The following is a 95,130-nucleotide window of genomic DNA, read 5'->3' as shown; positions in this document are numbered from 1 at the left end:
GTTTTATTAGAACCTTTAATTTTATATAAGCAATTGAATTAAATTAAATTAAACAAAAAACAGTTTGAATCCACCTCCGTATTAATAGTGTTGAAATTGATTAATTGAATGCTGCTTGAATAACTCATTTATCAATTCTATATCTGTAATGTTGAGTCTTTCTATATTTCCTAGGATTCTATTGGGCTAGATAGGGTGAATAGAAAGACGAAAGGGTGGGGGCTGTATGAAATTTATTTCAAGAGGTTCAGAAGGTAACCGCTATCGAAGCGGTCTAAAATCCAAAATAAAAGGTATCGCTATTATCGAATTTACGATTGTGGTGAGCCTGTTTTTTGCGCTTTTTTTAACGGTTGTTGACCTTGGTATTTATGGGTTCGTTAAACTGACCATGCAACACTCGGCAAGGGAGGGGGCAAGATATGCCATTACAGGTCGTTCTGACTTGGATCCTGACTCATCGAGTGATCGCGAAGCGGCTATCTTGGAAAAAATCTCTCAATCGTCGAGCGGTTTACTCGATAAAGTGATGGATGTTCAGAATATACGTGTTGAAGATGTCTATGGTAATGCAATCACCGGCTTTGGCGGTTCTGGAGACATTATTTCTATTCATCTTGATTGTGAGTGGCCATCTGTAAATCCCTATATGTATGTTTTGCTCGATGATGGAAAATTCAAATTTACCGTCAGCGCAGCGATGAAAAACGAAGCTTTTTAGGGAGGGACTGGATGTTTCCTTTTAAATTGAAAAAAGCCGCTCAGAAAGGTTTTGCAGCAATCGAAATGACGTTGATAGCGCCTTTATTTATGCTACTGATCGTGGCGGCTGTCGACATAACACATCTCATTCAAGCTAACCACGTTATTATCAGTATCAGTCGAGAAGGTGGAAACATTATCTCGCGAAGTAACACTGATACCCCACAAGAAGTCATGGACATCATAGCGACAACATCAGGCACTTTGGATTTAACGCAAGACGGCGTTATTTACATTACTGAGTTGGTCGGTCAAGAAGATGCTTCTCCATACATTAAAAGTCAGTATCGATGGAACCAGCACGGGTTAAGTAAAAACAGTGCTATTTGGGCGAGCTGCAGCAATTGGGCCAATGATGGAGAGTGCTCGGATGTGGATGCTGATGATCCTCCTGTTGTTAACAACTTAGCGGTTGCACTTGATGATGGAGAGATTGTGTACAGCGTTGAAGTCTTTTACGACTACTCGCCTATTTTTAGTCGAGTGTTTGATGATGAATACATTCTGAGCGACACAACATATATGTAAGGGAGGTCGATATGGATAAGGGAACCCCAATCAAATATCGTTACAGTCGTGGGTTAGTGGCTTTGATGTCAATTATTGCGCTGCCTTTTATACTCTTAGTTGTTGGTCTTTCTGTTGATGCTGGTCGAGCTTATATTGTTAAGTCGAAATTATTTGCCGCGGTCGATGCAGCCAGCATTGCGGCTGCAAGGGCGGTCGCTAATGGCGAAGATGCTGGACGGGCAGCTGCTCAAAAATATTTTGCAGCTAATATCCCCGCAGACTTCTATTCAGCCACTCCTAGCTTAGGCGCAGTCAATTTCGCTAATGATTCGTTTGGTAATATCTCTATCGATATCTCAGCAACAGCGCAAGTGCCCACTGTTTTTTTGCCATTGATAGGGCTAGACACGTTTAACCCTGGTGTATCCGCACAGTCGATCCGCCGCCCTGTAGATTTAGTGTTAGTGATTGATAACACTACATCTTTGAGGTTAGGGAGTATCGGCGACGTGACTCAAGATGTCATCGATAGGTCTAAGTCATTCGTTGAGAATTTTCATGAAGGTTTTGATCGTATCTCGTTGGTGAAATTTGCGTTTGGGTCAGAGGTACCTGTTGGGTTCACATCGACTCGAGGACACAGTCGAAGCACTATCAAATCTGAAATTGATAGCTTTAACTTTGGTAGTACCTCGAACGCACAATATACCAATGCATCGGAAGGGATGTATCGAGCTCTGAATGAACTGAGAACGGTGACTGATCCGGCAAATTTGAAAGTGATCGTGTTCTTTACCGATGGAGCACCAAACACCTTTGCAACCACGTTTGATTTTGAGGACGGGGATTCACATACGGGCGCTATTCGATCAAGCGATGGTTCCAGTGGTACGCCGAGAGGGCTTTGGAGGCATGACTCGATAGCCACCACTTTATCTGGTGGCTATGAGGGAAATGATATTGATGACCATATCAGTGAGATGCCCCAGTACTACACGACTCATGATTCAAGCGCCACCGAGTTCAACATTCTAAATCCGTCTCATGCGTTGCGTCCAGTCGCGCAATATGATCCAGATAGTCATTCAGCGAATGATTTGTATACCCGTGTAAATCGGGTTGCGCGTAATCTCGTCGAAGATATTGCGGAAAAAGCCAGAACGGAAGATATTTATGTATTTACGTTAGGGTTAGGTTCATCTCTAACATCAGCGACAGGACCTGATAGCGAGTTTGGTGAAGACTTATTGCTACGGATGGCGAATTCTAGTGCGCTATTAGATGATCCTGATCTTAGTGCGGATTATGACCCTGCTCAGCTTGAAGGAGTGTATTGTCATGCCATCGATGAAGAGGCGCTAGGTCCTTGTTTTGATGAGATGTTAGACGTAATTATCAGGTTAACCTTGTAATAGTTGTCTGCGGGTCGGTTTACTTGCAATAAGGCTGTCAGTAGAAAAACGGTCAATAGGAAGAAAGGCCAACAGAAAGTGGGTCATATAAAAAGAGGGAGCTCTCAAGCTCCCTCTTAGTGCTAGTTTCAGTTTAGTAGCATTCTTTATTCAGTGTTAGGTGGAAGTCATGGTTATTCTTCCCAAACCACCAATTTATCTTTCGGCCAGTTATGACCAACTTCATGGTATTTCTGCTCAAGGATATGTCGCTTGATTTTGAGAGTCGGGGTTAACACGCCATTCTCAATGCTCCATGGTTCCTTAATCATCAATACACCTTTGATCTTCTCATGTGAACCGAGCTGCTCGTTCATTTTCTCGATAACGCGCTTTGTCGTTTTCTCATAGCGAGCTCTATCGAAATTAGGGAAGTCATGCGGTACCACAAGTAGGATTGGGCCTGGTAGGCCAAGCCCTATCAAACACATCATTTCTACGCGGCTGTACTCAAACAGTTTGTTTTCGATTGGTACAGGGGCAACAAACTTACCTTTAGCTGTTTTAAAGGTATCTTTCTTACGCCCACGAATCGTTAGGTAACCTTCACTATCGATATCACCGATATCACCGGTATGAAGCCAACCATCCGAGTTAAAAGACTCTTGGGTTGCAATATCATTCTTGTAGTAACCAGAGAATAAGCCTTTGCCTCGAACTAGAATCTCTTCATCTTCAGCTATTTTGAGTTCGATCCCTGGACCTGCATTACCAACCGTACCAATTTTATCGGCTCTGAATGGGTAGTTGAGCGTGCTGTAGGCGAAAGACTCTGTCATGCCCCATGCCTCGGTAATGTGCAGGCCAACACTCTCATACCATGCGAGTAGAGCGGGTGATACAGGTGCAGAACCACAGCCGAGAACACGAGCTTGGTCTAACCCTAAGCCATCAGCAAGCTTCTTCTTAATGATGTTGTTGATAAACGGAATCTTCAATAAGAAGTTCAGTTTCTTCTGTGGCAATTTGTCTTGGATTCGCTGCTGGAACAGAGTCCATAAGCGAGGAACTGAAATAAACAGTGTAGGGCGATGCATTTTCACATCATCAATAAAGGTGTCTAAAGATTCTGGGAAAGCCGTAACCACGCCCCCCATTACTGAAGAACCAAAGATGTAAACGCGTTCTGTAATATGAGCAAGCGGTAGGTAAGAAAACAGGCGATCGCCAGGTTGGATCCCAATATGGTCAATCAACCTTTGAACAGACCAAGTAAACGCACCGTACGTGAGCATTGCGCCTTTTGGTAACCCTGATGTACCCGATGTATAAACAAGTGACATAAGCTTATCGTCGTGATGCTGAGGGCGTTTGGTTGATCGTTCATGTGTATCAATGAGCTGTTCGAAAGTGTGTTGGCACTTCGCTGCACTGTCGTATGGTAGTGAAATACTCACTAAGCTCGGATTGTCATCAAGTACTTTTTGAGTGGCTTTAGGATCGTCAAGCTTACCCGCAATCACAATTTTACTTTCACTGTGTTCAATACAGTACTGAATGGTGTCTGCACCCGCTGTAGGAAAGATTGGGACGCTGACAAAATCTCCTAACATCATGGCAAGATCGCAGATGAACCATTCTGCACAGTTTTTCGATACGAGAGCGACTCGATCGCCAGGTTGGGCTCCGAGTCCTTCTAATGCTGACGCCAATTTCAGTGCTTTGTCTGCTACTTCTTTATAAGTAAATTCGACAAATTGGCGATTAATAATCTGTTTCAAATAGACTTCATCTGGGCGTTCTTCTGCCCATTTTAAAATCATGTCATTGGGTGTAGGGAGAGCTGTTGCTTGTTCTTGGCTAAACTCGTTAGGCTGAATCATTGTCTAACTCCATGTTTTTCGCTAAGTTATTTTTGGTTATTTTTGTTAAAATCATGTTAAATGTACCATGATTTTTTCTTTTAGGGAGTAAAATTAGCGTTTTCTGTTATCTGTGCAGGCACGTCTATAGCTTGCAGGGGTTACGCCCGTCCTTTTCTTAAAAATTCTTGAAAAATACGACACATCCTTGTAGCCACATTGATAAGAAATTACAGCTATTTTTGATTCGGTATCGGCTTCGATTAACTTCTTGGCTAACAGGATTCGTTTATCGCACACAAAGTCTCTAAAGCTTACTCCAAAGTGTAGATGAAACTTCTTAGAAAAGTAGGTTGCTGAGCAGTGACATTTTTCAGCTATGTCTGTTTCTCTTATTTCCTTGTTAATGTTATCCATAACAAAGTTAACAACTTCAGAAGTAAACTGTTTTGTCGGTTCTTGGTTATTGTTATTCATGTCTCGATCGAGGTCGAAATGTGCTTCAAAGATGTGTTGGGTTTTATGCTTTAGTTCTTCGAATGAACTGGTCAGATGATGACTGATTGTTTCAATTACGAAGAATACATTCTTATGATTTCGAACGTTATTAGGTATCTGACCTGTACAAATAATAACAATTCGCTTGTTCAAGTTTTCACAAATAGATAGTGCCATTTTAAGTAGTTGAAGTTCATCCGTTTTATTCAATATAAAAAATACTAACCTTACATCTAAGTGGCTGATTATAGATATGTCCTGTTTATGGTTTTTTATGAGAAAGTAACGACTTATTTTATTGATGATGATTGAATTAAAGTCGCTATCTATATCTGACAGTAAAGGTGTAATTATATTCATAGTTATTAAACCGGTATCATACTTAAATAAGCAGTAAGAGAAGTATTGATGAATGTGTTTATTTAAATAGATTAGAAGTGCGACAAAAAAGTGCAAGTAAATGGCAAGAAAATCCTAACTGAATATATGGTTCGGCTCTAGATTTAGTTTACAGGTAAATAAAACCTGATACGTAAATCAAGGAGAGATTCTTATGAGTAACTTATTGAAAAACATTAAAGAATTCATGAATGATGAAGAAGGTCTGACGGTCATAGAATATGTGATCGGTGCTGCTATGCTCGTTTTAGGATTGACAACTATATTTAGTGGAATAGGTAGTGCGTTATCAACGAAACTAAGCGCGATTGTTGGTGCGATTAGTACGACGACAGCACCATAGAAACTATGAATATTAAGAGAATAAAAAAGCAGAAAGGACTAACCATTGTCGAATACATTATCGGTGCGGCTTTGCTTGTTTTTCTCGCTTGGGCAATATTCTCTGGTATAGCTGTATCCTTGTTCAGTAAATTTCAATTAATTGTGTCAGGTATATGAATGAATGATAAGTGAATCTCTAGTTTTTTGGGTGCTATTGGTTGTGGTATCAGTATTTGATGTGAAAGAAAATCGAATACCGAATAAGGTTCTGATTTTATTTGTATTGTTGTACTTTATTATTGCGATTAATAGTGGATTAACTTGGGGTTCACTTGGCACTTCTTTGGTTGGGGCGGCTGTTTTTTTCTCTTCGGGACTTATTTTATATTTCTTGAGAGCAATGTCTGCTGGCGATGTGAAATTTTTGGGGGTGATAGGGCTATATGTTGGATGGGGTAACCTACTCGATATTACTTATTATATTATCATTTCCGCGGGAATAATTGCTGTGTTTTACTTACTTTATAACCGTGCGAACAGCGAGTCTCTAACGGTAAAAGGTTATTTTGAAGAGAAACTAATGTTAGTTAGTGGAATGTCAACCAGCACAAAAACTGTGTCAACGGTTCATTCTAGGTATTCAAATAAGGTGACGATGCCTTTCGCACCTTCAGTTGTTATAGGCTTAGCGATGTATAGCTATTTTACGTAATTTAAATTGAAATTCGATGTGTTGGAGAGAACATATGGATATTAGAGGGATACCGTCCCCGAGTAATTTAAAGCCTCAAATATCAGCTCCTTTGGTTCCGACTTCCATTGAATCGCTTGGTATACCTGAAGTTGTGATTGAAAACTTATTACTTAAACACTTATCCGCTTACCCTAAGTCTGATGTGTTGGAGCTTTCTAACCATTTGTGTGTGGTTACCCATATTGTTGAGAATGGACTTGCGGTACTTAGAAAGAAATCATTCATTGAAGTCTTTCAACCAACTTCAGCTTTATCTTTAGACTCCTCTTCACACAGTCATGTTCGCTACTCCTTATCAGAAAAGGGCATAGAAGAAGCAGATCTCGCTTTTACTCGAGATGCTTATTTAGGCCCGGTTCCCGTTTCACTTGCTCAATACAGTGACATTGTAAAACAACAAGACTTGCGAGCGGAATTGGTGACCAGACCACATGTTGAAGCGGCTCTTAGTGATGTTTACGGCGTAGACAAAATGATCTCCGTGCTAGGCCCGGCAATTAACTCGGGACGAGCTCTGCTTTTGTATGGGCATGCCGGTACAGGTAAAACATTTGTTGCGACACGCATAGTTAATACATTACACACTTCAGTTTTTATCCCTTATGCAGTCTATGCCTTCGGTAACATTATTAAGGTTTTCTCTACGCAACACCATAAACCGCTTGATCGCAACGGCAGTGAAACATTGGTTTCTCTTAAGGATCAGTACGACAAGCGTTGGCTCAATTGTGAGAGACCGAATATTCAGGTGGGCGGAGAGCTAACCATGGATATGCTTGAAGTTAATCATTCAGAGAACAGCCGAGTGTGGTTGGCACCGTTACAAATGATGGCGAATAACGGAATTCTGGTGATTGATGACCTCGGGCGTCAGCCAATGCCAGTCGATAACCTGCTCAATCGATGGATTGTTCCAATGGAATATTACTTCGATCATCTTTCGTTGCCGAATGGTCAGCAAGTGACAATGCCATTTGTGTTGACCCTCGCTTTCTCTACTAACTTAAATCCGGAGAAGATCAGTGATCCGGCATTTTTGCGTCGCTTGGGTTATAAAATCGAATTCAAGCCTCTTAATCTGCGTGACTATGAATCCTTGTGGATGAATGTTGTGGCAGAGAAAGAACTAGAACTTCAAAGCGGTTTCTTTGAGCGCTTATCTCAAATGCACACGCTTTACAAAGTGCCTCTTTTCCCTTGCTTACCTAAAGATCTCGCTGGTATTAGCAAAGATATCCTTTCATTTGAGCAGCTCCCGCCCGTTATTACTTTCGATATTCTTTCCATGGCATGGGAAGTCTACTTTACCTCTGATGGACACGAGGAAGAAAATAATGAATAAGAGTCAGGTATTCCTATTGTTTTTACTGTCCGTAGTATTCGGCTTAGCGGCTGTATTTTTTGCTAAGCAATGGATGGACAACCAAGTTCAACCGACGATAGAAGTCGAAGAAGTTGAACGTCACCCGGTTGTAGTGGCCTCTCAAGAAATTGAAGCTGGAACCATAATTGAAGAGCAGTATTTAACGACGAAGTTGATGGAAGTTGATTGGATCAATGAAAACAACTATTCGGATAAATCTGAGCTGATTGGTCAGGTTGTCGCTAATACCATTTATGCCGGAGAGGTGCTTCACAAGCTGCGTTTCACCGTTCCTGGTGAAGGCTCCACACTTGCGGCTTTGATTCCTGAAAATAAACGAGCGGTAACAATTCGAGTCGATGACGTTATCGGTGTAGCTGGGTTTCTATTACCCGGGAACAAGGTCGATATTCTCAATACCGTTTCCTACGGTAAAAACTCTGCGGCCACTCGAACTGTGTTGAAAGACATTAAAGTGCTCGCGGTAGACCAGACCGCCAGAACCAAAGAAAACAGCCCCATTATTGTTCGTGCGGTAACACTTGAGGTGACCCCCAAAGATGCAGAAAAGCTTCTGACGGCTAAGAGCAAAGGCAGTATTCAGCTTACCTTAAGAAATCCTCATGAAGTTGAGAAGAAAGTCGTTCGTCGATACGTGCCTAGACCAAGCGTGACCATTATCAAGGGTACGGAAACATCTAATGTGCGCGTCAAGGATTGAGGTGAGATATGAGAATAATATTAGCGTGTGTTTTGAGCCTGCTTTGTTTTTCGAACGTAAGTTTTGCTGCATTGCAAACCGGAAAAACAGTCACGGTTCCGCATCATAAATCGACGCATGTCGTGTTATCAGGTAAAGCGAGCAAGGTTTCACTTGGCGACCCTGATGTTTTGGACATCGTGATTTTGAAATCTAACGAAGTGTTTTTGATTGGTAACAAGTTAGGTGCAACCAACTTGATGGCTTGGGATTCTCGAGGCCAGTTGATTGAGTCTATTAATATCGAGGTGACTCATGATCTTAATAGCCTGAAATCCAAGCTGTATGAGTTTCTTCCTGACGAGACTATCGAGGTACATAGCGCTCAGAATCGCTTGCTGTTGAGTGGGCAAATCAGTAATCAACAGAAGATGAATGTCGCTATGAGAATTGCTGAAACCTACGCCGCAGGGCAGGCTGCAGATGATTCTAAAGAGAGTGGTAGTGAGCAAGCTGCTGCAACTGGTGTTATCAACTTAATGTCTATCGGTGGCGCCCAACAGGTGATGTTAGAGGTAACTGTCGCCGAGGTTCAGCGGAGTTTAGTGAGAAAGTTCGATGCTAATTTCCACTTCTTCCAAACCAGTGGTTCCAACTTTTCGTGGGGAGCTTCATCTGTTCCTGCTGGTGTACTGGGTGCAACACCAATCTTCGATATTCCTACCTCAACTGATTACGGGATTCTAGGGTCTTTCATCGATAGTAATACCTTATTTACCTTTGCATTGGATGTCGCCAAGCAAAATGGTGTCGCGAAGGTATTAGCAGAGCCGAATTTAACTGCATTGAGTGGCTCTAAGGCCGAGTTTCTAGCGGGTGGTGAATTTCCAATTCCAGTTCCGGATGATGATGGGATTACCATTGAATACAAAGAATACGGGGTAGGGCTGAAATTTATACCGACCGTACTCAGTGATAAAAAGATCAACCTGAACTTAGCGGTTGATGTAAGTGAAATTGCGAACAGCAGTTCATTGACTATCGACCCCGGCTCGACCAACGCGACTTACTTTATTCCACCAATTACACGTCGAAGCGCCTCTTCTACGCTTGAGCTTGCAGATGGACAAACCATCGGTATTGCAGGGCTACTGAGCGAGAACGTGCGTGATATCAGCAACAAAATGCCGGGTATTGGTGATGTGCCGATCCTAGGCCAGCTTTTCAATAGTCAAGAATACGTATCGGGAGAAACAGAGCTTGTCATTCTTGTTACTCCTCGACTCGCTAAACCAGTGGACAGAAGTCAAGTCACACTACCAACTGATGCCTTTGTTGACCCTAATGACCTGGAATATTACTTGTTAGGTAAAAGCGCTTACATTGCTGAGCCTTCTGACTCTGAAGACAAGAATAATTCAAGTTCCGCTAAAGACATCGCGCCAATTGATGGTGGTAGCGAAGGTTCATTTGGTCATGATTTATAAGGAGATAGATATGATTAGAACAATGATGGTCTTTCTCGCACTGGTATTAGTCGGTTGTGCGAATGACGCGCCTTTGGGGCAGTCGGTTGCTAAGCTGAAAATGGAGCAAACGTACAACCCGAATGCAACTCAAGAGAACTTGCAGGTTTTACCTGATGGTACCGGGGAGCGCATGCAGGCTGGTTACGACAGTTACGTGGGTAAAGGCGATGAAGATCTTTCAGAGAGCAATAGTCAGGTCTTACAGAGCTTTAATTAGTTTGGAGGTACTTTATGTTGTATCAAGTATCAAGAAAACCTAAAAAACAGGGCGGATTGGTTGTCATATTTGTGACTATCGCGTTGCTTGTCTTCCTTGCTGTGTCAGCGTTAGCCGTGGATATCAACCATATGCTAGTGAATAAAACGCGCTTACAGAATGCGGTTGACTCAGCGGCGTTAGCGGCAGCGACTATTTTGGATAACAGTAAAGATCAAACCGCGGTATCTGCAGAAGTTACATCAACATTGAATGCTATGGCGGGGGCTTCTGGTAATCATGAATTTGATTTCTCAACTGCAGTGGTTAGCGTTGAATACTCTAACGACCCTCAAAGCTTTGCGGGGACCCCTACGTTTGGTGCTGATGATGATGTATATGTTCGAGTTAATGTCAGCTCATTAGATATGGATGAATTCTTTATTCAGATGTTTGGTTTAGCAAAAAGCGTATCGGCAACAGCGGTTGCAGGACCAAGCTCAGGACTGCAAGTTGTGAATAATATTGTACCCATTGGAGTGTGTACTGGTGACGGGACTTCAGATAACGATATTAACGAAGATGGTTATGATGATGCTACCGGTGAGGCAATTACCAATGTCTTTGGTTATGAGGTAGGTACAGTTCATGCTCTAAAAGTGGGCGATAAAAAACTGTCTCAAATGGGAAATGGTAATTATCACCTACTGGACTTTGGATCTGGAGGTAGCACGGTAAAAGAAGCCTTGGCTGGTTACTATGATTACTCTGTCGCTATTGGCGATAGTGTTACTACCAAGCCTGGGGGAACGGTTGGGCCTACAGCTGATGGTTTAAATACTCGTTTTGGTGATTATGGTGGCGGCTTATCAAGTTCAGATTACCCATCTGATTATGTAACGACTGAGCCCAGCTCTGAAATTAAGATAGACAGTAAAACGGGTGATATTGATTTTGATGGCTCTTATACCTATTCCCAATATGAGGCTGACACCAACGCATGTATAGCAAGTATGGGCTCTGGTTGTGTGTCTGGTGGTACAGCATGGCGACGTATTCTTCCTATTCCTATGGTCGATTGCTCAGGTAAAAGTGGTGGAGTAACCAGTTTTACCGTTCAGAAAATAGGGTGCTTCTTCTTATTACAAAAGGCGCCAACTAACAATTCCGGTACTCCTGCAGTATTTGGTGAATTCATACATTCTTGCAGTGTTGCTGGCGGTTCTGGTGGGGCTGAGTCATCAACTGAAGGTCCTTACAAAATTGTTTTGTATAAAGACCCAGATGGAGGAGGCTCTTAGTTATGGATAACAACTTTAAAAAACAACAGGGCCTCGCTGCAATTGAAATGTTGATTGCGACACCAGTATTACTGTTTTTCTTGGTGTTGGTTCTTGAACTGGGAAACATCCTAATTCACTACAATGTCATCTCAAAATCGGTTCAAAACGGAGCTCGTTATGCTGTAAGTGAGGTGTATGGAACAAAGGGTGGGACATTAGCTCCTACTGCGGAAATTCAAAATATTGTGGTTTACGGTAAGAACACTGTAGGTACGGCGATACTTTCTAGCCTTGCAACTTCTGATGTAGTTGTCACTCCTCCTTCAGCAGACAGTTATGTGAGAGTAACGGTTAATTACGACTATGTTCCTCACTTTTTATCGATTCCATTTTCATCTGAAAGCTTATCTGTTCCCTTAAGTGTGTCGTCTGTTATGAGGGTTTTCTGATGAAACCAATCAACAAGCACAACGGCTTAGCCATTATCGAGTTTACGATAGTTTCTTGGTTGGTTTTCTTGCTGATTTTTCTGATTTTGGCTTTGGGGGCTTATGTATTCTCACTCCAGATTGTTAACGAGGCGACGAGAAAAGCGGCAAGGCTAGCGACCGTTTGTTACGTCTTAGACCGCGATAACATTGCGGGGATTGTTGTAGAAGACATTCCACTACTGGGGTTTAGCGATAGCAACTTGGAGGTGGCGTATTTGGATGCTGCTGGCTCTGAAATTACCTCTGATTTCGAAACCAATTTTAGTGCGATTAAGTTTGTACGAGCAAGAGCGACAGGCTATGGCATTCAGCTGATCAGCAACCTCAGCTTTTTAGGGACAAATGGGTTTCTTGCGGCACCTGCGTTTGAGACGATTTTACCCGCTGAGAATTTAGGTGTAATCAAAGCCAATACAAATACTAGGACAAGATGTCCGGAACAAATACAGGGTGGGTAATATGGGCGAAGCAATTGATATTTTACCGAATGAAGACGATGCGATTCGCCTTAAAACCAACTTGAATGTATGGCTTATCTATAGCAATGAAAACTTTCATGCTCATATGAGGCAGCAATTGAAACGTTGTCGAAATGTTCATATCGACTCTTTTTCATTATTAGGCATGACCGAAGAATATGTGAGAAGCCTAGATACTCCCGACCTTATCTTTGTCGAAGCGAGTGGTGGTTGGGCTCAGAAAATGGTCGATCTGCAAAGCTACAATTTGCAGTTGGAAGAGTATGATTTATCTTTGGTCGTGTTTGGTGATGAGAGTGACAATGGGTCATTGAAAATAGCACTAAGACTGGGTGCTTCTGACTTCCTATCTCATGACATTTCTATCTCTGGTCTCTTACCGTTACTTAAGAAAACCGCAGCGGAAAAAATCGAAAACTCTAGTTATGGTGAAGTGTTCCTATTTATTAATACCAAAGGTGGAATGGGGGCAACAACCTTAGCGTTAAATACAGCTGTTGAAATCGCGAGTTATCATCCTGATGAAGTGCTTTTACTCGATATAGATCTTCAGTTTGGTGTTATCCCTGAATATTTGAATATCACCCCGGCCTACAGTATTTCGGATGCTATCGACAGCTCAAATGATTTGGATGAGATGTCTTTGAATAGCTTAGTTAACAAGCACTCATCGGGGTTACACGTTTTAAGCTTCAAACATGAAAATAACGCGGATGATTATGAACATGCCCAAAAGATTGGGAGGTTATTACCCGTATTACGTCGCTTCTATCGCTACATTGTTATCGATTTCTCTCGAGGGTTAGATCATATCTTCGCATCGGCTATCTCCCCTGCGACTAAGGTGTTACTCGTTACTCAACAAACCTTAGTGTCGGTCAAAAACAGTAACCGTTTAGTCAGAACTCTGAAATTTGAGTACGGGTTACAACAAGACGCAATCGAGATCATCGTGAATCGTTATGAGAAACGACAAACCATTAAGTTATCAGACATAGAACAAACCGTTGGGAAGCATGATATCCATTTAATGCCTAACGATTTTAAGGTCGCATTGGAGAGTGCCAATTTAGGTCAACCATTGGTTGAGTCAAAAAAGAAGAGTTCGATTACACGCTCGATCATCGATTTGTCTCATATCCTTTCTCCTCCAGAGCAAGAAGAGAAGAGTTGGCTCAAAAAGATATTTTCATAGGTTGTTTGTTCTAAGCATAGATGAGGGATCGTTATGTTCTTTAAACGAAAAAATATAAATCCGGAGTTTGAAAAAAAAGTAGAACAGTTTTCGCAACAAGAAAGCGAGAACATTGCTGCCTTTCCTCAAGGAGCCGTTAGTGATTCTGTTGTTCTTAAAGGGCTAGATGCCAACGAAGAACAAGAAAAATCGGTTAATGAAGCAAAAAAAGTCTTAGAACAAGAGCTTTCAATTAAGCACTATTTTCATAAACAGCTCTTAGAGACACTTGACCTTGGTCTGCTTTCAAGCCTTGATAAAGAGCGCGCTAAAGTTGACCTTCATGAAGCGATTGTTCAGCTAATGGCAGACGATCAAAGCCATGCTCTGAGTGCGGAAGGCCGGAAAAGAGTGATCAAACAAATCGAAGATGAAGTGTTTGGTTTGGGGCCTTTAGAGCCATTGCTAGCCGATAAAACCGTATCTGATATTTTGGTTAATGGGCCTAAAAATGTGTTCGTTGAGCGAGGTGGTAAGTTAGAAAAGACCCCTTATACGTTTTTGGATGACCGACATCTTAGAAACATCATTGACCGTATTGTTAGCCAAGTGGGACGTCGAATTGATGAAGCCTCTCCTATGGTGGATGCACGATTGGCCGATGGCTCTCGGGTAAATGCAATTATCCCACCTCTTGCCTTAGATGGCCCATCGGTATCCATACGACGCTTTGCGGTAGACAGCCTAACTATGGACAACTTGCTGGAATATAGGTCAGCCTCTCCGCAAATGGCGAAATTTGTCGAAGCGGCCGTTAAAGGTGAGCTCAATATATTAATTTCAGGCGGTACGGGGTCAGGGAAAACCACGACGCTTAATATCTTTTCTGGTTTCATCCCACGAGATCAACGAATCATCACAATAGAAGATTCCGCAGAGCTTCAACTCCAGCAACCCCACGTTATTCGTCTTGAAACTCGTCCGGCAAACCTTGAAGGAAAAGGTGAGATAAGTCAGCGAGAGCTAGTGAAAAACACGTTACGTATGCGACCTGACCGTATCGTTGTCGGGGAGGTGCGTGGTAGTGAAGCGGTCGATATGTTGGCTGCGATGAATACCGGGCATGACGGTTCCCTTGCAACCATTCACGCCAACACCCCTCGTGATGCACTAAGCCGTGTAGAGAACATGTTTTCGATGGCGGGCTGGAACATTTCTACCAAAAATCTCAGAGCGCAGATTGCTTCTGCTATCCATCTAGTAGTTCAGATGGAAAGGCAAGAAGATGGTAAGCGCCGTATGGTTAGTATCCAAGAGATCAATGGTATGGAAGGAGAGGTCATCACTATGTCTGAGATCTTCCACTTTCAGCGTCAAGGCATCGATGAGCATGGCAATATTTTAGGTTATTACACCGCAACCGGTGTAGTGCCTCAGTCTCATGACCAATTGGTTAAGCGTGGTCTTGATCTGCCTTTTGAGCTCTTTACTGAATCACATAGCTGAGGAACGGATTATGGATAACGTAACTGTCTCGCTGGTCCTATTGTTTGTTGCGGTGTTGTTTATTTCGCAAGCCTTGTTATTGCCAGCAGCCGGGAAAAAAGCCAAACACAAAGAGTTATCTCGCCGTCTAAAAGAGACACAAAGAAATATTGATGAAGAGAGCTTGTCGCTCTTAAAAGAGCACTACAACAAAGAGCTATCACCGCTCGACCGAAAATTAATTGTGATTCCTTTCTTTGCCGACCTAAAACGTATGCTGGAATTAGCGGGTCTCCACCTTACGTTAAGTCGCTTTTTGTTCATCGTATTTTTGTGCGGAACCTTATTGGCTTTAATGGCTTTAGTGTTTAATCAAGTGTGGTTCATTTGTGTAGCCGCTTTCGTCTTCGCTTGGGTTGTCGCTTATCTGTTTGTCCAAAATAGAGTGACATACAGGATGGCTCGATTCGAAGAGCAGCTGCCAGAGGCTCTGGATATTATTCGAAGAGCCTTACAAGCGGGGCAGCCATTGGTTCAGTCTTTCAATGAGGTGGGTGAAGAGATGCCTGAGCCGATCGGTGTTGAGTTTAAGAACACCTATAACCTGCTTAATTATGGCTACGACTTGAGGCTCGCGATCATGCAAATGACAGAGCGAGCACCGACCGTTTCGATGTTGGCTTTCTCAAGTGCCGTCATGTTGCAGAAAGAGACAGGGGGGAACCTCTCTGAGAATCTGCAAAAAGTATCTGAGGTATTAAGAGCCCGCTTTAAACTCGAAAGAAAGATCAAAACCCTCTCAGCTGAGAGTCGCCTTTCTGCTTGGATACTGACCCTTTCTCCGTTTGCCCTGTTTTTCGGTCTTAAATTCGTAAACCCTGAATACATTGAGCCTTTGTACAGTGACCCTAGAGGAATATCGATGGTCAGTATTGGAGTGATCTTGTTGGCGATTGGGGCATTGTGGATAAGAAAAATAATAAATATCGAGATATAAATTATGGAATTCTTTGATTTAGAAGTATGGAAACAAGCACTCTCTGAGTTCGGGATCAGCAGTCAAACCTTACTCTACGGGATGATTTTGCTGACCACGATGTTACTTACCCTCACTCTTGGTTTTCTTTTTGTTGGCGCTCGTTCACCGTTGGATAAAAAGTTAAAACAGATTTCTGGAGGTAGCCAAACGGGCAGCCGGAAGTCTTATGATTTTACGAATACCTTGGAGTCGTTAACGCCATTTATTGGGCGAGGGAACAAAAAGGACAACGAAAGCTATTCAGAAAAGCTCATGCACGCTGGATACCATGAAAAAAGTGCGCTTTCAGTCTTTTATTCCATCAAAGTGCTTTCCGCTCTTATCGGGTTTGTCTGTGCGTTCGTGGTGTTTTATCTGGCGATTGGTGACAGTTATAACAACTTATTGATTGTGACTTGTATCTTTGTCGGCACGTTTTTACCCAACTTTGTATTGAGTAAAATGCAAAAAGAGAGACAGAGAAAAATTAGAAATGGGGTACCTGACGCGCTCGACCTTTTGGTGGTTTGTACTGAATCAGGCCTTGGCTTTAATGCGGCGCTGGGACGAGTTGCTAATGAGTTATACATCTCACAGCCCGAACTTGCCGATGAGCTGGATACGGTTTTTGCCAAAATTCAGGCGGGTGTCACGATGCCAGATGCTTTGAGTCAACTTGTCGAACGGACTGGCCTTCATGAATTAGACGGGCTCGTCTCTTTGCTCTCACATGCCTCCAGAATGGGGGGGAGCTTAGCGCAAACGTTACGAGACTATACCGAAGATTTTCGAGATAAGCGCCAACAAGCTGCGGAAGAGATTGCAGCAAAAATACCAACTAAAATGTTGTTTCCTATGTTGTTATTTATTTGGCCGTGTTTTTTTATTGTTGCCCTAGGACCTGGGATGATGATTGTTATGGACGCATTAAGTGCGCCAGGAGTTGGTTTATGATGCTAATGAACAGAATGGTTTTACTTTTGCTGCCGCTATTAGTTTTAGGGTGTGCTTCTTCTGATGAGCCAACCAATCAGTTTGATGCTGAGTTGTATTCGGGGAAGCCCATTGACACCTTAACCAGTGACGATCCTCCGGTTAGTGAAAAAGAAGCGATCATGCGTGGTGATGTGGCGCTGAGAGATAACAATATCGATCTAGCGCTTTATGAGTACATCCGATCTCTGTCTTTCCCTGAGCAAGAGTTTCACGATAAAACGCTGTTTACGATTGGCCGAATTCACTCATCGAGAGGCAACTACGCGCTCGCTGAAAAAGCCTATCTGGCGGCACTAGATTTTAATCCGGCGCATACTGAAGTGTTGGAGCAACTTGGGGTTCTATATACCAAGCAGCGCCGCACCGATGAAGGACGAAGTTATTTTTTTAAAGCGATTAATGCCGATCAAGTTCGCTTGAAAAGCAGTGAAACGACTAAAAATTACCAAGCGTTAAGCCAAAGTGAAGTTGCTGGCTTGAAGGTGGATAGCATGTCGCCAGCACTCGCTTATATGGGAATTGGGGTATTGGAGGATGTTGAAGGTAAGCATCAAATAGCTCAAGAGTATTTTAAAAAGTCGCTCACTATCGATAAAACCTCAGTAAAAGCCTTGTTGAACATGGGCTACTCCCATTACATGTATGGCAACTACAAAGAAGCGTATCAATACACTCGTTCGGCGTTAGAGATTGAGCCTAACAATGAGAAAGCTCAGAATAACCTTGCCCTTATTTACTTAGCTTCCGGCGATGTGAAAAAGGCGATCAACGTTTTTATGCGTCATATGGATGCTCCCGAAGCGTTGAATAATGTCGGGTATTTTTTAATTCTCCAAGGTCGACCTGATGAAGCGATTCCTTATCTTCAACAAGCGATCGATAAAAAGCCGTCTTACTACAAAATTGCTAATGAGAACCTAAATAGAGCGTTGGCAGAGGTAAGGGAAATGAAAGCCAGCACCCCGATATAACGCCCTATCAAGTTAAGTCATTCTAAATAAGATAGCCCCTGATGAGTTTCCTGATCAGGGGCTATTATTTGTAACTCAGTTTAGTATCTAAAGTTGGGTATCTAAGTGCTTAATTATAAATAGTTAAGCATCGCACCAGCGGCGATAAAGGTACCCACTAAACCTACAATCGGCATCTTAATTGTTTTCAATAACCACACACCAACAATGATCAGAGCGAAGTCTATGCCGCTGCTTACTGCGCTTGTGAAGATCGGTTGATATAGTGCCGCCAATAACAAACCGACAACCGCCGCATTCACACCAGTAAGAGCGCCTGCCACTAAAGGTTTGCTTGCAATCGCCTGCCAGTTCTTCAGTACACCCAGTAGTAATAAGAAGCCCGGTAAGAACACAGCAATCGTTGCGAGTAGTGCGCCAGTGATCGGTGCCGATGGCATCAATACATAACCTAAGTAAGTCGCAAGTGTAAACATAGGCCCTGGTACTGCCTGTGCTGCTGCATAACCTGTTAGGAAGGCATCTTGAGACAGTTGGTCACCAATACCATTTTGTAGCAACGGAAGTACCACGTGGCCGCCACCGAATACTAAGCTACCTGCTTGGTAGAACAGGCCAAACACTTCAATACCTTGAGAGTAAGCACTGAATAGAGGCAGACCAACCAGCAAAGCAACAAAAATCACCAGAGGCGTTACCGATATTTTTTGCGTTGAAGGTATCGTTTTGAGCTCTTGAGACGTCAAGAACTTACTGCCAACCATTGCTGCAAATAGAAGCACTAAAACTTGAGGCCAGATGCCTGGAATCAGTAGCAGAACAATCGCGGTAATCACACATAAGGCGGTTGCTATCTTCGATTGGCAAAAGTTCTTGTACATACCAAAGGTAGCATCAGCCACAACCACTACCGCTAATAACTTAAGCCCGTGAATGATTGAATTGAAAAGTGGTGCTTCCAATAGTTGGTTGCTGACTAACGCCAATATCAGCATCAGAATCACAGATGGGGAGGTGAAGCCGACAAATGCAGCAATAGCACCTGTTAATCCACCTTTCTTGTAGCCAACCGCAAAGCCAACCTGACTTGAACCTGGGCCCGGTAGAAATTGGCTAAGAGCGACAATCTGCCCGTACTCTTCGTCGGACAACCAATTCAGTTTCTCAACAAAGGTTTTACGGAAGTAGCCAATGTGTGCTGCTGGTCCACCAAAGCTAATCCAGCCAAGCCAGAAAAAGGTTTTAAAAATTGAAAGCATGATCGATTCCAGATAAATGTTTAGCGTAATTTAGGTGGAGTTAGACTATGATTCAAATTAATTGTTTTAATTATAACTATGAATGAAATGGGTTGATTAGCATGGCTGATTTTAATTGGAAAGGGGTCGACCTTAACTTGTTGATTGCACTGCAGGCTTTGTATAAAACGAATAGCGTGAGTAAGGCTGCTGAGCGTTGTTATGTCAGCCAATCTGCGATGAGCCATAGCTTACAAAGGCTACGAAAGTTGTTTGATGACCCTTTGTTTGAGCGTGTAGGTAGCAAGATGGAGGCGACCGACCGAGCCATTGAACTATCAAGTACCGTGGACGCGCTACTGAATACCATCCAGTCTGAAGTTCTGTTATCTAAACGTTTTGAGACCGAGAGTTTCAAAGGGAGCTGGAAAATAGGGTTGACGGATTACGCAGAGCAGATGTTTGGCCCAATGATATTCGATTTGATCAAAGAAGCTTCACCAAACTCTCAAGTCGCATTTTTTAATGTTAATCCAAGCAACTATCAGCAAGTATTTGAACAGGCAAAGCTGGATATCTCGATAGGTAGTTTTGGAGAGGTGCCTAAGCTGTTTGGTATTGATCAACTCTACACCGAGCAGCATGTTTGCTTACTTGATAGCTCAGTGCTTGGTGTTGAACTGCTGATGTCGCTAGAGACATTTGTGTCTGTCGAGCATGCATTAGTTTCCCCTAATGGTTCTCTAAAAACGGGCGTAGACATAAAATTAGCGGAACTCGGTTATACGAGAAAAGTGGCGATTGCATCGAGTAATTTTTTGACGGTAAAACGACTGATCAGTGGTAGGAAGTTGCTGTGTATTGTGCCTAAATTGGTCGCCCGAACTGACCCTAATGTGGAGAGCTCGCTGATCGCCGTTGCCCCGCCGATAGAGGTTCCTGATTTTGACATTCAACTTGTTTATCGCAAAGGAAAGCAACTCGATGATAAAAGTATCCATCTGAGAAAAACCATTAGTCAGGCTGTTAAAGAAGTAACGGGTCTAAGAGATTAACTTGTTATCCGATGTGATAAGGGGGGGACATATCTAGTTTATGGAGCTTTGATTGGTGGTGTCCGTCTTCGCAACCAGTAACCAATAGCGTGCCAAAGAGCCACGACTAATATCGCCCCTAAGTATCCGTCGATTGCATAGTGCCAAGCCAAGTGAACGGAGCCGAGCTGGACAATAAAAGCATAACCCCACGCCAAATATCCCAGCTTTTTGTTCAACCTAAATGCTGTCATTGCCATTAACACTGCGATAGTGACATGCAAACTAGGCATCGCAGATATTCCCGTTCCTCGGCCTCTTATGCCAGTAACATAGCTATCCCAAAGCATATCCTGTGCGGATAGCATCCAAAGTGGGAATAGATTCGCTTGCTTTAACTGGAGGTCTTGCGCTTGTAGACGTTCCATTAACCTAAGATAGAGATCTTGTTCATAGAAGTGGTGAAAGTAGGCGGGTCCCGCAGACGACAACAGCGTCGCTATGACGTTACCTAGGAGAAACCAAGATATCAAAAAGGTCAGGATAAACTGATTACGAAGTTGGTCATCTTTTCGATAGATGATGAAAAAAAGTAACATTCCCCACATCAGAAAAAACCATAAGTTGTATAAGAAGTTCATCACCAAAGTTGAAGCTGCATTTGGCAGGAAGAAGTGTGTGAGTTCCCATGGAGATACGCCAAAGTGCAACCACTTATCTAAGTGGTAAAAAGCGAGGTCTAAAGTGTAAGGATTGAAGTGCGGGATGAGTGATTTGATAAACGTGTAACTCGAAAATGAGATGTTCAAAGCGAGCATTAACAAGACAAAGTAAATGGGTTTCGAGATAGGAAATAGCAGTGATTTCACTTTTTTGATGAATCGTATAGTCGGTTTTTTTTCTCTCTTAAACAGTAAATAACAGTAATAATACGTTGCCCAGATAATAAAAGTGACATAGCAAATGGTAATTAAGACATCGATATAACTATAGATGTCATACTTCATATTATTTGGGACAAATAGGTTGATGGTTAAGGTGAGCGGAGCAATGAATGCCACGTACCATAAAATCAGTTTGTTTCTTCTAAATTCATGGAGTAGGGAAGCTAGCAAGGTTGATTGTTCTTTTCGAGGCGCGGGCTTGGCGGTGGTCGTTTCTGAATCCATATAGCCCCTCCTCAAGATTTCCAATCATGATTAAAGGTTAGTTCATCTGAGCTGTTTTTCTACTCTGGGCTTGGTCTCTGCGACAAAAATAAATGAAATAATTCCTTCCATTTTTCACAACCCGACTATACTTAATTTACGACCAAGGCAGTCGTAAAGAATAGGCTTTTTGATTTACCTAAGTAAAAAAATTGGTTATATCCTCATGATATAGCTTAAAAATCTACCAGGCTAAACGGACTTAGTTGGTCTTAAAAGCGCTAGCTCCCCCTAGCGCTTTTTTCTTTTGGTCGAGATAAATTTCGACGTATCAACAACAACCTAAAAAGAGAATCGAGTCCATTTCTTAGCTCGCCAGCGATAGGCCATGATGATTCCACGGAACCACTCGTCCATCGCGATTGCCATCCAAGCACCCAATACGCCATAACCCCAATGCACGCCAAGCAAATAGCTCATGGCAACCCCAATGCCCCACATGCTGAGAATGCCCATTTTGATCGGGAATTTAATGTCGCCAGCAGCCTTTAGACAAGAGATAAAGATAAGGTTAAATACTCGTCCAGCTTCAAGAATGATGGAACCTGCAATCAGTGCCGCCGTTAGCGCAATGATCTCTGGATCTTGCGTGAACAGATCGAGAATTTCGAAACGGAACACATACACCATGCAGGTGATCGCGGTTGACGCGATAAAGCCAACCACAAAGTAACGTTGCACGCGCTTGGTAATCTCGTCGATCCAACCCTTACCAATGTAATAGCCTGTTTGGATTTGGCTGCCTTGACCAATTGCCAGTGCAAACGCAAAAGAGAGGCGAGCGATGTTTTGTGCGTAAGTAAACGCAGCCAGTGAAGACGTACCCATCTGCACTACAAAGAAGGTAATGCTGATCTGAGCCATGTTATAAGAGAGCACTTCTCCAGCGTTCATCGAGCCGATCTTCATGATTTTTTGATAGATGGCTTTCGGCACAGATTTAAACTGCTTCACTGGTAGATAAATCCCTTTGCTTCTGACCACACCAATCAAGATCAACATTCCGATTACTTGGCTAATGACGGTCGCGGTCGCAACCCCTTGCACGCCGTATACAGGCAAACCAAAAGGTTGATATAAGGCACAGTAGTTACCGAATACGTTGATGACACCTGCAATCATATTGATCACCATCGGTGACTTTGAATAGCCATGACTGCGCAAAATAGTGGTGAGAACCACACCTATGGTTACATTGAAGGTGAGAGCACCACTGATGAACAGGTATTCTTGCGCGTACTGTTCGACTTGAGGTTCGAGTTGATAAAGCGGGATAAAATATTCAGCAACAAGAACGGCAATCACACTCAGTAGCACACCGGCAATAATGGCCAGAATGATACTTGCTACACCCACGTGAGCGCTCTCTTGAGTGCGGGAAGCACCATTGTATTGCGCGATTAGAATACCCGTACCACTGCTGACCATGGTCGAGACAATGATCAGGAAAAAGGATATCTGAGAAATAACACCAACGGCAGACACGGCTTTGTCCGAGTATCCCGATAACATGAATACATCACTGGTGTTGAGTGCGGTTCTTAAAAGAACTTCGATAAAAATTGGCCAGGTGAGCGCAACGATTCCCATACGTTTGTTTAGGGTGGAATCAGCATTAGGCATTTAGGTTTTCTCAAAAAAGGGGTAGGCGACGCTATAGTTTAGCTATTATTTAGTAAACGACTATCAAATTAATGTCCGGAAGGCTAATAAGGATAAATAAAATTCGAATAAGTCTTCAGAATTCAATATTTCAGTGAGGGTGATGAAATTTTTGAATGGGATTTCATAGCAAGAGCACTCTTTGCTTTTTGTGAGTAAAAGCTTGCCTGTGTTAGCTGAGTACAACGAACAGAGTAAAAGGATCATGGTAGGCCAAATGGTCTAAGTGCTTGTTTTTCGCTTACGTTACTTCAGATATAAAAAAGGCACTCAGCGAGAAACTGAGTGCCAAAGTCTGAAATTTATGAGGTTAGATTTTCATTGAATTTCAGAAGACAGGTATAGGTTTTTACTTACTCTGCGTCAGTAAAGAAATCGTTGTATAACATGTATAGGTGGGCAGCACTCCAAGAGAAGTTTGGAGCACCTTGTTGTTCACCGTTTAGCGGGTTGTAGTTCTCACGGATAGGACCGTCTTGTACCAAGCCATCGGCGTGGTCGAAGAATGCGCCTGCCATTTCAATCGCATCGTCACGGTAGCCGTAGCTGTCCATACCTTTTAGGCCGAAGTAGAACTGGTCTACCCATACACGTCCACGCCAGTAAATATCTGGGCCAAATGCTGGGCTAGAAAGCGCTGCTGTGCCCAGTGGAACGTAGGTGTTGAACTCTGAGGTATCTTTCATCACAGAGACCACGGCATCAGCGTGAGCTTGTGTTGCTGCACCGTTGAACAGTGGTGACCAACCCTCAGGGCCTTTACCACGCTCGACAATCGGTTTGCCTGCGCAGCCATTGGCTAAAGGCTTGTCTTCAATACGAATGTCATAGAAGAAGTTAGTGCCTTCGTCGAACATACAGGTGTTGATGTAGTTCGATAGGTGCTCTGCTTTTTCACGGAACTCTTTCGCTTCTGCGTCTTTACCTAGAATGTCAGCCATTTCTGCTAGGTACTTGTTATCGCTGTACATGTAGCTTGCTTGGTCAACGGACTCTTGCAGCAATGAATAGCCAAGCAAAGTGCCGTCTTCAGCGCGGTTTTGAGCGAATTCAACATCCCAATCACTGCGCTTGCCACCGTTAGCAACGTACGCGTCTAGCTGGTCTTTATCGATGAAACCGAAGGCTGCTGCATCATCACGACCTGATTCCCAAGACGCAGCGGTTTGAGCTGGGCTCTCGATGTAATCGTAGTTGCCTTCTGCTACCACTTTATCCAGTTCAGCTTGGCCTACGACTGTTTCGTGTTTATCGCCACGAACCACGGTGAAGTACATTTCACCTTCAGGTGTGTTGTGTGCTTTGTCGCGTGCTGCGCCGTATTCTGGAACACCGTTGCCGTTGTTATCACGGTTGCGTAGCCACCAGTCGTGGTAAGCCACTAGCTTTGGATACATCTCTTCTAGCCAAGCTTCATCGCTGGTGGTCTTGTAGACTTCCATCACGGCCCATGCAGCTAGGCTTGGTTTGGTATTACGTTCGTTCCAGTTACCGCCGTCGCCGCCACGTTCTGGGCTTAGGTTGTAAGCCAATAGATCTGGCACGTAACCTTCATCCCAAGGGCGAACAGGATCGTCAGCTTGAATTTGGTAGGCAAACATCGCGCGGATGTTATCTTTCGCTACATCTGGGTTGAAGTGAGCCATTGCGTAGGCTTGCTTCCATGTGTCCCAAGGCCAAGTTTGGTTGCCCGAGAACCAACGCGCCGTCACGGATGGTGTCACAGAGTCAAACTCCATCGCACCTGCAGCGCCACGCCAGTTACCGTTTAGGGTTTCCATCGCTTTAACCGCAACACGCTCTTGCTCTGGTGTCGCGTTCGGGTTGGTTAAACCCATCTCAAGATAGCCTTCCCAACGTTCTGCTGATGCGGCTAAGAAGTCGGTAGGGTTTGCCATGATCTTTTTGATTTCAGGCTGTTCCGCTTGCGCTTCTTCTGCCGTTAGAACATGCGAGTATGTGGTGTAGATAGTCGTCGATGCTTCAATGTTTGCCGTTGAAGTAAACGCTAAACCATCAACCGTGGTTTTCGTTGGAATCGACTTGTGAACTTGGTATTCAGACTCACCAGAAGTCAGTAGATCCCATGTCGAACGAACCTTACCGAAGGTCACCTTTAGGCCATCGTCGGTTGCGACGATTTGACGGTCATACTCAGGGTAAGTTTCAGCGATTGTTTTGTCGGTTTGTGCCACGCCTTCTTTGGCGTGCGTCTTTTCTAGCAGTTCACCATCCCACACTAATTCAACCGGTGAGTCGGTAGTGATTTTTGTTTCTAGCAGAGAGGTACGGTTTGAAGCAAAACGCATCGTCATTTCTACGGTCACATCGTCAGATTTTAGCGTCTGAACCAATGCGCCCGGTAGGCTATAAGCTTCCATAGTGAAAGCCACTTTTTTGCCGTCTTTGAACACGCTTAGGCGGTCGAAGTTATCAGCCATGAAGTTGATATATTCTTCGGTAAGCAGTGCTGTACCTGGGAATCCGCCCATGCCTTCTGCACTGTCTGGCAGCAGATGACCGTGCCATGCACCTAGGTCGAAGAATGGGTTAAAGCGTTGGTGGTCATCGAAGTCGTAGTCACGCATGTATTCAGGTGAGCCAGTACGGTCGATAACGTTCTTAAACTCGTTGGCTTGCAGTTGCTCAGCATCAGAACTTGAGCCAGAGATGGAATTTGATGCACAACCAGTAACGACAAGGGCTGCACCGATAGCGAGAGCTGCGAATGATTTATTCAGTTTCATGATCAATTCCTGTTATTACCAGTAGAAGTATTGCATTGCGAACACCTGAGCGTCGCCGATTTCAGTGTCGCTGCCTACGCCAAAGCGGCTATCAAAAGCAGTCGCAAATGCGCCGTTTCCGTATTCGTACCAAACGCCAGCATTGATGTAAGAGGTGATCTCTTTGTCGCCATTGTCACCGTCAAAGTTTGCGTAGTTGTAGGCTGCTGATAGGTAAACGCCTTGTGCGGCTTCATACCATGCACTGGTTTGAATACCTGATTCGCTACCGAAAGATTCTTGGTTGCCTTTGTCGGTATCGTGCCAAACACGAGTGGCGAAGTTTTTGTACTCAGCACCCAATAGTAGAAGTTCGCCGCCATCGTTGTTACGCACTTCACCGCCACCCATTAGGGTTAGGTCGTCAGTGAGGTCATATTGGAGGTAACCGTTGACCATGGCGTTCTTGTCTTTCCATTGGTCTGCAAAGTTATCGTACTTGCCGAAGTGAAGTAGGGCATCGTCTTCAGAGAAGTCAGATTCTGGAGCGAATGAAACACTGTAGCGAAGTTTGCCTTCTAGGTTTTGAATCTTCACACCAACGTGAACATCACGCGTGTTTGAGATTGCGTAGCCGTACTCGACTGTTGGGTCACCCCACCATTGAACGTCATCCAGTGACGAGTCCATACGACCGACAATAAATTCTGTTTTTTCGTCGGTGCGGTAGCCAGCGTAAAAGCGGTTAAAACCACCTTCGAAGCCGCCCCAGCCGTGGCCCGTTGCCCAAGCATTGCCTTCGTCATCGGCTTGTACTGTCCAGCCCTCCATATAAGCAAGACCAAACCAATTACCGTGCTCGATAGCCAAGCCAGCTTCAATGTAAGTACCGTCTGCGTAGCGGCCTTTATCATCACCTTCGAGTGCCACGTGACCACCAAGGCCAAGCTCACCATAAAAGTTAAATAGGGTTTCAGTTTCTGTCTGAGGAGGCTGAGTATCACTGTGGTTTGCTGCGGACTCTTCCGCGTGGGCAGTGGTACTTAAGGCAGCAAGAATACAGCTTGTAATAAGAGTGTTTTTAGTAAAACTACTTTTCATTTTAATCACTTCTGTGTCGGGGTTATAAATGAAGGTTCGCAAGCAGTTCTGACTTCTAATATGGGGTGTTCTTCAAGGCGTATTGGTCAGGTTACTTACGATCGCAAAACCAATATTAATGATAATTTTGATGTTTAAAATTAATTAAGTTTAAAAGTGTGATCTATTTTTAGTAAATATTTACTTTGTTTTTATTTTGACTTTCAGTTGAATTTGCAGAGGTATGGCTAGGGTTGTAAGTATTCGGGAGGTGAATTGTTTGATGGGTGGTTAGATTGTTGGTTCGAATGTTTTGATTCTTGAATGGCTTTGATTTAATCGAGATGGTTAGTGGAAATGTACCGACAAATAAAAAGGCACTCACCAAATGTGAGTGCCCGAAGTTTAAATCAGAGTGCAGGGTAAACTAAGCGTTCGCCGGTTCAGGTTTTGCTTCTAGTTTTTTCTCTTCTGGAGATAAGCTTTTTCCATATTTTCCGTACTTCCACCACGCGTAGCCAAGGAAGATAACAATCCCGCCCACGTTGTAGAAGATGATGGTCATGATGTCAGCACCTGTTGGGAAGGTTGACGCAAAGAAGCCAACAGTGAAAATGCCGATCAGAATCGAGACCACGGTAATGCCTGTCATACGTGAGCCCATTCTGAAATCACGAGGTAAGTGATCCAACTTCAAACGTAAATTAAGGTACGCGATCATGATGAATAGCGGTGGCAACATCGATGCTGCAGCTGTCATGTTGATAATGGTACTCATCAGATCTTGAACCGTATCGGACGCCAGTGTCGGAATGAACATCAGTGGAATCACAATCAAGAACTGAATCCAAGCCGCACGCTCTGGAACGCCTTGTTTGTTTAGAGCGACCGTTTTCTCACCGAAGATACCTTTAGGGATTTCAGAGAAGAAAATCTTAACCGGTGTTGCCGTCCACATCAGCAGAGAGCCCAGCATCGCCGTGAATGAAACCACACCAACGAAACGGTTCATCAAGATTTCAGACAGGCCAAAGTGTCTTGCTAGCCCTTCAAATACCTGAACTGAGCCGCCTGTGAATTTAAGCTCTTCACGCGAAACAAACACGTTTGCTAACACAGATCCTACCGAGTAAAGCGCACCGATGAAGATACCGGCAATGATGATGACTTTAACGAAAGACTTGTGACCGCCTTTGATGTCGTTAACGTAAACCGCGACCGATTCTGCACCGCCTGCCGCCATGAAGATCCAAGTGATTACGCCAAGGAATGCCCAGTTGAAGCTTGGTGTCATGGCTTCAATGGTGATTGGGTCAGCTGGCTCGATACCGCCTACCAAAGCACCGCCAGATAGCAAGATGTAAGACATCGTTAGCAGCAGCATCAGTGATGATGTTAGTGAGGTGATAGGGCCCAGTAATTTCGCACCGTTATTCGAGATATGAGTCGCGACCGCAAACAAAATAGTACTTAGAATTGCGGTGGTCATTGGCGTGAATATGTACTCAAAACCTAAGAACGCATACGACGCGTAAGCGATGATTCTAGGGAGCAGAGAGGTGAAGAAGAACAGGTTAACAAACCAGTAGGTGTAAGCTGAAATAAACGCCCAGCGGCCGCCTAGAGAGCTTTTAACCCAAGAGTAAACACCCGCTTCAGAGTCTTTATTCAGTGACACAAACTCTGCAACGATCAAACAAAATGGCACAAAGTAAAAGATGGTTGCTAGAAAGAACATCGGAGCCGAGGAAAGGCCGATCTCGATGTTGTTATTAATGATGTTATTGAAGCTGTATACCGCCGCGAAGGTCATAGACAGTAGGGCAAATTTGCCTATCGTACTGCGTTTATTTTCGGACATGATGTTCTCCGGTGAATCACGTTGATGATCGTTATAACTTGGTCCTAGAGAGGGAAGCTCTAAGCCGCACTTTTATTGTTATGTTGGTTTGGCAAACACCCGCTTTGTTTTGTCAGGGTTGGCTCATTGTTGTTTTTATAGATTTACGATCGGACTTCTTTGGGCTTTTTCTCTCTGGTGTTTCAGTAAACTTATTACCAAAATAAAGAGTTAAAGATTAAGAAGTTCATTGAAGAGATTGCTTGTTTCATGAGCGACGATTTATAGGGCTTGTAGGGGGTTTTTGCCGCTTTTTTTTATATGAATCAGTTTGTCTCTTCAGCAAGAAGATTAAAGATTAAGCGGCGGGAAGTTAATCGAAATTGATCAAATATGTGACCTTGAGTAAATAAATTTAGTTAATATTTTACCTTGGTTTTTATTCGAGTTTTATTACCTATTAATTGGTGTTTTTCGTGAACTGAAACCTTGACGGAACGCCGTTTTTATTTCTCGGGATTGATTTTAATTGTCTGATTTAAAACAAAAAAAAGCGCCTTGTTAGGCGCTTTTAAAGTTGGGGGGATGCAGAGTGCTACGATTGCTTAGCGGTTTCTAGCTTTGCTTCTTTACCTGCTTGCTTCTTTTCAAAGCGAGAGATCCACCACCATGCAATACCAGAGAATACCGCTGTCATGAAGACGTTGATGAAGAAGGCTTGAACAAGGTCAACACCTGTCGGGAATGCCGATGCTGTCATGCTCACAATGAAGATACCAATCAGTACCGATACCACTGCCATACCTTGAACTCGAGTACCCATGCGGAAATCACGCGGTGTTTCGTCGTGTTTCAAGCGGAATACAAAGTAGGCCACCATGATGAAGATTGGCGGTAGCATTGCGGTACCTGCTGTTAGATTGATTGCTGTATTCATCATGTCTTGTACAGATTCAGAGCCGAAGCCGTTCACCACAAGCATCACGAATACAAACGCGAACTGCCACCAAGCTGCACGTACTGGCACGCCGTGTTCGTTAAGCTCTGTTGTCTTCTCGCCGTAAACACCTTTAGGGATTTCAGAGAAGTGAATTTTTACTGGAGCTGCTGTCCACATCATCATCGAACCGAACATAGCAACGAATAGGATAATACCGACGAAGCGACCCGTTAGAGATTGTGAAATGTCGAAGTAGTTCGCCATACCTGTGAAGATTTCAACCATGCCGCCAGCGTAGGTCAGTTCATCACGAGCAACGAATACGTTTACTAGAAGAGAGCCCACTGCGTACATTGCGCCGATTGCGATACCTGCACCAATGATAACCTTGATGAAAGACTTGTGACCGCCCTTAACATCGTTTAGGTAAGCGGCTGCGGTTTCTGCACCACCGGCTGCTTGGAAGATCCAACACATGATACCTAGCGTTGCCCAGTTGATGGTCGGTGTCATTGCTTCAAGCGTGATTGGTTCTACTGGCTCATGGTTGCCGCCCAGTGCCATTAGTGCACCGATAACGTAGATTGCAAACAGAGCGAATACACCGTAGGCCACGATCTCGGCAATCTTACCTAGCCAGCTCGCGCCTTTGGTTGAGATGTGAGTTGCTGCAGCAAACAGAGCAATCGAGATAGCCGATGTGACGACTGGCGAGAAGGCGTATTCATAGCCCAACATCGCGTAAGACGCATAGGCGATTACGTTTGGTAGCAGGGATACAAACCAGAAAAGGTTTACGAACCAGTATAGGAAGGAACCTAGGTAGGCTGCTTTTGAGCCTAGTGGTTTTTTTAGCCAGTCATACATGCCTGACTCAGAATTTTTATTTGCTGATACGAATTCAGCAATGATGAACACGAACGGAATGAAGTAAATAAGGGTCGCGAGCAAAAAGATAGGGGCTGAACTCAATCCCAATTCGATGTTGTTGTTTACAATGTTGCGAACGTTAAATACCGCTGCAAATGTCATGGAGAGTAGGGCAAATTTGCCTAACTTACCGCGTACAGATTCAGACATAGTGTCCTCCGAGGAATCACGTAATTATAGTCGTTATTTCTCAATGCTTCCTTGTAGGGAGGAAGCATTGAGGCTTTGTTCAGCATGTTGGAGCCTTGAACGGCAAGGCTCGATACATACTGTGAATAGATAGCGTTATTGTTTATTTATTGAGGAAGTAACCGTCTTCAATGGTCACTTTCAGTACCACTTTTCGAACTCGGTTATCACCGTGGAAACGGTAAGCCTGATTGTTGTCAAAGATCGCCACTTGGCCTTCAGCTAGCTCACGAGTTTCACCGTTCCCCATTAGGTGTTCGCGGTCGGTTTCATCGCTATAAGCTTGGATCTGCTCTAGCTCTGATTTCGCTGCGAATTCAATCGTTTCACGGCCTTCTAGGTAGTAGTGCACGTCGAAGTAACGACGATTACCGGTGAAGTTTTCTGTGTTACGAGCCACACCGTCTTCAATCATGTAAGCCAGTGAATCACCAATTGAATACATCACGCCATCTTTGATGTTTCCGATGTTTTCAATCGCTTCTACACAGCGTTGCCATTTACGACCATCGCGGTAGACGACTTTAAATTGTTCTAAGTTCTCTAAAACGATCATCGCTTATGCCTCGTTCAGTTGTGGTTGAGCTTTTGGTGCATTCACCGTAAAAAACTCATCGCCAAAGTTGTGATTGATTAGGTGCTGCGCATCGCAATCGCCTGCTTGGAATGGAATCAGAGTTAAACCGTAGCGGAACTCGTCCATGTAAACGCGGTAAGAATCGAGCACTTCGCTGCCCCAAGAGTTAGAGCCTAAGCCCATCACTTGGTGATCTAGGTTTAACGTGATGTAACCGCTTTTCTCTAGCTCAATGGTGTGTTGTGCTTGGTGCAGGTTTTGGTTGGTGTAGAACCATGCGCTGAAGTTGATTTCTTGCTGTGGTTTTACTGCAATACCATTACCCGCGCGGCTTGAAAGCGCAGCCCAACGAACGTGTTGGCGGTTGCCGTTGTTCTGTGGGAACGGGTAGTTCTCGAACATGTCTGCAACGGTTGATTGGTACACATCAATCATGTTGGCTTGCTTGCTGTCTTGGTAGTTCTCTTCAGGGCCGCGTCCGTAATATTGGACTTGGTCGAAGTCGCCGTTGATGCCCATATCAAAACCAATCACAGGAATTACATGAGGGTACTCACCGTAACGTTCGCCGCTTAGCTCAACGTTCAATTGGCCTTCAGCATTAACTTGGTAGCGATATTCACAACGCATGCCGAAATCGAATACTGGTGGAGCAATGATGCTGGTGGTGGTGATCTCTACCTTGCCATTTACCTGTTCAACGTTAACGCATTCAAGGTCAATGCTACGGAAGTGCTCCTGCATAATTTGCAAGTGTGCAGGCTCCCAGTAACCATCGTGCTCTTGTTTATGGTTATCGATCATTGGCTTGAAGAAGTTGATTCGTGGTTCTGACTTAATCATCTCTTCGCCATTGACCAACCATGACGTCAGCTTGCCGTTCACTTTCGAGAAGTTCAGTGCGAAGTTGTGGCCTTTGATTAGGTAAGCTAAACGAGACTCTTCCACATTCAGTGCTGTCGCATTGTTGTTAGTGAAGGCTTCTAGCTGTGCTGTGTTCTCTTTCACTTGGAATTGATACACCGCGATGTCGTGGTTCGCTTCGCTGTAAGGCGTACGAGAATCCTTGCGCACGGTAAAGTTCACAAACACTTCGCGCTCATCAAGTTGTGGCAAGTTAAGTGTCAGTTCACGGCTCGAGTTTTCTGCCAGTTCTTCAATCTTGATGTGTTGCACAGCAATGGTTTCACCTTCAGCACGGATTTCCGCAGTGATGGTGTAGTCATCGATGTTTGAGAACCAAAGTTTGTTGTCTACCGTGAAGGTGCCCGTTTGTGCATCGAAATCGCGAAGCTTCACTGGGGCAATCACTTGCTTGTACTCTTTCAAGCCAGGGCCTGGCGTTTGGTCTGGGTAGATCAAACCGTCCATGCAGAAGTTGTAGTTGTTCGGGTAGTCACCGTAGTCACCGCCGTATTTGTAGAACTCTGTGCCTGCTTCATCACGCGCTAGAATGCCGTGGTCACACCATTCCCAAACATAGTGACCTTGAATTGCGTCATGCTTGTAGAACACGTTTTGGTATTCAGTTAAACCACCCGGGCCGTTACCCATTGCGTGTGCGTATTCGCAGATGATGCGTGGTTTTTCGTGTGGGAATTCACCGAAGGCATTCATCAGTTGAGCACGTGAGTACATGGTTGAAATGATGTCGACTACTTCAGCATCACGGTCTTCTTCATAATGAACCAGGCGCGTGTCATCAATTGCTTTTGCTGCATCGTACATAGAGCGGATGTTGCAACCGTAACCAGACTCGTTACCTAGCGACCACATGATGATAGAAGGGTGGTTCTTCTGAGCGTGGATATGACGTTCGATACGTTCAACAAACACCGCTTCCCATGCGGCATCGTTAGTGATGCGGCTTAGGTCGCCAACGTTAGCAAAGCCGTGAGTTTCAACATCGGTTTCGCCCATCACGAATAGGCCGTAGATGTCACACAATTCGTAGAAGCGTGGGTCGTTCGGGTAGTGCGCTGTACGTACTGAGTTGATGTTGTGTTGCTTCATCAGTACTAAGTCTTTTTCTACGCGATCCATGCCCACAGCACGACCTTTCAGGTGGTCGTTGTCGTGACGGTTCACACCGTGCAACATCACGTACTTGTTGTTGATGTAGAACAGACCATCGCGAACTTTAATATCACGGAAACCAACGCGTTGTGGAATCACTTCCAACACCTTGCCGTCAGCGTCTTTCAGCGTAAGCAACAGTTGGTATAGGTAAGGGTTTTCAGCGTTCCATTGAACAGGGTTCACGACATCGATAGAGAATTGAGTATCTACATTGCCACCAGTCTTATGATTAGGGACACTTAAGCTATCTACAGAGCCTTGCGAGATAACTTGGCTGCCATCGAGCAATGCGTACTCAAGGGTTGCGTTTGCCGCTGCTGCTAGGTTTTCTAGTTCCACTTTGCATAACAGGGTCGCGCTTTGGTAAGCGTCGTCGAAGTCAGTGCGAACGGTAACGTCTTGAACGTGCAGTTGTTCTTTACCTACTAGGTAAACGTCACGGAAGATACCGCCCGTCCACCACATGTCTTGGTCTTCAATGTAGGTAGAGTCGGCCCACTGCATCACTCGAATAGAAAGTAGGTTGTTGCCTGCTTTTACCTGGCTAGAGATATCGAACTCAGCGGTTAGGCGGCTGCCTTTGCTGAAGCCCACGTACTCGCCGTTTACGTAAACTTCGAAGTAAGTTTCAACGCCATCAAATTTGATGATGGTTTGTTTCTCGTCCCAGCTTTCGCCAAGGAAGAAAGAGCGTTGGTATGCGCCGGTTGGGTTGTCTGATGGTACGAAAGGCACATCAATTGGGAATGGGAAACCTTCATCTGTGTATTGAAGATCGCCGTGGCCTTCCATTTGCCACATGTTTGGAACCGTGATGTTTCCCCAGTCGCTCATTTCCTGAGAATAGAACTCTTCAGGAACCAATAGCGGATTGGTGAAATAGCTGAAATTCCATTGGCCACTCAATAGTTGGAAGTGGCTGCTCAGTTCACGCTGAAACGTTTTTGCATTTTTTTCTGATGCGTACGAGAAGAAGTATGCACGCGGTGCCATACGGTTCTCATGTAAGTTCAGGAAGTTTTCCCAGTTGTTCACGTTGCCTCTCTCTCGGTCTGAATGCAGTTTGCTGACCGACGTTCTTATGCGTAATTGGGTCGTAGTGAATACGAGTATTTTTGGACTGAGGTAATTATTAGTAAAAGTTTTACTAAAAGAAAATGGTGAAAACGTTTTACTTTAACTTCATCACGTTTTTTATGGTCTTTTTACGGTGCTGTGTGATCCACTTAAAAGAATGCTATTGGCTGATTTATGTAGCAGATTAAAGAGGGGGATACGTGGAGATTGATGTATGTGACGGGCACAAAAAAGGCCACCTTCAACAAAGGCAGCCTTAATTTATCTATTTGATATATTTAATTATTTTGTTGTGTCACGCAGCTTAAGTTTGCTTGGTACATAGACGCGTAGTGGGATGGTTCGGCCGTCGCGTACTTTCTCAATTAGCAGGTTAACGCCTTGAATTCCCATTAGTTCAGAGTGAATACGAACAGTCGATAAAGATGGGAAGGTAAATTTAGCTGTTGGGATGTCGTTTACACTGATCAGCGCAATATCTTCAGGGATGTTTAATCCGTGCTCATGAACTGCTCGTAAAACGCCAATTGCGATGGAATCTGACGCAATAAACATGGCTTTAGGGTAGTCGCCCGTCGCGAGCATCTGTTTTGCAAGCTTGTAACCTGATGAGCTAGAGAAGTCACCACGGTAGATGTCTTGCTCACTGACAACGTTCTTGAGGCCACCATATTCAGCAAAAGCGACTTCACGAATATCAGGGGTATTGACGTCGTCTTGGCCACCAATAAAGCCGATGCGCTCATAGCCTTGGTTGATAAAGAAGTTGGTGATCTCTTTGCTGATCAAAGCCAGGTCGATATCGACAGAGTCATAAGGTTCTGAGTGATCGGTAAAATCGACATAACAGATATTATCGCTCAGCTTTTTAGCTTGCTCGATAACCTCTGGTGTCATTCTACCCACTAACAAAACACCTGTGATTGGTGCTGAATTGATCTGTATTTTACTTTCATAACAGTTGGTTAGCTTAACTTCCATCTTGTCACATTGGGTTTCAATCCCGTGGCGAATCGATAGATAGTAAGGGTCGTTAACTTCAGCTTCTTGCTTGTAGTTATACAGTGCTAGGAAGTGATGATTTTGTTTTTTACTGCTAACGGTTTTTCGTGAGCTGCTGGTTTTGTATTCCAACTTCTCTGCAATTTCAAAGATACGCCTTTTGGTCTCTTCCTTGACGCTTAATGTTGGATCTTCATTGAGAACCCTTGAAACTGTAGCCAATGAAACATGTGCTTCAGTCGCGATATCTTTTAACGTTGCCATACTCACTTCCTGTTATTGGAACATTGCGCTGCTTTGAAATTGGTATTTAGTAAAAAAGCAATGCACCTCTTTATTCTACAGACCTATTGTAATCAAACTGGAAGTCATTGCATTAACTTTTAGTAAAATAAATGCTCAACTCCTCTATGATGTCTCAAATCTAACTATCTATAATTATCTTATTAAAATTCAATGGATTAGATGTGTTTGTTTATAGGTTCTCCCTATGTCACGTTCAGTAACAATGATATGAGTTAGTGTAAACGTTTACACTTCGTGGTTTTGATCACAGAATTATAGTCAAAATGGCTGCTACTATTTCTGGCATACGGTGCTACTGAGCTGAATGTCAGTTCGAGTTAGTCCAAGAATGACGACAAAGAGAGGTTGATTGTGAAAGTACTGGTTACGGGCGGCATGGGTTACATCGGAAGTCATACATGTATTCAAATGATACAGGCGGGTATGGAGCCAATCATTGTTGATAACCTTTGCAACAGTAAAGAGCTAGTACTGGAGCGAATCGAATCATTGACCGGTAAGCGACCAACTTTTTATCTTGGCGACATTCGTGATCAATCTTTTCTAGATAGCGTTTTTTCAGAAAACGATATCCAAGCCGTGATTCACTTTGCTGGCCTGAAAGCGGTTGGGGAGTCGGTGTCTAAACCTTTGGAGTACTACGATAACAACGTCAATGGATCATTGGTGTTAGCTCGCAGCATGAAGAAAGCGGGTGTGAAGAGCATTGTATTTAGCTCTTCGGCTACCGTTTACGGTGATCCAGAAGTGGTGCCAATTACTGAAAGCTCTCCAACGGGTGCAACAACTAATCCTTATGGTCGCAGTAAGTACATGGTCGAAGAATGTTTGAGTGATTTGTTCAACGCTGAGAACGATTGGAGTGTGACATTACTGCGTTACTTCAACCCAGTTGGCGCCCATCCATCGGGCACTATGGGTGAAGACCCACAAGGTATCCCAAACAATCTGATGCCGTTTATTGCTCAAGTAGCGGTAGGTCGTCGCGACAAATTGGCTGTTTTTGGAAACGATTACCCAACAGTCGATGGCACAGGCGTTCGCGACTATATTCATGTTATGGATTTAGCGGACGGACACGTAGCCGCATTGAAAGCGGTTGGCGAGAAAGCGGGCTTACACATTTACAACCTAGGTACGGGCAAAGGCTCAAGTGTACTCGAGATGGTTGAAGCCTTCGCACAAGCATCGGGCAAACCGGTTCCTTATGAACTTTGCCCACGCCGCGCAGGTGACATTGCCGAATGTTGGGCAAGTACTGAAAAAGCAGAGCGCGAGCTTGGCTGGAAGGCGACGCGTAGCGTGATGGAGATGACGGCGGATACGTGGAATTGGCAGTCGAATAACCCACAAGGTTACTAAAGAACTTTTAAGTTATTGAAAAAAGAGAGATTCCAGATATCTCGCACCTCGATTCTGGAATGACGGATGAGCATAAGGCTATGAAGTGGTTGCCTTTGCACAACTAGCACAACGAGATTACACGTCATTCCCTACAGCGAGGCACGAGCGTGATAGGGAATCTCCTTGTAGAAGAATTATTCGTTTTGGTTAATGAACCAGAGCACACAATTTAAGAGCAATGTAAGTATGTCAAAAGTTGAATTTAACCCAGTAGACCACCCGCACCGTCGTTATAACCCATTAACTGGTCAGTGGATCTTAGTCTCGCCACATCGTGCGAAACGTCCATGGAGTGGTCAAGATGAAAAGCCATCCACTGCGCAACTGCCTGCGTACGACAAAGAGTGCTTCCTTTGTCCAACCAACACGCGTATCTCGGGTGATGAAAACCCTGATTATGACGGCACTTACGTGTTCAGTAACGATTTCGCGGCGTTGATGCCTGATTCGCCTGACGCTCCAGAGTCTGATAACCCTCTATTCAAGACTCAAGGTGTTCGCGGGTTGAGCCGCGTGATCTGTTTTTCTCCGGACCACAGCAAAACGCTGCCGGAGCTTCCGGTAAACAAGATCCGTGGTGTTATCGATACCTGGAATGAACAGATTGAAGAACTAGGTAAAGACTACCTGTGGGTTCAAGCGTTTGAAAACAAAGGTGAGACCATGGGCTGCTCTCAGCCACATCCACACGGTCAAATCTGGGCAAACAGCTTTTTACCCAATGAGATTGAACGCAAAGAAAAACTACTAAAAGAGTACTTCGAACAACAAGGTTCTAATCTTTTAGTGGATTACGTTGAAGCTGAAATGAAAGACGGCTCTCGTACTGTGGTTGAAACCGAACATTGGATTGCAGTGGTGCCTTACTGGGCAGCGTGGCCATTTGAAACCATGTTGCTGCCAAAAACACACATCCGCCGTATGAGCGAACTGACTGACGAACAACGTGATGATCTAGCGCTTGCGATTAAGAAGCTGACTAGTCGTTACGACAACTTGTTCCAGTGCTCATTCCCTTACTCAATGGGCTGGCACTATGCGCCGTTCTTCGAAGAAGGTACGGACATCGATCACTGGCAACTGCATGCATTGTTCTACCCGCCGCTACTACGCAGCGCATCGGTTCGTAAGTTCATGGTGGGCTACGAAATGTTGGCTGAGTCTCAGCGTGATTTAACCGCAGAACAAGCGGCGCAGCGTCTTCGTGATTTGAGTGACGTTCACTATAAAGATCAGGAATAGCCTGTTTCGTAGATAACGAGTGAGATTCCTGATATCTCGTCCCTCGATTCTGGAATGACGACAGGTGAGAAGCTTGGTTGCTTCGTTACTTAGGAGTCGATGTTGTCATTCCCTATTGTGAGAGATGAACGAGATAGGGAAATCTAAAAGAATTAAAGTGGTGCCGTGAAGGGGCCATAACCAATTGAACAAAGAGTTTAACCAGAGAGTTTACTTATGTCTGACCTAATCCAAAACGTGAAAGCATCTTTTGAGCAAGTCCTTGGCTACCAAGCGACTCATATTATCCAAGCACCAGGTCGTGTGAACCTGATCGGTGAACACACTGACTACAACGATGGTTTTGTTCTACCGTGTGCCATTAACTACCAGACGGTAGTCGCAGCGGCTAAACGTGACGACAACATCGTGCGCGTAGTGTCGGTGGACTACGGCAATGCTGTGGATGAATTCGACCTAACTCAAGAGATCACATTTCAACAAGACAAGATGTGGGCTAATTACATTCGTGGTGTGGTGAAGTGCTTAAAAGGTCGCGGCTTTGAATTTACAGGTGCAGACATCTCTGTAACGGGTAACGTGCCTCAAGGTGCAGGTTTAAGTTCTTCTGCGGCACTGGAAGTGGTGATTGGTCAAACATTCAAGGTGCTTTATAACCTAGAGATCAGCCAAGCCGAAGTGGCGCTAAATGGTCAGCAGGCCGAAAACGAATTTGTGGGCTGTAACTGCGGCATCATGGACCAAATGATCTCTGCAGAAGGTCGTGCAAACCACGCGATGCTTTTGGATTGTCGTAGCTTAGAAACTCAAGCGGTTTCAATGCCAGAAGATATGGCTGTGGTTATCATCAACTCAAACAAGAAACGCGGCTTAGTCGACAGCGAATACAACACACGTCGTGAACAGTGTGAAGAAGCGGCGCGCATCTTTGGTGTTCCGGCACTTCGTGATGTGACCATTGACCAGTTCAAAGCGAAAGAGTCTGAGTTAGATGAAATGGTCGCGAAACGTGCTCGTCACGTGATTACTGAAAATGACCGTACTGTTGAAGCGGCTCAAGCTCTGCGCACTCATGATATGAAACGCATGGGTGAGTTGATGGCTGAATCGCATGCATCAATGCGTGATGATTTTGAAATCACGGTGAAAGAAATCGATACGCTGGTTGATATGGTCAAAGAAGTGATCGGTGAGCAAGGTGGCGTGCGTATGACTGGCGGTGGTTTCGGTGGTTGTATTGTGGCATTGGTTCCACCTGCATTGGTTGATGAAATCAAAACAACCGTTGAGCAGAAATATCAAGCGGCGACGGGTCTAAAAGAATCTATTTATGTGTGCCAAGCGAAAGACGGAGCAGGCTTAGTTGAAGTAATCTAACGGCTTCGAGATTTAATATAGAGCTTACCAAGTAAAAAGATCATGGTAGGCCAAATGCTAAAGCCTTTACTTCAGGTAGAGGCTTTTTACTGGCACTAGAAGGAATTTAGAATGACACAAGAGCAAAACCTGCATCAATCCATGACGCAGACTCCTGCCTATGATGGCCAACCCGCTCAGTTAGTGACGCTATCAAATACGCATGGCATGCAAGTGACATTCATGGATATTGGTGCAACATGGTTGAGCTGTATCCTGCCAGTAAAAGGAAACAAAAGAGAAGTTTTGTTGGGTGTTAACTCAATGGAGAACTTCGATAAACAAGCCAGCTATATGGGCACAACTGTTGGCCGTTATGCTAACCGCATTGCTAATGGTCGTTTCAAAATTGATGGTCAGAATTACAAGCTGGAAACCAACCAAGCGGGCAATACCTTACATGGTGGCCCGAACGGATTTGATAAACGCCGTTGGAATATTGCCGAGCAAACCGAAACGTCAGTGGTGTTCAGTCTAGAGTCTGCTGATGGCGACCAAGGATTCCCGGGGAATTTGAATGTGTCGGTACGTTATGACATCACCGAAGACAATCGAGTGTCCATTAATTACTCTGCAACCACAGACAAGCCGACTGTAGTCAACCTAACGAATCATGCGTACTTCAATCTACTTGGCGCTGAAGCTGGACACGATTGTTTGTCACACATTGTCAGTATCAATGCTAATCAGTTCTTACCGACCAATTCGGTGGGTATTCCGTTAGGTAACCTTAAATCAGTGAAATCGACCAGCTTTGACTTCAATCAGCCTATGATGATCTCAGAGCGTTTGTTGGGCGATGAACAGCAGAAAGCAGCAAAGGGTTACGACCACTCTTTCTTATTGGCTGATGGCTGCAAACGCACTCAATGCGCCGCGACCGTAACCTCACCGGATGCGCTCGTCACACTAAAAGTATTTTCAACCAAACCTGCGATGCAGCTATACACCGGAAACTGGCTTGGTGGCACACCAAACCGAAGTGGTGGCAGCTATGAAGACTACGCTGGTTTGGCGCTAGAAACCCAGTTCTTACCTGACTCTCCTAACCACCCAGAGTGGAAGCAGGACAGTTGTATTCTCAAGCCTGAACAAGAATATAACTACAGTACCTGTTACCAGTTTGAATTTTCGGGGGATTCTTCAAACTAGTACGCTCTAGCTCAAAGCGGTTACGTCAATATCTTTTGTTTGTGAATAGGACGATGTGAATTATCGCGTTGTTCTTGGGGGATGAGCAAAAGTGGCGCTCAACAAGAGTGCGGTTTATTAAGCGCGATTGTTGAGTATCTGAGTAAGGTAGGAAAGCCCTAACAGAAGCGATTCTGTTAGGGCTTTTTTTTGTTTATTGCTTGATGAGTCGACCAGAACCTAGACTTTCTCTACCGAATTACGGCGTACCAGAGTTGGAGAGAACATCATTGGTTCAGTTGAGGTGTTTTCACCTTTGGCTAAGTGCAACGCGAGTCGTGTCGCTTTCTCTGCCATCATCTGAATCGGGTAGCGAATAGTGGTGAGCTTTGGATGAACATAGCGGGCAATCAAACCATCATCGAAACCGATGATCGACATTTTGTCTGGCGCTTGAATACCGTTTTCATCAAGGACAGACAAAGCACCAGCTGCCATGTAATCGTTGTACGCCACAATGCCAGTGATTGGCAGTGACTTAGTCAGAAGGTTAGTCATGGCGTATTCGCCACCGTCACTGGTCGGCGCTGAGTATTCAATATAGCTGTCAGAGAGCGCTATTTTGTAATCTGAGAGTGCCGCTAAGTAACCTTGGATACGCTCATCGGCATCTTCAATGCTATGCGATGAGGCGATACAGGCAATGTTCTTATGGCCATGGCGGATCAGATATTCCGTCGCAAGATACGCACCTTTTTTGTTGTCTAAGAAAATACAGTGGTTGGCAATCTCAGCAATATAACGGTTGATCAGTACTAAGCCTTTGACCTCTTTTGCATAGGCAATCAGTTCTTCGTCGGTGAGGCCTTTAGAGTGGATCACCAGGGCGTCACAACGGCTGTTAATCAGCAATTCAATCGCTTGTCTCTCTTCTTCACGATCGTGCGAGCCATTACCGACAAGGATATGTTTTCCGTTCTCACGAGCGACATTGTCGACAGCCTTAACCAGCGTGCCAAAAAAGGGATCGGAGATGTCACCGACCAATACACCAACAGTGTTCGTGCTTTGGCTTACCAGCGCTCGAGCATTGGCATTCGGTCGATAGCCAAGTTTAGACATCGCTTTAGTTACAGACTCTACCGAGCTTGCACTCGCCTTGGGAGACTTGTTGATCACTCGAGATACGGTTGCAACAGAAACACCAGCTTCCTTTGCTACATCTTTAATTGTTGCCATTTTTAACCTCTATACATTGCTTCATCTATTTAACACCGACAATGATAGTAAGGCAACGAAACTCTCATTTTACTTCCAGTAATGAGATCTTTACCGCTTGTAATTATTAGGCTTAATGCTAGTGTAAACATTTACATTTTACTTAATTTTAGTAAATGATTTAATGAGTGAAAATAAACCAATATAGGAAGTGAGAAATGGATACTGTCTCTTATGGTGACTTTGCTAAGTTAGAAATGCGTGTGGGTAAGATCATTGAGGTTGTGCGTCATGAAAACGCCGACAAGCTTTACATAGTGCAAGTGGATGTTGGTGACAAGACACTGCAAACGGTGACCAGCCTAGTCCCTTACTACACAGAAGAAGAGTTGATGGGTAAGCAGGTTGTTGTTTTGTGCAATCTAGCGAAGGCGAAGATGAGAGGCCACACTTCTGAGTGCATGTTGCTTTGTGCAGAAACGGAAGATGAATCTGAAAGTGTATTGCTAACACCTGAACGTGCGATGCCAGCAGGTATTCGTGTCGTTTAAGCTCACTTTAGGTTGGTGAGTCAATGTGTTCACCAACCTAAATCAACTAGCTGCGTACAGTTAGTATCAAGCCATCAATCACACTGTGATGGTGATCGGAAACCCAAGCAAGGTTGCCGTATTTAGGCTGGTGGCGATCATTTTCTAATGGGTGATGCCAACCTTGTGTGTGTTTAACGAAGTGCGCCGCAAAGCTTTCAGACACCTCTAAACATCCTGCTAATACAGTATCGACGTAGGTTTGAACGATAGGGCTGTTTTCGCAAGGTGCTTCAATCTCGTCTTTGATGTAAACCCAGATAGGTTGATCCTGTTTGAATTCATCTTGGCTTTCTATCTGAGAGGCCTTTAATTCGATACGGTGATAACCACGCTCACGGCGATCAAACTCAGCCAGTGCAATATCATCCACCTCAAGCAACACACCATTCACTTGTCCTTCGCCGAGATTGACGATCAAAGGGGATAAGACATAGCTGTCATCGATCTTGCTCCAATGGCGAATCAAGCCATGAACAATCGCAGGGATCGCTTGCCCTGTCTGACCGGTAAGCTGACGTGAAGATGAGTTGATTAAACTGCCATAACCAAAAATATACATCGCATTCCTTGTCTGAGTTGTTCCATTTAAGTCTAGTCTTACTATATGTGGCGAGATACCAAAAGTCAGTAAGTTTATATTTATACATGTGTGTGTCTTTATGACTCTTTTGGTTGTGTTTTTTTGACTTATTTATTGGCTATTGAATCTCGTGAGTCGCTGTTTTTACTGGTTTATCTAATTGGCGCGTTTCATGCAATGTGATCTGCATATTGCATCGGATTTGATGCACACAAAATTTGGTTTAGGTAATACCTTGGCCGCTTATCTGAGAATTAGGAGCGAGTTTGTTAAATATCACAGATAAAAGTGTAGAAGACGCGATTCCAGCCTACCTGCGTTTAGGCTTTCGACCTTTCTTCTTTTTAGGCAGTCTCTATGCAGTGATCGCGATTGTCGCTTGGGTCATCATGTTCCAAAACGGTCAGCCTGAGATTTTAAAAGTTCCCGCACTGTGGTGGCACGTGCATGAGATGCTGTTTGGTTTCTCAATGGCGATAGTGGTCGGTTTTGTGCTCACTGCCGTGCAAACCTGGACGGGTGTCAATGGAACCAAGCACTATCGGTTGGCAATTCTTGTGGGCTTTTGGCTCGCACCTCGTATTCTGTTTTGGACCCCCGCTCCGTTATGGCTGATCTCGTCGGTTGAGGCGCTGTTCTTAATCTTCGCCGCCTACGAAATTGGTTTTCGAGTCGTGAAGTCGAAAGGCTGGAAGAACCTGTTTTTTGTGCCGCTGTTTATATTGGCTATCGTGGCGAACTCTGCTAGTTACGCGACCATTAAGGGAATGCCTCCATTTCCATCGTCTGCAGTTTGGCAGGCCATGTTGTGGTGGTTTACCTTGCTCTTATCAGTGATGGGTGGGCGAGTAATCCCATTCTTCACAGCGCGTCGTTTTGATTTCGAAAAAGCGCAGCCCTTGGTTTGGTTGGAATGGTTAGCCAATCTACCTTTGGTTGGCTTATTTGTGTTGAGCTTCTTCCCATTGACCTTTGCTCAAGTCGGCAATGAGTTGATGGTATTTGCAGGTGTGACACAGTTGGTGCGCTTTATCCGCTGGAAGCCTTGGACAACACTATCAGAACCCTTGGTGTGGTCGCTGCATGCGGCTTACCTATGTATCCCTCTCAGCTTGCTGTTACGCGGTTTGCTAGATAACCCGTTCGCGAGCCATAACATGCTGCACCTGTTTGCGATTGGCGGTTTGAGTGGGTTAATTCTGGCGATGATCACGCGCGTGACAATGGGACATACTGGCCGTGCTATCTATAAAGGGCCAAGTATGGCTTTGGCGTTCTCGGCTATATTTATCGCGGCACTCGTTCGTAGTTTAGGTGTGACATTCTTCCCGGCGTATTTATTTGAGATGGTCAATATCAGCGCGGGTTTATGGACGTTAGCGTTCGGTCTATTTATCTGGAAATTTGGGATGATGCTGTTAACGCCAAGAGTGGATGGTCACCCGGGCTAAGCCAATTAGTTATCTATTGATATAGATAGGGAAGCTCAGAGCTTCCCTTTTTGATCTTGATAACTCATTAAGTACTCGCAGCAAGGTATTGGCGTACCTGTGTGATGAGATCTTCCTTGGCGTGAGGCGAGATAAAACTGGCTTCGATGGCATTAATACTGAACTGCGCCAATTCGTTTTTGGTCACTGGGTGAGCATTGGCGACGGCGAGGAAGTTATCATTCATATAGCCGCCGAAGTAAGCCGGATCATCGGAATTGATGGTGACGCACAGCCCTTTTCTCAGCAACTCGACGATGTTGTGCTCTTGCATGGTCTCAAACACCTTGAGCTTGGTATTCGACAGCGGGCAGACGGTCAGTGGTGTACGTTTTGCTATTAGCTGTTCCATCAACTCTTCATCTTCTACACAGCGAACGCCATGATCAATTCGGGTAATGCCTAGCAAGCTCAGTGCGTCGCTAATATTTTGTGCTGGGCCTTCTTCTCCGGCGTGCGCGACAGTCAGAAAGCCTTGGTTGATCGCTTCTTGGAATACATGTTTAAACTTCTCTGGTGGATTGCCCTGTTCTGATGAATCTAACCCAACGGCAATGATCTTATCTTTATAAGGAAGGGCTTGTTTGAGTGTTTCAAAAGCGCTGTCTTCATCGAGATGACGCAGAAAGCACATGATCAGTTGGCTGCTGATGCCAAGTTCTTGCTCTGCTTGATTCAAAGCTCTAGTGATCCCACCGACTATGACTTCAAAGGCAATGCCGCGTTCAGTGTGAGTCTGAGGGTCGAAGAATATTTCGGTATGAACCACATTATCTTGCTGGCACTTCAGTAGATAAGCCCATGTCAGGTCGTAGAAGTCTTGTTCATGAATGAGTACGTTAGCGCCTTGGTAATAGATATCGAGAAAGGACTGAAGATTGTGAAATTGGTACGCGTCCCTTACTTGGTCTGGGTTTTCAAAGGGAATTGAAATATTATTACGCTTGGCGAGTTTGAACATCAGTTCTGGTTCTAACGAACCTTCAATATGTAAGTGCAGTTCAACTTTAGGTAAATTTTTGATAAAGCTATCCATAGCAACCCCTTCGCTATTGTAATTATGGGCGGAGTAGGTGAGGTGTTTCGATGGTGAGATCCGAGTCTATAGGCTATCTCTTTCATTTATCTCTATTTGAGCATAGTTCATTTGCTCGTTATCGAGAAAGTGCCCCGTAAATTGGAAGCTATTTTGGAGTTATGAACGAATTGAAATGACTCGCAAACGATTTACCGCACTAGAGTGTGATCCGCTGCAAATATTTGCAGCAATATGTGTTGATTTGTGCTCTAATACCGCGCTTACCAAGGGATGGTGTTAAAAGATACCCACTTAGATGGAGTTATCAAAGTTGACCGATCCCGTAATGATCTCCCTTAGGAAAAAATAGAACATGTCTAAGAACAAAAAGTTTGATATCCGCCTTACAGAAAAACGCAACGGTTGGTGTGCAGAGATTACTCGTCAAGTAACGTCTCGCAGCACTACAGTATCTAAGCGTGAGTCTGGTTTCGAAACTGAAGCTCTAGCACAAGAGTGGGCAGAGAAAGAGCTAGCATCTTTCATCGCTAACCAAGCTGAACGTAACGAGCGTAAATCAGAGCAACGTAAAGAGCGTGACGAACTACGTCACACTAAAGAGCTTAAAGCTGAGCAAGCACGTGAAGCGCGCGCTAAAGCTCGTGCAGAAGAGCAACAAGACGCTGAATAATTCAGTGCATGACTAATTTATAGATCCCTTAATTTTAAGATAAGGGATTTGTGAAAAAAAAGCCCCGATACAACTTTTTTCTTTCGAGTTAAAAGTGTTTTGGGGCTTTTTAGTTTGTGGAGTTCTGTTTTATTGTGTTTAAGAGCTCGGTTTGGCTTCTCGCTTTTAACGTCGAGCTCTTAAACTGTTAAGCATTGTCTGATCAGTTATTCAGTGCAGTTAGCCAATCGTCTTCTGCCACTTCTTCAATGTAGCTTTCTACTGATTGTCCTACTTCTTCATCGTCTTGCTTGAAGTAAGCGATGTGGAACACAGCATCACCTTCGTTGACCAAAGGCAGAGTTTGCTGACCAATCACAATACCACCTTTGGTTGTGATCACTTGGCCTTCTTCGTGGCCCAAAGGAGAGCTGATGTAAGCTAGAGTTTGCCCAGCCTCAACTTGCTCACCAAGTCTTACCATATTACGCAAGATGCCGTCTGATTCAGCGCGGATCCAGCTGGTGGATTTGCTCAATACTGGCTCTGGCAACTTCTTACGGTTAGGGCGCAACATGCCTATTTCTTTCATCACTTGATGAACGCCTAGATAGCCTGCACGAATCGCTAAAGGATCAAAACGCAGCGCTTCACCACCTTCATAAGTCAGTACCGGGATGCCCAGTTTTTCAGCTTCGCTACGCAGTGAACCATCACGCAAAGGTGAATCAATGATTACTGGCGTTGCGAACGCTTTCGCAATTCGTAATGTTTCTGGATTTGATAGGTTTGCACGAATCTGTGGCAGGTTAGTACGGTGAATAGCACCTGTATGTAGATCCAAAATGTAATCACAGTGCTTCGCTACGTTTTCGAAGAAGGTGTAAGCGATGCGTGATGTCAATGAGCCTTTCTCACTACCTGGGAAGCAACGGTTTAGGTCGCGACGGTCTGGTAAGTAACGAGATTTATGAATGAAGCCAAATACGTTTACGATCGGCACAACAATTAATGTACCTTTCAGTTTATTAGGTTCTATTGCGTTAGTTAACTGTCGTGCAATCTCAACACCGTTTAGCTCATCACCGTGAATAGCAGCGTTTACCATTAGTGTTGGGCCTGCTTGGCGACCGTGGATGATCTCAATCGGGATCGAAAGTGGAGAGTGCGTGTAAAGCTGAGCTGCCTGTAGTTCAATCTCTTTTCGTTGTCCTGGCTGAACAGTATAACCAAGTAATTCGAATGGTTGATTAGGTTTTAGTCTTGCCATTTAGGTTGTTCTCAACATGGTGATAATTCGTTAACACGGAATGTAGCAATCGTTGATTTTTAGTACGAATCAATCGCTTTACGGTGACGACAAAAGTTTTTTATGAAGGGACTTCTGAATTGGTTTCAGTTTTTTATCTGGCTAATTGAAGGGTGTTTAAAATTTTGAATTTTCTGACAATACATTAACTTAGAGCTGATATTTGTCATTCAGTTCGTTGGTATTATCCACCGCCATTTTTTGGCGGCCAAATTCAAATATTGAGATCAAAATGAAAAAAACAATTTCAAAAGTTGTAGCACTAGCGGTGGTATCTGTTGCTTTATCTGGCTGTGTTGGTAGCAACGCAGTAACGGGTTACCTAATGAAGTTCAACATCAAGGCTGTTGATAACCGTTACGCTCGTGGTGGTTTGAACATGCTACTTGCACCTGCATACGGTCTAACAGTTGCTGCCGATTACCTAGTATTCAACTCACTAGAGTTCTGGACTGGTAGCAACCCACTAACAGGTGCTCCGCACATCTTTGATACTAAGACTGATACTTACCTAGACATCAACCACCAACTTGATCCGTCTCTAACGGAAGCGCCAGTGGGTCCTATCACGAGTGCAGATGTGATCGAAAAAGGTCAAATGCAGCAGATTGATGAAAACACGATCCAAATGGACATTACTTACCAGTCTGGTGAGCGTGCGACGTTAATCGGTGTTCGTGATGGCGAGATGGTGACGTACTTCATCGATGGCGAAGTTGTGGCACAAACTTCAATTGATGAGCTAGAAAGCTACGCGGCTTCACGCGCTTAATTGTTTATTTAGTCACAAGTAGTAGCTACAAAGATTAGATACAAAAACAGGTACTCATTGAGTACCTGTTTTATTTTGTCTCAGATAAACGGTGTTTACTGTAAAACACCATTTACTGAACAAACATAGCTTATCGAATTAAGCTTTTTCTGGGATCGCTTCAAGCAATGCAACCATTTGGTTCCAGAATAGCTCAACGGTGTCGATCTTCACTTTCTCATCAGGAGAGTGCGGAAACTTGATGGTTGGGCCGAAAGAAACCATATCCATGTTCGGGTAAGGTTCTTTGAATAGACCACACTCAAGACCAGCATGGATAACCATGATGTTTGGCTTGTGACCGTAGATACCTTCGTACATGTCACGGAAGATATGCATGATTTCTGAATCTGCGTCTGGTTTCCAACCTGGGTAAGCACCAGAGAACGCGATGTTAGCGCCTGCTAGTTCAGCAACAGAGTGAAGCATGCTTTCTACTTGGCTACGACCTGAATCGATAAGAGAGCGGATCAGGCAAAGTACTGTGATTGAGTTCTCTTCTGTTGTGATAACACCTACGTTTAGAGACGTTTCCACAACACCTTCAATCTCGTCACTCATACGAATCACGCCGTTTGGACATGCGTTAAGTGCCGCGATAAAGCGAGCTTGGTCAGCTGCTGCAAGAGCGCCCATTTCAACCGAAGCTTCTTCGTTGAAAGTAACAATGCTGTCTTCTACTTTACCTAGCTCAGTTGAAAGAAGCTCTGTGTAGTAGTTGTATAGAGAAGCCAGTTTCTCTTGGTTTGCAGCAGGTACTGCAACCGTTACGAAACCTTCACGAGGGATCGCATTACGTAGGCTACCGCCTTTGAATTCGACGATGCGTAGGTCTAGCTCTTTCGCGTGACCCGCTAGGAAGCGAGCAAGCAGTTTGTTTGCGTTTGCACGGCCTGTGTGGATATCACAACCAGAGTGACCGCCTTTAAGGCCTTTCAACGTTAGCTTGCGTGTTACGAAATCAGCAGGAATTGCATTACGTGCAACTTCAAATGTCATTGCGCCGTCGATACCGCCAGCACAACCCATGTACACTTCGCCTTCTTGCTCTGAATCGGTGTTAAGAAGGATATCGCCTTCTAACCAACCCGCTTCAAGACCGAAAGCACCAGTCATGCCTGCTTCTTCATCTACTGTTAGTAGAACTTCGATAGGGCCGTGCTGGATTTCGTTTGAAGCAAGAACCGCTAGGCAAGAAGCCATGCCCATGCCGTTATCAGCGCCAAGCGTTGTCCCTTTTGCTGTAACCCACTCACCATCGATGTATGGTTGGATTGGATCTTTAGCGAAGTCATGAACGGTGTCTTCGTTCTTTTGTGGAACCATATCGATGTGAGCTTGTAGCACCACACCTTTTTTGTTTTCCATACCCGGCGTTGCTGGCTTCTTGATGAATACGTTGCCCGTTGGGTCACGACGTACATCTAGGCCTTGCTCTGTTGCCCAAGCAATAATGTATTGAGCAAGCTCTTGTTCATGCTTTGAAGGGTGTGGGATTGAGCAAATCTTATCGAAGAACTGCCAAATAGGGGCAGGGGATAATTTACTGATCTCAGAATGGAATTCAGACACGGATGACTCCTTTTTTATTTGATAACCATATATTTAGGGTTTTTATAGGTGAAAACTTAGAACAAAAATCTAAAATATGGGTCTGTTTTGATGGCAACAGCATACCACTAGAGTGTTTTGACGAGTAGCGGTTCTAAACCTCAAATAGCTCAAATTTTGAAAGCGATCTTGTCCATCTGATCATGATTAAGCGCTTTGATGCTTATAAATGACACGGGCAAACGTTTGTTTAATTCTTTTTTGTAATTTAATTACAAAAATAAGTTTGCAAAATAACCATAAGTAGCCAAAAGTGTGACGTATAGCAAAAAATACTTGTAATCTTTTTTCTTTGGGGTATATTAATAACCAACTTCTGAGACGAAGAGTAAATGCTCAAAGGATGAGTCCGTTTTATTGCCTCCAAGGAACCGAGAAATCAAATTTGTTTTTTATTGATTTATTAAGGTGATAGTTATGAAAGGTTTACCATCTGCAATGTTCTGGCTTAACAGCTCTGTTTACACTAGCAACTTTGCATACCCTACAAGCTTTGGTTACTAATACCGTAAGCATGTAACTCGAACAGTTTTGTTCACCCCTATATATTGGAATTCTTTTACAGCCCTTTTGGTTGACAGATTCTACCGCCACTCAGTTTTGAGTGGCGTTTTTTTTGCCTGCTACTTTTCCAAACCGCTTTCGCTTGTCACTTTCCTTGCTGTTCTGCGTGGTTGTTTTTTAAACGCCGAAATATCAATTTGCGCCTTATTACTGATCCTGTTGAAAAATACATAACTATTGTGAGTTTGAATTCAGAATTTACTGGCTAGATTATCAATGAAAATAACCGATGGTAGAAAAAACAACCAACTAGTTTTAGTGAGTCTATTGTTGTTAATTGTTTGTTTTTAATGGTTATTTATCGATGATATCTTCATTTTTAATCGCTTTGTTTCATACGGCATTCTGATAAATATCGATTAGAGCCTTAATTCTATCTGGAATTTGTTATTTGATAACTTTATAATCCACAGCCAATCGATTACGCAACCGTTTACTTTTTACCCTTATAGGATTCGATAATGTTCGAAAAGCTATTCAAACTCAGTGAAAATGGCACCAATGTGCGCACTGAAATCATCGCAGGTCTAACAACCTTCCTAACAATGGCTTACATCATTTTTGTAAACCCAATGATTCTAGCTGATGCTGGTATGGACCATGGCGCTGTATTTGTAGCAACCTGTTTAGCGGCTGCTATTGGCTGTTTCATCATGGGCTTTGTTGCTAACTACCCAATTGCTCAAGCTCCAGGCATGGGTTTGAACGCATTCTTTACCTACGCTGTTGTAATGGGTATGGGTTATACGTGGCAAGTTGCTCTGGCAGCGGTTTTCGTATCAGGCGTAATCTTCATCTTCTTAAGCATCTTTAAGATCCGTGAATGGATTATCAACTCGATCCCTATGTCTCTGCGTGTTGGTATCTCTGCAGGTATCGGTCTTTTCCTAGCGTTTATTGCGCTTAGCAATGCAGGCATCGTTGTTTCTAACCCAGCAACTAAAGTTTCACTGGGCGACATTACCGCGATTGCTCCTATCCTAGGCTCACTTGGTTTCTTCCTAACGATTGCTCTTGTTCACCGTGGCGTGAAAGGGGCAGTAATGATTGCGATTCTAGCTATCACAGCTCTTGGCATTGTTATTGGTGACGTTCAATACGGCGGCATCATGTCTACACCACCAAGCCTTGCTCCTACATTCATGCAGCTTGATTTCTCTGCTGTATTTGAAATCGGTATGATTTCAGTGGTATTCGCGTTCTTGTTCGTCGATTTGTTCGATACAGCGGGTACTCTGGTTGGTGTTGCAACGAAAGCAAACCTAATCAAAGAAGACGGCAAACTACCTCGCTTGAACAAAGCACTGCTTGCTGACTCTACAGCAACATCTATTGGTGCACTGCTAGGTACATCAAATACTACTTCTTATGTTGAGAGTGTTGCGGGTGTTGCTGAAGGCGGCCGTACCGGTCTAACGGCTGTTGTTGTTGGTATCTTATTCCTACTGGCTCTTTTCTTCTCGCCACTTGCAGGTATGATTCCGGCTTACGCAACATCAGGTGCACTTTTCTATGTAGCAATTCTGATGATGTCTGGCCTAGTTGGCATTGATTGGCGTGATCTTACGGAAGCAGCACCAGTCGTGGTAACATGTCTGCTTATGCCGCTGACGTACTCTATCGCTGAGGGTATCTCACTAGGTTTCATCGCTTACGCTGCAATTAAGCTGCTAAGTGGTAAAGGTCGCGACGTTTCACCTGCTGTGTGGGTAATGTCGGCTATCTTTATTCTTAAATACATTTTCGCTTAATCGTCTAGATTTCTGCTTAATCGCTGAAGAGGCTATGTTTGAAATAGCCTCTAATAACATGACAAAATTATTAGGTTTTATACTATGAGCAACAAATTCGTTATCACTTGGGACAACATGCAGACTTACTGCCGTCAACTTGCTGAAAAGCAAATGCCAGCAGAGCAGTGGAAAGGCATCTGGGCAGTAAGCCGTGGTGGTTTGGTTCCTGGTGCAATCTTGGCTCGTGAGCTAGGTATTCGTCACGTAGATACGATTTGTATTTCTAGCTACGACCACGATCACCAACGTGATATGACAGTAGTTAAAGCACCTGAAGGTGACGGCGAAGGCTTCCTAATCGTTGAAGACTTGGTTGATAGTGGTGACACTGCACGTAAGCTTCGCGAAATGTACCCTAAAGCGAAACTGATCGCTGTATGTGCAAAACCATCTGGCGCTGATTTGCTAGACGAGTACATTGTTGATATCGCTCAAGACACATGGATTGAGCAACCTTGGGATACTAGCCTAAGCTACGTAGAGCCAGTAAATCGCAAGTCAAAATAAGCGTAAACTTAGTTTTTTGAGAAATGACCCTTTATAGGGTCATTTTTTTTTATATTATTAGTGACAACCATTTTTTATTAAGTATCCCAATGTCTGAACCAGAAGAAACGAGCTCGAACCTTTCGGAAACTTTGTTTGTAAAGCACAAGCAAGCGAAAGAGACCTCAATGTTGACACAATACATGCCAAGCTCTGAAGCGCTATTGGATGAGAAACGTGAACAGCAAAACTCATCATGGTATCGAAACCTAAGACGTCTTCAGTGGGTATGGCAAGGCGTTAATCCAATAGAGCAGGAAGCGGTATTGGCTCGCATCGCGTCATCAGATAACTCTCGTACAACCGATGAGTGGCTTGATACGGTCATGGGTTACCGAAGTGGTAACTGGGCATACGAATGGACCAAGCTGGGTATGCAGCATCAAAATCGTTCTAATGAGAAGAATGGTGAAGAGATGGCTGAAGAGCTATTTTCCGCATCGTTGTGCTTCAGTATTGCGGGTTACCCACACCTCAAGAACGACAACTTGGCAGCTCAGGCTCAAGTGTTGGCCAACGCAGCGTATTCTGAAGCGATCAAGCACACTAAGTTGATCGTCAAGCAGATTGATATTCCATACCAAAACAAGAAGATCAAAGCGAACTTGCATCTAACCAAGACAGATAAACCACAACCGGTTGTGATTGTCAGCGCGGGTCTAGATAGCTTGCAAACCGATATGTGGCGCCTGTTTAGGGATTATTTAGCACCTAAGAACATTGCTATGTTAACGGTAGACATGCCATCAATAGGGCACAGTGCACATTGGCCGTTAACAGAAGACTCATCTTGTCTTCACCAAGCAGTGCTGAATGAATTGCCTAACATCCCATGGGTTGATCACCACAAAGTCGGCTTGTTTGGTTTCCGCTTCGGTGGCAATGCGATGGTGAGATTATCTTTCCTCGAGCAACATAAGATTAAAGCGTGTATTTCTTTAGGCGCGCCAATTCACGATATCTTTGTTCATGCAGACAAACTTAAGCAGATGCCTAAAATGCATCTAGATGTGTTGGCTTCGCGCCTTGGTAAAGGGGCGGTCGATATCAATAGCCTTTCTGGGCAGTTGATGGCGTGGTCACTCAAGGTACAAGGTTTGCTGTCAAACAGTAAAACCAGTGTTCCTATCTTGGCATTGGCTCTGGAAGGCGACCCGGTTTCACCGCCAATGGATAATCAACTGGTTGCTATTTACAGTGATTACGGAAAAGCGAAGAAAATCAAAGCTAAGTCAATTACACAAGGTTATGAGCAATCCCTCGAATTGGCGATAAAGTGGCTTGAGGATGAATTATTTAGATGACATTTCTCCAAAATTAGTTAAGCATGAAAAGTGTACAAACTAAGTACCTGATACTCAGAGATAATTTATAAAACCTAATTGCGTAGTTTTTACGTATAACAATCTGAGTAACGTCATTCTTAACATTGAAAATGGAGATTCAATATGTCAGAAGTGACACAACAACCTACGCATTACCGCTTGTTGAATGTTTTAAAGGCGATTGGGCCATACTTGAGGGAACCGCAATCAGAAGAAGGTCATTATATCTTTGATTGCTTGTCTGTATGTGTGAACGATAAAAAATCACCAGAAGAACGCGAGTTTTGGGGCTGGTGGCTGGAGTTGGACAAGTCGGGAGAGGGATATTCGGCGAAGTACAATATCGGTAAATACAACATCGATGGTAACTGGGATTCTTTGCCGTTACCTAAAAAGGCGGTCGCTGAGGTCTCTCGAACTCAAGAAGCCTTCCACAAAAAACTGGTTGATGAACTTCAAAGTAAGTTTGAAATCAGTATCCAATTAGACGAAGAGTCTGTCGAATTCGTCTAATTTTAAAGGTTACTCTTCTACATAAAGCAAAAAGGTGCGATTTCGCACCTTTTCTGCTTGTGAATTCCCCTTTTGATTGCTAAAACATCACCTCTTATTTGTTTTATCCATAAAAGACTTCATGACAACAAATCATCAAAGCGGGACAACAACACAGCGTAAAACTGTCGTTGTTAAACTGGGTACCAGTGTCTTAACTGGTGGAACATTGGCATTAGATCGTGCTCACATGGTTGAGCTGGTTCGTCAATGTGCAGAATTAAAAAAACAAGGCCACTCTGTGGTTATGGTTTCGTCTGGTGCAATTGCAGCAGGACGTGAGCACCTTGGTTACCCCGCACTTCCCAACTCAATGGCGAGCAAACAGTTGCTTGCGGCAGTTGGGCAAAGTCAGTTGATTCAAGTTTGGGAGTCTTTGTTTGCTATCTATGGCCTTAAGATTGGCCAGATGCTACTGACTCGTGCTGATCTCGATGATCGCGAGCGTTTTCTTAATGCACGTGACACGATCAACGCACTGGTTGAGCACGATATTATTCCGGTAGTAAACGAAAACGACGCAGTAGCAACCAACGAAATTAAAGTGGGCGACAATGATAACTTGTCGGCCTTAGTGGGTATTTTGTGCGGTGCTGATAAGCTTTTGCTACTAACAGACCAAAAAGGCCTGTTTACGGCTGACCCTCGTAAAGATCCAAATGCTGAGCTCATCAAAGAAGTGAAAACCATTGATGACACGCTGCGTAAGATCGCAGGTGGCAGCGGTACTACGTTGGGTACTGGCGGCATGGCGACAAAACTGCAGGCGGCTGACATTGCTCGTCGCGCAGGCATCGAAGTGATTATTGCTGCGGGCAGTGCTGAAAATGTGGTGTTTGATTCACTGAGTGATAACCCACAAGGCACACGTTTCTTGCCTTTAGCGGAAGCGCTTGAAAACCGTAAACGCTGGATTTTAGCGGGCCCTGCTTCAGCAGGTGACATCGTGGTTGACGACGGCGCAGTAAACGCAGTCAACACCAAAGGCAGCAGCTTGTTGGCGAAAGGGGTTGTTCGAGTTAAAGGCGAATTCTCTCGTGGTGAAGTTACCCAAGTCACAGACAGCAAAGGCAAAGTAATTGCGCGTGGTATCGCCAGTTATTCAAGCCAAGACCTAGCAAAAATTGCAGGCAAGCACAGTAAAGATATTGGCGACATCCTTGGATACGATTATGGGTCAGAAGTCATTCACCGTGACGACCTAGTTGTAATCCAAGAGTAGCTCGTGATGATAAGGTGAATCACCTTTTTGCATCCAAAGACAGACAGAATTTAGGGAGAGTTAAACGTGGATTTAACTAACATGGGTATCGCAGCAAAAGACGCTGCTTTCCACCTAGCGACCGCATCTACGGCGCAAAAGAATAAAGCATTGGCGATTATCGCTGATGAGCTAGAAGCAAACGCAACAACGATTTTAGAAGCGAACGCGAAAGACATCGAACTGGGTCGTGAAGCGGGTTTAACTGACGCACTGCTCGATCGTCTACTTCTTAACGAAGAGCGCTTAACCGGTATCGCTAACGATGTTCGTAACGTGATTAGCCTGAATGACCCAGTTGGCAGCGAAATTGACAGCAAAGTACTAGAAAACGGTATGTCACTGTCTCGCCGCCGCGTGCCACTTGGTGTGGTGGGTGTTATCTATGAAGCGCGTCCGAACGTAACCATCGATATTGCAGCTCTGTGTCTGAAGACAGGTAACGCAAGCATTCTACGTGGTGGTAAAGAGACGTTTTTCTCGAACATGGAACTGGTTAAGGTTATCCAGTCTGCATTAGAGAAAGCGGAGCTTCCAGCCGCTTCTGTTCAGTACATCGAGAAGCCTGATCGTGAACTCGTTTCTCAACTGCTTAAACTGGACGACTACGTGGATATGATCATTCCTCGTGGCGGCGCTGGTCTGCACAAGATGTGTAAAGAGAACAGCACCATCCCAGTAATCATCGGCGGCTTTGGTATCAGTCATATCTTCGTTGATGAAAGCGCTGATCTTGAGAAATCTGTCGATGTGGTCGAAAACTCAAAAGTTCAACGTCCATCGGCGTGTAACTCGTTAGATACACTGCTAGTGCATGAAGCGGTTGCTGAAGCTTTCCTAACTAAGCTGAAACAGCGTTTAGCCGGCAAGGTAACCTTAGTTGCTGATACCAGTGCAAAATCGCTGCTAGCGGGTTTTGAAGACCAACGTGATGCGGTTGAAGGCGACTTTGACACTGAATGGCTAAGCTACACGCTAGGCGTGAAAGTGGTAGCGGATGTGGCAGAAGCGATTGACCACATGCGTGTACACAACGCGAGTCATTCAGATGCGATCATGACCAATAGCTTAGAGAGCTCAGAGCGATTCATTAACTCTGTTGGTTCTGCAGCGGTTTATGTGAATGCATCAACACGTTTCACTGATGGAGCACAGTTTGGTTTAGGTGCTGAAGTTGCCGTGTCTACTCAGAAATTGCATGCTCGCGGCCCAATGGGCTTAGAAGAGCTGACAAGCTACAAATGGGTAGGTAAAGCGAACTATTTAGTCCGCGGTTAACGCTGGTCGTTAATTTTACTCCTCAGCTCATTTTTGAAATGGCGGTCGAGTAGCAATAATCAATGAATCACCACACAAAAGGGCCTTAATTGGCCCTTTTTCTTTCCTAACGTTTGGCAATTCCGTTACACTGATATTCAATTATTTGGAGGTGATATGCATTGTCCTTTTTGTTCAGAGAACGACACTAAAGTAATCGATTCAAGACTGGTAGCCGATGGCCATCAGGTTCGTCGTCGCCGTCAATGCCTTGCATGTAGTGAACGTTTTACTACGTTCGAATCGGCAGAACTTGTGATGCCTAAAGTCATAAAGTCGAATGGAAACCGCGAACCATTTAATGAAGATAAAATGGTGGGTGGTGTACAGCGCGCCCTAGAAAAACGCCCAGTGAGTGCTGACGCGATTGAACTTGCGATCAGTACGATTAAGTCACAACTCCGTGCAACTGGTGAGCGTGAAGTACCAAGCGAGATGATTGGTAATCTTGTGATGGGCCAATTGAAAGAATTGGATAAAGTGGCGTACATTCGTTTTGCCTCTGTTTACCGCAGCTTTGAAGACATCCGAGAGTTTGGCGAAGAAATCGCTAAATTAGAGGATTAACTCCTCAATCATGTCAAACTTTACTCCCCTAGATTTTCAAATGATGTCGCGTGCTATTCAGTTAGCAAAACGCGGCATTTACACTACTGCTCCAAACCCTAATGTGGGTTGTGTCATTGTACAAACCGACGGTCAGATCGTTGGTGAAGGTTTTCATGCCAAAGCTGGCGAACCTCATGCTGAAGTACATGCCATGCGAATGGCAGGCGACAAAGCAAAAGATGCGACGGCTTATGTCACGCTAGAGCCTTGTTCTCATTACGGTCGAACGCCGCCTTGTGCTGAAGGTTTGATTAAGGCTCAAGTAGCCAAAGTGATTTGTGCCATGCAGGACCCAAACCCAAAAGTCGCAGGTCGTGGTATCAAAATGCTACGCGATGCGGGTATTGAGGTTGAAATCGGTTTGCTAGAGCAAGACGCTCTCGACTTGAACCCTGCATTTATCAAGCGTATGCAAACTGGCATGCCATTCGTTCAGTTAAAGATGGCCGCTAGCCTTGATGGGCAAACGGCATTGGAAAATGGCCAAAGCCAGTGGATCACATCGCCAGAAGCACGTCGTGATGTTCAGAACTACCGAGCAAAATCAGGCGCTGTGTTGTCAACTAGCCAGACGGTGATTGAAGACAACGCGTCGTTGAATGTTCGTTGGGCAGAGTTGCCAAGCAGTATCAAAGGTCATTACGCTGAAGACGAGCTGCGTCAGCCGATTCGCGTGATTCTTGATCGTCAAAACCAACTGCGTCCTGAACTCAAGTTATTCCAGACTCCAACATCGGTGTTGAGAGTTGCCGAAGCATCTGCTGATATTGAAGTCGCAACCACAGATGCAGGTCAGCTCGATTTGCACGATCTGATGCGTCAATTACCTGCCAATCATATCGACCATATTTGGGTCGAAGCGGGCGCAACATTGGCAAAAAGCTTGATTGAAGAGCAGCTGGTGGATGAGCTAATCCTTTATTTAGCACCTAAACTTATGGGCAGTGACGGACGAGGTTTGATGGGTGCATTAGGGCTCACTTCAATGTCTGACGTTATTGACCTAGAAATTAAAGATGTTCGACAGGTTGGTGTGGATATTCGCATCGTTGCGAAACCCGTATTTCGAAACAGATAGTAACGAAACCACAGTGGAAATAGTTACTCCAACTACATACGTGTCGTTGACAACAAAAAGAGTTTTAAAATGTTTACAGGAATTGTAGAAGCCGTAGGTACATTGAGTGCAATCACTCCCCGCGGAGAAGACATCACCGTAACGGTTAATGTTGGTAAGCTTGATATGGCTGACGTTAAGTTAGGCGACAGTATCGCTACCAATGGTGTGTGTTTGACAGTTGTTGAATATAACGACCACAGCTACAGTGCAGATCTTTCGCTTGAGACCCTGAAAAAAACGGGTTTTGTCGATTACCAAGCGGGCGATAAAGTTAACCTTGAGAAAGCAATGTTACCAACCACGCGTTTCGGTGGACATATAGTGTCTGGTCACGTTGATGGCGTGGGTGAGATTGTTGAACGTAACCAAGTTGGCCGTGCGATTGAATTCTGGGTAGAAATGCCAGCAGAAATCTCAAAATACGTGGCTCAAAAAGGCTCAGTAACAGTTGATGGCATTAGCCTGACTGTGAACGATTTACGTAAGAACGCATTCAAGCTGACTATTGTTCCTCATACTTCTTCAGAAACCACCATCGACCAATTCAATGTCGGTCGTAAAGTGAATCTAGAAGTTGATGTATTAGCACGTTACATGGAGCGTTTACTGCAAGGTCAGCAACAAGAATCTGAGCCTGAATCTCGATTAACGATGGAATTCTTACAGCAGAATGGTTTTGCCTAACCGTTGATACAAAGTGCGTTAAGCGAGACTTTGTAAAGCGAAGCAATATCATCAGGTTTAAATAGTGTCGGTTCTAGGAAGCAGAACCATTTCAAAGGATATAGAACAATGCCAATTAGTACTCCTCAAGAAATTATTGAAGACATTCGCCTAGGAAAAATGGTTATCCTGATGGATGATGAAGATCGCGAAAATGAAGGCGATCTGATCATGGCAGCAGAACATGTGACGCCAGAAGCGATTAACTTCATGGCGATGTACGGCCGTGGTTTAATTTGTCTGACGCTAACCAAAGAGCGTTCAAACCGCATGGGTCTAGCGCCTATGGTTCAAGATAACAACGCACAGTACACCACTAACTTTACTGTTTCGATTGAAGCGGCAGAGGGCGTAACAACGGGTATCTCTGCATCAGACCGTGCAGTGACGGTTCAAGCGGCAGTGGCGAAAGATGCGAAAGCGGCTGATCTTGTTCAACCTGGTCATATTTTCCCACTGACAGCGCAAGATGGCGGTGTTCTGACTCGCGCAGGACACACAGAAGCAGGTTGTGATTTAGCACGTCTTGCAGGCTGCGAGCCAGCATCGGTTATCGTTGAGATCCTTAACGACGACGGTACTATGGCTCGTCGCCCTGACCTTGAAGTGTTTGCTGAAAAACACGACATCAAGCTAGGCACGATTGCTGACTTGATTGAATACCGCAACAACACAGAAACAACGATTGAGCGTGTAGCACAATGCCATTTACCAACAGAGTTTGGTGATTTCGAGCTGGTGACTTACCGCGATACAATTGATAACCAGATCCACTACGCGATGCAAAAAGGCGACCTATCTGAAGGTGCTCCTTTGGTACGTGTTCACCTGCATGACACGTTCACCGATCTGCTTCATTCAGACCGTGGTACTGAACGCAGCTGGTCGCTAGATAAAGCGATGAAGCGTATTGGCGACGAAGGCGGTGTGTTGGTTATTCTTGGCAACGAAGAGTCGTCTGATTCTTTGATTCACAAAGTGAAGACATTCGAAGCGCAAGACAAGAACGAGCAGCCAACTATGGCGAAGAAGCAGGGTACCTCGCGTCGTGTTGGTGTCGGTTCTCAGATTCTTCAAGATCTAGGTGTGCACGATATGCGTCTGCTTTCTTCAAGCACTAAGCGTTACCACGCATTGGGTGGTTTTGGCCTTAACGTTGTTGAGTACGTTTGCGAATAAACCATGCGTTAGCAAGCAGACGTTTCTCCGTTTGTAGCAACATAATTTACCGATGATTTCAGTGGCTCTTTTGGTGATAAATCTTGCCAAAAGAGCAAAGTAGCCAAGTCCGACTCAAAACGTGTTCAACACACAAACTTGGTTACTCGCTGTTCCTATATGCTTGGGATCAGCGCTGCATTATCATCTTTACATTGCCGGTGTCTGTTCTTCTAAATTAGCATTAGATATTGCTCACAGTTTTGTGCTAGAATCCGGCGATTCTCACTTGATGAAAATAGTTAAAGGAAGGCTTATGAAAGTGATCGAGGGTGGCTTCCCAGCGCCAAATGCAAAAATTGCTATCGTTATTGCTCGTTTCAACAGTTTTATTAACGAAAGTTTACTTTCTGGTGCAATCGATACTTTAAAGCGTCATGGACAAGTAAGCGAAGACAACATCACTGTTGTTCGTTGCCCTGGTGCAGTAGAACTTCCACTTGTAGCGCAGCGCGTTGCAAAAACAGGTAAGTTCGATGCGATTGTATCTCTTGGTACAGTAATTCGTGGCGGTACACCTCACTTTGACTATGTTTGTAGTGAATGTAATAAAGGTTTGGCACAAGTGTCTCTGGAATATTCTCTTCCAGTAGCGTTTGGTGTTCTTACTGTTGATACGATCGATCAAGCTATTGAACGCGCAGGAACCAAGGCTGGTAATAAGGGTGCAGAAGCAGCACTTAGCGCACTTGAGATGATCAACGTTCTTTCTGAAATCGATTCCTAATGGGGGCCAGTGTGAAACCAGCCGCACGTCGTAACGCACGTCAATTTGCTCTACAAGCAATTTATTCTTGGCAAATTACTAAAGAAAATATTGCTACCGTTGAAGAACAGTTCTTATCTGGTGGTAAGTATGATGAAGAAGAGCATCATGCTGCAGAGCCTGCTCTTGCTATGCCAGAAACAGACGTTGCATACTTCCGCGACCTACTAACTGGTGTTGCTCTTAGCCACATGGAACTTGATAGCAAGCTTCGTCCATTCGTATCTCGCCCTATGCAAGATCTGGATCTGATGGAACTAGCGCTTCTACGTTTAGCTATGTACGAGATGACTCGTCGCGAAGATGTACCATACAAAGTGGTTATCAACGAAGCTATCGAGCTTGCAAAAGTATTTGCAGCAGAAGACAGCCATAAGTTTGTTAACGGTGTGCTTGATAAAGCTGCACCGCACGTTCGTAAGAAATAAGACGTTCGTATATTGAATCTAAAGGTCAGCTTTTATGCTGGCCTTTTTTGTAACTAAATTTCTGTAATATCCATGATTACGGCGATTTTTATGAGACTAAAGATAGGGCATGTGATGTCTGGCGAATTTAACCTGATTGAAAAATATTTTGTAAATCGACAACCACAACGTAAAGACGTTCTTCTAGCTGCTGGCGATGATTGTGCTTTGGTCAAAGCGCCGGGCAATGTTGAGATAGCGATCAGCACGGACACCTTAGTGGCTGGTACCCATTTCTTAGCTGAGGCGAATCCGGCTTGGGTGGCACACAAAGCGTTGGCTTCCAATATCAGTGACCTTGCTGCAATGGGCGCGACGCCTGCTTGGGTGTCTTTTGCTTTAACCATGCCTGAAATCGATGAAGCATGGCTTGCTCCCTTCTGTGACTCCTTTTTTAAACTCGCAGACTACTTTGGTATTCAGTTAATTGGTGGCGACACAACCAAAGGTCCACTAAGCCTGACACTGACGGTACAGGGCTTTGTTCCTGAAGGACGAGCGCTGCGCAGAGATGGCGCGAAAGTGGGCGACTGGATTTACGTAACAGGTAATCTAGGTGACAGCAAAGCTGGCTTAGAAGTGTTACTTAACCCTGAGCAGAACAGAGCGAAGCCCTATGCTGCTGAGCTTGAAGAGAGACATTATGTGAGCGCCCCACGAGTGTTAGCGGGTCAGGCTCTAGTGAACCTTGCTTCATCTGCGATTGATATCTCTGATGGCGTTATTGCTGATTTAAAACATATCCTTAAGCGTTCTCAAGTTGGCGCGAGTATTGATGTAAGCACGCTGCCTATCTCTCCAGAGTTACGTCAGTTCGCTCCTGATATCACTTCAGCTCAGCAGTATGCGCTAACGAGTGGTGAAGAGTACGAACTGTGCTTTACTGTACCAGAAGAGAATAAAGGGTCGCTGGAAAGTGCTTTGTCACACACAGGTACAAAAGTCACCTGCATTGGCCAGATAAGACCTGTAGAATATTTTGAATTACACAATAATGGTGAACCACTAAGCTGGAACTTAACTGGTTACGATCACTTTAAGGTTAATTGATGACAAACCCACTTTCTCTTATTTCTCTTAAAAATCCTTGGCATTTCTTAGCAACGGGTTTTGGCAGTGGCTTATCGCCTATTATTCCCGGCACAATGGGCACGCTTGCGTCAATTCCGTTGTACCTATTGTTGGTTCAGCTACCGTTTCCTGCTTACGTTGCCGTGGTGGTGGTAAGCTGCATTATTGGTATTAAGATCTGCCAAGTAACGTCTGATGATATGGGCGTGCATGACCACGGTTCTATCGTTTGGGATGAGTTTGCGGGCTTTTGGATCACCATGAGCTTAGTGCCTATGCTGAATATCCCTGCCGATGACTGGAAATGGCTTCTGACTGGTTTTGTGCTTTTCCGCTTCTTTGACATGGTAAAACCTTGGCCGATTGGTTGGCTAGATGCGCGAATTCACGGCGGCTTGGGTATCATGATTGACGATATTGTAGCGGGTATTATGGCGGCTATTTCGTTGTATGCCGTGGCACATTTCGCAGGTTGGTTAGTGTGAGTTAACTGAAGGGCTAAGGTTTAGTTGGCGATACACCAAGCTAATTAGCAGATACTAAAAAGGTTGACCCTAGGGCCAACCTTTTTTGTTTGCGGAGCTTACGAGCTTACGTATTAAAGCTACTTGGCAAGATAGTCAGTGATAGACTTCTCAATCCCTTTCGCATCTAAGCCAAGCTCTTCATGCAGCTCACCTTGAGTACCTTGAGCAATAAACTTGTCTGGTAGGCCAAGGTTCAATACTGGCATCAGTAGTTTTTCTTGCATCAAGAATTCAATCACACCCGCACCCGCACCACCTGCAATCGCGTTTTCTTCGATAGTCACTAGTACATCGTGGTCAGCAGCAAGTTGTTTGATCAGAGCTTCGTCGAGGGGCTTAACAAAGCGCATATCTGCCACTGTAGCATCGATAGCATCAGCCGTTTGAAGTGCACTCTCAAGGAAAGTACCGAAGCTTAGGATAGCGACCTTCGAGCCATCTTTTGCTTTTTCGCTTTCGCGAACGATACGACCTTTACCAATCTCAAGAGCGGTAAATTCACTTTGAATCTCAGTACCCATGCCATTACCGCGAGGGTAACGAACGGCACTTGGACCTGTATGCTGGTGGCCAGTGTAAAGCATTTGGCGACATTCGTTTTCGTCGCTTGGCGCCATGATCACCATGTTTGGAATACAACGCATAAAGCTTAAGTCGAACGCACCTTGGTGTGTTTGACCATCAGCACCGACAAGACCTGCACGGTCAATAGCGAACATGACCGGTAAGTCCATGATAGCCACATCGTGGATCAGTTGATCGTAGCCACGTTGTAGGAACGTCGAGTAGATAGCGACAATCGGCTTATCACCCGCAATCGCCATACCCGTTGCTAGGGTCACAGCATGCTGCTCAGCAATTGCTACGTCGAAGTATTGTTCTGGGTACTCTTTCGAGAAACGCACCATGCCAGAACCTTCACGCATTGCAGGCGTGATCGCCATTAGCTTAGGATCTTGCGCCGCCATATCACACAGGAAGTCACCAAAAATCTTAGAGAAAGTTGGTTTAGAGCTGGTGCTCTTAGGCAGACTTGAGTGTGCTGGATCGAATTTCGGTACGCCGTGGTAACCGATTGGATCTTTCTCAGCTGGCTCGTAGCCTTTGCCTTTCTTAGTCATGATATGCAGGAACTGAGGGCCTTTAAGGTCTCTCATGTTCTTAAGCGTTTTAATCAGCTCATTGACATCGTGACCATCAATTGGGCCAATGTAGTTAAAGCCTAACTCTTCGAACATGGTGCCAGGGACAACCATGCCTTTTAGATGTTCTTCTGTACGACGAACCAGCTCTTTAATCGGCGGAACGCCTGATAGCACTTTCTTGCCGCCCTCACGAATTGACGTGTAAAGACTGCCAGAAAGAACTTGAGCTAGGTGGTTGTTTAGCGCACCTACGTTTTCAGAGATCGACATCTCGTTATCGTTCAGGATAACCAGCATGTCATTGTGAATATCGCCCGCGTGGTTCATGGCTTCAAATGCCATACCCGCAGTAATCGCGCCATCACCAATCACACTCACGACTTTACGGTTCTTGCCTTCTTTCTTCGAACTGATAGCCATACCAAGTGCAGCACTGATCGATGTTGAAGAGTGACCAACAGAAAGGGTGTCGTATTCACTCTCTTGACGCCATGGGAATGGGTGCAGTCCATCTTTTTGACGGATAGTCGACAAGCGGTCGCGACGACCTGTAAGAATTTTGTGCGGGTATGCTTGGTGACCAACATCCCAAACCAACTGGTCAAAAGGCGTGTTGTACACATAGTGCAGAGCAACTGTCAGCTCTACTGTACCTAAGCCTGACGCTAAGTGACCACTTGACTGGCTCACTGAGTTAAGAAGATAGGTACGTAATTCATCACAAAGCTGTGTCAGCGTCTCTTTTGGAAGTAGACGCAAATCCTCTGGCTTATCAGCCAAAGCAAGAGTTGGGTACTTTGATATATCAAGAGTCATAGGTAATGCGCGCTTATTGTCTTAGTTCTTGCGCTCGATGACGTATCGGGCGAACTCTTCGAGTAACTGGGTATTGTATGGGATTGCAGCCAAAGCTTGAAGCGCTTCCTGTAGCAGAGTTTGCGCTTTTTCTTGAGCGCCCTCTAAACCTAGCAAAGAAGGGTAGGTGCTTTTGTTCAATTCTTGGTCAGAACCCTGTGGCTTACCCAAAGTTTCAGTATCGCCAGTGATATCTAAAATATCATCTTGAACCTGGAATGCTAATCCAATGGCGTCGGCGTACTTGTCTAATTGAGGCATCACTTCAAACGCTTTTTCACCAGCAGCGAGAGCACCTAAACGAATCGCACATTTCATTAGCGCGCCCGTTTTATTGCGGTGAACTTCTTCTAACTCTTCTAGCGTGACAGAGCGGTTTTCAGCTTCAATATCAAGTGCTTGTCCAATGCACATACCTTGTGCACCAGAGGCTTCGGCTAGGCGTTGAATCATTCGAACGCGATTGCTTTCACCGTCAGCACTTAATGTACCTTCCGCAAGTATAGTAAACGCGAGAGTTTGTAGTGCATCGCCAGTTAAAATTGCCGTTGCTTCATCGTATTTGATGTGACAAGTCTGATGGCCACGACGCAGTTCATCGTCGTCCATTGCTGGAAGGTCGTCGTGAATCAGAGAATAGGCATGAATACATTCGATTGCAGATGCTGGAGTGTCGAGTTCTTCAGCGGTGCAGCCGAGCATTTCCCCTGTAATGTAGACAAGAAATGGACGTGCGCGTTTACCGCCTAAAAGTAACCCATAACGCATCGCGTTGATCAGGTTCTGATCTTGGTGTGGTAGGCGATCAAGCCAAAGGTTCAGTTGCTCGTTATTACGTGCTTGATAAGACAATAAAGTCTCAATCATAGGGGATCTCATACAATTCGTTATTCTGGTTGTGGGTTAAAGTCACTAAGTTCTGCGTTTTCATCATTTTGCAGTAGGATGCTAACACGCTGTTCAGCATCGTTTAGTTTGCTTTGACCGGCACGAGCGAGGGAGATGCCTCGTTCGAACTTTTTCAGCGCATCATCTAAAGCTAGATCACCATTTTCTAGTTGATCAACCAAGCCATCAAGCTCTTCGATTGCTGCTTCAAAGCTCATATTTTCAGGTTTCTTAGTAGCCATAATAAATCTGCGTTTGGAAAGATGAACGAACGTTACCCTAGGCCGCTGAGATGGTCAAATGTAACCAAGAAATTTTGCTAGAAAGTTCGTTTTTAAGGGGCTTGAACGCACTTTGCTTGAATAACCTTAGCTTTATCGAGTTTATGCGCTACGTATAAGAGCAAAGTAAGCCAATAGTTGGGATTCAAAAACGAAAAGTGTGATACTTAGGCCAAGAATTTACTAAAAGATCTTATAGTCTTGCCGATACAAAGATTATCGTCGACATAGAGCTACAAAAAAGCATGAGGAGTGCTCAGTGGATTTAGCAACCCTAATAGGTTTGATTGGTGGATTTGCCTTTGTAATTATGGCAATGATCCTAGGTGGAAGCCTAGGGATGTTCTATGACACGACATCCATTTTGATCGTAGTTGGGGGCTCAACCTTTGTTGTTCTAATGAAGTTCACCATGGGACAGTTCTTTGGTGCGACTAAAATCGCAGGCAAAGCTTTTATGTTTAAAGCGGATGAGCCTGAAGATCTTATTGCGAAAGTTGTAGAGATGGCTGATGCGGCTCGTAAAGGTGGTTTTTTAGCACTGGAAGAGATGGAAATTAACAACAGTTTCATGCAAAAGGGCATCGATCTTTTGGTGGATGGCCATGATGGAGATGTAGTTCGTGCTGCACTGCAAAAAGACATCGCATTAACCACAGAGCGTCATGAGCAGGGCGCGAAGGTGTTCTCTGCATTTGGTGATGTAGCACCCGCGATGGGTATGATTGGTACCTTGGTTGGCTTGGTTGCCATGCTTTCTAACATGGATGATCCAAAAGCGATCGGCCCTGCGATGGCGGTGGCACTTTTAACCACCCTATATGGTGCGATTCTTTCGAACATGGTGTTCTTCCCAATTGCCGACAAGCTTGCGCTGCGTCGTGACCAAGAGACACTCAACCGTCGTTTGGTTATGGATGGCGTACTCGCGATTCAAGATGGTCAGAACCCACGAGTAATCGATGGTTACCTGAAGAGCTACCTAAACGAAGGTAAGCGTACGATTGATGGTGAACCTGCGTAAGAGGAGTTGAAGATGGATGAAGAAAATCCATGTAAATGTCCTCCTCCGGGATTGCCTCAATGGATGGGGACATTTGCTGACTTGATGTCACTGCTGATGTGTTTCTTCGTACTGCTGCTCTCATTCTCTGAGATGGACGTACTGAAGTTCAAACAGATCGCTGGCTCGATGAAATTTGCGTTTGGTGTACAAAACCGCTTGGAAGTGAAAGACATTCCTAAAGGCACCAGCATCATTGCACAAGAGTTTCGACCTGGTCGTCCAGAGCCGACACCGATTGATGTGATCATGCAGCAGACGATTGATATTACGCAGCAAACGCTTGAGTTTCATGAAGGTGAATCTGAGCGTGCTGGCGGTACCATGCGTGATCAAGGCAAGATGACCGGAGGCAAGTCGCCAGAGGTTTCGACTCACGACAATCAAAACTCTGAGTCAGACCAACAGCAACAACAAGCTGAAGCTCAATCGCAAGAGATGGAAACCTTGATGGAAAGCATCAAGAAGGCGTTGGAGCGAGAGATAGACCAAGGCGCGATTGAAGTTGAAAACCTTGGCCAGCAGATTGTGATTCGAATTCGTGAGAAGGGTGCATTCCCATCGGGTTCTGCTTTCCTACAGCCTAAGTTCCGACCTTTGGTGAGACAGGTTGCTGAGTTGGTGAAAGATGTTCCGGGTATCGTTCGAATCTCAGGGCACACCGATAATCAACGTCTTGATTCCGAGCTTTATCGATCTAATTGGGACTTGTCATCACAGCGAGCAGTGTCTGTTGCTCAAGAGATGGAAAAGGTGCGTGGTTTCTCTCATCAACGCTTGAGAGTACGCGGCATGGCGGATACCGAGCCAGTCGAGCCAAACGATACTGAATGGCAACGTAGCCTCAACCGCCGCGTTGAAATCAGCATCATGCAGGGCGAGCCGCTTTACAGTGACGAAGTGCCTGTTATTAATGAATAGCCGATACGTGTACACACGGTAGCATGCAGATAGCATCGAAAGCCCAACCTTATAATGAGGTTGGGCTTTTTGTTTGCTGGTCTTCAATGGTTCTCTCTGCGGCATTTATGTCGTTTCGAAACCTGCTACTGTTAATAACAAGCGGTTTAATGATGGTGTTACAGCAAGCACTCTTTTCCTTGCTTCACTTTCTCATGTATAATTCGCGCCCTTAGATTTAGATATGATCTATTCTTGCTTCAAGTGCTGTGTAAATTCTCTAATTTACTTGGCGATGAGCGTTTTCAAAATTTTGAACATTAATGTTGTGAAAGTACTATGAAATTTATTGTTAAGCCCCATCCGGAAATTTTTGTAAAAAGTGAATCGGTGCGTAAGCGCTTCACAAGGATTCTAGAGTGCAACATTCGTAACGTTATTCAACGTCGCTGTGAAAGTGTTGCGGTATTCAACCGTCGCGATCATATTGAAGTGACGTCTGAGAGTGACCAGTACTACGCAGAAGTGTTAGAGGCTCTGACTCACACTCCAGGTATTCACCACTCTCTTGAAGTTCAACAGTCTGAATTCAAAGACTTGCACGATATTTACGAGCAAGTACTAGAACGCAGCCGTGCTGACATTGAAGGCAAGACTTTCTCTGTACGTGCTAAGCGTCGTGGTAAGCATGACTTTACCTCTATTGAACTTGAGCGCTACGTAGGCGGCGGTCTAAACCAAGCAGTTGAGTCAGCGAAAGTTCGACTTAAGAACCCTGATGTAACCGTTAAGGTTGAAGTGGCTAACGACAAGCTAAACCAAGTTCTAGCTCGTCACAAAGGCCTCGGTGGCTTCCCTCTTGGTACTCAAGAAGATCTACTGAGCTTGATCTCTGGCGGCTTTGATTCTGGTGTTTCAAGCTACCTGCACATCAAACGCGGCTCTAAGGTTCACTATTGTTTCTTCAACCTTGGTGGCCCAGCGCACGAGATTGGTGTTAAACAAGTGGCTCACTACCTATGGAATAAATACGGCTCATCTGCAAAGGTGAAGTTCATTTCTGTAGACTTTGAACCTGTGGTTGCTGAAATCCTTGAGAACGTAGAAGACGGCCAAATGGGCGTTGTTCTTAAGCGTATGTTCATGCGTGCTGGTGGTATGGTTGCAGACAAGTTCAAGATCGAAGCGTTGGTTACTGGTGAAGCACTAGGTCAGGTATCAAGCCAAACGCTAACTAACCTGCGTCACATCGACAACGTGACAGATACTTTGATTCTTCGTCCGCTTATCAACTGGGATAAAGAAGACATCATCGACCTTTCTCGTATCATCGGTACTGAAGACTTCGCTAAGGTAATGCCTGAGTACTGTGGTGTTATTTCTAAGAAGCCAACAGTGAAAGCGAAGAAAGGCAAACTGGAAGCAGAAGAAGCTAAGTTTAACTTTGAAGTGCTGGATCAAGTGATCGAGAACGCTCGTGTTATGGATATCCGTGACATCGAGAAAGAGAGCCAAGAGCAAGCGCCTGAAGTTGAACAAGTTCAAGCTGTTGCTGAGCACGCTATCGTTCTTGATATCCGTAGCCCAGAAGAAGAAGACGAAAGCCCATTAGAGGTCGAGGGTGTTGAAATTAAACACATCCCATTCTTCAAGCTTTCGACTCAGTTTGGCGACCTAGACCAAGCGAAAGAGTACTTGCTGTACTGTGACCGTGGTGTAATGAGCCGTCTACAGGCACTTTACCTACAAGAGCAGGGCTTCCATAACGTTAAGGTTTACCGCCCATAGTGGTGTGTTGACCAAGCGTTAATCATTTTGCAAAGCCGTTTACTGAAAAGTAAGCGGCTTTTTTATTTTCTATTGTGAATGATTTACAGTAGTCAGACAGAGGCGTGAGTTTGGGCGTGCTATCGTCATGCTCAGCTTTGAAATTTTTGATTGATAGAAAGAGTGTGTTCTAAACGGGTTTATAAGTACCGAAGAAGTGTGAGTATCTTGAAGTATTCTGTTACTTTTTAGTGCAACTCAATGGTGCTATTTGTATGTGTTCAGTTGATTATTTGAGTGGGTGTCTGATTCTGTGATTGGCGATGAAAAATAATAAAGATTAATTAGCACAGCTATTGATAAACTTGTTGTTACATTTCTTTGCACATAAAAAAACACCGCCCATAAGGCGGTGTAAACAAATTTGACAGACAGGTCAAAATAAATACAGGAAGTACATGCCTCGTTTCAGTATAAACTGCAACAAAACATTTGGTAGAACTCTACCCAACTCGAAAAGAACGAGTTTGCAAACACAACATCGCAGGAGCTAAGCCAATTGATTCTAGAGAGAATCAAGCCGTTCAGGCTAGCTGCTGCGGGATGAAATATAGAATTTCTCTGGCTGCTAGGCAATGGACAAATTATAATGTTTCAGATAAAAAAAACTAATGCTTATTTAGAGAGTAACTATGTCTCGTCGATTACCCCCATTAAACTCGCTAAGAGTGTTTGAAGCTGCAGCTCGACACTTGAGTTTTACGCGTGCTGCAGAAGAGTTGTTTGTTACTCAAGCGGCAGTCAGTCATCAGATCAAAGCGCTTGAAGAATTCTTATCTTTGAAGCTGTTTCGCCGAAGAAACCGCTCTTTGCTGCTAACTGAAGAAGGTCAAAGCTACTTCTTAGATATCAAAGATATTTTCACATCACTAGCAGAAGCGACAGACAAAGTGCTGGAGCGAAGTGAGAAGGGCGCATTGACCATCAGTTTACCGCCGAGTTTTGCTATTCAATGGTTGGTACCAAGGCTCGCTGACTTTAATCAGCAAGAGCCTGATATTGATGTAAGAATCAAAGCCGTTGATATGGATGAAGGCTCGCTAACCGATGATGTAGACGTCGCTATCTATTATGGCCGAGGTAATTGGTCGGGGCTTAGAGCCGATAAGCTTTACCAAGAATACTTGATCCCTCTTTGCTCACCTTCCGTGCTGCTAGGAGTAAAACCATTAGAATCTCTCAGTGATTTGGCATGTCATACGCTACTGCATGATACATCTCGAAAGGATTGGAAACAGTTTGCTAAGCAAAATGGTATTGATGGGGTAAACGTTAATCATGGCCCTATCTTCAGTCACTCAACCATGGTATTGCAGGCGGCCGCTCACGGGCAAGGTATTGCTTTGGGTAATAATGTGTTGGCGCAACCTGAAATCGAAGCAGGTCGTTTGATTGCACCTTTTGATGAAGTGTTGGTAAGTAAGAACGCCTTCTATGTAGTGTGTCATGAGAAACAAGCTGACATGGGGCGTATTGCGACTTTCCGTGATTGGATGTTGGCGAAAGCGCAAAGTGAACAAGAGGACTTACTTGATGAATAACCTCATCATTGATGGTGAAGACAACCCAATAACCTTTATCTTTGCACATGGTGCTGGCGCAGGTATGGATCATGAGTTCATGCAGTCGGTAGCAAAAGGGTTGGCGTTTAAAGGGATACGAGTGATTCGTTTTAATTTCCCTTACATGATCAAACGTGCTGAAGATGGTAAGCGTCGTCCACCTGATCGAGCCCCTAAACTGCTCGAAGCTTACCAAGATATTATCGGACAGGTAGATGCCGATAAGCTTGTGATTGGCGGTAAGTCGATGGGAGGACGTATGGCGAGCCATTTGTCTGAAGTTGATAAGGTGGCTGCAATGGCCTGTTTAGGCTTTCCTTTTCATCCGCCAGGCAAACCAGAGAAATACAAAGGTGAGCACTTGGCTGAGTTAGCAAAGCCGTGTCTTATTCTGCAGGGTGAACGTGATACCTTTGGTAAGCGAGAAGAGTTTGCTGATTTCGACCTGTCGGATTCGATTCGTGTTGAGTTTATTCCTGATGGCGATCACAGCTTTAAGCCTCGTAAGAGCTCTGGCTACACCGAACAGCAGAACATAGCGTTAACCGTTGAGAAACTATCGGCGTTTATCAAAGAGGTGCTTAATGAGAAGTAAGTATTTACTCACTTTTGCAGGTATCTCTGGCGCAATAGCCGTAATGCTAGGTGCCTTCGCCGCTCACGGGTTAAAAGCTGTCTTGCCAGAGTATCTGCTAGGCGTGTTTGAGACAGGTGTTCAGTACCAGTTTATCCATACACTAGCAATATTGGCGTGTGGTGCTCTGCTACAGATGAAACTTGGTGCTAAATCACAAAAATATTTTTTCATTGCGGCAATTTGCTTTATCATCGGCATCCTTTGTTTTAGTGGCAGCCTTTATGGCTTAGCACTGACAGGAATAAAATGGTTTGGCCCTATAACACCGTTTGGTGGTCTACTATTTATCATTGGTTGGGGAGTCTTCTCCTTCGCTGCTTTGAATATAAAAGAGGTAACTCAGTGAAACACGTACTACTTTATTGTCGCTCTGGTTTTGAAAAAGAATGTGCTGGCGAAATTCAAGACAAGGCAACACAACTGGAAGTGTTTGGTTTTCCTCGCCTAAAGAACAATACAGGTTTTGTATTGTTTGAATGTTACCAAGCAGGTGAAGCGGACAAGTTGATCAAAGAGATCGATTTCCAATCACTGATCTTTGCTCGTCAAATGTTGGCAGTGGCTGTTGAAATTAAAGACCTGCCAACCGATGACCGTATTTCTCCAATTCTTGAGGCGCTTTCTGAGAAAGAAGGTTTCCCTCGTTGTGGTGATATCCGTATTGAAACGCCAGATACTAACGAAGCAAAAGAGCTTTTGAAGTTCTGCCGTAAATTTACCGTGCCGATGCGTCAAGCGATGCGTGGTAAAGGCCTGATGACAGCGAAAGATAACGCTAAGAAGCCTGTGCTTCATTTATGCTTCATCGCTCCGGGCCACTGTTTTGTTGGTTACTCTTACCCAACGAACAACTCCCAGTTCTTTATGGGTATCCCTCGTCTGAAGTTCCCATCAGATGCGCCAAGCCGTTCTACATTGAAGCTAGAAGAAGCATTCCACGTATTCATCCCTCGTGATGAGTGGGACGAGCGTTTGGCTCCAGGTATGTGGGGTGTTGATTTAGGTGCATGTCCAGGTGGTTGGACTTACCAATTGGTTAAGCGCTCGATGTTCGTTCACTGTGTTGATAACGGCATGATGGCAGACAGCCTAATGGAAACAGGTCAAATTAAGCACCACATGGTGGATGGCTTTAAGTTTGAACCAGACCGTAAGAACGTAACTTGGATTATCTGTGACATGGTTGAGAAGCCAGCTCGTGTTGCTCACCTTATGGGTGAGTGGATCATCAAAGGCTGGGCGAAAGAAGCACTGTTCAACCTTAAACTGCCTATGAAAGGCCGTTACGATGAAGTACTGCAAGATATCGAGAACCTAAAAGTGTTCCTGATTGAGAACAAAGTGAAGTTCAAGATGCAGGCTAAGCACCTTTACCACGATCGCGAAGAGATCACGGTCCACATTCAGGCGCTTTCAAACATCTCACCGCACTAATATTTACGTTAGTGTGTCAGTGATAAAAAATGCTCCTTTAAGGGGCATTTTTTGTATCAATATTATCGAGTCACAGCGACTTAAGCGTTTGCTTCGTAACGAATATCTTGCAGGTTGAACCCTAAATCAATATCGGTTTTGAGTGCCGATACTTGCTTACATACACGAGCGGATTCGATGTGTTCGTCGAACTTCTTACGATATTTTTTCGGCAGATCTTCTGCTTGATAGGCCGCTTCGATATCTGGGAAAGTGGTTAAGATTTCTTTTGCAGCTTTTGGTCCTATACCTGGAATCCCCGGTACTTGGCTAGAGCTCACACCGGTTAAGCCCCAGTAATCTGCAAGTTGCTCTGGTTTTACGCCGAACTCAGCTTCGATAAAGGGCTTATCTAACCAGCGATGTTGGAAGTAATCGCGGATCTGTAGTGTAGGTGATAACAGTTGGCAGTAACCTTTATCGGTAGAGATTATCGTAACTTTTTCACCATGGTCAGCCACTTTTTTTGCGAGTGTTGCTACTAAGTCATCAGCTTCATCGCCATCAGATAACAGCGAATCAATACCTAATTCCCACCAAGCTTGTTGGATAGCATCGAGGCCTTTCAGTAATGGCTCAGGCATTGGCTTTCGGTTTTGTTTATAGGCAGGAAGGACTTCTGCACGCCAGCCCCGATCTTGTAAGTGGTGATCGAATACCGCGATGATGTGAGTTGGTTTAGACTCCGCAAGAATCTTATTAAGAGTACGAGTCGTGGTAGTGATGGTTCTTGCTATATCGGTTGGATCCGGCTGAACTGAGTGAACGCGTCGGATTAGGTTCAAGGCATCGATAATAACAAGATGGATAGACATAAGTTTCCACTAAATAGGCAATAAATAAGGGGCTGCTAGCCCCTTATAGTAACGTATCACTTGGTGAGTTGAAACGCTGGTGACGTAAACGTCATGACTTGTTTAGCTTTATGCTTACGGCTTTGTTATCAGTCAGATATTATCATCAGCTGCTTGGCGCAATTTTATAACAAGGAACGTAGTCGGTACCACCCGGCAGTTTCATTCGATCTTGTTCAACAAAATCATTTAGCAGTTGATCCATCTTAGTCATCAACTCTTTGTCGCCATCAATGAGGAATGGCCCATGCTTCTCAATCTCCAGAATACCTTCGGCTTTGACGTTACCTGCCACAATACCTGAGAACGCTTTACGTAAATTCGCAGCAAGGCTCTCTGTTTTCTGATCCATGTGCAGATCGAGTGCCGCCATAGATTCGTGAGTAGGGTCGAAGGGGAGTTGGAACTCAGGCTCAATATGCAGTGACCAGTTGTAGCTGTAAGCATCGCCTGTTTCTTTACGGTGAGAGCGTACATCTGGCATTGCTTGCTTCATAATTTTCGCAGCACGTGCTGGATCATCAATGACAATTTCATAGTGCTTTTGCGCTTCTTCACCCAATGTTTCACCAATGAACTTATCAATTGAACGGAAGTAAGCCTCGCTCTCTTTAGAGCCAGTTAGAACGATAGGCATTGGTTGGTCTGCGTTGTTTGGGTGCATCATGATACCTAGGATGTACAGCAGTTCTTCGGCGGTTCCTGGGCCTCCAGGGAAGATTATGATGCCATGTGCCATACGAACAAACGCTTCAAGACGTTTCTCGATATCGGGCATGATCACCAGTTCGTTCACTATCGGGTTTGGCGGCTCAGCCGCAATGATTGATGGTTCAGTTAACCCTAAATAACGATGTTCAGTATAGCGCTGCTTAGCGTGACCAATAGCCGCACCTTTCATTGGCCCCTCCATCGCACCCGGTCCACAACCGGTACAGATGTTGAGTTCACGTAGGCCAAGTTCATTACCGACTTCGCGAGTATATTGGTATTCAGTGGCATTAATTGAGTGACCACCCCAGCACACGATCAGGTTCGGCTCAATGCCGGGTGTGAGTGCTCCTGCGTTTCTCAAAATACCAAACACAAGATTGGTGATGTGAGTTGCGTTGGTGAGGTTAAGCCTTTGGTTATCGGCCAAGTGCATGTTGACGTAGACAATGTCACGCAGCACTGAGAATAGATGTTCTTGAATACCCTTGATGATTTCACCGTCGACAAAGGCATGCTCTGGTGGGTTGCTTAGTTCGAGCTTGATACCACGCTCACGACGCACCACTTCAACATCAAATGACTGATACTTGTCGAGCAATTCTTTGGAGTTGTCGGTATGGCTACCCGAGTTCAGTACCGCTAACGTACAGTTACGATACAGTTGGTACAGATCACTAGATGCGGTTTTTTTAAGACGCTCAACTTCAAGTTGAGAGAGTAAATCCATGCTACCGGCAGGGCTGATATGAGTGATCATAGTGCCTCCTTGTTGAGAAGAGCAGAGGCGACTTTTGAAGTGACCCTCTGGCTCGAGAGTGAGAAGCAAACGTTGAAAGTGTTTGGTTAAAGGTGAGAAGAGTTAACCAGACGAAACGGTTACGACAGCGTTGCTTTATGGATTGTATGGAATTGCTTAAGGGCTAATATCGAGTTGCTTAAGATCTTATAAACAGCATGACTTGTCAAGAATGCTTGTTAAGCGAATGTTAATCATAAGCTTAGCAAACATTGAGGGAATTGGTATGTGATAAGTATTTGAAAAAAAGAAATAAATTAAATCAGGCCTAGTTTAATTCCAAACCAATTGGTTAGTACCACGTTGTTTGGCTTTGTTTAGCGTTTTATTGAGTCGCTCTAGTACTTCTTCAGGTGTATCTGACTCTTTGAATTGAGTACTTGCTGCACACAAAGTAATCGTGATTTGTTGATCACGGAACTTAAAGGGTAAACGGCTGACTTGAGTCTGGATGTTTTGAATTACCTGGTGGCAATATTCATCCGTTTGCTCTGGTAATAACAAGATAAATTCCTCACCAGAAAAACGAGCCACACTATCGGTAGCGCCGGTCTCTTTGGTGATGGTTCTTGCGATAATTTTGAGTGCTTTGTCACCCGCTGTATAACCAAAACTATCATTGATGGCTTTGAAATTGTCGATGTCCAGAAGTACTACGCGCAGTGAGTGTTGTGCGCGGATCCAGCGGCGATACTCAAGCTCTAAGCGATCAGTAAAGGCAGTGCGATTGTAAACCTTGGTTAGAGGATCAAGCAGCATACGCTGAGCCTGATCTTCCAAGCGCTTACGGTAATCTTGCGTCACTTCATAGAGTGAATCTAACTGAGTCTTTCCGTAATTCATTCTCTCTATCAGAGCTTGTTCTTTTTGCTCTGCATGATTCAATCTTTCAGAAAGAGAGGCGATTTCACTAAGCAGAGGATTAATCGTCTGCTTTAAGTTATCAATGTCCGTTGCTTTATCTACAGAACTCTGGCTCTTGATGACAAGCTCATTTAGCTCAGAGTTCAGGCCTTGGCGATGCTTAAAGTAGCTTTGGCTTTGGTCTGCATTTTGATCTGCGGTTTTGATGCTAGACGCGAGTGAAGAATTAAGCTGGTCAATAAACTGTTCAGACTTTTTACGCTCTAGATTGGTGCCCTCTATGACTAGTTTGAGAATTTGAAGCGTCAGCTCAAGGAGGTTTTGTGTAGAAACACCAAGCAGCAGTTTGGCTCGAATATCGGTAAGTAGCTCACCCGATTCACCCTCAAAATCGAGTTCGGTGATCAGATGTTGTAATTCGTTTGATAAGTCGGCAAGGAGTTCTTGTTCAGGCGATTGCGCAGCGTCGGCAAAATGAGTACGAGAGTTGTTCGCCATGATCTTTATGGCACGCTCGTAAATACCGAGGAGTTTCATGGCGTGGTCGACTTTCTGACTGCCATTGCATTCGGAGAAGCTAAGTAAGTTTCGTAGGTCGCGTTTGAGCTGTGCTGGAAGGCCAGTTATGCGCTGCAGCGTTTCCCCACTGTGCTTAATGCTATCGTCCAGATACCCGTTCTGTTTATCCATAGCCAACGTTTTCTGCTTAAGCATCCTTTCTAATACTGCCAGTTTTGGGATCATTGAGCTAATGTCTTTTTGCTTTTCTAGCTCTTCCCTAAGGGCAATGAGGTTTTCATCTAAATGGCTGTTACTACCAACACATGCATCACTTAAAGACGTGACGATACGCTTTAGAACTTTCTGTTCTCTAATAAACTTGAACGAGGTGTCTCTTTGCGTCAAACGGACCTGCTCCAACTGAGATTTCAGCTGGTGGAGTTGCGCCTGAATGTCTTTTTCAAGAATGCCCATAGATGTATTTATTAGCGCCGCGTAGACCGATCTCGATCATTTTGATGAAATTCCGTTGCATCGATAATAACAAAACTAAAAATAAGGTCACGGCTTGCCGCTCTTAACCGCTCGCAAATCAGTCATCTTTTAGCATTTTTTTGATGTTGTCCTCATTCTGGTATGACGATTGTATCTTTATTAACCCTTGATTAATCGCATGTTTACACGCTTCTCGTATGTTACCAGTTGCAAGGCTTGCCGCTGGTGCGTTATCGATAGCTTTGAGGTATACCCATTGGCTAGTGCGTTCTTTCAAGCTGATTTCACGCGCTAGGTTGGTCGACATCAACAATACATCTAATAGCTCTTGGTCATTAATAGCGGTGTAAGCTCGTGGTAAAAACGGGTAGTCAGCGATGCCCATTCGAATCGTTCGGTTGATATTACGTTCTGGCTCGAAGTCATTTACCCACGATTGAATCTTTAGGAACATCGCTTCTGGTGATGAATCACGATCTGAATTTGGCTCTATATAAAGCAAGTTCGCATCTGAGAAATGATAGACGCGAGCTGGGCCTTCCAGTTTTGATTTTAAGAAATCACCGAAAGCATCTTCGAGCTCTAAGCCCGCTTTATAACCATTTTGCGTATACATGTTGCGCAGGAAAGGTAAGTCAATCATAACGAAGCGTAAGCGGTCGTTTAATGGTTCATAAATCAACTCCCCAAGCTGCCATTGCTCGAAGGTTTGGCTGGTTTGCTCTAACGAATTTGAGAGCTTAGCATTGAGCATTCTTAGGTTCGGAAGCTTTGAACGTGAGTGCGTAAAAAGATCAGTACGCAGCGAATCCACTTCTTTAGCTAAGGTTTGGATGAGGTAGCCTCTGCGTAGTACAAAGAAGAATAGGACGATGCTGAACAGAAATAGGGCGAAGGATATCTTTTGGAATTTACGATGCTCTAACTTATACCTTTCTAATTCTTGCGCTTGACCAGCGTAGTGCAAAGTTTGTTCAGCAAACTCTTTCTGCTGACGGAATGCATCCTCACCTACACGATTTAGTTTTTGCTGCTCTAAAGAAACTAAACTATTGTACTGCTTGAGATTCGCTAATGCTTGTTGAGGACGACCTGCTTGTTCATAGCCTAAGGACAGTAAGTAATACGAACGCTGTGACAGGTGCATATTTTCTATCTGACGTGAAATTTCAAGTGCACGTGTCGCATGCTTGATTACGTCATCGCTCTCTTGTAGATGATAAGCTAACCCTGCCGACAGCAGCGCAGCGCGGCCTTCCAGTTTTGGAATATCTGTGTACTCCAACAGCTCAAGAGCGCGTGTTAGGTATTGTTCTGCAAGAGGGTAGTTATAAAGGCGTAAGTAGGTAGCTGATAAACTCAGACGAATATCAATGACTTGTTGGATATCTCGGTCGGTGCTTTCATGGTCCAAAACGTTGAAGAAATGCACTAACGCAAGGTTATATTTTCCTTGAAAGAAGTATACATCACCCATTTTTTTAAGCACTTGTGCCAAAACAGGTGAGTTTTCAAAGCTATCATAGAAATCAGCAGCTTGAGATAAGTGCTCGAGAGCTTTATCTAACACTTGGCGTTCAAAGAAAAGCTGAGCAAGCAGGCGGTTTACTTTTGCTAAGCGTGAGCTCAGATTACCTTCTACGGATTTCCAGTAGCCATACAACAACTCAGATAGTGCGTGGTTGTACTCTTTATGGGTTAGATAAAACTCGCCGACGGAGATATGGTAGTCGATGGTGACTTTTTCAGAGTAACGTTGATCGAGATAGGTTTTGGCTTCTTGATAGAACTTTTCGGCTTCATCGATCTTGTTGTCGTAAGAGGCGATGTCGGCTTTCAACATGATCAAGCGATAGGTAATGCCTTCCGTTAAGCGTAAGGTTTTATTCACCGACTCTAGATTTGTTTCAATGTTAGTGAGCTCTGATTTTGCTTTGGCTGATTTTCTATCACTCAGCCAAAGTAAGCGAACTTTTAGGATCTCAAGATCTATTTTTAGGTAATCAAGCTTATAGGTTTGCGCTAGCTCGGAGGCTTTGTCGATGTGCTGAATCGCAATACGCATATTGCCAAGGTTGTATTCCGCTTTGGCTAAGATCTTATACGCATCGATACTGCTGTTTGGTGTTCGAATCGAGGAGTCTGTCTCTTCGCGAGAAATAGCTGAAGGGCTTTTCTCGCGTTGATCAGAAAGGACATGCAGCGTTAGGTAGCTGTTGGCCATTTGTTTTGCTTGGCTCGGCTCGATCTCAACCAAATTATTGGCTTCATTGAGTAGCGCCGACGAATAAACCGACGCATTGACCGATGTGCTTAAGCTTAAAATAAATAGACTAACAACGTATAACCAACGCATTTCAATGTCCCTTTAAAGATTTGGTAGGTTCAAATAAGTGTGGGTGGTTCTCGCCTGATTATTGGCGAGCCATACGCTTATTGTGGCTTGGTCTATCTTGCTCTGTTGAACGGTATGGGTTGATATCCAGACCACCACGACGTGTGTAACGTGCGAACACAGTTAGCTTCGAAGGTGCACAGTATTTCATGATGTCAGTGAAGATACGCTCAACACATTGTTCGTGGAATTCATTGTGCTCACGGAAAGAAACTAAATAGCGTAGCAGAGCTTCACGGTCAATTTGCTTACCAGAATATGCGATCTCAACGCTGCCCCAATCCGGTTGATTGGTGATCAAACAGTTCGACTTCAATAGGTGGCTGTGCAGTGTTTCTTCAACGTCTTGTTCGCCAGCAGCGCCTTCAAGCAGCGACGCTTCAAAGTCGTAGCTAGTGATTTGGATGTCTTGGTTGTCGATACAGTCACCTGCCATCGTCACGATAGGTTGGTTAGTGTAGTCGGTTACTGAGTTTACATTCACAATCACCGTTTCGCCTGCACATGCCGACAAATCTTGGGTCAGGCGCTCGGTTACTTGATCCCAGTTTTCAAATTGAGTCTGGTTGTAGCTGTTCAGGTACAGCTTGAAAGATTTTGATTCAATTAAATTTGGGCTGGTTGCTGGGATGAAAACTTCACCGACAGCCACTTGTGGTAGACCATTGGTGTTTAGCCACGAAAGCTCGTACATCGTCCAAATATCATGACCAACAAAAGGCAGCTCGCCGTTTAGCGCAAGATCATCGCGATTAAGGCTACGAGGCACTGGTTGCAATAAACTTGCATCGTATTGGTTAGAGTACTCAGTTTTTTGGCCAAGGGTTAAACCCGCTAGCTCTTTTGCGTCAGAATATTTGCTCATACTTTCGTTTCAAATTCGATTAGAATGGGGTCGATTTTACTGAATCCCCCTTACCCTGTCATTAAGTCATCGCTTAATCGGCGCGGAAAGGGCTCGGATTCTATTTATTATTTTGTGTTTAGGAGATTTTCATGACTCAACGTGCTCAAGACGCACTACTTTCTTTTAGTCAGCGATACGTTGACGCGTGGCAGCAGAAACACCAAAGCTTACCTCGTAATGAGGAGTTGGTGGACATCGTATCGCCATGCGTAGAAGAAAAGAGTGGCGATGCCGTGTTGTGGAAGCACTATCCACGTGAGCAATTCGCGGATTTCACCAACGTTGAAACCGGTATTGAGTTGACTCTGCATGAAGACATCAAAACTTTCTACGGCGCACAATTCAGCGCAGATATGAACGCAACTTTCGATGGTAACGAATTGACTCTGTTACAGATTTGGAGTGATGAAGACTTCGAATGCCTACAAGAAAACATTTTGGGTCACCTAGTAACTCAGCGTCGCTTGAAGCTAAAACCAACGGTTTTCATTGCCGCGACCGATGCTGAGCTGGATGTTATCTCTATCTGTAACCTAACGGGTAACGTGATTTTGGAGCGCTTAGGTACCAAAAATCGTGATGTGCTCGCCGAGACATTGGCAGAATTTTTAGAAAAGCTACAACCAGCGGTATAAATAGATGTACGTACTAGAACTTCAATTTGAGTGTTTTGATAACACAACGGTAAGCGCTGTCGACAAGGCGGTTAATGGCTTAATGGATGCACTTCGTTATAACGGACAAGTGTTAGGTCGTGAGTTCCCAATCGTGATGGGCGATGGGGAATTCTATGTTCGCGTTGTGTGCCCGGAGCAAGATAGCTTGCACCCGCGGAATCACTCAGACTTTGTGAAAGTGTGTTTTGATCGCTTGTCTAACGCGAGCCTACTAGCGCCTAAAATGCGTTTGCTCGGTCGAGATCTGAACTCAGAAGAAGTGGCAGAAGATGAAACACCAAGCTGGCAGGTGTTATACACGACATTCGTGCACACCTGTTCACCGCTGCGTAGTGGCGATAGCTTGCTACCAATCCCTTTATATCGCAATCCACCTACCTTCAATGGCGACCATAAAGCCGTGTTGAAATGGCAGACCGAATGGCAAGCCTGTGATGAAGTACAAATGGGTGGTGGTTGTCGCGCGGAACATGCAACGCTAACCGAGATCAGTGACACGAAGAGTGTGCTGTTTAAACGCGGTTGGGGTCTAAGAGGGCGCATTGAGTATCTGACTAAGGTTCCAACCTACTACTACTTATACCGTGTCGGTGGGATCAGCCTGAAAGATGAAAAAGAGCGCAAATGCCCGCAATGTGGTGGTGAATGGCTGCTAGATGCGCCTATCCACGATATTTTCTATTTCAAGTGTGATGACTGCCGATTGGTGTCAAACATCTCTTGGGATCACCTGAAGTAATCGACTTTGTTTCGCTTAAATCTGAGATGCTTTACTTTCTAGCAAATCTTTATCATTAAAAAAGGGGCTGACGTTATGTCAGCCCCTTCGGGTATCTATACAGTGCTGTCGTTTAGTTGATTACCAACCTTTAACGACGCCACCTTGGAAGATGTCAGAAGCTGCGTTGTACACTTCTTCAGTTTGGTAAGCTTTAACGAAGTTTTGTACGTTTTCAGCGTTTAGGTTGTCTTCACGAGAAACGATTAGGTTTACGTAAGGAGAATCTTTGTCTTCAACGAATACGCCATCTTTTTGTGGAGTCAGGTTGATAGAGCTCGCGTAAGTTGTGTTGATGATAGATAGAGCAACATCATCAAGAGAACGTGGCAGTTGAGCTGCGTCTAGTTCAACAATCGTTAGGTTCTTAGGGTTACCCACGATGTCGCGAACTGTAGCTAGAAGACCTGCGCCTTCACGAAGTTCAAGAAGACCTTGTTGCTCAAGAAGAAGTAGAGAGCGACCTAGGTTTGTAGGGTCGTTTGGTACAGCAATACGAGCACCGTCTTGGATTTCGTCTACAGATTTCACTTCTTTAGAGTAACCCGCAATTGGGTAAACAAACGTGTTACCAGCGATAGTTAGCTTGTAGCCACGGTCAGCCACTTGCTGATCTAGGTACGGTGCGTGTTGGAATGCGTTGATGTCGATAGAACCATCATCTAGAGCTGCGTTTGGTGTTACGTAATCCGTGAAAGTAACCAGTTCAACGTCTAGGCCGTATTTCTCTTTCGCTACTTTAGCTGCCACTTCAGCAACTTGCGCTTCTGCACCTGCCATTACGCCAACTTTTACTTTAGAAGTATCCACTTCTTTATCACCACAACCTGCTAGAACTAGCGCTGAAGCTGCTGCTGCGATAGTTAGTAAACCTTTAAGGTTAAATTTCATAATAATCTCCTTTTAATAAATCTATTTAATTAGGTTCAGACGACTCTAATCTTTATGTGTGAGTCTTTATCTGTGGTCAACGCGGCGAACTAATGAATCACCGATTGATTGAATAATTTGTACCAGCACAATCAACATCACTACTGTCACAGCCATGATGGTCACATCGTAGCGGTGGAATCCGTAACGAATCGCGACATCACCTAGGCCACCACCGCCTACAGTACCGGCCATTGCTGAGTAGCTCACCAGAGTCACTAGCGTAATCGTTACTGAGTTGATGATAGTCGGTAGTGCTTCTGGAAGCAGAACCTTATTGATGATTTGTGTTGGTGTTGCGCCCATTGATTGGGCCGCTTCCACTAGACCTGTTGGTACTTCAAGTAGTGCACTTTCGATAAGTCGAGCCACGAATGGGATAGCGCCAATCGTCAGTGGAACAATCGCTGCTGTTGTACCGATGAAGGTACCAATCAGCATCTTAGTCAGTGGAATAATCGCAACCATCAAAACTAAGAAAGGTACTGAACGACCCACGTTCACAATCGCACCTAGAATCTTGTTTACTTTGGTGTTCTCTAACAGGCCACCTTTTTTAGTCGTATGCAGAATCACGCCTAGTGGAATACCGACCGCGAAGCCAACAATGCCTGCAACAGCAACCATGTAAAGCGTTTCGCCTGTTGCGCCTAATAGAAGGTTACCGTTAAGGCTGATCCAGTCAGCAATCTCGTTGAAACTAAAGGACATAACCAAGCACCTCTACTTTTACATTGTTGTCGCGTAGGAATTGGATAGCAGCATTATCATCTGCTTCATTACCGAACAGTTCAGCGACCATCATGCCGAACTTCACGCCACCGGCGTAATCAAGGTCAGAACTTAAGATGCTGACATCGATATTGAATTTACGTGCGATTTGCGTCATTAGCGGAGCATCAACCGTTGCACCAGTAAACTCAAGACGCACCAGCGGGTAGCTGCTGTTTACGCGAGTCTCTTGCAAACGTGCTTGGTAATCTTCAGGGATCGTCAGATCCAACGTTGAGCGAATAAACTGATGCGCTAGCTCTGTCTTCGGATGAGCAAAGATGTCACCGACTGTACCTTTCTCTACCAATTCACCGCCGCCAATGATCGCAACCTCGTGACAAATGCTTTTAACCACATCCATCTCGTGTGTAATAAGCAGGATAGTGATGTTCAGCTTGCGGTTGATTTCACGCAGCAGCTCAAGGATAGATTGAGTTGTTGCTGGATCCAATGCGCTGGTGGCTTCATCACATAGCAGTACTTTCGGGTCAGAGGCCAGTGCGCGAGCAATCGCCACACGCTGCTTTTGACCACCACTTAGGTTTGCCGGGTAGGTGTCACGCTTATCAGCAAGGCCAACCAGTTCAAGTAACTCGCTGACTTTCGCTTCAATAATCGCTTTATCTTTACCAGCAAGTTCTAGAGGCAGTGCTACATTGTTAAATACAGTACGAGAAGACAGCAGGTTGAAGTGTTGGAATATCATGCCGATGTTACGGCGCGCTTCGCTAAGTTCTGATTTGCTGAGTTTTGTTAGGTCGATACCGTCAACAATCACTTCACCAGAGGTCGGAGCTTCCAACATATTTACACAACGGATCAGGGTACTTTTGCCTGCACCAGAAGAGCCGATGACTCCAAAGATTTGACCTTGAGGAATGTGGAGGTTGATATCAATTAAGGCATTGATTTCTTTAGTGCCTTGATAAAAAACCTTGTTGACTTGATTCACTTTAATCATAGAGAAACCCGTGCAGGTAGAACAGAATAATATGTCGATAGCTCGCTCGATTTACAGACGATGCTATGGTGTTCTATGATCTAAGTCAATAGGTATTTTTACGTCTAGACGGCTAAACGTCGATTGTATGGCTAAGCTAGAAACAAATCGTTAACGAACGCAAAACTAAATAGATAGTGATGAAGCAAATAAAGCGTGTAATAATTAATGATTAATAGAGAGTTGATAGAGAACAAAATTTTGTCTAAACCTGCTGTTTTTTTAGATCGTGATGGAGTGATTAACGTTGATCACGGCTACGTACATGATGAGCATGACTTTGAATACATCGATGGTGTGTTTGAAGCGGCGAAAGCGTTTAAAGATATGGGTTATTTATTGGTGCTAGTGACCAACCAATCTGGTATTGCTCGCGGCATGTTTAGTGAAGACCGTTTTCTTTCTTTAACGCAGTGGATGGATTGGAACTTTGTTGATAATGGTGTCGAGCTCGATGGCATTTATTACTGTCCTCACCACGCTGAGCACGGTATTGGTGACTACAAGCAAGATTGTGAATGTCGTAAGCCAAAGCCAGGCATGTTCATTTCTGCTCGTGACTTTCTGAAGATTGATATGGCTAACTCGGTCATGATCGGCGATAAAGCGGAAGACATGATGGCTGCAGAAGCCGCTGGTGTTGGTACCAGAGTATTGGTGAGAACCGGTAAACCCGTGACTGAAAAGGGTGAGGCACTTGCCAATGTCGTGCTAGATAGCATTAAAGATGTACCAGCTTTCCTGAAAGGCTGATACATTTTCCTATCGTTAACAGGCTTACTTATTACGTGGGTTCTAACCAGTCAACTGGGGTGCTAACCCATCAATAAGATATCAGCGCCGTTAACTATATAAAGATGAGGAACGAAGTATGAAAGCTATGTTGGTAGCATCTCTATGTACAGTAGCATTGGTTGGGTGCTCTAAATCAGCAGCCCCTGAGACTGATAGCGCAACATCGAATGATCAATTCGCGACTTATCAATGTGAGTCTGACGTCTCGTTTGATGTGTCTTACCTTGATAATGAAAAAGCGGTACTACGCTTGCCTGATAATGAATACCGCCTGACTCAAGTTCCAGCGGGCTCAGGAACCAAATACATCTTAGATGATGGCACTTCAGAGATGATTAACAGCATCACTTTGCGCACGAAAGGTGACAATGCGCGTCTAGAACTTGGTCGCGTAGTCTATCGAAATTGCCAAAAGTAAGTCATAGTAAGAACTGCTAGTATTTACAAACAGTTAAGTGAGGGAATCTACCCTCACTTTTTCTTCTCTTCCCTTTAACGTTAGACTTTTTATGAGCAAAAAACTCACTATTCTTGATATTGCAAAGCTGTCCGGTGTTGGTAAGTCAACCGTATCACGCGTTCTGACCAATGATCCAAAAGTGAAACCTGAAACCCGTGAAAGGGTAGAAAGAGTAATTCAAGAATCTGGGTACACGCCTTCAAAGTCTGCGCAATCGATGCGCGGTGGCAGCCAAAAAGTCATCGGCGTGATTATCTCTCGTTTGGACTCTCCCTCTGAAAACAAAGCCGTTAGCACGATGCTGGCCGAGTTGTATCGAGCGGATTACGATGTCGTGATCATGGAAAGCCAACTTGATAGAGATAAAGCCAATGAGCACCTGCAAGTTCTAAAGCGTCGTAACGTTGATGGCATTATTGTATTTGGTTTTACTGACTGCGATATTCCGGCAATCGAAGCTTGGGAACACAAAGCGGTGGTGATTGCTCTGGATACCGAGAACGTGACGTCGATTAACTATGATAACCAACAGGTGATCAATAGTGCGTTAACGCATTTAGCAGATCAGGGGATCTCTGAGGTTGGCTTCATTGGCGTTGATCCTAGTGATAAATCAACCGGTGAACTGCGTCTTAAGGCTTATCTCGAGTGGTGTGAAAATACAGGTTCAATTGCGAACTATCGTACTGGTCAACTTCATCACGAAAGTGCTTATCAGCTGGTGGATGAGGTGTTAACTCCCGCGACTCAAGCGATCGTTTGTGCCAGTGATACGCTGGCTCTTGGTGTAATCAAGCGTCTGCAAGAACTACAACGTGAAGATGTGGTCGTCACTGGCGTTGGTGGTAATGATCTTCTCTCTTTCTTATTCCCACGAGTATTTAGCATTGATCCTGGTTACCAATCTGCAGGTAAGTTGGCTGCTAATCTATTGATCTCTCAGCTTTTAGGCAATTCAGAGATCTCTCATCATACGCAATCTCCTATTCTATAATCCACTCAATTAAGCGAAATTGAACGGCTTAGATTAAAATTAGAGTGTGATCTCTTTCAATTAATGGGATTGTTCCCATTTTAATTTATCATTCATACGGGCATTATAATAACCGCGATTGGGAATGTTCCCATAAATCTAAGTCTGAGTGATTATAGCTTGCATGGTTTAGATGAGTAATTGAATGAAACCAGGGTGGGGTAGTATGAGTAAGATAGCGAAGCAAGACGTTGCGCGTCTTATCGAGTTAGTCGGTGGTAAAGAAAACATTGCGAGTGTCAGCCACTGTCTGACTCGACTGCGTTTTGTATTGAACGATACAGAGCAGGCCAACAAAGCTGAACTCGAAAAACTGAAGCTAGTAAAAGGCTGTTTTACTAATGCAGGCCAATTCCAAGTTGTGATTGGCACTGAAGTTGATGAAGTGTACGCACTTCTGATTGAACAGACAGGTAAAGAGGCATCATCAAAAGATGAGGCGAAGCTGGCTGCTCGTCAAAACATGAACTTCCTTGAGCGTGGTATCTCCCATTTAGCCGAAATTTTCGTACCACTGCTGCCTGCCATCATTACAGGTGGTTTGATTCTTGGTTTCCGTAATGTGATTGGCGACATTCGCATGTTCGACGGCAAAACCTTAGTTGAAATCAGTCAATTCTGGGCAACCGTTCACTCTTTCTTATGGTTGATCGGCGAAGCTATTTTCTTCTTCCTACCGGTTGGTGTGTGTTGGGCTACGGTTAAGAAGCTTGGCGGAACCCCAATTTTGGGTATCACGCTCGGTGTGACCTTAGTTTCACCACAACTCATGAACGCATACATGATAGGTAAATCGGTACCTGAGGTATGGGATTTTGGACTGTTTGTGATTGAGAAGGTCGGTTATCAGGCTCAGGTGATCCCAGCAATGTTAGCGGGTGTGGCTTTGGCGTTCATTGAAACCAATCTTAAGCGCATCGTCCCTGCTTACTTGTACCTAGTTGTGGTGCCATTTGTATCGATTATTTTGTCTGTGATTCTAGCGCACGCTTTCATTGGCCCATTCGGTCGTATGTTAGGCGATGGTGTGGCATTCGCAGCTAAAGCGGCAATGACAGGTGATTTTGCGATTCTTGGTTCAGTGGTTTTTGGTTTCCTATACGCACCTTTGGTTATCACGGGTATTCACCACACCACCAACGCGGTGGATCTGCAACTGATGCAAGACTTAGGCGGGACACCAATTTGGCCTTTGATTGCACTATCAAACATTGCACAAGCATCGGCAGTAGTCGGCATCATTATCTTGAGTAAGCGTGAAGGTGAACGAGATATCTCGGTTCCTGCGGCAATCTCAGCCTACTTAGGTGTAACAGAGCCTGCGATGTACGGTATTAACCTTAAATACAAATTCCCAATGCTGAGCGCAATGATTGGTAGTGCTGTTGCAGCCGCAATCTGTGGTAGCGCGGGTGTGATGGCGAATGGTATCGGTGTCGGCGGCTTGCCGGGCATCCTATCGATTCAACCTCAATATTGGTCGATTTACCTAGTCGCGATGCTGGTGGCGATAGTACTGCCTATCACGCTAACCCTGTTTTTCTACAAGCGAGCCCAATCCAAGGGTGAGTTAGAAACCGCGAACGCGTAATGCATTGAATAAGCGATGACTCCAAAATGAGTTATCGCTTTTTCTCTTAGTTATAGCTTTTTCTTTTAGTTATAACGGCTATTCGACCATGATTCACATGGTGATTTTTATTTTATATTTTCTGGTAAGTGAGTGTTAGAGATGGCGATGACTGAACATGATGAAAGCTGGTGGAAAACCGCAACCATCTATCAAATCTACCCAAAGAGCTTCTGCGACAGTGGCAGTAAAGGTACTGGCGACATCAAAGGGATCATTTCGAAACTGGATTACCTCAAACATTTGAGTGTCGATGCGATTTGGCTAACCCCGGTTTACGCATCTCCTATGATCGATAATGGTTACGATATCTCAGACTACTACGCGATTAATCCTCAATTCGGCACCATGGAAGACTTCGACTTATTGCTGTCTGAAGCGCACCAACGTGGTATCCGTATCGTGATGGATATCGTGGTAAACCACACCTCGACAGAGCATGCATGGTTTCAATCTGCTTTGGGCGACAAAAACAGCTCTTACCGCGATTACTATATTTGGAAAGATCCCGTAGATGGTCAAGCACCAACTAACTGGCAGTCTAAGTTCGGTGGTAATGCGTGGGAACTAGATGAGGCGACTGGGCAATACTTCCTACACTTATTCGCCAAAGAACAGGCTGACCTCAACTGGGAGAACCCGGTTGTACGTGAAGAAGTGAAAGACGTTATCAGCTTTTGGGCAGAAAAGGGCGTTGATGGTTTCCGCTTGGATGTGATCAACCTGATTTCGAAGCAGCAAGACTTTCCTAATGATGATATCGGTGATGGCCGTCGTTTCTATACCGATGGTCCACGTGTACACGAATACCTGAAAGAGATCAGCGAAGCCGTATTTCAGAAGTACGGCAGCGTGACCGTAGGCGAGATGTCTTCAACCACGTTGGAACACTGCCAGCAATACTCAAACGTTGATAACAGTGAGCTATCGATGGTGTTTAACTTCCACCACCTTAAGGTCGATTACACCAATGGTGAGAAGTGGACCAATGCGCCGTTTGATTTCTTACAGCTCAAATCGATCTTTAACCACTGGCAAACGGGATTGAATGGCAAAGGGTGGGGCGCACTATTCTGGTGTAACCACGACCAACCAAGAGTGGTGAGTCGCTTAGGTAACGATCAGCAATATCGCGTTGAATCAGCCAAGATGCTCGCCGCTTCTGTCCACATGATGCAGGGCACACCTTATATCTATCAAGGTGAAGAGATTGGCATGACTAACCCTAGCTATACTGAAATTAGCCAGTATCGTGATGTTGAGAGTACCAATATGTACGACATCATGGTGAACCGTGATGGTGTGGCTCATGAAGATATGATGGCGATTTTGGCGCAGAAGTCTCGTGATAACTCTCGTACACCAATGCAATGGAACAGTGAGCCTTACGCAGGGTTCTCACAAGCTCAGCCATGGCTTGATGTAGCGAATAATTACCCTGGGATTAACGCTGAGCAAGCACTGGAAGACAAAGACTCTGTTTTCTATTTCTATAAGAGTTTGATTGAGTTACGTAAACAAGTGCCAGTGATTACAGATGGCAGCTATCAAGATCTATTGCCTGATCACTCATCCATTTTTGCATATGCACGTGAGAACGAAGGGCAAACCTTGCTGTGTATTAACAACTATTATGGTGAAGAGGCGGAGTGCGTTTTACCGGAACGTTTTGATATGACTAAGGCGAAGAGTCTGTTGTCTAACTATCAACAAGCGAACACTTCAGTTGCATTACATCATCAAGTCTTACGTCCTTACGAGACTCGTATTCTCTTGATTGAAGGTTAACCTTGTTTCATTTTAAGAAGCTTGATTCTTATTCCCCTTAAAGGATTGGGCTTCTACAAAGGCTTTGGAGTGCTCCCCAAAGCCTTTTTTGTTTTAGTGATGGCTGGAATATCGTGCCTCGAGTCTACTTGCGAGAAGTTTGAGCATCGAGTGCCAGCAACGACAGAGCAGGTAATGAACTCTAAGACGCGTAATTCACCGAGTAGCGAGTTGGTTTGTGGTTCATTGCCAATACGATGTTCAATACTGCGGTGCCTAATACAGAAACGGCAATCACCCAAGGTGACACGAAGAAGAACGATGCAAACAGAATACATGCATCAATACCCATTTGTGTTTTACCTACCGAGATACCGTAGCGGTCTTGGATAAACAAGCACAGTACGTTGAAGCCACCCAGACTTGAGCGGTGACGGAATAGGATTAGCATACCTAAGCCCATTAATAAGCCGCCGGCAACAGCACAATAGATCTCGTTATGAACTTCTAGCGAGATAACTAAGTATAAATGATCGGCAAACACAGATACTAAAGCACCAGAAATCGCACTGCTAATAGCAAAGCTACGGCCGAATCGTTTCCATGCTAATAAATAGAATGGACAATTGGCAACAAAGTACAAAATACCAAAGGTTACAGGCAAGAATTGACTCAAAAGCAGAGCCAAGCCAGTAGTGCCCCCGGTAAGCAGGTTCGCTGACTGTAAAAAGAAGACGCCTAACGCCACTAAAAACGTGCCAGTGAGAATCGCTACCCAATCTTCTTTACGTGAGTGTTTTTCCATCGTTTTTATAATTACCTAACCAATAAAGGCGTGCATAGTAGAGAAAAACCTTAGCTTTCGGTAGCTTGAGGGGCAAAATTAAGGTAAACCTATGTAATCTGCGTTTTACAGGGTGTAAAGCGTAAAATTGACAGTAAGCGCCATCTTTGGTTGGATAAGCCAAATAACCATGATGAATCTTATTTGTGATTATGAAAAAACTGCATGATAAAATTGCAATTAGCTCTTTATGACCTAGATCAAATTATGTAGAATGCGTCACATCAAAACGGTGACGGAAACGTTTGCTTTCGGTCGTTGTGTGGTTTTTTTGAAACTTTCAGTACAATCTGAGTCAGGAGATACAGATGCTTAAGCGTGACATGAACATTGCTGATTACGATGCGGATCTATTCGCAGCTATCCAAGAAGAAACTCTTCGTCAGGAAGAGCATATCGAACTTATCGCTTCAGAAAACTACACAAGCCCACGTGTAATGGAAGCTCAAGGTTCTCAGCTAACAAACAAATACGCTGAAGGCTACCCAGGCAAGCGTTACTACGGTGGTTGTGAGTACGTAGACAAAGTTGAAACTCTAGCAATTGAACGTGCATGTGAACTATTTGGTGCAGAGTACGCAAACGTACAGCCTCACTCAGGTTCTCAAGCAAATAACGCTGTATACATGGCACTACTAAATGCAGGCGATACGGTTCTAGGTATGAGCCTAGCACACGGTGGTCACCTAACTCACGGTTCTCCAGTAAACTTCTCTGGTAAGCTTTACAACATCATCCCTTACGGTATCGATGAAGCGGGTCAAATCGATTACGAAGAGATGGAAAAGCTGGCTATCGAGAACAAGCCTAAGATGATCATCGGTGGTTTCTCTGCTTACTCTCAAATCTGTGATTGGAAGCGCATGCGTGAAATCGCTGACAAAGTAGGTGCTTACCTGTTCGTAGATATGGCTCACGTAGCAGGTCTAATCGCTGCAGGCGTTTACCCGAACCCAGTGCCACACGCTCACGTAGTAACTACAACGACGCACAAAACGCTTGCGGGTCCTCGTGGTGGTCTAATCCTTTCTAACGAAGGCGAAGATCTTTACAAGAAGCTGAACTCAGCAGTATTCCCAGGCGGCCAAGGTGGTCCTCTAATGCACGTTATCGCTGGTAAAGCAGTAGCGTTCAAAGAAGCTCTAGAGCCAGAGTTCAAAGAATACCAAGCACGCGTTGTTGCTAACGCAAAAGCAATGGTTGCTGAATTCCTAGCTCGTGGTTACAACATCGTTTCAGGTTCTACAGAGAACCACCTGTTCCTAGTTGACCTAATCAACAAAGACATCACAGGTAAAGAAGCAGATGCAGCACTAGGTGCAGCAAACATCACTGTAAACAAGAACTCAGTACCAAACGACCCACGTAGCCCATTCGTTACTTCAGGTATCCGTATCGGTTCTCCTTCTATCACTCGTCGCGGTTTCTCAGAAGCAGACGCGAAAGAGCTAGCAGGTTGGATCTGTGACATCCTAGATAACATGGGTGATGAGTCTGTTATCGAAGCAACTAAAGCAAAAGTATTAGAAATCTGTAAGCGTCTACCTGTTTACGCTTAATTTTTCTGCGTAGTAATTTGAACTTCGTTGTCGAGCATGCTCACTTACATCCGTAAGCTCCGCGTGCTCTCCTAGAATTTCAAACGACTACTTTGAAAAATACTTTAAAGGGGCTCATTGAGTCCCTTTTTGTTTTAGGGAAAGGTGTTGAAGATTCTGCACCTGTTCCTTGAACTAAAGCTATTTGATTGAAAAATACGATTTGAAAGGCTCCTGTTGGGAGCCTTTTTTGTATTGGTCGGTATGAGCGTTGGGTTATCTGAGAATACAGAAAGGCAGGTAATAAAAAAGGTTCATCGCG

General features: G+C 44.5%; 84 protein-coding genes and 1 pseudogene. 55 read left to right on the top strand and 30 right to left on the bottom strand.

From position 1 onward, the window contains the following. Nucleotides 1-226: 226 nt before the first annotated feature. The 3 genes from AB4185_RS12440 to AB4185_RS12430 are packed head-to-tail and all read left to right on the top strand — an operon-like array spanning nt 227 to nt 2,684. Nucleotides 227-721: a TadE family protein gene (locus AB4185_RS12440; RefSeq protein ID WP_017063294.1), complete on the top strand. Its 495-nt coding sequence runs from the start codon at nt 227-229 to the stop codon at nt 719-721. An 11-nt stretch (nt 722-732) separates the two neighbouring features. Then, entirely contained in the window at nt 733-1,290 is a 558-nt protein-coding gene (locus AB4185_RS12435; RefSeq protein WP_017063295.1) for a TadE/TadG family type IV pilus assembly protein, read from the top strand. An 11-nt stretch (nt 1,291-1,301) separates the two neighbouring features. After that, on the top strand, nt 1,302-2,684 hold the full coding sequence (locus AB4185_RS12430; RefSeq protein ID WP_136979383.1) for a VWA domain-containing protein: 1,383 nt from the start codon (nt 1,302-1,304) through the stop codon (nt 2,682-2,684). Between the two features lie 173 nt (nt 2,685-2,857). On the opposite strand, the gene AB4185_RS12425 is transcribed toward AB4185_RS12430, so the two are convergent. Continuing rightward, entirely contained in the window at nt 2,858-4,546 is a 1,689-nt protein-coding gene (locus AB4185_RS12425) for an AMP-binding protein (protein WP_017068215.1), read from the bottom strand. Between the two features lie 93 nt (nt 4,547-4,639). Further along, complete coding sequence (locus tag AB4185_RS12420) at nt 4,640-5,383, bottom strand: AraC family transcriptional regulator (RefSeq protein ID WP_017068214.1); 744 nt, start codon at nt 5,381-5,383, stop codon at nt 4,640-4,642. A gap of 193 nt (nt 5,384-5,576) precedes the next feature. Between AB4185_RS12420 and AB4185_RS12415 the strand changes: the two genes are divergently transcribed. From AB4185_RS12415 to AB4185_RS12350, 14 genes and pseudogenes are all read left to right on the top strand, one after another. After that, nucleotides 5,577-5,765, top strand: a complete 189-nt coding sequence (locus tag AB4185_RS12415) for a Flp family type IVb pilin (RefSeq protein ID WP_017063299.1) — start codon at nt 5,577-5,579, stop codon at nt 5,763-5,765. 162 nt (nt 5,766-5,927) lie between these two features. Continuing rightward, a complete protein-coding gene (locus AB4185_RS12410; RefSeq protein ID WP_017063301.1) occupies nt 5,928-6,458 on the top strand; it encodes a prepilin peptidase in 531 nt (176 codons plus the stop codon). A gap of 34 nt (nt 6,459-6,492) precedes the next feature. Further along, nucleotides 6,493-7,842: an AAA family ATPase gene (locus AB4185_RS12405; protein WP_371724344.1), complete on the top strand. Its 1,350-nt coding sequence runs from the start codon at nt 6,493-6,495 to the stop codon at nt 7,840-7,842. Beyond that, nucleotides 7,835-8,584: a Flp pilus assembly protein CpaB gene (cpaB, locus tag AB4185_RS12400; protein WP_102331949.1), complete on the top strand. Its 750-nt coding sequence runs from the start codon at nt 7,835-7,837 to the stop codon at nt 8,582-8,584. Before AB4185_RS12405 ends, cpaB begins: the two co-directional genes overlap by 8 nt. Nucleotides 8,585-8,592: 8 nt before the next feature. Beyond that, a complete protein-coding gene (locus tag AB4185_RS12395; protein WP_372135510.1) occupies nt 8,593-10,050 on the top strand; it encodes a type II and III secretion system protein family protein in 1,458 nt (485 codons plus the stop codon). Then, entirely contained in the window at nt 10,040-10,309 is a 270-nt protein-coding gene (locus tag AB4185_RS12390; protein WP_017063305.1) for a hypothetical protein, read from the top strand. The genes AB4185_RS12395 and AB4185_RS12390 overlap by 11 nt, the downstream gene beginning before the upstream one ends. 14 nt (nt 10,310-10,323) lie before the next feature. Further along, nucleotides 10,324-11,589 (top strand): Tad domain-containing protein, encoded by a 1,266-nt coding sequence (locus AB4185_RS12385; protein WP_017070364.1) that lies wholly within the window; start codon nt 10,324-10,326, stop codon nt 11,587-11,589. A 2-nt stretch (nt 11,590-11,591) separates the two neighbouring features. Then, complete coding sequence (locus AB4185_RS12380; RefSeq protein WP_017063307.1) at nt 11,592-12,020, top strand: TadE/TadG family type IV pilus assembly protein; 429 nt, start codon at nt 11,592-11,594, stop codon at nt 12,018-12,020. Continuing rightward, entirely contained in the window at nt 12,020-12,520 is a 501-nt protein-coding gene (locus tag AB4185_RS12375; RefSeq protein WP_017063308.1) for a TadE/TadG family type IV pilus assembly protein, read from the top strand. The genes AB4185_RS12380 and AB4185_RS12375 overlap by 1 nt, the downstream gene beginning before the upstream one ends. 1 nt (nt 12,521) lies before the next feature. Continuing rightward, nucleotides 12,522-13,736 carry an AAA family ATPase gene (locus tag AB4185_RS12370; RefSeq protein WP_017063309.1) on the top strand — a complete coding sequence of 405 codons (1,215 nt, stop codon included), beginning with the start codon at nt 12,522-12,524 and terminating at the stop codon, nt 13,734-13,736. Nucleotides 13,737-13,910: 174 nt separating this feature from the next. Continuing rightward, nucleotides 13,911-15,221, top strand: a pseudogene (locus AB4185_RS12365) (CpaF family protein); the annotation flags it as partial. Nucleotides 15,222-15,231: 10 nt separating this feature from the next. After that, on the top strand, nt 15,232-16,197 hold the full coding sequence (locus AB4185_RS12360) for a type II secretion system F family protein (protein WP_017063311.1): 966 nt from the start codon (nt 15,232-15,234) through the stop codon (nt 16,195-16,197). Between the two features lie 3 nt (nt 16,198-16,200). After that, nucleotides 16,201-17,172 (top strand): type II secretion system F family protein, encoded by a 972-nt coding sequence (locus AB4185_RS12355; RefSeq protein ID WP_017063312.1) that lies wholly within the window; start codon nt 16,201-16,203, stop codon nt 17,170-17,172. Continuing rightward, nucleotides 17,169-18,185 (top strand): lipopolysaccharide assembly protein LapB, encoded by a 1,017-nt coding sequence (locus AB4185_RS12350; protein WP_017063313.1) that lies wholly within the window; start codon nt 17,169-17,171, stop codon nt 18,183-18,185. The genes AB4185_RS12355 and AB4185_RS12350 overlap by 4 nt, the downstream gene beginning before the upstream one ends. A 113-nt stretch (nt 18,186-18,298) precedes the next feature. Here the strand turns inward: AB4185_RS12350 and chrA are convergent, their stop codons facing one another. After that, nucleotides 18,299-19,444 (bottom strand): chromate efflux transporter, encoded by a 1,146-nt coding sequence (gene chrA, locus AB4185_RS12345; protein WP_136981655.1) that lies wholly within the window; start codon nt 19,442-19,444, stop codon nt 18,299-18,301. A gap of 101 nt (nt 19,445-19,545) precedes the next feature. On the opposite strand from chrA, the gene AB4185_RS12340 reads away from it, so the two are divergent. After that, the gene (locus AB4185_RS12340; RefSeq protein WP_372135509.1) at nt 19,546-20,478 is read left to right on the top strand and encodes a LysR family transcriptional regulator; all 933 of its coding nucleotides are present in this window, start codon (nt 19,546-19,548) and stop codon (nt 20,476-20,478) included. 38 nt (nt 20,479-20,516) lie between these two features. Here the strand turns inward: AB4185_RS12340 and AB4185_RS12335 are convergent, their stop codons facing one another. The 9 genes from AB4185_RS12335 to ebgR all read right to left on the bottom strand — a co-directional run bounded on the left by AB4185_RS12335 (nt 20,517) and on the right by ebgR (nt 36,031). Then, nucleotides 20,517-21,626 carry a phosphatase PAP2 family protein gene (locus AB4185_RS12335; protein WP_372135508.1) on the bottom strand — a complete coding sequence of 370 codons (1,110 nt, stop codon included), beginning with the start codon at nt 21,624-21,626 and terminating at the stop codon, nt 20,517-20,519. A 321-nt stretch (nt 21,627-21,947) separates the two neighbouring features. Further along, nucleotides 21,948-23,288, bottom strand: coding sequence for an MATE family efflux transporter (locus tag AB4185_RS12330; protein ID WP_017060807.1), 1,341 nt, complete (start codon nt 23,286-23,288; stop codon nt 21,948-21,950). Between the two features lie 392 nt (nt 23,289-23,680). Beyond that, on the bottom strand, nt 23,681-26,074 hold the full coding sequence (gene ygjK, locus AB4185_RS12325) for an alpha-glucosidase (RefSeq protein ID WP_372135507.1): 2,394 nt from the start codon (nt 26,072-26,074) through the stop codon (nt 23,681-23,683). Between the two features lie 15 nt (nt 26,075-26,089). Further along, nucleotides 26,090-27,154, bottom strand: a complete 1,065-nt coding sequence (gene ygjJ / locus AB4185_RS12320; protein WP_372135506.1) for a protein YgjJ — start codon at nt 27,152-27,154, stop codon at nt 26,090-26,092. 406 nt (nt 27,155-27,560) lie between these two features. After that, a complete protein-coding gene (locus AB4185_RS12315) occupies nt 27,561-28,994 on the bottom strand; it encodes an amino acid permease (protein WP_372135505.1) in 1,434 nt (477 codons plus the stop codon). A gap of 574 nt (nt 28,995-29,568) precedes the next feature. Beyond that, nucleotides 29,569-30,993, bottom strand: a complete 1,425-nt coding sequence (locus tag AB4185_RS12310) for an amino acid permease (RefSeq protein ID WP_372135504.1) — start codon at nt 30,991-30,993, stop codon at nt 29,569-29,571. 142 nt (nt 30,994-31,135) lie between these two features. Further along, entirely contained in the window at nt 31,136-31,588 is a 453-nt protein-coding gene (locus tag AB4185_RS12305; RefSeq protein ID WP_372135503.1) for a beta-galactosidase subunit beta, read from the bottom strand. Nucleotides 31,589-31,591: 3 nt separating this feature from the next. Further along, nucleotides 31,592-34,723, bottom strand: a complete 3,132-nt coding sequence (gene ebgA, locus AB4185_RS12300; RefSeq protein WP_372135502.1) for a beta-galactosidase subunit alpha — start codon at nt 34,721-34,723, stop codon at nt 31,592-31,594. 324 nt (nt 34,724-35,047) lie between these two features. After that, a complete protein-coding gene (gene ebgR, locus AB4185_RS12295) occupies nt 35,048-36,031 on the bottom strand; it encodes a transcriptional regulator EbgR (RefSeq protein ID WP_372135501.1) in 984 nt (327 codons plus the stop codon). 393 nt (nt 36,032-36,424) lie between these two features. Here ebgR and galE point away from each other — a divergent pair, with 393 nt between their 5' ends. The 4 genes from galE (at nt 36,425) to galM (ending at nt 41,287) form a co-directional block, all read left to right on the top strand. Next, nucleotides 36,425-37,435: a UDP-glucose 4-epimerase GalE gene (gene galE, locus AB4185_RS12290; RefSeq protein ID WP_229647666.1), complete on the top strand. Its 1,011-nt coding sequence runs from the start codon at nt 36,425-36,427 to the stop codon at nt 37,433-37,435. Between the two features lie 228 nt (nt 37,436-37,663). Next, a complete protein-coding gene (locus AB4185_RS12285; RefSeq protein WP_372135500.1) occupies nt 37,664-38,719 on the top strand; it encodes a UDP-glucose--hexose-1-phosphate uridylyltransferase in 1,056 nt (351 codons plus the stop codon). A 216-nt stretch (nt 38,720-38,935) separates the two neighbouring features. Beyond that, complete coding sequence (gene galK, locus AB4185_RS12280) at nt 38,936-40,096, top strand: galactokinase (protein ID WP_372135499.1); 1,161 nt, start codon at nt 38,936-38,938, stop codon at nt 40,094-40,096. A 111-nt stretch (nt 40,097-40,207) separates the two neighbouring features. Continuing rightward, the gene (galM, locus tag AB4185_RS12275; protein ID WP_248366597.1) at nt 40,208-41,287 is read left to right on the top strand and encodes a galactose-1-epimerase; all 1,080 of its coding nucleotides are present in this window, start codon (nt 40,208-40,210) and stop codon (nt 41,285-41,287) included. A 219-nt stretch (nt 41,288-41,506) separates the two neighbouring features. Here the strand turns inward: galM and AB4185_RS12270 are convergent, their stop codons facing one another. Next, a complete protein-coding gene (locus tag AB4185_RS12270; RefSeq protein ID WP_017066816.1) occupies nt 41,507-42,505 on the bottom strand; it encodes a substrate-binding domain-containing protein in 999 nt (332 codons plus the stop codon). Between the two features lie 197 nt (nt 42,506-42,702). Between AB4185_RS12270 and AB4185_RS12265 the strand changes: the two genes are divergently transcribed. Beyond that, the gene (locus AB4185_RS12265) at nt 42,703-43,035 is read left to right on the top strand and encodes a tRNA-binding protein (protein ID WP_017060796.1); all 333 of its coding nucleotides are present in this window, start codon (nt 42,703-42,705) and stop codon (nt 43,033-43,035) included. A gap of 46 nt (nt 43,036-43,081) precedes the next feature. Here AB4185_RS12265 and AB4185_RS12260 read toward each other — a convergent pair whose 3' ends face one another. Beyond that, nucleotides 43,082-43,636, bottom strand: a complete 555-nt coding sequence (locus tag AB4185_RS12260) for a gamma-glutamylcyclotransferase family protein (protein ID WP_372135498.1) — start codon at nt 43,634-43,636, stop codon at nt 43,082-43,084. 287 nt (nt 43,637-43,923) lie between these two features. Here AB4185_RS12260 and AB4185_RS12255 point away from each other — a divergent pair, with 287 nt between their 5' ends. Further along, the gene (locus AB4185_RS12255) at nt 43,924-45,108 is read left to right on the top strand and encodes an NnrS family protein (RefSeq protein WP_372083597.1); all 1,185 of its coding nucleotides are present in this window, start codon (nt 43,924-43,926) and stop codon (nt 45,106-45,108) included. Nucleotides 45,109-45,175: 67 nt separating this feature from the next. Here the strand turns inward: AB4185_RS12255 and AB4185_RS12250 are convergent, their stop codons facing one another. Further along, complete coding sequence (locus tag AB4185_RS12250) at nt 45,176-46,183, bottom strand: adenosine deaminase (RefSeq protein WP_229647670.1); 1,008 nt, start codon at nt 46,181-46,183, stop codon at nt 45,176-45,178. A gap of 355 nt (nt 46,184-46,538) precedes the next feature. On the opposite strand from AB4185_RS12250, the gene AB4185_RS12245 reads away from it, so the two are divergent. Next, complete coding sequence (locus AB4185_RS12245; RefSeq protein WP_017069509.1) at nt 46,539-46,856, top strand: DUF3622 domain-containing protein; 318 nt, start codon at nt 46,539-46,541, stop codon at nt 46,854-46,856. A gap of 202 nt (nt 46,857-47,058) precedes the next feature. Here the strand turns inward: AB4185_RS12245 and AB4185_RS12240 are convergent, their stop codons facing one another. After that, the gene (locus tag AB4185_RS12240; RefSeq protein ID WP_372057906.1) at nt 47,059-48,105 is read right to left on the bottom strand and encodes a succinylglutamate desuccinylase/aspartoacylase family protein; all 1,047 of its coding nucleotides are present in this window, start codon (nt 48,103-48,105) and stop codon (nt 47,059-47,061) included. Nucleotides 48,106-48,376: 271 nt separating this feature from the next. Here AB4185_RS12240 and AB4185_RS12235 point away from each other — a divergent pair, with 271 nt between their 5' ends. Continuing rightward, on the top strand, nt 48,377-48,916 hold the full coding sequence (locus tag AB4185_RS12235) for a DUF3332 family protein (protein ID WP_048605541.1): 540 nt from the start codon (nt 48,377-48,379) through the stop codon (nt 48,914-48,916). 138 nt (nt 48,917-49,054) lie between these two features. Here the strand turns inward: AB4185_RS12235 and AB4185_RS12230 are convergent, their stop codons facing one another. Next, nucleotides 49,055-50,527, bottom strand: a complete 1,473-nt coding sequence (locus AB4185_RS12230) for an aminoacyl-histidine dipeptidase (RefSeq protein ID WP_229647671.1) — start codon at nt 50,525-50,527, stop codon at nt 49,055-49,057. 1,064 nt (nt 50,528-51,591) lie between these two features. Between AB4185_RS12230 and AB4185_RS12225 the strand changes: the two genes are divergently transcribed. The 14 genes from AB4185_RS12225 to pgpA all read left to right on the top strand — a co-directional run bounded on the left by AB4185_RS12225 (nt 51,592) and on the right by pgpA (nt 64,383). Further along, on the top strand, nt 51,592-52,881 hold the full coding sequence (locus AB4185_RS12225) for an NCS2 family permease (RefSeq protein WP_017060789.1): 1,290 nt from the start codon (nt 51,592-51,594) through the stop codon (nt 52,879-52,881). A gap of 84 nt (nt 52,882-52,965) precedes the next feature. Beyond that, the gene (tet(34), locus tag AB4185_RS12220; RefSeq protein WP_009847475.1) at nt 52,966-53,430 is read left to right on the top strand and encodes an oxytetracycline resistance phosphoribosyltransferase domain-containing protein Tet(34); all 465 of its coding nucleotides are present in this window, start codon (nt 52,966-52,968) and stop codon (nt 53,428-53,430) included. Nucleotides 53,431-53,519: 89 nt separating this feature from the next. After that, nucleotides 53,520-54,773, top strand: a complete 1,254-nt coding sequence (frsA, locus tag AB4185_RS12215) for an esterase FrsA (protein ID WP_017060788.1) — start codon at nt 53,520-53,522, stop codon at nt 54,771-54,773. A 144-nt stretch (nt 54,774-54,917) separates the two neighbouring features. Continuing rightward, on the top strand, nt 54,918-55,307 hold the full coding sequence (gene crl / locus AB4185_RS12210; RefSeq protein WP_108019906.1) for a sigma factor-binding protein Crl: 390 nt from the start codon (nt 54,918-54,920) through the stop codon (nt 55,305-55,307). 76 nt (nt 55,308-55,383) lie between these two features. Beyond that, the gene (gene proB, locus AB4185_RS12205; RefSeq protein WP_012604650.1) at nt 55,384-56,568 is read left to right on the top strand and encodes a glutamate 5-kinase; all 1,185 of its coding nucleotides are present in this window, start codon (nt 55,384-55,386) and stop codon (nt 56,566-56,568) included. Nucleotides 56,569-56,634: 66 nt separating this feature from the next. Continuing rightward, the gene (locus AB4185_RS12200; protein WP_017060786.1) at nt 56,635-57,885 is read left to right on the top strand and encodes a glutamate-5-semialdehyde dehydrogenase; all 1,251 of its coding nucleotides are present in this window, start codon (nt 56,635-56,637) and stop codon (nt 57,883-57,885) included. 156 nt (nt 57,886-58,041) lie between these two features. After that, nucleotides 58,042-58,491 carry a transcriptional regulator NrdR gene (gene nrdR / locus AB4185_RS12195; protein WP_004734394.1) on the top strand — a complete coding sequence of 150 codons (450 nt, stop codon included), beginning with the start codon at nt 58,042-58,044 and terminating at the stop codon, nt 58,489-58,491. Nucleotides 58,492-58,531: 40 nt separating this feature from the next. Next, nucleotides 58,532-59,611: a bifunctional diaminohydroxyphosphoribosylaminopyrimidine deaminase/5-amino-6-(5-phosphoribosylamino)uracil reductase RibD gene (ribD, locus tag AB4185_RS12190; protein WP_137001902.1), complete on the top strand. Its 1,080-nt coding sequence runs from the start codon at nt 58,532-58,534 to the stop codon at nt 59,609-59,611. Between the two features lie 69 nt (nt 59,612-59,680). Further along, nucleotides 59,681-60,337, top strand: a complete 657-nt coding sequence (locus AB4185_RS12185; RefSeq protein ID WP_010436361.1) for a riboflavin synthase — start codon at nt 59,681-59,683, stop codon at nt 60,335-60,337. A 108-nt stretch (nt 60,338-60,445) separates the two neighbouring features. Then, the gene (ribBA, locus tag AB4185_RS12180; protein ID WP_017060784.1) at nt 60,446-61,555 is read left to right on the top strand and encodes a bifunctional 3,4-dihydroxy-2-butanone-4-phosphate synthase/GTP cyclohydrolase II; all 1,110 of its coding nucleotides are present in this window, start codon (nt 60,446-60,448) and stop codon (nt 61,553-61,555) included. 295 nt (nt 61,556-61,850) lie between these two features. Continuing rightward, a complete protein-coding gene (ribE, locus tag AB4185_RS12175) occupies nt 61,851-62,321 on the top strand; it encodes a 6,7-dimethyl-8-ribityllumazine synthase (RefSeq protein WP_004741508.1) in 471 nt (156 codons plus the stop codon). Continuing rightward, nucleotides 62,321-62,788: a transcription antitermination factor NusB gene (nusB, locus tag AB4185_RS12170; RefSeq protein ID WP_004734399.1), complete on the top strand. Its 468-nt coding sequence runs from the start codon at nt 62,321-62,323 to the stop codon at nt 62,786-62,788. The genes ribE and nusB overlap by 1 nt, the downstream gene beginning before the upstream one ends. A gap of 114 nt (nt 62,789-62,902) precedes the next feature. Further along, nucleotides 62,903-63,877: a thiamine-phosphate kinase gene (thiL, locus tag AB4185_RS12165; RefSeq protein ID WP_017066823.1), complete on the top strand. Its 975-nt coding sequence runs from the start codon at nt 62,903-62,905 to the stop codon at nt 63,875-63,877. Continuing rightward, nucleotides 63,877-64,383, top strand: a complete 507-nt coding sequence (gene pgpA, locus AB4185_RS12160) for a phosphatidylglycerophosphatase A (RefSeq protein ID WP_017060782.1) — start codon at nt 63,877-63,879, stop codon at nt 64,381-64,383. Before thiL ends, pgpA begins: the two co-directional genes overlap by 1 nt. Nucleotides 64,384-64,502: 119 nt before the next feature. On the opposite strand, the gene dxs is transcribed toward pgpA, so the two are convergent. The 3 genes from dxs to xseB are packed head-to-tail and all read right to left on the bottom strand — an operon-like array spanning nt 64,503 to nt 67,555. Next, nucleotides 64,503-66,386, bottom strand: coding sequence for a 1-deoxy-D-xylulose-5-phosphate synthase (dxs, locus tag AB4185_RS12155; protein WP_017066824.1), 1,884 nt, complete (start codon nt 66,384-66,386; stop codon nt 64,503-64,505). A 21-nt stretch (nt 66,387-66,407) separates the two neighbouring features. After that, nucleotides 66,408-67,292 carry a (2E,6E)-farnesyl diphosphate synthase gene (ispA, locus tag AB4185_RS12150; protein WP_017063336.1) on the bottom strand — a complete coding sequence of 295 codons (885 nt, stop codon included), beginning with the start codon at nt 67,290-67,292 and terminating at the stop codon, nt 66,408-66,410. Between the two features lie 20 nt (nt 67,293-67,312). Then, nucleotides 67,313-67,555, bottom strand: a complete 243-nt coding sequence (gene xseB / locus AB4185_RS12145) for an exodeoxyribonuclease VII small subunit (protein ID WP_004734405.1) — start codon at nt 67,553-67,555, stop codon at nt 67,313-67,315. A gap of 298 nt (nt 67,556-67,853) precedes the next feature. On the opposite strand from xseB, the gene pomA reads away from it, so the two are divergent. From pomA to rlmM, 7 genes are all read left to right on the top strand, one after another. Further along, entirely contained in the window at nt 67,854-68,618 is a 765-nt protein-coding gene (gene pomA, locus AB4185_RS12140) for a flagellar motor protein PomA (protein ID WP_017060778.1), read from the top strand. A 12-nt stretch (nt 68,619-68,630) separates the two neighbouring features. Further along, entirely contained in the window at nt 68,631-69,578 is a 948-nt protein-coding gene (locus AB4185_RS12135; protein ID WP_017060777.1) for a flagellar motor protein MotB, read from the top strand. A gap of 318 nt (nt 69,579-69,896) precedes the next feature. Then, complete coding sequence (gene thiI, locus AB4185_RS12130) at nt 69,897-71,345, top strand: tRNA uracil 4-sulfurtransferase ThiI (RefSeq protein ID WP_017063338.1); 1,449 nt, start codon at nt 69,897-69,899, stop codon at nt 71,343-71,345. A 671-nt stretch (nt 71,346-72,016) separates the two neighbouring features. Further along, the gene (locus AB4185_RS12125; RefSeq protein WP_012604639.1) at nt 72,017-72,925 is read left to right on the top strand and encodes a transcriptional regulator GcvA; all 909 of its coding nucleotides are present in this window, start codon (nt 72,017-72,019) and stop codon (nt 72,923-72,925) included. Continuing rightward, entirely contained in the window at nt 72,918-73,541 is a 624-nt protein-coding gene (locus AB4185_RS12120; RefSeq protein ID WP_017069501.1) for an alpha/beta fold hydrolase, read from the top strand. Before AB4185_RS12125 ends, AB4185_RS12120 begins: the two co-directional genes overlap by 8 nt. Next, on the top strand, nt 73,531-73,929 hold the full coding sequence (locus tag AB4185_RS12115; RefSeq protein WP_017069500.1) for a DUF423 domain-containing protein: 399 nt from the start codon (nt 73,531-73,533) through the stop codon (nt 73,927-73,929). Before AB4185_RS12120 ends, AB4185_RS12115 begins: the two co-directional genes overlap by 11 nt. Then, nucleotides 73,926-75,017, top strand: a complete 1,092-nt coding sequence (gene rlmM, locus AB4185_RS12110; protein WP_017070491.1) for a 23S rRNA (cytidine(2498)-2'-O)-methyltransferase RlmM — start codon at nt 73,926-73,928, stop codon at nt 75,015-75,017. The genes AB4185_RS12115 and rlmM overlap by 4 nt, the downstream gene beginning before the upstream one ends. A gap of 80 nt (nt 75,018-75,097) precedes the next feature. Here the strand turns inward: rlmM and xni are convergent, their stop codons facing one another. From xni to queF, 5 genes are all read right to left on the bottom strand, one after another. Beyond that, entirely contained in the window at nt 75,098-75,871 is a 774-nt protein-coding gene (gene xni / locus AB4185_RS12105; RefSeq protein ID WP_102331961.1) for a flap endonuclease Xni, read from the bottom strand. A gap of 145 nt (nt 75,872-76,016) precedes the next feature. Next, nucleotides 76,017-77,381, bottom strand: a complete 1,365-nt coding sequence (ppnN, locus tag AB4185_RS12100) for a nucleotide 5'-monophosphate nucleosidase PpnN (RefSeq protein ID WP_010436397.1) — start codon at nt 77,379-77,381, stop codon at nt 76,017-76,019. 312 nt (nt 77,382-77,693) lie between these two features. After that, nucleotides 77,694-79,259 (bottom strand): GGDEF domain-containing protein, encoded by a 1,566-nt coding sequence (locus AB4185_RS12095; RefSeq protein WP_017063344.1) that lies wholly within the window; start codon nt 79,257-79,259, stop codon nt 77,694-77,696. A 118-nt stretch (nt 79,260-79,377) separates the two neighbouring features. After that, nucleotides 79,378-81,636 (bottom strand): tetratricopeptide repeat protein, encoded by a 2,259-nt coding sequence (locus tag AB4185_RS12090; protein WP_372135497.1) that lies wholly within the window; start codon nt 81,634-81,636, stop codon nt 79,378-79,380. Nucleotides 81,637-81,694: 58 nt separating this feature from the next. Further along, nucleotides 81,695-82,540, bottom strand: coding sequence for an NADPH-dependent 7-cyano-7-deazaguanine reductase QueF (gene queF / locus AB4185_RS12085; RefSeq protein ID WP_171732499.1), 846 nt, complete (start codon nt 82,538-82,540; stop codon nt 81,695-81,697). 131 nt (nt 82,541-82,671) lie between these two features. Here queF and syd point away from each other — a divergent pair, with 131 nt between their 5' ends. Beyond that, nucleotides 82,672-83,217: a SecY-interacting protein gene (gene syd / locus AB4185_RS12080; RefSeq protein ID WP_050633962.1), complete on the top strand. Its 546-nt coding sequence runs from the start codon at nt 82,672-82,674 to the stop codon at nt 83,215-83,217. Between the two features lie 4 nt (nt 83,218-83,221). Beyond that, a complete protein-coding gene (locus tag AB4185_RS12075; RefSeq protein WP_017060766.1) occupies nt 83,222-83,998 on the top strand; it encodes a Zn-ribbon-containing protein in 777 nt (258 codons plus the stop codon). A gap of 120 nt (nt 83,999-84,118) precedes the next feature. Here AB4185_RS12075 and AB4185_RS12070 read toward each other — a convergent pair whose 3' ends face one another. The 3 genes from AB4185_RS12070 to metN all read right to left on the bottom strand — a co-directional run bounded on the left by AB4185_RS12070 (nt 84,119) and on the right by metN (nt 86,702). Next, nucleotides 84,119-84,928, bottom strand: a complete 810-nt coding sequence (locus AB4185_RS12070) for a MetQ/NlpA family lipoprotein (RefSeq protein ID WP_017060765.1) — start codon at nt 84,926-84,928, stop codon at nt 84,119-84,121. 66 nt (nt 84,929-84,994) lie between these two features. Further along, nucleotides 84,995-85,678, bottom strand: coding sequence for a methionine ABC transporter permease (locus tag AB4185_RS12065; protein ID WP_017060764.1), 684 nt, complete (start codon nt 85,676-85,678; stop codon nt 84,995-84,997). Further along, on the bottom strand, nt 85,668-86,702 hold the full coding sequence (gene metN, locus AB4185_RS12060; RefSeq protein ID WP_017060763.1) for a methionine ABC transporter ATP-binding protein MetN: 1,035 nt from the start codon (nt 86,700-86,702) through the stop codon (nt 85,668-85,670). Before metN ends, AB4185_RS12065 begins: the two co-directional genes overlap by 11 nt. A 207-nt stretch (nt 86,703-86,909) precedes the next feature. On the opposite strand from metN, the gene gmhB reads away from it, so the two are divergent. From gmhB to treC, 5 genes are all read left to right on the top strand, one after another. Continuing rightward, a complete protein-coding gene (gene gmhB / locus AB4185_RS12055) occupies nt 86,910-87,494 on the top strand; it encodes a D-glycero-beta-D-manno-heptose 1,7-bisphosphate 7-phosphatase (protein ID WP_372135496.1) in 585 nt (194 codons plus the stop codon). 118 nt (nt 87,495-87,612) lie between these two features. Further along, nucleotides 87,613-87,954 (top strand): MliC family protein, encoded by a 342-nt coding sequence (locus AB4185_RS12050; protein WP_017060761.1) that lies wholly within the window; start codon nt 87,613-87,615, stop codon nt 87,952-87,954. A 91-nt stretch (nt 87,955-88,045) separates the two neighbouring features. Beyond that, nucleotides 88,046-88,990 carry a trehalose operon repressor TreR gene (gene treR, locus AB4185_RS12045; protein WP_102331962.1) on the top strand — a complete coding sequence of 315 codons (945 nt, stop codon included), beginning with the start codon at nt 88,046-88,048 and terminating at the stop codon, nt 88,988-88,990. Between the two features lie 205 nt (nt 88,991-89,195). Continuing rightward, complete coding sequence (treB, locus tag AB4185_RS12040) at nt 89,196-90,620, top strand: PTS trehalose transporter subunit IIBC (RefSeq protein WP_017063347.1); 1,425 nt, start codon at nt 89,196-89,198, stop codon at nt 90,618-90,620. 141 nt (nt 90,621-90,761) lie between these two features. After that, nucleotides 90,762-92,447, top strand: a complete 1,686-nt coding sequence (treC, locus tag AB4185_RS12035) for an alpha,alpha-phosphotrehalase (RefSeq protein WP_029235475.1) — start codon at nt 90,762-90,764, stop codon at nt 92,445-92,447. Between the two features lie 181 nt (nt 92,448-92,628). Here the strand turns inward: treC and AB4185_RS12030 are convergent, their stop codons facing one another. Next, the gene (locus AB4185_RS12030; RefSeq protein ID WP_017060757.1) at nt 92,629-93,231 is read right to left on the bottom strand and encodes a YitT family protein; all 603 of its coding nucleotides are present in this window, start codon (nt 93,229-93,231) and stop codon (nt 92,629-92,631) included. 347 nt (nt 93,232-93,578) lie between these two features. On the opposite strand from AB4185_RS12030, the gene glyA reads away from it, so the two are divergent. After that, nucleotides 93,579-94,829, top strand: coding sequence for a serine hydroxymethyltransferase (gene glyA / locus AB4185_RS12025; RefSeq protein ID WP_017066387.1), 1,251 nt, complete (start codon nt 93,579-93,581; stop codon nt 94,827-94,829). Nucleotides 94,830-94,908: 79 nt separating this feature from the next. Here the strand turns inward: glyA and AB4185_RS12020 are convergent. Continuing rightward, the coding region (locus AB4185_RS12020; protein ID WP_372135495.1) for a hypothetical protein at nt 94,909-95,130 on the bottom strand (222 nt) is incomplete at its 5' end.

The sequence above is a fragment of the Vibrio sp. 10N.286.48.F5 genome (assembly GCF_041469785.1).
Lineage (GTDB): Bacteria > Pseudomonadota > Gammaproteobacteria > Enterobacterales > Vibrionaceae > Vibrio > Vibrio crassostreae_C.
Note: the sequence above shows the minus strand (reverse complement) of the source record. Positions and strands in the feature narration are given on the sequence as shown.

Bases quoted from the DNA above. Each gene is read 5' to 3' on its own strand.
- AB4185_RS12440 (WP_017063294.1), top strand. From the start codon at position 227: ATGAAATTTATTTCAAGAGGTTCAGAAGGTAACCGCTATCGAAGCGGT.
- AB4185_RS12435 (WP_017063295.1), top strand. From the start codon at position 733: ATGTTTCCTTTTAAATTGAAAAAAGCCGCTCAGAAAGGTTTTGCAGCA.
- AB4185_RS12430 (WP_136979383.1), top strand. From the start codon at position 1,302: ATGGATAAGGGAACCCCAATCAAATATCGTTACAGTCGTGGGTTAGTG.
- AB4185_RS12425 (WP_017068215.1), bottom strand. From the start codon at position 4,546: ATGATTCAGCCTAACGAGTTTAGCCAAGAACAAGCAACAGCTCTCCCT.
- AB4185_RS12420 (WP_017068214.1), bottom strand. From the start codon at position 5,383: ATGAATATAATTACACCTTTACTGTCAGATATAGATAGCGACTTTAAT.
- AB4185_RS12415 (WP_017063299.1), top strand. From the start codon at position 5,577: ATGAGTAACTTATTGAAAAACATTAAAGAATTCATGAATGATGAAGAA.
- AB4185_RS12410 (WP_017063301.1), top strand. From the start codon at position 5,928: ATGATAAGTGAATCTCTAGTTTTTTGGGTGCTATTGGTTGTGGTATCA.
- AB4185_RS12405 (WP_371724344.1), top strand. From the start codon at position 6,493: ATGGATATTAGAGGGATACCGTCCCCGAGTAATTTAAAGCCTCAAATA.
- cpaB (WP_102331949.1), top strand. From the start codon at position 7,835: ATGAATAAGAGTCAGGTATTCCTATTGTTTTTACTGTCCGTAGTATTC.
- AB4185_RS12395 (WP_372135510.1), top strand. From the start codon at position 8,593: ATGAGAATAATATTAGCGTGTGTTTTGAGCCTGCTTTGTTTTTCGAAC.
- AB4185_RS12390 (WP_017063305.1), top strand. From the start codon at position 10,040: ATGATTTATAAGGAGATAGATATGATTAGAACAATGATGGTCTTTCTC.
- AB4185_RS12385 (WP_017070364.1), top strand. From the start codon at position 10,324: ATGTTGTATCAAGTATCAAGAAAACCTAAAAAACAGGGCGGATTGGTT.
- AB4185_RS12380 (WP_017063307.1), top strand. From the start codon at position 11,592: ATGGATAACAACTTTAAAAAACAACAGGGCCTCGCTGCAATTGAAATG.
- AB4185_RS12375 (WP_017063308.1), top strand. From the start codon at position 12,020: ATGAAACCAATCAACAAGCACAACGGCTTAGCCATTATCGAGTTTACG.
- AB4185_RS12370 (WP_017063309.1), top strand. From the start codon at position 12,522: ATGGGCGAAGCAATTGATATTTTACCGAATGAAGACGATGCGATTCGC.
- AB4185_RS12360 (WP_017063311.1), top strand. From the start codon at position 15,232: ATGGATAACGTAACTGTCTCGCTGGTCCTATTGTTTGTTGCGGTGTTG.
- AB4185_RS12355 (WP_017063312.1), top strand. From the start codon at position 16,201: ATGGAATTCTTTGATTTAGAAGTATGGAAACAAGCACTCTCTGAGTTC.
- AB4185_RS12350 (WP_017063313.1), top strand. From the start codon at position 17,169: ATGATGCTAATGAACAGAATGGTTTTACTTTTGCTGCCGCTATTAGTT.
- chrA (WP_136981655.1), bottom strand. From the start codon at position 19,444: ATGCTTTCAATTTTTAAAACCTTTTTCTGGCTTGGCTGGATTAGCTTT.
- AB4185_RS12340 (WP_372135509.1), top strand. From the start codon at position 19,546: ATGGCTGATTTTAATTGGAAAGGGGTCGACCTTAACTTGTTGATTGCA.
- AB4185_RS12335 (WP_372135508.1), bottom strand. From the start codon at position 21,626: ATGGATTCAGAAACGACCACCGCCAAGCCCGCGCCTCGAAAAGAACAA.
- AB4185_RS12330 (WP_017060807.1), bottom strand. From the start codon at position 23,288: ATGCCTAATGCTGATTCCACCCTAAACAAACGTATGGGAATCGTTGCG.
- ygjK (WP_372135507.1), bottom strand. From the start codon at position 26,074: ATGAAACTGAATAAATCATTCGCAGCTCTCGCTATCGGTGCAGCCCTT.
- ygjJ (WP_372135506.1), bottom strand. From the start codon at position 27,154: ATGAAAAGTAGTTTTACTAAAAACACTCTTATTACAAGCTGTATTCTT.
- AB4185_RS12315 (WP_372135505.1), bottom strand. From the start codon at position 28,994: ATGTCCGAAAATAAACGCAGTACGATAGGCAAATTTGCCCTACTGTCT.
- AB4185_RS12310 (WP_372135504.1), bottom strand. From the start codon at position 30,993: ATGTCTGAATCTGTACGCGGTAAGTTAGGCAAATTTGCCCTACTCTCC.
- AB4185_RS12305 (WP_372135503.1), bottom strand. From the start codon at position 31,588: ATGATCGTTTTAGAGAACTTAGAACAATTTAAAGTCGTCTACCGCGAT.
- ebgR (WP_372135501.1), bottom strand. From the start codon at position 36,031: ATGGCAACGTTAAAAGATATCGCGACTGAAGCACATGTTTCATTGGCT.
- AB4185_RS12285 (WP_372135500.1), top strand. From the start codon at position 37,664: ATGTCAAAAGTTGAATTTAACCCAGTAGACCACCCGCACCGTCGTTAT.
- galK (WP_372135499.1), top strand. From the start codon at position 38,936: ATGTCTGACCTAATCCAAAACGTGAAAGCATCTTTTGAGCAAGTCCTT.
- galM (WP_248366597.1), top strand. From the start codon at position 40,208: ATGACACAAGAGCAAAACCTGCATCAATCCATGACGCAGACTCCTGCC.
- AB4185_RS12270 (WP_017066816.1), bottom strand. From the start codon at position 42,505: ATGGCAACAATTAAAGATGTAGCAAAGGAAGCTGGTGTTTCTGTTGCA.
- AB4185_RS12265 (WP_017060796.1), top strand. From the start codon at position 42,703: ATGGATACTGTCTCTTATGGTGACTTTGCTAAGTTAGAAATGCGTGTG.
- AB4185_RS12260 (WP_372135498.1), bottom strand. From the start codon at position 43,636: ATGTATATTTTTGGTTATGGCAGTTTAATCAACTCATCTTCACGTCAG.
- AB4185_RS12250 (WP_229647670.1), bottom strand. From the start codon at position 46,183: ATGGATAGCTTTATCAAAAATTTACCTAAAGTTGAACTGCACTTACAT.
- AB4185_RS12245 (WP_017069509.1), top strand. From the start codon at position 46,539: ATGTCTAAGAACAAAAAGTTTGATATCCGCCTTACAGAAAAACGCAAC.
- AB4185_RS12240 (WP_372057906.1), bottom strand. From the start codon at position 48,105: ATGGCAAGACTAAAACCTAATCAACCATTCGAATTACTTGGTTATACT.
- AB4185_RS12235 (WP_048605541.1), top strand. From the start codon at position 48,377: ATGAAAAAAACAATTTCAAAAGTTGTAGCACTAGCGGTGGTATCTGTT.
- AB4185_RS12225 (WP_017060789.1), top strand. From the start codon at position 51,592: ATGTTCGAAAAGCTATTCAAACTCAGTGAAAATGGCACCAATGTGCGC.
- frsA (WP_017060788.1), top strand. From the start codon at position 53,520: ATGTCTGAACCAGAAGAAACGAGCTCGAACCTTTCGGAAACTTTGTTT.
- crl (WP_108019906.1), top strand. From the start codon at position 54,918: ATGTCAGAAGTGACACAACAACCTACGCATTACCGCTTGTTGAATGTT.
- nrdR (WP_004734394.1), top strand. From the start codon at position 58,042: ATGCATTGTCCTTTTTGTTCAGAGAACGACACTAAAGTAATCGATTCA.
- ribD (WP_137001902.1), top strand. From the start codon at position 58,532: ATGATGTCGCGTGCTATTCAGTTAGCAAAACGCGGCATTTACACTACT.
- AB4185_RS12185 (WP_010436361.1), top strand. From the start codon at position 59,681: ATGTTTACAGGAATTGTAGAAGCCGTAGGTACATTGAGTGCAATCACT.
- ribBA (WP_017060784.1), top strand. From the start codon at position 60,446: ATGCCAATTAGTACTCCTCAAGAAATTATTGAAGACATTCGCCTAGGA.
- ribE (WP_004741508.1), top strand. From the start codon at position 61,851: ATGAAAGTGATCGAGGGTGGCTTCCCAGCGCCAAATGCAAAAATTGCT.
- nusB (WP_004734399.1), top strand. From the start codon at position 62,321: ATGGGGGCCAGTGTGAAACCAGCCGCACGTCGTAACGCACGTCAATTT.
- thiL (WP_017066823.1), top strand. From the start codon at position 62,903: ATGTCTGGCGAATTTAACCTGATTGAAAAATATTTTGTAAATCGACAA.
- pgpA (WP_017060782.1), top strand. From the start codon at position 63,877: ATGACAAACCCACTTTCTCTTATTTCTCTTAAAAATCCTTGGCATTTC.
- dxs (WP_017066824.1), bottom strand. From the start codon at position 66,386: ATGACTCTTGATATATCAAAGTACCCAACTCTTGCTTTGGCTGATAAG.
- ispA (WP_017063336.1), bottom strand. From the start codon at position 67,292: ATGATTGAGACTTTATTGTCTTATCAAGCACGTAATAACGAGCAACTG.
- xseB (WP_004734405.1), bottom strand. From the start codon at position 67,555: ATGGCTACTAAGAAACCTGAAAATATGAGCTTTGAAGCAGCAATCGAA.
- AB4185_RS12135 (WP_017060777.1), top strand. From the start codon at position 68,631: ATGGATGAAGAAAATCCATGTAAATGTCCTCCTCCGGGATTGCCTCAA.
- thiI (WP_017063338.1), top strand. From the start codon at position 69,897: ATGAAATTTATTGTTAAGCCCCATCCGGAAATTTTTGTAAAAAGTGAA.
- AB4185_RS12125 (WP_012604639.1), top strand. From the start codon at position 72,017: ATGTCTCGTCGATTACCCCCATTAAACTCGCTAAGAGTGTTTGAAGCT.
- AB4185_RS12120 (WP_017069501.1), top strand. From the start codon at position 72,918: ATGAATAACCTCATCATTGATGGTGAAGACAACCCAATAACCTTTATC.
- AB4185_RS12115 (WP_017069500.1), top strand. From the start codon at position 73,531: ATGAGAAGTAAGTATTTACTCACTTTTGCAGGTATCTCTGGCGCAATA.
- xni (WP_102331961.1), bottom strand. From the start codon at position 75,871: ATGTCTATCCATCTTGTTATTATCGATGCCTTGAACCTAATCCGACGC.
- ppnN (WP_010436397.1), bottom strand. From the start codon at position 77,381: ATGATCACTCATATCAGCCCTGCCGGTAGCATGGATTTACTCTCTCAA.
- AB4185_RS12095 (WP_017063344.1), bottom strand. From the start codon at position 79,259: ATGGGCATTCTTGAAAAAGACATTCAGGCGCAACTCCACCAGCTGAAA.
- AB4185_RS12090 (WP_372135497.1), bottom strand. From the start codon at position 81,636: ATGCGTTGGTTATACGTTGTTAGTCTATTTATTTTAAGCTTAAGCACA.
- queF (WP_171732499.1), bottom strand. From the start codon at position 82,540: ATGAGCAAATATTCTGACGCAAAAGAGCTAGCGGGTTTAACCCTTGGC.
- syd (WP_050633962.1), top strand. From the start codon at position 82,672: ATGACTCAACGTGCTCAAGACGCACTACTTTCTTTTAGTCAGCGATAC.
- AB4185_RS12075 (WP_017060766.1), top strand. From the start codon at position 83,222: ATGTACGTACTAGAACTTCAATTTGAGTGTTTTGATAACACAACGGTA.
- AB4185_RS12070 (WP_017060765.1), bottom strand. From the start codon at position 84,928: ATGAAATTTAACCTTAAAGGTTTACTAACTATCGCAGCAGCAGCTTCA.
- AB4185_RS12065 (WP_017060764.1), bottom strand. From the start codon at position 85,678: ATGTCCTTTAGTTTCAACGAGATTGCTGACTGGATCAGCCTTAACGGT.
- metN (WP_017060763.1), bottom strand. From the start codon at position 86,702: ATGATTAAAGTGAATCAAGTCAACAAGGTTTTTTATCAAGGCACTAAA.
- gmhB (WP_372135496.1), top strand. From the start codon at position 86,910: ATGATTAATAGAGAGTTGATAGAGAACAAAATTTTGTCTAAACCTGCT.
- AB4185_RS12050 (WP_017060761.1), top strand. From the start codon at position 87,613: ATGAAAGCTATGTTGGTAGCATCTCTATGTACAGTAGCATTGGTTGGG.
- treR (WP_102331962.1), top strand. From the start codon at position 88,046: ATGAGCAAAAAACTCACTATTCTTGATATTGCAAAGCTGTCCGGTGTT.
- treB (WP_017063347.1), top strand. From the start codon at position 89,196: ATGAGTAAGATAGCGAAGCAAGACGTTGCGCGTCTTATCGAGTTAGTC.
- treC (WP_029235475.1), top strand. From the start codon at position 90,762: ATGGCGATGACTGAACATGATGAAAGCTGGTGGAAAACCGCAACCATC.
- AB4185_RS12030 (WP_017060757.1), bottom strand. From the start codon at position 93,231: ATGGAAAAACACTCACGTAAAGAAGATTGGGTAGCGATTCTCACTGGC.
- glyA (WP_017066387.1), top strand. From the start codon at position 93,579: ATGCTTAAGCGTGACATGAACATTGCTGATTACGATGCGGATCTATTC.